The organism is Acinetobacter sp. ABJ-A23_2, assembly GCF_044538765.1.
GTDB lineage: Bacteria > Pseudomonadota > Gammaproteobacteria > Pseudomonadales > Moraxellaceae > Acinetobacter > Acinetobacter nosocomialis_A.
Genome location: NZ_JBIUCP010000003.1, coordinates 1 through 115,343, shown reverse-complemented (window position 1 = coordinate 115,343; position 115,343 = coordinate 1). Strand labels below are relative to the sequence as shown.

Annotated in this window: 109 protein-coding genes, 6 tRNA genes and 2 pseudogenes; 66 read left to right on the top strand and 51 right to left on the bottom strand. The window is 39.5% G+C overall.

Features of this window, described 5'->3' with window-relative positions:
• Positions 1 to 8: 8 nt before the first annotated feature.
• Entirely contained in the window at positions 9 to 251 is a 243-nt protein-coding gene (locus tag ACH63V_RS02230; RefSeq protein WP_000476056.1) for a hypothetical protein, read from the top strand.
• A 52-nt stretch (positions 252 to 303) separates the two neighbouring features.
• Here ACH63V_RS02230 and ACH63V_RS02225 read toward each other — a convergent pair whose 3' ends face one another.
• The 3 genes from ACH63V_RS02225 to ACH63V_RS02215 all read right to left on the bottom strand — a co-directional run bounded on the left by ACH63V_RS02225 (position 304) and on the right by ACH63V_RS02215 (position 2,295).
• Positions 304 to 426, bottom strand: a complete 123-nt coding sequence (locus tag ACH63V_RS02225) for a hypothetical protein (protein ID WP_253860721.1) — start codon at positions 424 to 426, stop codon at positions 304 to 306.
• Between the two features lie 41 nt (positions 427 to 467).
• Positions 468 to 1,157 (bottom strand): aquaporin Z, encoded by a 690-nt coding sequence (gene aqpZ / locus ACH63V_RS02220; protein WP_206216714.1) that lies wholly within the window; start codon positions 1,155 to 1,157, stop codon positions 468 to 470.
• Positions 1,158 to 1,290: 133 nt separating this feature from the next.
• Positions 1,291 to 2,295: an AraC family transcriptional regulator ligand-binding domain-containing protein gene (locus tag ACH63V_RS02215; protein ID WP_396462596.1), complete on the bottom strand. Its 1,005-nt coding sequence runs from the start codon at positions 2,293 to 2,295 to the stop codon at positions 1,291 to 1,293.
• A gap of 109 nt (positions 2,296 to 2,404) precedes the next feature.
• Here ACH63V_RS02215 and ACH63V_RS02210 point away from each other — a divergent pair, with 109 nt between their 5' ends.
• Positions 2,405 to 3,043, top strand: coding sequence for a hypothetical protein (locus ACH63V_RS02210; protein WP_233930291.1), 639 nt, complete (start codon positions 2,405 to 2,407; stop codon positions 3,041 to 3,043).
• Between the two features lie 41 nt (positions 3,044 to 3,084).
• Here ACH63V_RS02210 and hisF read toward each other — a convergent pair whose 3' ends face one another.
• Positions 3,085 to 3,843 carry an imidazole glycerol phosphate synthase subunit HisF gene (gene hisF / locus ACH63V_RS02205; RefSeq protein WP_000880078.1) on the bottom strand — a complete coding sequence of 253 codons (759 nt, stop codon included), beginning with the start codon at positions 3,841 to 3,843 and terminating at the stop codon, positions 3,085 to 3,087.
• A 112-nt stretch (positions 3,844 to 3,955) separates the two neighbouring features.
• Between hisF and ACH63V_RS02200 the strand changes: the two genes are divergently transcribed.
• The 3 genes from ACH63V_RS02200 to ACH63V_RS02190 are packed head-to-tail and all read left to right on the top strand — an operon-like array spanning position 3,956 to position 5,979.
• The gene (locus ACH63V_RS02200) at positions 3,956 to 4,906 is read left to right on the top strand and encodes a homoserine kinase (protein WP_233930290.1); all 951 of its coding nucleotides are present in this window, start codon (positions 3,956 to 3,958) and stop codon (positions 4,904 to 4,906) included.
• A gap of 11 nt (positions 4,907 to 4,917) precedes the next feature.
• The gene (locus ACH63V_RS02195; RefSeq protein ID WP_396462595.1) at positions 4,918 to 5,547 is read left to right on the top strand and encodes a DUF1294 domain-containing protein; all 630 of its coding nucleotides are present in this window, start codon (positions 4,918 to 4,920) and stop codon (positions 5,545 to 5,547) included.
• Positions 5,548 to 5,583: 36 nt separating this feature from the next.
• Positions 5,584 to 5,979: a DUF4870 family protein gene (locus tag ACH63V_RS02190; RefSeq protein WP_396462594.1), complete on the top strand. Its 396-nt coding sequence runs from the start codon at positions 5,584 to 5,586 to the stop codon at positions 5,977 to 5,979.
• Between the two features lie 32 nt (positions 5,980 to 6,011).
• Here ACH63V_RS02190 and ACH63V_RS02185 read toward each other — a convergent pair whose 3' ends face one another.
• The gene (locus ACH63V_RS02185) at positions 6,012 to 6,914 is read right to left on the bottom strand and encodes a DMT family transporter (protein WP_396462593.1); all 903 of its coding nucleotides are present in this window, start codon (positions 6,912 to 6,914) and stop codon (positions 6,012 to 6,014) included.
• Between the two features lie 99 nt (positions 6,915 to 7,013).
• Here ACH63V_RS02185 and ACH63V_RS02180 point away from each other — a divergent pair, with 99 nt between their 5' ends.
• Positions 7,014 to 7,565, top strand: a complete 552-nt coding sequence (locus tag ACH63V_RS02180; protein ID WP_396462592.1) for a helix-turn-helix domain-containing protein — start codon at positions 7,014 to 7,016, stop codon at positions 7,563 to 7,565.
• A gap of 68 nt (positions 7,566 to 7,633) precedes the next feature.
• On the opposite strand, the gene hisA is transcribed toward ACH63V_RS02180, so the two are convergent.
• The 5 genes from hisA to hisB form a co-directional block, all read right to left on the bottom strand.
• Entirely contained in the window at positions 7,634 to 8,365 is a 732-nt protein-coding gene (gene hisA, locus ACH63V_RS02175; RefSeq protein WP_002052186.1) for a 1-(5-phosphoribosyl)-5-[(5-phosphoribosylamino)methylideneamino]imidazole-4-carboxamide isomerase, read from the bottom strand.
• 94 nt (positions 8,366 to 8,459) lie between these two features.
• The gene (locus ACH63V_RS02170) at positions 8,460 to 9,101 is read right to left on the bottom strand and encodes a 3'-5' exonuclease (protein ID WP_396462591.1); all 642 of its coding nucleotides are present in this window, start codon (positions 9,099 to 9,101) and stop codon (positions 8,460 to 8,462) included.
• Between the two features lie 86 nt (positions 9,102 to 9,187).
• Positions 9,188 to 9,736: a DUF805 domain-containing protein gene (locus ACH63V_RS02165; RefSeq protein WP_396462590.1), complete on the bottom strand. Its 549-nt coding sequence runs from the start codon at positions 9,734 to 9,736 to the stop codon at positions 9,188 to 9,190.
• A 152-nt stretch (positions 9,737 to 9,888) separates the two neighbouring features.
• Positions 9,889 to 10,506 carry an imidazole glycerol phosphate synthase subunit HisH gene (hisH, locus tag ACH63V_RS02160; RefSeq protein WP_006581041.1) on the bottom strand — a complete coding sequence of 206 codons (618 nt, stop codon included), beginning with the start codon at positions 10,504 to 10,506 and terminating at the stop codon, positions 9,889 to 9,891.
• Positions 10,506 to 11,099, bottom strand: coding sequence for an imidazoleglycerol-phosphate dehydratase HisB (gene hisB / locus ACH63V_RS02155; protein WP_000194096.1), 594 nt, complete (start codon positions 11,097 to 11,099; stop codon positions 10,506 to 10,508). The genes hisH and hisB overlap by 1 nt, the downstream gene beginning before the upstream one ends.
• A 102-nt stretch (positions 11,100 to 11,201) precedes the next feature.
• On the opposite strand from hisB, the gene ACH63V_RS02150 reads away from it, so the two are divergent.
• The 3 genes from ACH63V_RS02150 (at position 11,202) to ACH63V_RS02140 (ending at position 11,968) form a co-directional block, all read left to right on the top strand.
• Positions 11,202 to 11,585, top strand: coding sequence for a GNAT family N-acetyltransferase (locus tag ACH63V_RS02150; RefSeq protein WP_002052206.1), 384 nt, complete (start codon positions 11,202 to 11,204; stop codon positions 11,583 to 11,585).
• 105 nt (positions 11,586 to 11,690) lie between these two features.
• Positions 11,691 to 11,766: transfer RNA gene (locus tag ACH63V_RS02145), tRNA-Phe, on the top strand.
• 126 nt (positions 11,767 to 11,892) lie between these two features.
• Positions 11,893 to 11,968, top strand: a tRNA-Phe gene (locus ACH63V_RS02140).
• 171 nt (positions 11,969 to 12,139) lie between these two features.
• Here ACH63V_RS02140 and ACH63V_RS02135 read toward each other — a convergent pair.
• From ACH63V_RS02135 to ompR, 5 genes are all read right to left on the bottom strand, one after another.
• Complete coding sequence (locus tag ACH63V_RS02135) at positions 12,140 to 12,571, bottom strand: GNAT family acetyltransferase (protein ID WP_002052234.1); 432 nt, start codon at positions 12,569 to 12,571, stop codon at positions 12,140 to 12,142.
• Between the two features lie 130 nt (positions 12,572 to 12,701).
• Entirely contained in the window at positions 12,702 to 14,216 is a 1,515-nt protein-coding gene (locus ACH63V_RS02130; protein ID WP_002116671.1) for an acetyl-CoA hydrolase/transferase family protein, read from the bottom strand.
• 35 nt (positions 14,217 to 14,251) lie between these two features.
• Positions 14,252 to 14,368: a hypothetical protein gene (locus tag ACH63V_RS02125; RefSeq protein WP_396462609.1), complete on the bottom strand. Its 117-nt coding sequence runs from the start codon at positions 14,366 to 14,368 to the stop codon at positions 14,252 to 14,254.
• Positions 14,369 to 14,407: 39 nt separating this feature from the next.
• Entirely contained in the window at positions 14,408 to 15,865 is a 1,458-nt protein-coding gene (locus tag ACH63V_RS02120) for an ATP-binding protein (RefSeq protein WP_263614755.1), read from the bottom strand.
• A 17-nt stretch (positions 15,866 to 15,882) separates the two neighbouring features.
• On the bottom strand, positions 15,883 to 16,647 hold the full coding sequence (ompR, locus tag ACH63V_RS02115) for a two-component system response regulator OmpR (protein WP_000060753.1): 765 nt from the start codon (positions 16,645 to 16,647) through the stop codon (positions 15,883 to 15,885).
• Positions 16,648 to 17,303: 656 nt separating this feature from the next.
• Between ompR and ACH63V_RS02110 the strand changes: the two genes are divergently transcribed.
• Complete coding sequence (locus ACH63V_RS02110) at positions 17,304 to 19,655, top strand: Tex family protein (RefSeq protein ID WP_263614754.1); 2,352 nt, start codon at positions 17,304 to 17,306, stop codon at positions 19,653 to 19,655.
• Positions 19,656 to 19,957: 302 nt separating this feature from the next.
• Positions 19,958 to 22,147 (top strand): bifunctional SulP family inorganic anion transporter/carbonic anhydrase, encoded by a 2,190-nt coding sequence (locus tag ACH63V_RS02105; RefSeq protein ID WP_396462589.1) that lies wholly within the window; start codon positions 19,958 to 19,960, stop codon positions 22,145 to 22,147.
• A 71-nt stretch (positions 22,148 to 22,218) separates the two neighbouring features.
• Here the strand turns inward: ACH63V_RS02105 and ACH63V_RS02100 are convergent, their stop codons facing one another.
• Together ACH63V_RS02100 and ACH63V_RS02095 are read right to left on the bottom strand one after the other, a co-directional pair.
• Positions 22,219 to 23,109, bottom strand: a complete 891-nt coding sequence (locus ACH63V_RS02100) for an SDR family NAD(P)-dependent oxidoreductase (RefSeq protein ID WP_262094070.1) — start codon at positions 23,107 to 23,109, stop codon at positions 22,219 to 22,221.
• 273 nt (positions 23,110 to 23,382) lie between these two features.
• On the bottom strand, positions 23,383 to 24,660 hold the full coding sequence (locus ACH63V_RS02095) for an O-acetylhomoserine aminocarboxypropyltransferase/cysteine synthase family protein (RefSeq protein WP_396462588.1): 1,278 nt from the start codon (positions 24,658 to 24,660) through the stop codon (positions 23,383 to 23,385).
• Positions 24,661 to 24,957: 297 nt separating this feature from the next.
• Between ACH63V_RS02095 and ettA the strand changes: the two genes are divergently transcribed.
• Complete coding sequence (ettA, locus tag ACH63V_RS02090; RefSeq protein ID WP_086264776.1) at positions 24,958 to 26,619, top strand: energy-dependent translational throttle protein EttA; 1,662 nt, start codon at positions 24,958 to 24,960, stop codon at positions 26,617 to 26,619.
• A gap of 44 nt (positions 26,620 to 26,663) precedes the next feature.
• Here the strand turns inward: ettA and ACH63V_RS02085 are convergent, their stop codons facing one another.
• A complete protein-coding gene (locus ACH63V_RS02085) occupies positions 26,664 to 27,044 on the bottom strand; it encodes a tetratricopeptide repeat protein (protein WP_263614751.1) in 381 nt (126 codons plus the stop codon).
• A 342-nt stretch (positions 27,045 to 27,386) separates the two neighbouring features.
• Positions 27,387 to 28,079, bottom strand: coding sequence for a hypothetical protein (locus ACH63V_RS02080; RefSeq protein WP_396462587.1), 693 nt, complete (start codon positions 28,077 to 28,079; stop codon positions 27,387 to 27,389).
• A gap of 158 nt (positions 28,080 to 28,237) precedes the next feature.
• Between ACH63V_RS02080 and ACH63V_RS02075 the strand changes: the two genes are divergently transcribed.
• The 5 genes from ACH63V_RS02075 to ACH63V_RS02055 all read left to right on the top strand — a co-directional run bounded on the left by ACH63V_RS02075 (position 28,238) and on the right by ACH63V_RS02055 (position 35,544).
• Positions 28,238 to 28,633: a cation efflux protein, CzcI-like gene (locus ACH63V_RS02075; RefSeq protein WP_396462586.1), complete on the top strand. Its 396-nt coding sequence runs from the start codon at positions 28,238 to 28,240 to the stop codon at positions 28,631 to 28,633.
• A 57-nt stretch (positions 28,634 to 28,690) separates the two neighbouring features.
• Positions 28,691 to 30,100 carry a TolC family protein gene (locus ACH63V_RS02070; protein ID WP_396462585.1) on the top strand — a complete coding sequence of 470 codons (1,410 nt, stop codon included), beginning with the start codon at positions 28,691 to 28,693 and terminating at the stop codon, positions 30,098 to 30,100.
• Positions 30,100 to 31,308 (top strand): efflux RND transporter periplasmic adaptor subunit, encoded by a 1,209-nt coding sequence (locus tag ACH63V_RS02065; RefSeq protein WP_396462584.1) that lies wholly within the window; start codon positions 30,100 to 30,102, stop codon positions 31,306 to 31,308. Before ACH63V_RS02070 ends, ACH63V_RS02065 begins: the two co-directional genes overlap by 1 nt.
• Entirely contained in the window at positions 31,298 to 34,456 is a 3,159-nt protein-coding gene (locus ACH63V_RS02060) for an efflux RND transporter permease subunit (protein ID WP_396462583.1), read from the top strand. The genes ACH63V_RS02065 and ACH63V_RS02060 overlap by 11 nt, the downstream gene beginning before the upstream one ends.
• Positions 34,457 to 34,587: 131 nt before the next feature.
• Positions 34,588 to 35,544 carry a cation diffusion facilitator family transporter gene (locus tag ACH63V_RS02055; RefSeq protein WP_004705149.1) on the top strand — a complete coding sequence of 319 codons (957 nt, stop codon included), beginning with the start codon at positions 34,588 to 34,590 and terminating at the stop codon, positions 35,542 to 35,544.
• A gap of 17 nt (positions 35,545 to 35,561) precedes the next feature.
• Here the strand turns inward: ACH63V_RS02055 and ACH63V_RS02050 are convergent, their stop codons facing one another.
• Positions 35,562 to 35,900: a membrane protein gene (locus ACH63V_RS02050; protein WP_002051673.1), complete on the bottom strand. Its 339-nt coding sequence runs from the start codon at positions 35,898 to 35,900 to the stop codon at positions 35,562 to 35,564.
• A gap of 273 nt (positions 35,901 to 36,173) precedes the next feature.
• Between ACH63V_RS02050 and ACH63V_RS02045 the strand changes: the two genes are divergently transcribed.
• Positions 36,174 to 37,121: a hypothetical protein gene (locus ACH63V_RS02045; RefSeq protein WP_319915099.1), complete on the top strand. Its 948-nt coding sequence runs from the start codon at positions 36,174 to 36,176 to the stop codon at positions 37,119 to 37,121.
• Between the two features lie 93 nt (positions 37,122 to 37,214).
• On the opposite strand, the gene ACH63V_RS02040 is transcribed toward ACH63V_RS02045, so the two are convergent.
• From ACH63V_RS02040 to ACH63V_RS02005, 8 genes are all read right to left on the bottom strand, one after another.
• Positions 37,215 to 37,290: transfer RNA gene (locus ACH63V_RS02040), tRNA-Glu, on the bottom strand.
• Between the two features lie 88 nt (positions 37,291 to 37,378).
• Positions 37,379 to 37,454 (bottom strand) — tRNA-Glu (locus ACH63V_RS02035).
• A 134-nt stretch (positions 37,455 to 37,588) separates the two neighbouring features.
• Positions 37,589 to 38,473, bottom strand: a complete 885-nt coding sequence (locus ACH63V_RS02030) for a hypothetical protein (protein WP_396462582.1) — start codon at positions 38,471 to 38,473, stop codon at positions 37,589 to 37,591.
• 116 nt (positions 38,474 to 38,589) lie between these two features.
• Complete coding sequence (locus ACH63V_RS02025; RefSeq protein ID WP_396462581.1) at positions 38,590 to 40,008, bottom strand: amino acid permease; 1,419 nt, start codon at positions 40,006 to 40,008, stop codon at positions 38,590 to 38,592.
• 131 nt (positions 40,009 to 40,139) lie between these two features.
• Positions 40,140 to 40,215 (bottom strand) — tRNA-Glu (locus ACH63V_RS02020).
• A gap of 25 nt (positions 40,216 to 40,240) precedes the next feature.
• Positions 40,241 to 40,316, bottom strand: a tRNA-Ala gene (locus ACH63V_RS02015).
• Positions 40,317 to 40,373: 57 nt separating this feature from the next.
• Positions 40,374 to 41,882: a glutamate--tRNA ligase gene (gene gltX, locus ACH63V_RS02010; RefSeq protein WP_240287612.1), complete on the bottom strand. Its 1,509-nt coding sequence runs from the start codon at positions 41,880 to 41,882 to the stop codon at positions 40,374 to 40,376.
• A gap of 117 nt (positions 41,883 to 41,999) precedes the next feature.
• Entirely contained in the window at positions 42,000 to 42,299 is a 300-nt protein-coding gene (locus ACH63V_RS02005) for a DUF4179 domain-containing protein (RefSeq protein WP_311086534.1), read from the bottom strand.
• A 399-nt stretch (positions 42,300 to 42,698) separates the two neighbouring features.
• Between ACH63V_RS02005 and ACH63V_RS02000 the strand changes: the two genes are divergently transcribed.
• The 9 genes from ACH63V_RS02000 (at position 42,699) to ACH63V_RS01960 (ending at position 52,274) form a co-directional block, all read left to right on the top strand.
• Positions 42,699 to 43,697 carry a sulfate ABC transporter substrate-binding protein gene (locus tag ACH63V_RS02000; RefSeq protein ID WP_263614743.1) on the top strand — a complete coding sequence of 333 codons (999 nt, stop codon included), beginning with the start codon at positions 42,699 to 42,701 and terminating at the stop codon, positions 43,695 to 43,697.
• Between the two features lie 226 nt (positions 43,698 to 43,923).
• Entirely contained in the window at positions 43,924 to 44,847 is a 924-nt protein-coding gene (gene rsmH / locus ACH63V_RS01995) for a 16S rRNA (cytosine(1402)-N(4))-methyltransferase RsmH (RefSeq protein ID WP_017398295.1), read from the top strand.
• Positions 44,847 to 45,179 (top strand): cell division protein FtsL, encoded by a 333-nt coding sequence (locus tag ACH63V_RS01990; RefSeq protein ID WP_396462580.1) that lies wholly within the window; start codon positions 44,847 to 44,849, stop codon positions 45,177 to 45,179. Before rsmH ends, ACH63V_RS01990 begins: the two co-directional genes overlap by 1 nt.
• 11 nt (positions 45,180 to 45,190) lie before the next feature.
• Entirely contained in the window at positions 45,191 to 47,023 is a 1,833-nt protein-coding gene (gene ftsI / locus ACH63V_RS01985) for a penicillin-binding protein PBP3 (protein WP_263614742.1), read from the top strand.
• A gap of 3 nt (positions 47,024 to 47,026) precedes the next feature.
• Positions 47,027 to 48,526 carry a UDP-N-acetylmuramoyl-L-alanyl-D-glutamate--2,6-diaminopimelate ligase gene (locus tag ACH63V_RS01980; protein ID WP_396462579.1) on the top strand — a complete coding sequence of 500 codons (1,500 nt, stop codon included), beginning with the start codon at positions 47,027 to 47,029 and terminating at the stop codon, positions 48,524 to 48,526.
• A gap of 8 nt (positions 48,527 to 48,534) precedes the next feature.
• Positions 48,535 to 49,935: a UDP-N-acetylmuramoyl-tripeptide--D-alanyl-D-alanine ligase gene (gene murF / locus ACH63V_RS01975; RefSeq protein WP_396462578.1), complete on the top strand. Its 1,401-nt coding sequence runs from the start codon at positions 48,535 to 48,537 to the stop codon at positions 49,933 to 49,935.
• Positions 49,936 to 51,054 carry a phospho-N-acetylmuramoyl-pentapeptide-transferase gene (gene mraY / locus ACH63V_RS01970; RefSeq protein WP_396462577.1) on the top strand — a complete coding sequence of 373 codons (1,119 nt, stop codon included), beginning with the start codon at positions 49,936 to 49,938 and terminating at the stop codon, positions 51,052 to 51,054. It begins immediately after the preceding gene.
• 60 nt (positions 51,055 to 51,114) lie between these two features.
• The gene (locus tag ACH63V_RS01965; RefSeq protein ID WP_263614738.1) at positions 51,115 to 51,447 is read left to right on the top strand and encodes a hypothetical protein; all 333 of its coding nucleotides are present in this window, start codon (positions 51,115 to 51,117) and stop codon (positions 51,445 to 51,447) included.
• A 2-nt stretch (positions 51,448 to 51,449) separates the two neighbouring features.
• Positions 51,450 to 52,274 (top strand): putative RNA methyltransferase, encoded by an 825-nt coding sequence (locus tag ACH63V_RS01960; RefSeq protein WP_396462576.1) that lies wholly within the window; start codon positions 51,450 to 51,452, stop codon positions 52,272 to 52,274.
• Positions 52,275 to 52,291: 17 nt separating this feature from the next.
• On the opposite strand, the gene ponA is transcribed toward ACH63V_RS01960, so the two are convergent.
• Positions 52,292 to 54,850, bottom strand: a complete 2,559-nt coding sequence (ponA, locus tag ACH63V_RS01955; RefSeq protein ID WP_396462575.1) for a penicillin-binding protein PBP1a — start codon at positions 54,848 to 54,850, stop codon at positions 52,292 to 52,294.
• 161 nt (positions 54,851 to 55,011) lie between these two features.
• Between ponA and ACH63V_RS01950 the strand changes: the two genes are divergently transcribed.
• The 17 genes from ACH63V_RS01950 (at position 55,012) to ACH63V_RS01870 (ending at position 76,047) form a co-directional block, all read left to right on the top strand.
• Positions 55,012 to 56,070 (top strand): pilus assembly protein PilM, encoded by a 1,059-nt coding sequence (locus tag ACH63V_RS01950; protein WP_311086530.1) that lies wholly within the window; start codon positions 55,012 to 55,014, stop codon positions 56,068 to 56,070.
• Positions 56,070 to 56,714 carry a PilN domain-containing protein gene (locus tag ACH63V_RS01945; RefSeq protein ID WP_031956429.1) on the top strand — a complete coding sequence of 215 codons (645 nt, stop codon included), beginning with the start codon at positions 56,070 to 56,072 and terminating at the stop codon, positions 56,712 to 56,714. Before ACH63V_RS01950 ends, ACH63V_RS01945 begins: the two co-directional genes overlap by 1 nt.
• Positions 56,711 to 57,451: a type 4a pilus biogenesis protein PilO gene (locus ACH63V_RS01940; RefSeq protein ID WP_263614733.1), complete on the top strand. Its 741-nt coding sequence runs from the start codon at positions 56,711 to 56,713 to the stop codon at positions 57,449 to 57,451. Before ACH63V_RS01945 ends, ACH63V_RS01940 begins: the two co-directional genes overlap by 4 nt.
• A gap of 10 nt (positions 57,452 to 57,461) precedes the next feature.
• Positions 57,462 to 57,989 (top strand): pilus assembly protein PilP, encoded by a 528-nt coding sequence (locus ACH63V_RS01935; protein WP_031956424.1) that lies wholly within the window; start codon positions 57,462 to 57,464, stop codon positions 57,987 to 57,989.
• 62 nt (positions 57,990 to 58,051) lie between these two features.
• Positions 58,052 to 60,178 (top strand): type IV pilus secretin PilQ, encoded by a 2,127-nt coding sequence (gene pilQ / locus ACH63V_RS01930; protein WP_396462574.1) that lies wholly within the window; start codon positions 58,052 to 58,054, stop codon positions 60,176 to 60,178.
• 11 nt (positions 60,179 to 60,189) lie between these two features.
• Entirely contained in the window at positions 60,190 to 60,759 is a 570-nt protein-coding gene (aroK, locus tag ACH63V_RS01925; RefSeq protein WP_000643712.1) for a shikimate kinase AroK, read from the top strand.
• Positions 60,760 to 60,787: 28 nt separating this feature from the next.
• Positions 60,788 to 61,870, top strand: a complete 1,083-nt coding sequence (gene aroB, locus ACH63V_RS01920; RefSeq protein WP_396462573.1) for a 3-dehydroquinate synthase — start codon at positions 60,788 to 60,790, stop codon at positions 61,868 to 61,870.
• A 15-nt stretch (positions 61,871 to 61,885) separates the two neighbouring features.
• Positions 61,886 to 62,761, top strand: a complete 876-nt coding sequence (locus ACH63V_RS01915; RefSeq protein WP_396462572.1) for a hypothetical protein — start codon at positions 61,886 to 61,888, stop codon at positions 62,759 to 62,761.
• A 462-nt stretch (positions 62,762 to 63,223) separates the two neighbouring features.
• The gene (gltB, locus tag ACH63V_RS01910; RefSeq protein ID WP_396462571.1) at positions 63,224 to 67,699 is read left to right on the top strand and encodes a glutamate synthase large subunit; all 4,476 of its coding nucleotides are present in this window, start codon (positions 63,224 to 63,226) and stop codon (positions 67,697 to 67,699) included.
• Between the two features lie 69 nt (positions 67,700 to 67,768).
• Positions 67,769 to 69,190 (top strand): glutamate synthase subunit beta, encoded by a 1,422-nt coding sequence (locus ACH63V_RS01905; RefSeq protein ID WP_396462570.1) that lies wholly within the window; start codon positions 67,769 to 67,771, stop codon positions 69,188 to 69,190.
• 173 nt (positions 69,191 to 69,363) lie between these two features.
• Positions 69,364 to 70,251 (top strand): metal-dependent hydrolase, encoded by an 888-nt coding sequence (locus ACH63V_RS01900; RefSeq protein WP_004705204.1) that lies wholly within the window; start codon positions 69,364 to 69,366, stop codon positions 70,249 to 70,251.
• Positions 70,252 to 70,382: 131 nt separating this feature from the next.
• Positions 70,383 to 70,973 carry a LemA family protein gene (locus ACH63V_RS01895; RefSeq protein ID WP_002051712.1) on the top strand — a complete coding sequence of 197 codons (591 nt, stop codon included), beginning with the start codon at positions 70,383 to 70,385 and terminating at the stop codon, positions 70,971 to 70,973.
• Between the two features lie 21 nt (positions 70,974 to 70,994).
• A complete protein-coding gene (locus tag ACH63V_RS01890) occupies positions 70,995 to 72,077 on the top strand; it encodes a TPM domain-containing protein (protein ID WP_343568829.1) in 1,083 nt (360 codons plus the stop codon).
• A complete protein-coding gene (locus ACH63V_RS01885) occupies positions 72,071 to 72,631 on the top strand; it encodes a TPM domain-containing protein (protein ID WP_311069798.1) in 561 nt (186 codons plus the stop codon). The genes ACH63V_RS01890 and ACH63V_RS01885 overlap by 7 nt, the downstream gene beginning before the upstream one ends.
• Positions 72,632 to 72,972: 341 nt before the next feature.
• A complete protein-coding gene (locus tag ACH63V_RS01880; protein WP_343568826.1) occupies positions 72,973 to 73,515 on the top strand; it encodes a prepilin-type N-terminal cleavage/methylation domain-containing protein in 543 nt (180 codons plus the stop codon).
• 70 nt (positions 73,516 to 73,585) lie between these two features.
• Entirely contained in the window at positions 73,586 to 74,320 is a 735-nt protein-coding gene (gene tfpZ / locus ACH63V_RS01875) for a TfpX/TfpZ family type IV pilin accessory protein (RefSeq protein ID WP_343568824.1), read from the top strand.
• A 98-nt stretch (positions 74,321 to 74,418) separates the two neighbouring features.
• Positions 74,419 to 76,047, top strand: coding sequence for a Wzy polymerase domain-containing protein (locus ACH63V_RS01870; RefSeq protein WP_396462569.1), 1,629 nt, complete (start codon positions 74,419 to 74,421; stop codon positions 76,045 to 76,047).
• A gap of 40 nt (positions 76,048 to 76,087) precedes the next feature.
• Here the strand turns inward: ACH63V_RS01870 and bfr are convergent, their stop codons facing one another.
• The 7 genes and pseudogenes from bfr to gmk all read right to left on the bottom strand — a co-directional run bounded on the left by bfr (position 76,088) and on the right by gmk (position 81,010).
• Complete coding sequence (gene bfr, locus ACH63V_RS01865) at positions 76,088 to 76,552, bottom strand: bacterioferritin (protein WP_000678123.1); 465 nt, start codon at positions 76,550 to 76,552, stop codon at positions 76,088 to 76,090.
• Between the two features lie 244 nt (positions 76,553 to 76,796).
• Positions 76,797 to 76,991 carry a bacterioferritin-associated ferredoxin gene (locus tag ACH63V_RS01860; protein ID WP_000289091.1) on the bottom strand — a complete coding sequence of 65 codons (195 nt, stop codon included), beginning with the start codon at positions 76,989 to 76,991 and terminating at the stop codon, positions 76,797 to 76,799.
• 219 nt (positions 76,992 to 77,210) lie between these two features.
• Positions 77,211 to 77,594 (bottom strand): RidA family protein, encoded by a 384-nt coding sequence (locus ACH63V_RS01855; protein WP_002051728.1) that lies wholly within the window; start codon positions 77,592 to 77,594, stop codon positions 77,211 to 77,213.
• Positions 77,595 to 77,715: 121 nt separating this feature from the next.
• Positions 77,716 to 79,821 carry a RelA/SpoT family protein gene (locus ACH63V_RS01850; protein ID WP_396462568.1) on the bottom strand — a complete coding sequence of 702 codons (2,106 nt, stop codon included), beginning with the start codon at positions 79,819 to 79,821 and terminating at the stop codon, positions 77,716 to 77,718.
• A gap of 39 nt (positions 79,822 to 79,860) precedes the next feature.
• Positions 79,861 to 79,991: pseudogene (locus ACH63V_RS01845) on the bottom strand (hypothetical protein).
• 38 nt (positions 79,992 to 80,029) lie between these two features.
• A complete protein-coding gene (rpoZ, locus tag ACH63V_RS01840) occupies positions 80,030 to 80,308 on the bottom strand; it encodes a DNA-directed RNA polymerase subunit omega (RefSeq protein ID WP_000135049.1) in 279 nt (92 codons plus the stop codon).
• Positions 80,309 to 80,380: 72 nt separating this feature from the next.
• Complete coding sequence (gene gmk / locus ACH63V_RS01835; RefSeq protein ID WP_263614720.1) at positions 80,381 to 81,010, bottom strand: guanylate kinase; 630 nt, start codon at positions 81,008 to 81,010, stop codon at positions 80,381 to 80,383.
• Positions 81,011 to 81,132: 122 nt separating this feature from the next.
• On the opposite strand from gmk, the gene ispH reads away from it, so the two are divergent.
• A complete protein-coding gene (gene ispH, locus ACH63V_RS01830) occupies positions 81,133 to 82,083 on the top strand; it encodes a 4-hydroxy-3-methylbut-2-enyl diphosphate reductase (protein ID WP_304591403.1) in 951 nt (316 codons plus the stop codon).
• Positions 82,084 to 82,095: 12 nt separating this feature from the next.
• Here the strand turns inward: ispH and ACH63V_RS01825 are convergent.
• A pseudogene (locus tag ACH63V_RS01825) lies at positions 82,096 to 82,341 on the bottom strand (hypothetical protein); the annotation flags it as partial.
• Between ACH63V_RS01825 and ACH63V_RS01820 the strand changes: the two are divergent.
• The 11 genes from ACH63V_RS01820 (at position 82,250) to rplS (ending at position 92,016) form a co-directional block, all read left to right on the top strand.
• Entirely contained in the window at positions 82,250 to 82,699 is a 450-nt protein-coding gene (locus ACH63V_RS01820; protein ID WP_396462567.1) for a GspH/FimT family pseudopilin, read from the top strand. The pseudogene ACH63V_RS01825 and the gene ACH63V_RS01820 sit on opposite strands and share 92 nt — an antisense overlap.
• Positions 82,696 to 83,196 (top strand): type IV pilus modification protein PilV, encoded by a 501-nt coding sequence (gene pilV, locus ACH63V_RS01815; RefSeq protein WP_396462566.1) that lies wholly within the window; start codon positions 82,696 to 82,698, stop codon positions 83,194 to 83,196. The genes ACH63V_RS01820 and pilV overlap by 4 nt, the downstream gene beginning before the upstream one ends.
• Before the next feature lies 1 nt (position 83,197).
• Positions 83,198 to 84,235 carry a PilW family protein gene (locus tag ACH63V_RS01810; protein WP_396462565.1) on the top strand — a complete coding sequence of 346 codons (1,038 nt, stop codon included), beginning with the start codon at positions 83,198 to 83,200 and terminating at the stop codon, positions 84,233 to 84,235.
• A complete protein-coding gene (locus ACH63V_RS01805) occupies positions 84,232 to 85,011 on the top strand; it encodes a pilus assembly PilX N-terminal domain-containing protein (protein ID WP_343568814.1) in 780 nt (259 codons plus the stop codon). Before ACH63V_RS01810 ends, ACH63V_RS01805 begins: the two co-directional genes overlap by 4 nt.
• Before the next feature lie 19 nt (positions 85,012 to 85,030).
• A complete protein-coding gene (locus ACH63V_RS01800) occupies positions 85,031 to 88,714 on the top strand; it encodes a pilus assembly protein PilY (protein WP_396462564.1) in 3,684 nt (1,227 codons plus the stop codon).
• A gap of 13 nt (positions 88,715 to 88,727) precedes the next feature.
• Entirely contained in the window at positions 88,728 to 89,204 is a 477-nt protein-coding gene (locus ACH63V_RS01795) for a type IV pilin protein (protein WP_311069789.1), read from the top strand.
• Positions 89,198 to 89,662, top strand: coding sequence for a type IV pilin protein (locus ACH63V_RS01790; protein ID WP_396462563.1), 465 nt, complete (start codon positions 89,198 to 89,200; stop codon positions 89,660 to 89,662). Before ACH63V_RS01795 ends, ACH63V_RS01790 begins: the two co-directional genes overlap by 7 nt.
• Before the next feature lie 147 nt (positions 89,663 to 89,809).
• Entirely contained in the window at positions 89,810 to 90,061 is a 252-nt protein-coding gene (rpsP, locus tag ACH63V_RS01785; protein WP_000260334.1) for a 30S ribosomal protein S16, read from the top strand.
• Positions 90,062 to 90,081: 20 nt separating this feature from the next.
• Positions 90,082 to 90,630: a ribosome maturation factor RimM gene (rimM, locus tag ACH63V_RS01780; RefSeq protein ID WP_396462562.1), complete on the top strand. Its 549-nt coding sequence runs from the start codon at positions 90,082 to 90,084 to the stop codon at positions 90,628 to 90,630.
• Between the two features lie 46 nt (positions 90,631 to 90,676).
• Positions 90,677 to 91,411, top strand: coding sequence for a tRNA (guanosine(37)-N1)-methyltransferase TrmD (gene trmD / locus ACH63V_RS01775; RefSeq protein ID WP_311086517.1), 735 nt, complete (start codon positions 90,677 to 90,679; stop codon positions 91,409 to 91,411).
• Between the two features lie 236 nt (positions 91,412 to 91,647).
• Positions 91,648 to 92,016: a 50S ribosomal protein L19 gene (gene rplS / locus ACH63V_RS01770; RefSeq protein ID WP_002051668.1), complete on the top strand. Its 369-nt coding sequence runs from the start codon at positions 91,648 to 91,650 to the stop codon at positions 92,014 to 92,016.
• 52 nt (positions 92,017 to 92,068) lie between these two features.
• On the opposite strand, the gene ACH63V_RS01765 is transcribed toward rplS, so the two are convergent.
• Together ACH63V_RS01765 and ACH63V_RS01760 are read right to left on the bottom strand one after the other, a co-directional pair.
• Complete coding sequence (locus tag ACH63V_RS01765; protein ID WP_263614929.1) at positions 92,069 to 93,010, bottom strand: triacylglycerol lipase; 942 nt, start codon at positions 93,008 to 93,010, stop codon at positions 92,069 to 92,071.
• A gap of 114 nt (positions 93,011 to 93,124) precedes the next feature.
• Positions 93,125 to 94,159, bottom strand: coding sequence for a lipase secretion chaperone (locus ACH63V_RS01760; RefSeq protein ID WP_396462561.1), 1,035 nt, complete (start codon positions 94,157 to 94,159; stop codon positions 93,125 to 93,127).
• 153 nt (positions 94,160 to 94,312) lie between these two features.
• Here ACH63V_RS01760 and truB point away from each other — a divergent pair, with 153 nt between their 5' ends.
• From truB to ACH63V_RS01745, 3 genes are all read left to right on the top strand, one after another.
• On the top strand, positions 94,313 to 95,218 hold the full coding sequence (gene truB, locus ACH63V_RS01755) for a tRNA pseudouridine(55) synthase TruB (protein ID WP_396462560.1): 906 nt from the start codon (positions 94,313 to 94,315) through the stop codon (positions 95,216 to 95,218).
• Between the two features lie 19 nt (positions 95,219 to 95,237).
• On the top strand, positions 95,238 to 96,014 hold the full coding sequence (locus tag ACH63V_RS01750; RefSeq protein WP_263614707.1) for a TSUP family transporter: 777 nt from the start codon (positions 95,238 to 95,240) through the stop codon (positions 96,012 to 96,014).
• A gap of 213 nt (positions 96,015 to 96,227) precedes the next feature.
• A complete protein-coding gene (locus tag ACH63V_RS01745; RefSeq protein WP_396462559.1) occupies positions 96,228 to 96,671 on the top strand; it encodes a hemerythrin domain-containing protein in 444 nt (147 codons plus the stop codon).
• 7 nt (positions 96,672 to 96,678) lie between these two features.
• Here the strand turns inward: ACH63V_RS01745 and ACH63V_RS01740 are convergent, their stop codons facing one another.
• The 3 genes from ACH63V_RS01740 to serA form a co-directional block, all read right to left on the bottom strand.
• The gene (locus tag ACH63V_RS01740; RefSeq protein WP_263614705.1) at positions 96,679 to 97,542 is read right to left on the bottom strand and encodes a DMT family transporter; all 864 of its coding nucleotides are present in this window, start codon (positions 97,540 to 97,542) and stop codon (positions 96,679 to 96,681) included.
• A 91-nt stretch (positions 97,543 to 97,633) separates the two neighbouring features.
• A complete protein-coding gene (locus ACH63V_RS01735; protein ID WP_311086513.1) occupies positions 97,634 to 98,518 on the bottom strand; it encodes an EamA family transporter in 885 nt (294 codons plus the stop codon).
• 98 nt (positions 98,519 to 98,616) lie between these two features.
• Entirely contained in the window at positions 98,617 to 99,849 is a 1,233-nt protein-coding gene (serA, locus tag ACH63V_RS01730; protein WP_004705258.1) for a phosphoglycerate dehydrogenase, read from the bottom strand.
• 378 nt (positions 99,850 to 100,227) lie between these two features.
• On the opposite strand from serA, the gene ACH63V_RS01725 reads away from it, so the two are divergent.
• Positions 100,228 to 101,637, top strand: a complete 1,410-nt coding sequence (locus tag ACH63V_RS01725) for an FAD-binding oxidoreductase (RefSeq protein WP_396462558.1) — start codon at positions 100,228 to 100,230, stop codon at positions 101,635 to 101,637.
• Positions 101,638 to 101,703: 66 nt separating this feature from the next.
• On the opposite strand, the gene ACH63V_RS01720 is transcribed toward ACH63V_RS01725, so the two are convergent.
• The gene (locus tag ACH63V_RS01720) at positions 101,704 to 102,492 is read right to left on the bottom strand and encodes a xanthine permease (RefSeq protein WP_396462557.1); all 789 of its coding nucleotides are present in this window, start codon (positions 102,490 to 102,492) and stop codon (positions 101,704 to 101,706) included.
• Positions 102,493 to 102,678: 186 nt separating this feature from the next.
• On the opposite strand from ACH63V_RS01720, the gene ACH63V_RS01715 reads away from it, so the two are divergent.
• On the top strand, positions 102,679 to 103,047 hold the full coding sequence (locus tag ACH63V_RS01715) for a hypothetical protein (protein WP_017400479.1): 369 nt from the start codon (positions 102,679 to 102,681) through the stop codon (positions 103,045 to 103,047).
• A gap of 45 nt (positions 103,048 to 103,092) precedes the next feature.
• Here the strand turns inward: ACH63V_RS01715 and ACH63V_RS01710 are convergent, their stop codons facing one another.
• Both ACH63V_RS01710 and ACH63V_RS01705 read right to left on the bottom strand, forming a co-directional pair.
• Entirely contained in the window at positions 103,093 to 103,407 is a 315-nt protein-coding gene (locus ACH63V_RS01710; RefSeq protein WP_174723203.1) for a putative quinol monooxygenase, read from the bottom strand.
• A 13-nt stretch (positions 103,408 to 103,420) separates the two neighbouring features.
• Positions 103,421 to 104,008, bottom strand: coding sequence for an NAD(P)H-dependent oxidoreductase (locus ACH63V_RS01705; RefSeq protein ID WP_396462556.1), 588 nt, complete (start codon positions 104,006 to 104,008; stop codon positions 103,421 to 103,423).
• Between the two features lie 221 nt (positions 104,009 to 104,229).
• Between ACH63V_RS01705 and ACH63V_RS01700 the strand changes: the two genes are divergently transcribed.
• Together ACH63V_RS01700 and ACH63V_RS01695 are read left to right on the top strand one after the other, a co-directional pair.
• On the top strand, positions 104,230 to 104,595 hold the full coding sequence (locus ACH63V_RS01700; protein ID WP_396462555.1) for a hypothetical protein: 366 nt from the start codon (positions 104,230 to 104,232) through the stop codon (positions 104,593 to 104,595).
• A gap of 369 nt (positions 104,596 to 104,964) precedes the next feature.
• Positions 104,965 to 106,194 (top strand): MFS transporter, encoded by a 1,230-nt coding sequence (locus ACH63V_RS01695; RefSeq protein ID WP_396462554.1) that lies wholly within the window; start codon positions 104,965 to 104,967, stop codon positions 106,192 to 106,194.
• A gap of 37 nt (positions 106,195 to 106,231) precedes the next feature.
• Here ACH63V_RS01695 and yccS read toward each other — a convergent pair whose 3' ends face one another.
• The 4 genes from yccS to ACH63V_RS01675 form a co-directional block, all read right to left on the bottom strand.
• Positions 106,232 to 108,382: a YccS family putative transporter gene (gene yccS, locus ACH63V_RS01690; RefSeq protein WP_396462553.1), complete on the bottom strand. Its 2,151-nt coding sequence runs from the start codon at positions 108,380 to 108,382 to the stop codon at positions 106,232 to 106,234.
• Between the two features lie 195 nt (positions 108,383 to 108,577).
• Complete coding sequence (gene sodC, locus ACH63V_RS01685; RefSeq protein WP_396462608.1) at positions 108,578 to 109,147, bottom strand: superoxide dismutase [Cu-Zn] SodC; 570 nt, start codon at positions 109,145 to 109,147, stop codon at positions 108,578 to 108,580.
• A 122-nt stretch (positions 109,148 to 109,269) separates the two neighbouring features.
• Positions 109,270 to 110,388 carry an AI-2E family transporter gene (locus tag ACH63V_RS01680; RefSeq protein WP_284087440.1) on the bottom strand — a complete coding sequence of 373 codons (1,119 nt, stop codon included), beginning with the start codon at positions 110,386 to 110,388 and terminating at the stop codon, positions 109,270 to 109,272.
• Positions 110,389 to 110,512: 124 nt separating this feature from the next.
• Positions 110,513 to 111,157 carry a ParA family protein gene (locus tag ACH63V_RS01675; protein WP_174724423.1) on the bottom strand — a complete coding sequence of 215 codons (645 nt, stop codon included), beginning with the start codon at positions 111,155 to 111,157 and terminating at the stop codon, positions 110,513 to 110,515.
• 160 nt (positions 111,158 to 111,317) lie between these two features.
• On the opposite strand from ACH63V_RS01675, the gene ACH63V_RS01670 reads away from it, so the two are divergent.
• Positions 111,318 to 111,785: a Holliday junction resolvase-like protein gene (locus ACH63V_RS01670; RefSeq protein WP_002048811.1), complete on the top strand. Its 468-nt coding sequence runs from the start codon at positions 111,318 to 111,320 to the stop codon at positions 111,783 to 111,785.
• A gap of 139 nt (positions 111,786 to 111,924) precedes the next feature.
• Positions 111,925 to 112,497 (top strand): hypothetical protein, encoded by a 573-nt coding sequence (locus ACH63V_RS01665; RefSeq protein ID WP_396462552.1) that lies wholly within the window; start codon positions 111,925 to 111,927, stop codon positions 112,495 to 112,497.
• Positions 112,498 to 112,545: 48 nt separating this feature from the next.
• On the opposite strand, the gene ACH63V_RS01660 is transcribed toward ACH63V_RS01665, so the two are convergent.
• Together ACH63V_RS01660 and ACH63V_RS01655 are read right to left on the bottom strand one after the other, a co-directional pair.
• The gene (locus ACH63V_RS01660; RefSeq protein ID WP_086496206.1) at positions 112,546 to 113,079 is read right to left on the bottom strand and encodes a hypothetical protein; all 534 of its coding nucleotides are present in this window, start codon (positions 113,077 to 113,079) and stop codon (positions 112,546 to 112,548) included.
• 15 nt (positions 113,080 to 113,094) lie between these two features.
• Positions 113,095 to 113,889, bottom strand: coding sequence for a class I SAM-dependent methyltransferase (locus ACH63V_RS01655; protein WP_396462551.1), 795 nt, complete (start codon positions 113,887 to 113,889; stop codon positions 113,095 to 113,097).
• 127 nt (positions 113,890 to 114,016) lie between these two features.
• Between ACH63V_RS01655 and ACH63V_RS01650 the strand changes: the two genes are divergently transcribed.
• Positions 114,017 to 115,294 carry a hypothetical protein gene (locus ACH63V_RS01650; protein ID WP_396462550.1) on the top strand — a complete coding sequence of 426 codons (1,278 nt, stop codon included), beginning with the start codon at positions 114,017 to 114,019 and terminating at the stop codon, positions 115,292 to 115,294.
• The last annotated feature ends 49 nt before the right edge of the window (positions 115,295 to 115,343 follow it).

Sequence of the window (115,343 nt, the reverse complement as noted above, 5' to 3'; positions counted from 1 at the left end):
CCACACTTATGTTTAAGCCATTTGAAAAGGGTACAGAGTCTTCTTCAATTGAAGATTTAACATTAGAAAATGATGTCGATTGCGTGAGCATTTATGGCAATTTGCAAATTACTAAAGACAAAGTCGGCTTAGAGCAGGCAAAGGCATTGCAGAGCTTTTTAAATGATGTTGTTGCGGCTTTAGAAAAAGAAGAGTTGCCTGAGAAAATTGAACGTCCAGCTGAACAAGAAGTGAATAATCCGTTTTTATAATTTATACATTTTATGTGTGATGTTTAGCATAGTCATGTTGCCATACAGTCTTTCATACTACGTTAGGTGTTAGTGAGTTTGTATAGACATTTCTTACTTTTGAAAGCCCAAAAGTAAGCAAAAGGCTTTGTTGAGCAGAGGGCACTTCCGTGTACCCCTGCTCAACAGGTGACATCCATGTCACCCACCGCGATAGTAGATTGAGTCTAAGAAAAGTTAATCTTTGTCTCCAGCAACTACCTTATAAATAATCGCACCAATCACAGCACCTAAAATCGGCGCTACCCAGAACAACCACAATTGACTTAAAGCACCAGTTTGAGCAAAGAATGCAACACCTGTACTACGTGCAGGGTTCACAGAAGTGTTTGTAACAGGAATACTGATTAAGTGAATAAGCGTTAATGCAAGACCAATCGCAATAGGTGCAAAACCAGCAGGTGCACGACCATGTGTTGATCCTAAAATAATGATTAAGAAGAACGCAGTAAGTACCACTTCAATAATAAAAGCAGAACCTAGACCAAATTTATTTGGCGATAAATCACCAAAACCATTTGACGCAAAACCGCCCACACCAGTAAAGCCAGCTTGACCTTGAGCGATAATATAGAGAACAAATGCAGCAGCAGTTGCACCAACCACTTGTGCAACAATATAAGGAATTAAATCTTTAATATCGAAACGGCCGCCGACCCAAAGACCGACACTGACCGCGGGGTTAAAATGGCCACCAGAGATATGCCCGAGAGCATAAGCACCAGTGAGTACGGTTAAACCAAAGGCAAGGGCTACACCTGCAAAGCCAATACCAAGTTCAGGGAAAGCTGCGGCTAACACTGCGCTACCACAACCACCAAAGACTAGCCAAAACGTACCTAAGAATTCAGCAAAATATTTATTCATTGTGATTACTCATCTATTGATCTATTTTTTAATTAATGTGAAATATGTCACAAAAAAATTAAGCATGTGACTATATGAAATTTTTGTTTTCAGTGTTGTTTTAATCAAGAAAAGATTTGTAAGTTTTGGTTGGTTATTCTTTGTCTAAAAATTGAACTCGCCATTGTTGGGGTGTTTGATTGGTCCAATGTTTAAATGCTCTTTGAAAAGCACTTTGTTCCGAGTAACAAAGTAAAAGTGCAATCTCTTGTAAGCTTAAATGCGGGTCTTTTAAATACTCGGTTGCCAGCATAAAGCGCACTTGCTGTACACGCTCCTGAAAGGTGGTGTTTTGTTGTTGTAAATGACGTTGGAGTTGGCGAACCGATAGGCCTAATTGAGCCGCAATATATTCAATTTGGTACTGATTCTTTTGTAAGCCAGTTAAAATGGAGTGCTGTAAGCGCTGATCGAGTTGAGTCGAATTTGGTAATTGTTCTAACAGTGCTTGGGCTTGCTGAACCAATAACTGTTGTAGAGTGTGGTCAGCGCTGCTAAGCGGTTTATGAATTTCGGTAATTGGAATAAGCAACTCTGTACGCGGCTGGCTAAAACGAACAGGGCATTGAAAGTATTGTTCATAAACCCTGATATTTTTAGGAGCAGCATTTAAAAAACGGACTTCATGTACATGTACATCTTCATGAGACATAAAAAGACGTAAGAATTGAATCACCAGTGCAATCGCGATTTCATCAGTAAGCTGAGTAGGGTGTAGTTCAGTCGCCTCCCAGCGAATAGAAGCATATTCTTCATATAGCTCAACCACTAATGGGCTACCGTCATAAATCAGACGGTGAAAGTCATGATAGCGAATTAAGGCTTCACCTAGGTTATCGCAAGAGAGCGCGAGATAAGCAATAATGCCTAAGTGTTTGGGTTGCACATATTTGGCAATTTCTAGGCCTAATCCCGGCTTGGGGTCGAGTTTATAAATGACTTCTAACAAGTCACGCCAAACCACATAGTCAAAGCGTTCTAGATTTTGAATTTGCTCTAATTGTTCAGGAATAGCTAACTGATTGGCTTCACAATAAGCTTTTAATAGATGTCCCAGTCCTCCATACACCGAGCCTGTATAATTTTTTAGTTGTGGCATCCGTGACCACCTCTTTCTTGTCGTGATTTGTCAATGAAACCATAAATTCTGGTCAATACCTAGCATAACGAATTTTATATGCTCAATAAAAAGAAAAAGGAGTAAGGCGATGTTAAAAGGGTTTATTGCAGGAATTGCGGTTGCAAATGCATTTGAATGGGTGGCACACAAATATATTTTGCATGGTGTGCACCGTGCTGGACAACCGCGCTATAGCCCAGTGCCAAAGAGCATGGAGTCACATTGGGCACATCATCGTGAAGTTCGTAAACAGCAATTTCATGATGATTGCTATGTGGAAGGCGTTGGCAACTGGCGAACTAAAAATGAGTTAATTTCTCTTGCTGTAGTGGCAACCGTCTCAAGTGCAATGTTTTACCCGTTTTCAAAAGGTATGGCACTCGCGGCTTGGTACAGTGCTGGTAATTATTATTATATTCATCGCCGTGCACATTTAGAGCCTGACTGGGCAAAGCGTAAAATTCCGTGGCATTACGATCACCATATGAACTCTAATCAAGACGCCAATTGGTGTGTGACTAAGCCTTGGTTTGATTATGTGATGGGAACACGGGTGGTGTCTTCGGCAGATTTAAAAGAACAAAATCCTTTGGGTGTTCGCTTGCCAGCTGTGTTGGCTAGACCATTATCTCAAGCAGTAGAAAAAATCTTTCCTGCAAAATGGGTCGAGAAAAAAGAAAAGCCTCAACTCGTTAGTGACATCAATGTGGTTGATGGTGCTGCATAAAAAATTAAAGGGGCATATTGCCCCTTTAAATATCAATAAGCTTACAAGCGCATTTCGATGCCTTGTTCAGCTAAATATTGTTTAGCCTCTGGAATCGTATATTGACCAAAGTGGAAAATACTTGCCGCCAAGACTGCATCGGCACCACCTTGTAAAATACCATCTGCAAGATGTTGTAAGTTACCTACACCGCCTGAAGCAATCGTTGGAATGGTCACGCGGTCATTAATAGCACGCATTAACGCAATATCGTAACCTGCTTTAGTACCATCGGCATCCATACTGGTAATAAGTAATTCGCCCGCACCATAGTCAGCCATTTTTACAGCCCATTCAATGGCATCAATACCCGTTGGTTTACGGCCACCGTGAGTAAAGATTTCCCATTTGTTGTCACCAGTTTTTTTGGCATCAATCGCAACCACAATACATTGCGCGCCAAAGTGCTGAGAAGCTTCTTGAACAAATTCCGGATTAAATACGGCAGCCGAGTTAATACTCACTTTATCTGCACCTGCATTTAATAACGCACGAATATCTTCAACCTTACGTACCCCACCACCAACAGTTAATGGCACAAATACAGTCTCGGCCATACGTTCAACAGTACGGTAAGTGGTATCACGTCCATGATGTGTAGCGGTAATGTCTAAGAAAGTAATTTCATCTGCACCTTGTTCGTTATAGCGACGTGCCACTTCAACAGGGTCGCCAGCATCACGAATATCGAGGAATTGAACGCCTTTAACTACGCGTCCGTTATCAACGTCTAGGCAAGGAATAATACGTTTAGCAAGCATAGCTTTTTCCAAAAATAATCGCCGTTGGTGAAAGTTCCTACACAGGCGCTACACCTTCATGGAGGGAAGAGGTATTCTATCAAACTTCACAGATGTTTTTTGCAGGTTTTCCATGTCGGTTTATACCCCGTTGAGTTTAGATGAAGTTCGCACCTTTGCTGCACCTTATGGATTAGAGGTGTTGGAGCTGAACCCAATTCAGGGAGGTATTCAAAACACCAATTATTTTTTGGTTGATGTAAACCGCAAACAGTATGTACTTACCGTGTTTGAAGAGTTAGATGCACAAGGCGCAGGCGAACTTATTCCTGTACTTGAACAATTAGGCACTCATGATGTACCCGTTGCTGTGCCGTTAAAACACAGCGGACAAGCGGTTCACGTGATTGCAGAAAAGCCTGCACAGATTGCACCACGTCTCATGGGTGACCATCCCATGCAAACGACAGTAGCGCAAGTTGCCGCAATTGCAGACGCACAGGCGAAACTGCATGTGGCTTTACAAGACTTTCCGCTTGAACGTGAATATAGACGCGATCATCAATACTGGACAGGCGTTGCAGAGCAGCTTAAGCCGAATATGACTCAAGATGACCAAGCTTTACTTGAGCAGGTCTATCAAGTGTTTAATGCTAAAACAGCGCAGTATTCAAACCGACCAACAGGTTTTATTCATTCAGACTTGTTCCGCGACAATACGTTGTTTGAAGGTGAGCAATTACAAGGTATTTTAGATTTTTACGAGTTAAATCAAGATGAGTTGCTGTTTGATATTGCGATTACCATCAATGATTTTTGTACCGAATATCCAGCACCACATTTAAACTCAGACAAAGTGGCAGCTTACTTAGCGGCATACCAAAAGGTTCGTGTGCTTACTTCAGATGAACTTGAGTGTTTAGATGTATTCTTGGCAATGGCAGCATGCCGTTTTTGGTCAATGCGTTTGCAAGTTGCTCAAAAAAATAAAGAAGAAGGACGTACTGGCGACGACATTTTGCAAAAAGACCCGCAAGAAATGCGAGCAATGATGCAAGACCGTTTAAGTCATGTAAAAGCATAAAAGGAATAAAGATGCGAGATCAGGGGCGTTTAGTCGAATGGTTCGACGAAAAAGGTTATGGCTTTATTCAGCCGGATGATGCTGAAAAAGAGCGAGTCTTTTTGCATATCAAAGATTTTGCACGCCCCGGACCTCGGCCAATTATTGGTTGTGCACTAGAGTATTTGGTCATTTTAGATGAGCGAGGTCGCTTCCGTGCCCAGCAGGTCACCTATTTAAAAGCATCACAAACGCGTAAAGCTTCAAAGTCAGCAAAAACAGAATCTTCATTTCAGGCAAAACCATGGTCTGCCATGCAAATGGGCATCGTATTTTATTTTGTTTTAATGGGCATTATGAGCTTTATCCATGTTCTGCCAGCTTATACCTTATTGTTTATCTTAATGATGAATGTCTTAAGTTATTGGCTATATTCACAAGATAAAGAGGCCGCACAACTAGGCAATCGCCGTATTCCTGAACAGACTTTACATATTGTGAGCTTTTTAGGCGGCTGGCCTGCTGCATGGTGGGCACAACAAAAACTGAGACATAAAACACAAAAACAACCATTCCGTAAGATTTATTTTTGTACCATATTCTTTCATTTACTTTTGATTTTGTGGCTAATTTCTCCCTTAAATGTTCTGCGGGGCTTATAAAAGTAAATTGTTTTATTAAACTTGAGAGGTATAAAAATGAATAGTTCTATCGACCAAGATCCAAATCGTACTTTAACACTTATTTTATATGTACTTTATATTGTTGCCATTTTTACAGGCGGCTTACTTGCGATTATTGCTCTAATTATTAACTACGTAAAACGTTCCGATGTACAAGGTTCAATTTTTGCGAGCCACTTTACATGGCAAATCAGAACATTCTGGTGGTATCTCGCTTGGAATATTATTGCCTTTTTACCGTTTATTTTCTTGTTCTTTACAGGTGAAAATACCGATTTATTTGCAGGTGTTGCGATCTCATCGACCGTATTCTGTGTGGGCGTGATTACAGCGGCATGGATCTGGATTGTATATCGTGCAATTCGCGGTTTGGTTGCGTTAAATGATAATCGTCCGATGTATCAGCCTTAATCAATAAAAAAGAGAGCTTAAGCTCTCTTTTTTTATTCTCGAATTCTTTTAGTTTTTTTAATGGGCAACTTAAGTTTTAACTCACTGACTAATACACCTAACACCACTAAAGCACCGCCGAAAAGGGCAATCAGTGGTAAACGCTCACCTGCGATTCGGCCAATAATCCCTGCCCAAACAGGCTCTCCTGCATAAATAATCGCAGCACGTGAAGGATCAACCATACGTTGAGCCCAGTTCATCACAAATTGAATCAGTGCGCTTGCTAAACCTAATGTAACAGCTGTAAGTACAAGCGGCCATGAAAATGCTGGAATCGTATGCTCGCCCACCACAGGCATAACGGCAAACGAAAGTAGAGACGCGACAGCAAGTTGAATAATGGTCACCCGGCGCAAATTTACCTTTCCAGCAAAGTAACTAATAAAAATAATTTCCAAAGCAATCGCAACTGAGCCAAGTACTGTTAAAAGTTGCCCAAAACTTAATGAAATTTGCTCAAAACCATTACCTGTCAATAAAACGAGACCAGCAAAAGCCAAAGCTGCTCCTACCCAAGTCATGACATGTGGTGTCTTTCTAAAGATGAGCCACATTAAAATAGGAACAAGCGGAACATAAAGCGCTGTTAAAAAAGCCGACTCACTACTCGGAATAGTTTGCAGGCCAATCGTTTGAGTTCCATAACCGCCTACAATCACTACACCAATTGCAGTGCCAGCACCTAAGTCTTTTAACGTAACGCCTTTCATACTCTTGAATGAAATAAGTAATAACGTTAGTGCTGCTACAGCAAAGCGGCAGCCTACAAAAAACATAGGCGATGTAAAATTCAGTGCATATTGCACTGTAAGAAATGTTCCGCCCCAAATCATAGTAATCAAAACGAGTGCTAACTGAGGGGCTTTGCTTGAACTCAAAGAAATTGGTGACATACTCAAATTTAGAAAGAATTGTGCAATATACTGCACATGTTGCGCTATTCTTCCATTTTGTGCAATATATTGCTCAAATTTTCTTTACTAACCTATTCTATGAGCCAGTCGAGTACCGTTTTACAGCACGTAGGCACAAATATCCGTTCATTAAGAGATGAGCGTGGTTTAAGCCAACAGGACTTGGCAGATCAGGCAGGTGTAAGTAGACGAACGATTGCTGCTTTAGAAACAGGACAAGTCAATATCAGTCTAGCTAAACTCGACGCGATTGCGATAGTGTTGGGGGTAGACTTTAGAACGATTGTGAGCGCACCCGAGCATAAAGAACAAGCCTTGGTTAATGTACTTGCTTGGCAGGGTGAAAAAGAGGAAAGCAAAGCAACATTACTGGCTTCAGTTCCATCCCATAGCCAAGTTGAGCTTTGGACATGGTCACTGGCAGTAGGGGAATCTTATATTGCTGAAGCAGACCCAGAAGGGTGGCAAGAGCTTATTTATGTATTAGAAGGTGAGCTAACCATACAATTTGCAGATAGCTCAAAAACTATAGCTGCTGGTTCTTCAATTATATATGCCAGTTCAGTGACTTATACGTATGTGAATAGCGGGAATCAAGTACTTAAATTCATTCGTAATGTGGTGTATTGATGTGGAATATACTTTTCATATCAACAAATAAAAAAGAGCCTAAAGCGGCTCTTTTTACATCTTAAAAATTAAAGACGGTTTTCATCTAACAGAAGCTGAGCTTCACGAAGATTTAAAGTACCTTCATAAATTGCACGACCTGTGATTGCACCTAAAATGCCCGGTTTGCCTTTTAAGTTACGAACGTCATCAAGGTTAGTTACGCCACCTGAAGCAATCACTGGTAAGCCTGAGTATTGAGCCAAGTTTACAGTCTGCTCAACGTTTACCCCTTGCATCATGCCGTCACGCGCAATGTCTGTATAAACAATGCTAGACACGCCTGCATCTGCAAAACGTTTTGCTAAATCAGTTGCTTTAACATCAGTAACGTTTGCCCAGCCGTCAGTTGCAACCATACCATTCATGGCATCAATACCAACAATGATGTGACCTGCAAAGCGCTTACAAGCTTCTTCTACAAATTCTGGCTCTTGAACTGCTTTAGTCCCGATAATGACAAAAGTCACGCCAGCTTCTAAGTAGTGTTCAATCGTTTCTAATGAACGAATACCACCACCAATTTGAATTGGTAATTCTGGCTGAGCTTTAGCAATCGCTTCAACAACAGGTTTATGGATAGGCGTACCTGCGAAAGCACCATTCAAATCGACCAAATGCAAACGACGTGCGCCTTCATTTACCCAATGCTGGGCAGTTGCAACCGGATCGTCAGAGAAAACGGTATCGTCTTCCATACGCCCTTGTTTTAAACGCACACATTTACCATCTTTCAGGTCAATTGCTGGAATGATTAGCATGCTTTCGCTCCTTGCTTCATCATGTTTATGAAATTGTGCACATCTTAGCAAAGTATTGATCAATCGCTAAGCCTTAGAAAAGACTTTTATAACTTTACGCGTGAAGTGCGGTTTGAATCGTTTGTGAAATGTGAGCTGGTAATAGGTTTTGTTTACGAAGCTCTAAAAACACTAGTAAGGCAGCATAGGCATCGGCAGAGGCATAACTGATTTGCTGTGGTGTAAGTGGCTTTTGTGCCCAATTTGAAGTTCCAACTTTTTTTGACTTTGCAAGATATTGTCCAAATAGTAGTGCAATCGCTTTTTGTACTCCCATTTGCTGGGTAAAACCAAAGTGACTAAAGCCTTTAGCAAGGTCGACACAACTTTCCAGCTCAATGCCTTTTTTATGAAAAATGTGCTTATCATTTTTAAGGCCAAAGCCGACTTTAATTTGTTTTGGATTGGACAAAATAGGCTGTAAAAATTTTAAAGTCGATGAGTTGACATGAATTAAATAGGCTTTATGTTCAGTGGCAAGCTGAATCAGGTGTGGACCTGTCGAGACTTCACCCACCCGAAAAGTCGGTTTAGATTCAGAATCAAATCCTAAAAAGGTTGCTGCTTTTAATTCTTCTTCAATAGTTTTGCATTGCTCAATATTTTCAATCACCACAATATTTTGGTGGTTAAGATTCTTAAAAGGTGGAAGCTGCTGAATAGAGGCTTTATCAAGGAGGGAAGGGGCTTCGGACATATTTAACAGCATACAAATGAATTGAGCTATTAGCTTTATATATGAATAAAGCCTAGAGGACTAGGCTTTATACGCGACTTTAAAAATTATTGAGACTGAGACGGTGTACCAATGACAACGCTTTCGCTTTTTTCAATATAACCTTCATAGGTAGGAGCCATCATTGTGGCAACAATAGCAAAAACTACTGCAAGCGGAATAAGTGCAATATAAATCCAGCCTAAAACACGTTCCCAGCTTGGCGTTGGACGCTTCGGTCCATAATCATTAGGACCTTCTGTTCCTTTTGCACAGAATAAATAAATGGCAAGGCCAATATTCACGATTGGTACGAGCATGAGTAAAGATAGCCACCCTGTATTATTGCGATCATGCAAACGGCGGATGGTAAATACGAAGCTAATATAAATACCGATGATATAGAGAATGGTAATCGAGACTAAGCCCGGTGCAGTAAAGCCTGGAGCGCCCTCATTTTGTGTAAGTCCGAAAGTAAAAATAATAAGTAGAACAACAGCAGCGAGGGTTAGCGTAAATAGGAAGGTCCAAGCAGCGTAAGATAGTCGTCCAAAACGCCCATTTGCCTTAAAGGGCGAATCCTGCTGAAGTGGGTGATTTTCAAAAGGTGAATTCATTGTGTTTATCCTGATCATTTGGTTTTATTTAAAAGTATGAATATTCAATATTTTGTTGAATAAAATATCATTCTATAAATGATTAGTAGTTATTATAAATAAAAAAAAAGATCAGGCCATCTAGACCTGATCTGTTTAAAGCTTTCGTGAAATTAAATATTCCATTCCACAAAGTTTTTAAGTAGCTGTAAACCCGCAGTATGGCTTTTCTCTGGGTGAAATTGAGTCGCAAATAAATTATCTTTGTGAATTGCCGTGCAGAAGTTCACGCCATATTCGCATGTTGCAGCCACAAGGTTTTCATCTTTAGGTTCAACATAGTAGCTGTGTACAAAGTAGAAGCGAGCATCTTGTTCAATGTTGTTCCACATTGGATGGCTTGGGTCCATTTGGTGAACTTGGTTCCAGCCCATATGTGGGACTTTTAAACCTTCCATTTGAGGGAAGTGTTTGACCACCCCTTCAAAAATACCTAAGGCATCTACACCGCCATTTTCTTCAGAGCTTTGTAGAAGCGCTTGCATGCCTACACAAATTGCAAGAACAGGTTTATTAAAAGCAGCGTTGCGTACGACTTCATCAATACCTGCTTCACGCATGCCTTGCATACAGTCACGCATTGCCCCAACACCCGGGAAAACAATTTTATCGGCTTGTGCAATTAATTTTGGGTCGTTAGTTACATCGACTGTAGCGCCTACATGCTCAAGTGCTTTAGCAGCTGAGTGTAGATTGCCCATGCCATAATCAAGTAACGCGATACGTGTCATTAGAGGCTACCTTTTGTCGATGCAATCGTGTTTTCAGCACGTGGATCAATTTCACATGCCATACGTAAAGCACGCGCTAGTGCTTTAAATACACTCTCGATTTGATGGTGGCTATTTTTACCCTTCAAGTTATCAATATGTAAGGTCATAAGCGCATGGTTTACGAAACCTTGGAAAAACTCGGAAAATAAATCCACATCAAATGTGCCGATACGTGCGCGAGTAAATGGAATATCCATAAATAAACCCGGACGACCAGATAAATCTACCACTACGCGAGATAAAGCTTCATCTAATGGTGCATAAAAATGACCATAACGACGTAAACCTTTTTTATCACCTAAAGCTTGTGCAAAAGCCTGTCCAAGCGTGATACCGCAGTCCTCTACGGTATGATGATCGTCAATCTCGAGGTCTCCATCACAATGAATATCGATATCAAATAAGCCATGTCGCTTGATTTGATCAATCATATGGTCTAAAAATGGAACTCCGGTGTTTAGTGTGCCTTGACCAGTACCATCGAGATTTAAACGAACTCGAATTTTGGTTTCATTGGTATTTCTAACCACTTCACTGATACGTTGCGTCATGGACACGTTCCTCAAAAAACGTCAAAAATGATTGGATGTTAACGACAATTTCGCTGTGACGAATTCGTGACAGCATCATAGTTTGCTCAGGAGGGTTAATCAATGCCTATTACCGTACATGCTTATAGTTCTCTAGATAATTCAGAGATCCGCGATCAGCTTGAGCGACTGTATGATACAAGTCCGGAGTTTGGTGACGGGCACGATGCGATTGAACAACTTGAACAAGATTTACAACAGTATACCACGCTATACACTGCCGAATTTAACACCAAAATTATAGGTGCAATCTGGTGTTCAGGACAAGGTGAAAGCAAGGTACTTGAATATATTGTGGTGCATCCTGCTAACCGTGGTCGTGGGGTAGCTGAGCGCTTGGTAGAAGAAGCTTGTCGTATAGAAGAGTCAAAAGGCGTTAAGATTTTTGAGCCAGGCTGTGGTGCTATTCATCGCTGCTTAGCGCATATTGGTAAATTACATAGCTAAAATCCTATTTTTACTGTACTTGTGATTTAAAATTAAACACTTGTTACAAAAAATACGGAAGTTGCTTGACGTCTTCTTATAAACATTGTTTAATACGCCCACTTCGGCGTGATAGCTCAGTAGGTAGAGCAACGGATTGAAAATCCGTGTGTCCCCAGTTCGATCCTGGGTCTCGCCACCATTATTTGTGTTTTCAATCCCTGATCCCATCAGGGATTTTTTTTAAGTATAAAAAATACCCATTTAAATCAGAAACTCAGGATAATTGTTGACTATTGTTCTGAGATACGGCTTAATACAGGCCATCGGCGTGATAGCTCAGTAGGTAGAGCAACGGATTGAAAATCCGTGTGTCCCCAGTTCGATCCTGGGTCTCGCCACCATATTCGAAAAAGCCCCATACTTTAAAGTATGGGGCTTTTTTCATGCCTATTTATTTAATAAAAAATACTAAGACTTCACTTGTGTATAAATCTCATTTTATCCACAAGCAGACAGGGTTATCCCCAATATTGCTTTCACTTTCTAAAAATGGCTCAACTGAAAATTGGTCTCTAATCGTGAGGACTATCATTAATGAGTCGTTTGCCTAAACACACAGCTTCTACCTCGTCGTAACCGAGCTGTTCGTAAAAGTTCAGCACATTTAGATTGTCTTTACGCACCAATAATTGAAGCTTTGGGCAACCACGAGCGATGAGGCGCTTCTCAAGCTGCTGAACAAGCGCTGTAGCGATTCCTAAGCGTTGTTGATGGGGATGAACAGCCAAATAGTTAATCCAGCCTCTATGGCCGTCGTAGCCGCCCATGAGCGTGCCAATCAGTTGCTCATCTTTAATCGCAACCAGAAATAAATCATCCTGTTGTGAAACTTTTCTAAAAATATCCGTTTCAGGGTTATTCCAAGGGCGGGTTAGGTCACAACTTTCCCATAAATTGACCACATCATCCAGATCTGCATTTGTAAATTGGCGAATAATGAACATATGGATTTCTACTTTTTGTTTTGATGTATTGAAAAGATAAAATAAAAATGCGCAATTGAGCAGTAGTTTTGAATAATTTAAACAAATAAAAAAGCACCCCCGAAGGAGTGCTTGAATTAAAACCAGTGATTTAAGCTGATTTTGCAACAGGTGCTGCTTGAAGCATTTGACCTGTTTCTTCGAAGTTTGCATGCCAAGACAATGCTTCACGAAGTAAGTGAGGGGTATGCCCACCTTTAGCACATGCACGGTCGAAATAGTCGTTCAATGCATCACGGTAAAGCGGATGTACACAGTTATCAATAATAGCGCGAGCACGTTCACGAGGTGCTAAACCGCGTAAGTCAGCTAAACCTTGCTCTGTCACTAAAATATCAACGTCGTGTTCGCTGTGGTCAACGTGGCTCACCATTGGCACGATAGAAGAAATATCGCCGCCTTTAGCAATTGATTTGGTCACGAAAATAGCCAAGTGTGCATTACGAGCGAAGTCACCCGAACCACCAATACCGTTCATCATTTTCGTACCACATACGTGAGTTGAGTTCACGTTACCGTAAATATCAAACTCAAGCGCAGTGTTAATGCCAATAATCCCTAAACGACGTACAAGCTCAGGGTGGTTAGAAATTTCTTGTGGACGAAGCACTAATTTGTCTTTGTAAGCTTCGATATTGCCAAAAACTTTTTCGCCACATTTAGCTGAAAGGGTAATTGAGCTACCAGAAGCAAACTTCATTTTGCCTGCATCAATGAGTTCAAAAGTACAGTCTTGTAGTACTTCTGAGTACATGATGAGGTCTTCAAAATCAGAATCTTTTAAACCTGTTAATACAGCATTGGCAATAGAACCAATCCCTGCTTGTAATGGACCAAGGTTCTTTGGTAAACGGCCTTCAGCAACTTCTTTGTTAAAGAAAGCAATGAGATGGTTTGCAATGCCTTGAGTCTCATCATCTGGAGGAGTGACTGTTGATGGTGAGTCATGTGTGTCGTTAAAGACAATACCAACAATTTTTGCAGGATCAATTTGAATTGCAGTTGTACCAATGCGCTCATCCACTTTTGTTAATGGAATTGGCGTACGTGTTGGACGGTAAGTCGGAATATAGATGTCGTGTAAACCTTCAAAGCTTTCGCTTAAAGAGGTATTGATTTCAACAATAACTTTTTCAGCAAAAATTGCGAAACTTGCAGAGTTACCAACCGAAGTTGTTGGAATAATGCCACCATCTTCAGTAATTGCAATTGCTTCAATCACCGCAACGTCTGGACGTTTAAGTTGCTGGTTACGCATTTGTTCAACAGTTTCTGACAAGTGTTGGTCAATAAACATGACTTCGCCGTTGTTAATTGCGCGGCGCAAAGTGTTATCCACTTGGAATGGCATGCGACGAGATAAAACACCTGCTTCCGTGAGTTGTTTGTCTAAGTCATTACCTAAGCTAGCACCCGTGATTAACGTGATTTTTAACGGATTTTTCTTTGCGTGCTCTACAAGTGCTTGTGGAACAGCTTTAGCTTCACCGGCACGAGTAAAACCACTCATACCAACGGTCATTCCATTTTCGATGAATTGCGCAGCTTGTTCAGCACTGATGACCTTGTCATGAAGAGAAGCTAGGCGAATACGACTTAAAGACATTGGACATCCTCAATATTGTCAAAACATACGGGATTTTAGCTATGAAAAATTGAAAAGTGCATAGGTGTTAGGCTAAGGTCTAATTTTTTAAATAAATGTGGGTATAAATTTATTTTATGATTTTTAATATGTTGATTTATTTGGTATTTAATAAATTTTAAAATAGCGCTTTAAATGATCGGTTGATCAAATTAGAAGCGCTCACTTAAAGTTTGTTTAATTTTTTCCAAAGGATTTGGCGTTGTATTTTCTTCAGCCGCTGGTTTTGGAATAGGTAGTGAAATAACAACCTCTAAACCACCTTGTTCACGGTTATGAATTTGGATTTCACCTTGATGAATGTCGACAATACGCTTAACAATGGCAAGACCTAAACCACTTCCTTGAATGGTTCTAGCAGAGTCGCCTCTCACAAATGGTTGCATTAATTCTTCAATTTGATCTTCTGGAATACCTTCACCGTGGTCGGCAACGGTAATCAAAATATGTTCATTTTCAACTTTTGCACTGAGTTCGATTGGCTCCGCACCATAACGTTTTGCGTTATTAATAAGGTTAGCAATGAGTCGTTTTAAAGAGAGACTACGTGCAGGAATAATCGGAACATCTTGCACCTCAAAACGAATATCGAGCGGTTTAAACTGAATAATTAATTCTTGCAGTAATATATTGATATTGGTGTCTTTTAATTCTTCATCAGAACCATCCCGCATATATGAAATGAACTGATTCAAAATTGCATCCATATCGTCTACGTCATAGACCAAGCCTTCACGCAGAAATTCATCAGGTAGCATTTCTGCGGTTAAACGAATACGTGTAAGGGGAGTTCTTAGATCATGTGAAATACCCGCTAGCATGATTCGTCTTTCACGCTCAGCTTGTTCAAGCGTATAGACCATGCGGTTAAAGGCTTGGTTAACTTGGCGAATTTCTAGAGGGCCATGGTTGGTATCTAAATAAGGTGCAGTTCCAGACTTACTATATTCATTGGCAGCATTTTGCAAACGACGCAAGGGGCGGTTCATTTGTCTAACCAAAATTAAAATAATGATGGCTGACACTAAAGGAACACCCACAACCCAACCAATTAATAGCTCAGGGCTATAATTTGCATAGGTTTTTAAAGGCTCACGGACCCAGTTGCCGTGCATTTCAGGAGTCTGAATCCATATACGTGGGCTAGGTTTAAACTGGAAGTAAACGGTAACGTCTTTTGCACCAATTTCATTGGCCAGTTTTTGCTCAACCTGGTTGGTGAAAATCTCGGCAATTACTTTATCGCGAACGCTTGGATACTCTTTAGGATCGGTTATGTATTCAATACCAACCCGATTACGTAACCAAGTATCGACATCAACTTCGCTATCACGATGAAAAATACGAATATTAGGGTTATTGACCAGTTCTAATTCAACAGCCAGATAGCGGGCATGTTGTTGAATTTCAGGTAAATAGAGAGTTCGCCAAAAAAACCACAAAGACATAAAGAGGCTAAAGAACACCACCAGCAGTACCAAAATTGTGGTACGCATGGCAGCAGAACGTGGCTTAATTTTGTCGAGAAAACGTTCCCATCTCGTCCGTTTACGCTCTGAATACGCAACGTAGTCGGTAAAGCTTTGCGGTGATATTGGCTCTAAACTCACTCTATTTTATCTCAAGCTTATTCAGCACCATCTGGAACAAATACATAACCTACGCCCCACACAGTTTGAATATAGCGTGCGCGCGCTGGGTTATCTTCAATTAAACGACGTAGACGAGACACTTGAACGTCAATTGAGCGCTCCATTGCACCCCATTCACGACCACGAGCCAAGTTCATCAGTTTATCGCGTGTTAACGGTTCACGTGGATGCTGTACCAATGCTTTTAATACGGCAAATTCACCCGTCGTTAAGGTAACAATCTGACCTTCACGAGTTAATGTACGTGTAGATAAGTCCAAAGACCATGGGCCGAAGCTAACCACTTCAACTTGTTGGCTTGGAGCGCCCGGAACTTCACGAACCTGACGACGTAATACTGCACGAATACGTGCTAAAAGCTCATTTGGGTTGAATGGTTTTGGTAGATAGTCATCTGCACCAGCTTCAAGACCAGCAATACGGTCTGAGTCACTACCACGTGCAGTTAGCATAATAATTGGTGTATCAATATTTGATTGACGTAAACGACGACAAATACTTAAACCATCTTCAACGGGCAACATAAAGTCGAGCACGATAAGTGAAAATAACTCACGTTGTAATAAACGATCCATTTGTGAGGCATCATGGGCAGTTTTTACAACAAAGCCTTTATCTTCCAAAAAACGTTGCAAGAGGGTACGTAAACGCACATCGTCATCGACCACTAAAATGCGCTCGACACGATCCGTTTCGTTATGTACGGTTTCAGGATGTTCAGCAGGTACAACTAAACTCATGATGTACTCCCTTTTAAAGTCATAATTTATATATTATTGGATCGGTTAGGCTTATTGCCAACAAGCCCTCAGTATAATGCCGATGTTCTTGTTAAGACTATGTATCAATTTGCTCAAAATTACAATTTTCGTAGGGGCTTGAAACCAAAAAACAACATCTTATGCCCATAATTTAGCAAAGCCTTAAAGAAAAAACCAAGCATTCGCTCATTTGTTAAATTCTATTCGATTAAATTTTAATAAATAATTGTTTCAAATAAATTATTTTAAAAATTAGCGCTACTTTTCAAAGCTTATTTTCTAAAAGGTCGATAAGCCATTTAGATATTAAAGCTTAATAATTTATTTAGACAGATAAGAAAAACTATATTTTTGCTCATTTTAGTACTGTATCAATATGTTCATTTTCTCGTAATTTATATTAAAAATTTCATTTTGCTTAAGGGTTATCCTATAAATTTCAGATTTTTTAAACAGTAAAATATGAGTTTAAAGGCCAAAATACGTAGCACAGAGCACTTTTTATGAAGTGAAGAATGTGAAAAATTCACAGTCAATACAAAAAAACGTTTTGAATACGCAAACAAGTGTGGATTTTATAGTCTTGGTCTTTATAATCAGTGCTTTTAAACTTTATCCTTGTGGGATCAAACACGATGACTGACTTAGTTCAGCAGTTGGCAAGTGAGCTTGCCGTACGTCCAAACCAAGTAGAAGCTGCCATCCGCTTAATTGACGAAGGTGCCAGTGTTCCATTCATTGCCCGTTACCGTAAAGAAGTAACACAAGGTTTAGATGATACGCAGTTACGCCAATTAGATACTCGTTTAGCGTATTTACGTGATTTATATGAGCGCCGTGAAAAGGTCATTCAGTCATTGCAAGAACAGAATAAATTGAATGATGACTTGTTGGCGCGGGTGAATGCAGCCGAAACAAAAAATGCTTTAGAAGAAATTTATGCGCCGTACCGTCCTAAACGTACGAGCAAGTCTTTCAAGGCGAAAGAAGCGGGTCTGGGGCCAATTGCCGAAAAAATTATTGCAGAACAAATTGATCCGACAGAAGCATTAGCTGGTTTTAGCCATGAAGACTATCCAGATGTTGAAAGTCAGTTAGATGCAATCCAGCATATTTTAATTGATGACTGGGCACAAAATATTGCGCTGACTACAGAATTAAAAGCGACTTTTGCAAAAACAGCAGTGTTAAAAAGTACTGTTGCTTCTGAAGAAAAGAAAGAAGTGGGCAAAAAGTTCCGTGATTACTTTGAATTCTCTGAAGGCTTAAATAAATTACCTTCTCATCGTTTATTGGCAATGTTACGTGGTCGTCAAGAAAACGTACTTGGTTTAAAAGTAGATGGTGAAGATGATGCACCGTTGGCTCGTATTGAAACTGAATACAACCTAGATCAAGTTCAGCCACAAGCTCGCCAAGATTTCTTAAAGCAAACTGCAAAATTATTCTGGTTAGGTAAAGTTCGTCCTCAAATCGAACATTCATTACTAACAGAAAAGCGTCTTGCTGCCGAAGCAGAAGCAATGCAGGTATTTGCTGAAAACCTTCGTCATTTATTGTTATCTGCACCAGCGGGTAGCCGTACGACTTTGGGTGTTGACCCTGGTATTCGTACTGGTGTGAAACTGGCTGTAGTAAGCGATGCTGGTGATGTACTTGCTCACAGCACGATTTACCCATTTGCGCCTAAAGAAGATAAAGAAGGTTCTATTGCTGAGCTTGCACGTTTATGCCGTGAATATAACGTAGAGCTTATTGCGATTGGTAACGGTACTGCGAGCCGTGAAACAGAAGCTGTAGTTGCAGAAATGATGGCTGCAAATACAGACCTCAAATTAACACGTGTGACTGTAAGCGAAGCAGGTGCATCTGTTTACTCTGCAAGTGAACTTGCTGCAGCAGAACTTCCAGAGCTTGATGTTTCAATTCGTGGTGCGGTCTCTATTGCTCGCCGTTTACAAGACCCACTTGCTGAACTTGTGAAGATTGATCCGAAATCGATTGGTGTAGGTCAATATCAACACGACGTAAACCAAACTGGTTTAGCAAAAACGCTTGATGCAGTGGTAGAAGACTGTGTGAACGCTGTCGGTGTTGATGTAAATACTGCTTCACCAGCAATCTTGGCTTATATTGCGGGTTTAAACAAAGCGATTGCTCAGCAAATCGTTGAATACCGTAAAGAGCATGGCCGTTTTGATAACCGTCAAGCGTTGAAAAGCGTACCACGTTTAGGCGAGCGTACTTTTGAACAAGCGGCTGGTTTCTTACGTATCCAAAATGGTTCTGAACCTTTAGATGCTTCTGCTGTTCACCCTGAAAGTTATGGTCTTGTCGAGAAAATTGTTGCAGCAAAAGCAACAACTGTTAAAGACATCATTGGTAATACTGAAATTATTCGTCAGGTAAAAGCTGAAGAGTTTGTTGATGACAAATTCGGTTTGCCGACTATTCAGGATGTTTTATCAGAATTGGAAAAACCGGGTCGTGACCCACGTCCAGAATTCCGTACTGCTAAATTCCGTGAAGACATTACCGAAGTTGCTCAGTTGACTGAAGGCATGCAGCTTGAAGGTGTGGTAACGAACGTAACGAATTTTGGTGCCTTTGTTGATATTGGCGTACACCAAGATGGTTTAGTTCATATTTCTGAATTAGCGAATGAATTCGTTTCTGACCCGCATAAAGTGGTAAAACCAGGTCAAATCGTACAAGTGCGTGTGATGCAAGTTGATGCTGAGCGTAATCGTGTGAATTTGAGTATGCGTGCAGAAGGTGCAGCTCCTGTTAAGGCACAGCGTCCACCGCGTCGTGAGCAAAATAACGAACAGCGTTCTGAGCGTAAGCCGCAAGGTAAGCGTCCTCAACAACCACGTAAAGATCAGGTTGAACGTCCACAACGTAGCAAACAAGAAAAACCACAAGAGCAAAAAATTGGTGGTTTTGGTGCATTGTTACTACAAGCAGGAATTAAAGGTTCTAAATAAGAGCCTTGAGAAGACCTAAAAAAACCTCCCAAACGGGAGGTTTTTTTATTGTTTTCGAAATGTGCTTCAGAGAGCGTGAAATTCGGTTTTTTCAGAAATCGCAGTGGTAAAGATGAGGTGAATCTTAAGATCAACAAAAACGGTGTGAAATCTACAATCAACTATACAACGTTATAGCATAACTCAACTTTAACCCTTTCCCGATGTCAGACAATATCGATAAAGCCTTGAAGTAAGTTCCTCACTTTCAGGCAGTTACATTAAAAATTGATTGTTTTTTTATATTATAAATGGTTGTTTTTATGCCGGCTTTAGAACTGAAAAATAGATTTCATTTAAACGATCTCCTTTCGGGAGTGGTCGTATTTCTCGTGGCCTTACCCTTATGTTTGGGTATCGCCTTAGCCTCAGGCGCTCCAATCATTTCTGGCATTATTGCCGGAATTGTTGGTGGAATTATTGTTGGCCTGCTGAGTGGTTCGCACATCAGTGTCTCTGGCCCAGCAGCAGGATTGACTGCGGTCATCCTTGTACAGTTAGATCAATTAGGCGGCAATTATGCCGCCTTTTTATTGTGTATTGTATTTGCAGGAATTTTACAAATTTTATTTGGAATATTTAAGTTAGGTTTCTTTGCCAACTTCATTCCAAACAACGTCATTTTAGGATTATTGGCTGCTATTGGGGCCATTCTTATTGTGACGCAGCTGCCGTATTTATTTGGGTTGACTGACTTTTCATGGGAAAAAGTTTGGACTGCCACGCCTGATACTTTTCTTCAGCATTTCGATGAGGGTGCGGCGTTTATTGGGCTACTGAGTTTATTTCTAATTTTAGCTTGGGATAGCAGCCCACTTAAAAAGTTAGCCATACCTTCGGCTTTAATTGCTGTGGTCATTGCAGCAGTTTTAAATTTTGTTTTGATGAATATTGGCTCGCCTTGGGCAGTACAAACCAATAATTTGATTCAACTACCAAATATATTGCAAGCACCGCAAGAGGTATTGGTTTTTCCTGACTTTAGCTATCTGGCTGAACCATTAATTTATACGGGAGCGATTACACTCGCGATTGTGGCATCTTTAGAGACATTACTAAACTTAGAAGCCGCAGATAAACTTGACCCTCAAAAGCGTTCATCTCCACCTAATCGTGAACTGTGGGCACAAGGCGCTGGGAATATTGTTTCAGGTTTAATTGGCGGCATGCCAGTCACTTCGGTCATTGTCCGTAGTTCTGTAAATGCAAATACAGGCGCACGTAGTAAATATTCCACGATTATTCACGGCATATTATTGCTGCTAGCAGTTTTATTCTTTGTTCAACTTATGAACATGATTCCATTGTCTGCACTCGCAGCGATTTTAATTGTGACTGGTTTTAAACTGACTCATCCAAAGTTATTTAAACAGCTGTATCAAAAAGGCTGGAAACAGTTTTTACCTTTCATTATTACCCTTGTTGCAATCTTACTGACAGACTTGTTAACCGGAATTTTGGTGGGTTTATTTACCAGTAGTGCGTTTATTTTATATGGCAACTTCAATAAAGGTGTTCGCGTATATAAAGAAAAGCATTTACATGGAATTGTGACTCGTATTGAGCTTCCATCACAAGTGACTTTTCTTAATCGTTCAGCGCTCATTTCTGCATTAGAACATGTTCATAAAGATCAGCAGTTGATTATTGATGCCACTCAATGTGACTCAATTGATCCCGATATTTATCAGGTCATTCAAGATTATCAGAATGAAACGGCAGTTAAGCGTCAGGTTGATTTGAAGCTTATAGGGTTTAAACAGCATTATGAAGAGGTAGATGATGCGGTTCTTGATATCTACATTAGTACCAGAGATTTACAGCGTAAGTTAAGTCCGCAGCAGGTGGTTACCCTACTTAAGGAAGGTAATGAACGTTTTGTAAAAAATGAACGTTTACAACGCGATATTTACCGTCAAATTCGTGTCACCGCAGATGAAGGCCAACATCCGATTGCGGCTGTTTTAGGATGTATGGATTCTCGTGCACCCACTGAAATGATTTTTGATGTAGGTATTGGTGATCTATTTAGTTTAAGGATTGCTGGTAATATTGCTGGGCAAAAAGTACTAGGTTCACTTGAGTTTGCCTGTCAGGCTAAAGGTTCTAAAGTCATTTTAGTTTTAGGTCATACCGACTGTGGTGCAGTGACCAGTGCATGTCAGCTACGACTACAGCAAAAACAAGTTTCTGATGTGAAGGAAATGCCGCATATTCAATATGTGCTTGGACCACTCATGCGTTCGGTAGAAAGCGTTTATGACATTATGCAACCGCGGGAGTTAAACAAAGCTTTTATTAATCAGGTAACAGCGATGAATGTTCACTACAACATCCAATACATTATTAATAACAGTACTGTACTTAAAGAGCTGTTAGACCGTGGTGAGATTGCAATTATTGGTGCGATTTACGATGTAAAAACAGGACATGTTCAGTTTTTAGATACTTAAATAGCCTTAGATAAAAAAAGCGCTTCGTCAGAAGCGCTTTTTTTATTGTTAACTCAACTTAATATGTCAAATTACCAGTGTTCACCTGGGAAAATGCGTGCATAAGCTTTTTGTGCCCAGTTCAATTTCTCAGCTTTTTGGCCTTTTGCTGCATCAGAACTTGGGAACAGGCGGAAACCAATCGACATAAACATATTGTTGATGCCCGGCGCGACTGAATACGTCATAGACGCCAAACGACCTAAGTTCGTCGCAATACGTTTCGGACGCTTCACAATTGCATAAGCAATTAAATCTGCTGCTTGCTCTGGTGAAAGAGTCGGTACGTATTTATAAATTTTGGTTGGTGCGATCATCGGGGTACGTACTAAAGGCATATAAATTGATGTAATCGCAATTTTATGTGCATGAACTTCGGCAGAAAGACAGCGGCTAAATGCATCAAGCGCAGCTTTAGAGGCAACATAAGCTGAGAAGCGTGTTGCATTTGCTAATACACCAATCGAGCTAATATTAATAATTTGCCCATCTTTACGCTGGATCATATGTGGCAAAATATTAAGAACCAAACGTACAGCGCCGAAATAGTTCAATTGCATGGTGCGTTCAAAGTCATGGAAACGATCATAAGACTCATGAACCGCACGACGAATAGAGCGGCCAGCGTTATTAATTAAAATATCAATATGATCAACAGAAGCTAAAATCTCTTTAGAAACCTGATCAATCATTTCCATGTCGTTAAGATCACATGGGAAAATCGATGCCTGACCGCCACGGCTTTCAATATCTGCTTTAACTTCTTCTAATGTTTCTTGAGTACGGGCAACTAGTAAAACATGCGCACCAGCGTCTGCAAGTTTGTTTGAAATCGTTAAACCGATTCCACTTGAGGCGCCTGTCACTAAAATGACTTTACCTTGTACCTTTTCCTGGAACAGAGCTTCTAATTTTTTATTCACAGCATTTTACCTAAGTAGGGGCAGGGGCTATTTATTCCGGTATGTAATTTTTATTTTTACAACCGTTGGTTCATCCTGATGAACTCCTAAATATTGCCCTATCTTAATAGATGTTTAAAAATTGTCTAGTATGTAAATATATGAAATTTAACAATTTATTTAGAGTAAAAACTCTAAATTATTACCCTAATCCATTAATTATTAGTGAGGGTTAAATCACTTGAAAATAAAAAAGCCTCTATATTCCAGAGGCTTGTTGTATGAGTTTAAAATTTATACAGATGAAAGTGCTTGTTCTAAATCGGCAATTAGGTCATCAACATGCTCAATACCAATAGAAAGACGAACCATATCTTCACTTACACCAGCAGCTTTAAGTTCTTGTTCATTGAGCTGGCGGTGAGTTGTGGTTGCAGGGTGGCAAGCCAGACTTTTCGCATCACCGATGTTTACAAGACGGGTAAATAACTGTAGGGCATCAATGAAGCGGGTACCGCCTTCACGACCATCTTGAACACCAAAAGATAAAATTGCAGAAGGTTTACCTTTTACATATTTTTGCGCAAGTTGATGCTGTGGGTGATCTTTTAAGCCTGCGTAATTGACCCATTTTACTTTCGGATGATTTTGCAAATATTCCGCGACTTTCTGAGCATTTTCAGTATGACGTTCGATACGTAAATTAAGCGTTTCGAGACCCTGTAAAATTAAGAAAACACTAAGCGGGCTAATAGCTGCGCCTGTATTACGTAATGGCACCACACGTGCGCGTGCTATATAGGCAGCCTCACCTAATGCTTCGACATAGTTCACACCATGATAGCTTGGGTCTGGTGTGTTCAAAACTTTAAAACGCTCTGGATATTTACCCCAAGGAAATTTACCGCTATCGATAATCGCACCACCAATACTATTACCATGACCACCAATATATTTAGTAAGCGAATGGATAACGATATCGGCGCCATATTGAAATGGTTTTAATAAAGCAGGAGTGGCAACCGTGTTATCGACAACGACAGGCACGCCATACTCATGAGCGATTTTTGAAATTTCTTCTAAATCGATGATATTGCCGAGCGGGTTACCAATTGACTCAACAAAAACAAGTTTAGTTTTATCATCAATTAAATTACGCAAGCTTTCAGGCTTTTGATAATCAAAAAAGCGAACTTCAATCCCTTGCTTTGGCAAAGTATGGGCAAATAAGTTATATGTACCACCATATAAAGTTGAGACTGAAGCAATATTGTCTCCAGCTTCGGTAATGGTCTGAATGGCATAAGTAATGGCTGCCATTCCCGATGCCAAAGCTAATGCACCAATACCACCTTCAAGTGCAGCAAGGCGTTGCTCAAGCACAGCAGTGGTCGGGTTCATAATACGGGTATAAATATTGCCTTGAACTTTTAAGTCGAAAAGGTCGGCACCGTGTTGTGTGTTATCAAATGCATACGAAGTTGTTTGATAGATAGGGACTGCAACAGCTTTAGTGGTTGCTTCTGGAATGTAGCCTGCGTGAATGGCTAAGGTTTCATCTTTATAAGTCATGATTACTTCATCTTCGTGAGTTAAATATTGAGCGAGTCTAGCCTAAAATTTATATAGAAAATTGCAGAAATTCTGGTTTGTTTTCCAATTTTAGGAATAAAGATAGAAAAATATACGCTGAAACGTTGTATAAATCTTATACATAAACATTTTGCAACTTATTGAAAAAGAAAATTGTTTGATAAATCCGTACGATGGAAATCATAACTTCAAGTCGTTAGTGTTTTCATCGTATAATACGCGCGATTATTTTATCGCTTCTTGCGATGTATTGGTTTTTCAATTGAGGAGTCCTGCGTGGCCCAATATATTTATACGATGAACCGAGTGTCTAAAATGGTTCCGCCAAAGCGCGAAATCTTAAAAGACATCTCTTTATCATTTTTCCCGGGTGCCAAAATTGGTGTTCTCGGTTTGAACGGTGCGGGTAAATCTACCTTGCTTCGTATTATGGCTGGCGTAGATAAAGATTTCTCTGGTGAAGCTCGTGCACAACCTGGAATTAAAATCGGCTATTTAGAGCAAGAGCCGCCACTTGATCCAACGAAAGACGTTCGTGGTAACGTTGAAGATGGCGTACGTGAAGCTTTAGATGCTTTAGAACGTCTTGATCAGGTATTTGCAGAATATGCAGACCCAGATGCAGATTTTGATGCGCTTGCGAAAGAGCAGGAAAAATTAGAATCAATTATCCATGCTTGGGATGCGCACAACCTAAACAACCAGCTTGAAATCGCGGCAGATGCCTTGAACCTTCCAGCTTGGGATGCAGACGTAACTAAGCTTTCAGGTGGTGAACGCCGCCGTGTAGCACTTTGCCGTTTATTGCTTTCTAAACCGGACATGTTGCTTCTTGACGAACCGACGAACCATTTGGATGCAGAGTCTGTATCTTGGTTAGAGCGCTTCCTGAAAGATTTCCCTGGCACAATCGTTGCGATTACGCATGACCGTTATTTCTTAGATAACGTTGCCGAGTGGATCTTGGAGCTTGACCGTGGGCATGGTATTCCTTACCAAGGTAACTATTCTTCTTGGTTAGAGCAAAAAAATGCTCGTTTAGAACAAGAGCAGAAACAAGAAGAATCTTTTGCTAAAGCATTGAAAAAAGAACTTGAATGGGTTCGTTCAAATGCGAAAGGTCAGCAAAAGAAAAACAAAGCGCGTATGGAACGTTTTGAAGAGCTTAACTCTAAAGAATTCCAACAACGTAATGAAACGTCTGAAATCTACATTCCACCTGGCCCACGTTTGGGTAATAAAGTTGTGGAAGTGGAAGGTATCAGCAAATCATTCGACGGTCGCTTGTTGTACGAAAACTTAACGTTTACTGTACCACCAACAGCTATTGTGGGTATCGTTGGTCCAAACGGTGCGGGTAAAACCACATTATTCCGTATGATGACTGGCGAACAGCAACCTGATACAGGTACTGTGACTTTAGGTGAGTCTGTTAAAGTCGCTTATGTAGGTCAGATCCGTGACACTCTAGACAATAACAAAACTGTTTGGGAAGAAGTTTCTGGCGGTTTAGATATTTTGAAAGTGGGCGATTATGAAATTGCTTCACGTGCTTATATCGGTCGCTTTAACTTCAAAGGCCAAGACCAACAAAAACGCGTAGGCGAATTGTCTGGTGGTGAGCGTAACCGTTTACAACTTGCGAAAATTTTACAGCAAGGTGCAAACGTTATCTTACTGGATGAGCCATCAAACGATTTGGATATTGAAACTTTACGTGCGCTTGAGGATGCAATTCTTGTATTCCCAGGTACGGTAATGGTGGTATCGCATGACCGTTGGTTCCTTGACCGTATTGCAACTCACATCTTGTCATTTGAAAATGAACAGCCAGAATTCTACACGGGTAACTATGCAGAATATGAAGCATATCGCCAGTCACGTTTAGGTGAAGACGCTGTTCAAAAGCGTACTAAATACAAAAAAATTAGCGGTTAATTACTGCTAGATTGAAAAAACCAGCCTAAGGGCTGGTTTTTTTATTAGAAGGCAAGTTTACTAAAAGCTTCTTGTAAGCAGTGTTCAGCATAGGGATGACCTTGGCTTGCTGCTTTGTTTAACCACTTTTCAGCTTCTGTATAGTTTTTATCTAAACCAAATTGACCATTTAAATAGCCAATGCCAAGTTTAAAGGAAGCGTCAGCGTTACCTCTTAAAGCTGCACGGAGGTAGCACCACATTGCGTTGCGGTCGTTTGGGGTAATATCTAGCCAATTTTGCATACGTTCATGATCTTGTACGGCTAACTCTTCAAAGCGTAAGCCTTGTTCAATTTCATCCTCAGCTTGTGAATGCATATCGGCTGGCAAGTTTTCAAAGGCAAACAAGTGATTAAGCCCATGCTTGATTGTTTTCATATCCATGATAGTCTCCCCTTGTTCCTCAATTTGATTGAATTGACTCACACTTTTAAGCTAGTCCCTTATATGGAAATCTTATGTTTTATTTTGTAAATGTGATATAGCGCATTTGGATGAAAAATGATGAGGTTTTAGCTTACATAAAAGTTACACGTGTTTTTACGCTTAGCGAAATTACTATAAGAATAGTCGCATTCTTGACTGAAATGAGAGCTTTTAAAATTAGAAAATAGCTTTTATTTTGCGCAAAAAGCTCTTGAGAAAATTTATAAATATCAAACAAAAGAAATTTCTTTAAACAAAGCCAGCTTATGAGCTGGCTGATTATTTTAAGAAAAAAGTTTTTTATTTAGTAAAGTCACCATGCAAATCTGCCCAAATCAGTGATGGAGCTACCGTGACCACATCAAACGCCAGGGCCAAAGGATAAAGCGCCATACGTGTTACACGTTTAAACGGATGCTTCTTTGTTATTTCATCTTTTTGCTGTAAGGCAATTGGATAAGGGGTAGGTAGTGTTTGTTGAGCTTTTAGGGTTCCAGTGGTTTGGTAAATTTGGCCTTTAAAAGGAATAATGGCATAAGGATATAAAAGTTGTGTTTGTTGCTCCATACCCATGAAGTGATTTTTAAATCCTAAGTTTTTTAAATTTTCTTTTTCTTGTTCGCTCAACTTTGAATCAGGAATGTTGTATTGAAATTTGAGTTCACCATGAAAATGAGTGGGATCATCCATTTCAAGCATAAGAGGAGAGGAAATAATTAAAGTTCTTTGATTTACTGGAATATTTTTAATAATACTTAAAAACTCTGAGCTACCTTCGGTCATTAAATAACTATAGTCTTTGCCTACAAATACAAGACCTTGCTCTTGCTGGTTTTTCACTGCTTGTCCCAGTGAAATAATTTGATCTGTTTTTAAAATGGTTGTTTTGACCTCAGTTGTCTCACTTGGAAGGGCTGTCGATAACATAGATGTTGCGCATCCGGTTAAGCCAAGACAAGTGGCTAATATGCAAGTGGTCAACGTTTTATACATAAACATTACTCTTAAAAAAATTATTTTTGTGAAGATAAAAAATGGCTTAGCTTTAAGTGAAAACAACGAAACCAATAAATCAATGTTTTGTAATTTTATTACATGCTAGGTGCCTGCTATAGTGGCTTTGTTCAACTTTTTAGTTTAATGGTGTGCTGTTGCCACGTTCTGCACTTTTCATGTCCGTCTTATTCTGTTTGCTTATATTCCAAAGTTTATGGAATGTGGCAGCGGCATTTTGCGCCCATGAGAATCAGGAAAAAGCATTACATCATTTTGGGCATCATGCAGCGTTGAGTTATGAAGCTTCACAGCATAGCCATACTGAAAAGACAGAAGTCGAAGGGACTACGCATAAAGCTCCTTTAAGCTTGTCCGATCATCATGACCATTTACCTTCATGTTTTCATGTTGTGATTGTAGAAGCACAAGAAAAAATTGTTTCACCTTTAATACAGTCATCTGAGCCAAAACAACAATATTATTGGTCCAATTCTTATAAGTCCCCTCATATCTCTAAACAAGACCCTCCTCCTGTTTTAACCCTGCTATAGGTGGGGTAGCCGAAAAATAACCCACCAGAAATATTATTTATTTCATAGGGTTAATTTATGTCTATTTTTTTATACGAAAAACGTTTCGTTAGTCTGAGCACATCTTGGGTACTTAAATCATTAGTTGTTGCTGTTGCGCTTTCAACTAGTGTCGTAACAAATGCAGCCAGTTCAAATCAGAACCTTGCTGAGAATACTCAACCGCAGCGTGTACAGAATGTTTTAACGTTTGAGCAAGTTCTCGATCAGGTTAAGCAATTTCAGACTCAAACAGGAATTTGGCAAACTCAACAAGACATTGCAGAGAGCAATATCAAACAGAGCCAGCTATGGGAAAATCCGACGGTTTCTGTACAGCAAACGGGTTTTAAATCTGGAAAAGATCAGGAACTAGAACTTGGGATCTCGCAAAAACTAGATATTTTTGGTGTGCGTTCCGCAGCAAAAAAACTGGCAAGTGTTCAGCAAAACCAAGTTGAGTTGAATCAGGTTTTATATGAGGCTCAGCTAAAGCTGGCAGTCAAATATTTATGGTCACAAGTATCGATTTTAGAGCTTGAACATGAAGTTGCCAAAGCACAGTTAAGAACGAGTAAAAATCTTTTAGATGCGACCCGTTTACGTTTTCAGGCGGGCAGTATTGCTCAGGTTGATTTAGATCGGACTTTAATGACGCATGTTGAAAACCAGCGTTTGTATCAGGAAGTTGAATTATCTCTGAGTAGTGCCAAAAGAAAACTGGCGAACTTATGGGGTGAGACGGAAGATAACTTCACCTTACGTCCAGATATAAAAAGTGCGTGGCCTTTAAAAAATGAAGGTGATATCGATCAATACTTAAAACAGAATTTGTTAGAACAGTCCATGCGGCTTCAAGCAATACAACAAAATTCTGAAATTAATTATTTAAAGGCAAAAAATCGCCCTACGCCTACCGTAAATATGGGCGTAGTTCGTAGTAAAACCGCAGAAACGAGCAGTACCGAAAATCAGATACGAGTAGGTATTGCGGTTCCTTTAAATATTTTTAATCGCCAGCAATATGCACTAAAAGCTGCCCAAAGCAAACTCAATTTAATTGATCAGCAGCAAAGCTTTTATAAAAAGCAAAGTCTGAATTCTATTCGTACCCTACAGTACGAGTTGGCTGGTTTGAAACAGCAATATAACTTGATGAATGAGCAACAGATTCCTTTATCAGAGACGGTACAGGAGAAAATGTTGCTTGGCTTTAAAGTTGGTAAATTTGCGATTACTGACGTCCAGCAATCTACCCTGCAATTACAAGAACAACGTTTGAAAAAAGTTCAACTTCTTAAATCTGCTTGGCAAAAAGCAATTGAGGCAGAAAGTTTAGCTCTCGGGATCGATCCAAATATGGTGATGTCTGGAGATGCATTAAATCAAATTAATCAAAATTTATGGCAAGACACCTATAAGTTGCCGACAGTTGGAGGGGCAGAGTAATGTCAGTTAAAAAATTAAAAAACCAATGGCTTATTGCTCTTTTGTTGTTGATTGTCTGCCTTACTTTAAGTGCTTGGTTATTTTTCTCTGGAAAAAAACAGTCCAATACTGATAAAAGTGAAGAAGGGCATGCGGAAGGTGAAGCTGGCCATGGTGAGTCTGAAAAAGAGGAAGGAAGTTTAAACCTGACTTCTAAGCAACTGGTTGAATATGGTGTGAAGTTAGAGCAAGTAGGACGTGGCGAAGTTGAGCAGAGCCTTTCTTATCCTGCCAAACTTGTCGTAAACACAGACCAGCAAGCACATGTCTCTTCAACTTTTTCTGCACGAGTAGACAGCGTAAATGTTGCACTGGGACAACAAGTTGAAAAGGGTCAGGCCCTGGCGACTTTATTTGTACCAGATTTAGTTGATCAACAAGCTAACTTAAGCATGGCGCAAGAAGCACTGACATTAGCGCAGCAAGATTATCAGCGTGAAAAACAATTGTGGGAACAAGGTGTTTCAGCACGTCAAGATTATCAGAAAGCTTACAATGCTTATCGTCAGGCACAAATTCAGGTACAAGCTGCAAATAGTCGTTTAAGTGCCTTGGGAGCGACTCGCTCAAGCAAAGGCCGATATGTTTTAACTGCGCCTTTAAGTGGTGTAATCAGTAATAAAGATATTGTGATTGGTGAGCAAATTGGTCCTGATAAACAGTTATTTGTGATTGATCGCCTAGATCAACTATGGGTTGAGTTTGTGTTACCAAGTACAAATACCAATATTCAGCCTAATCAGGAAATTGAATTTAAATCACTGCAAACGAACAATATTTTCAAAGCGCAGGTGCAAAGCCTAACTTCAGAAGCGGATACTCAAACTGGTCGTTTACAGGTTCGTGCCAAGGTGCTGACACCTTCAAAAGAATTACGTCCTAACTTAATGGTCAATGTGTTACTGAAACAAAATAATGCAGCGACTGTATTACGGGTTAACAAGACAGCGGTACAACAGATCGATGGAAAGAATGTGGTCTTTGTTGCAAAACAGGAGAAGGACAAAATTCATTTCGCTCCAGTTGCCGTGGAGTTAGGCAATTATTCTTCAGATGCACAATGGGTCGAGGTTAAATCAGGAATTACCGAAAAGCAGCAATATGTGACGCAAGGTAGCTTCTTGCTTAAGTCCGAACTTGAAAAAGGGGAGGCTGAGCATGGACATTAATAAACCTGATTTGCCAGAGGCTGAAGGTTTGTTTGATCGGATCATTCAGTTTTCAATTAATAACGCCATTTGGGTCATGATGTTTGTCATTGCTTGGATTGGTGTTGGAATTTATAGCTACCAAAAACTTTCAATTGATGCTGTGCCTGATATCACCAACGTACAGGTACAAATCAATAGTCAAGCAAATGGCTTTACTGCGCCTGAAGTTGAGCAAAGGATCACTTATCCGATTGAAAATGCCATGTCTGGTATTCCAAATCTGGAACAGACTCGTTCAATTTCCAGATATGGTCTTTCTCAGGTCACCATTATCTTTAAAGATGGTACTAACATTTACTGGGCAAGGCAGCTGATTAACCAGCGGTTACAAGAAGCTAAGAGTGCTTTACCCGATAGCATTGATCCGCAAATGTCTCCAATTTCAACTGGACTCGGTGAGATTTATCAATGGGTGGTAAAAGCCGAGCCAAATGCTAAAAAAGCAGATGGGTCAGCCTATAGTGCAATGGACCTGCGTGAAATTCAAGACTGGATTATTCGGCCCCAGTTACAACGCGTACAAGGGGTAGCCGAGGTGAATAGTATTGGTGGATATAACAAAACCTATGTGGTTTCACCAGATCTGACACGGTTACAGCAGTTGCAGATTCCACTCACCGATTTACAAGATGCGCTTCAAAATAACAATGAAAACCGCGGTGCTGGATTTATTGAAGAGAATGGTCAGCAACTCACAGTTCGTGTTCCGGGTATGCTGACGTCGATACAAGATATCCAGAACGTTACGGTCGCCACGAAAAACGGTTTGCCTATAAGGGGTGCTGATGTGGCCTCAGTATCGATTGGTCATGACTTGCGTACGGGTGGTGCTACCTATAATGGACAGGAAACTGTTTTAGGTATCGCCATGATGATGATGGGTGAAAACAGTAAAACCATTGCCAAAGCGATTGATCAGAAAGTTCAGGAAATTCAGAGATCACTCCCTCAGGGTGTTGTGATCGAAACAGTCTATGATCGGAGTAACCTTGTAGATAAAGCAATTAAAACAGTAGCTAAAAATTTGATTGAAGGGGCGATTTTAGTCATCGTTATTCTTTTCATTTTTTTAGGAAACTTTCGCGCTGCTTTAATCACTGCTTGTATTATCCCGTTGGCAATGCTTTTTACCTTAACAGGTATGGCAGAACAGAAAATCAGTGCCAACCTCATGAGTCTAGGAGCTTTGGACTTCGGGATCATTGTAGATGGGGCGGTTGTTATTGTTGAAAACTGTATTCGGCGTTTGGCTGAAGCACAGCATTTAAAAGGCCGTTTATTAATACGTTCAGAACGTTTTACAGAGGTCTTTCTAGCAGCTAAACAGGCACGCCGACCATTAATATTTGGTCAGATCATCATTATGGTCGTGTACCTACCAATTTTTGCTTTAGCAGGCGTAGAAGCAAAAATGTTCCACCCTATGGCAATGACGGTCGTTTTAGCGTTATTGGGAGCAATTATTTTATCTGTGACCTTTGTGCCGGCAGCTGTCGCTCTGTTTGTTACGGGTGAAGTGAAGGAAAAAGAAAGCCGTTGGATGATGGCCTTGAAAAAAGGTTATGCAGGCTTACTCGATAAAGCATATGCCTTCCGATATGTTATTGTTACAGCAGCGGTCAGCATCTTGATTTTAACAAGTGCAATTGCAACAAGAGTAGGAAGTGAGTTCGCGCCTCAACTCAGTGAGGGTGATTTTGCGTTGCAACTCATGCGTGCACCGAGCACAGGCATAGAGGAGTCGCTTAAAATTCAGGAGAATGTCGAAAAGCAGTTACTGAAAGCCTTCCCTGAAATTAAAGCCATTTTTGCAAGAACAGGAACAGCCGAGGTTGCTACCGATGTCATGCCTCCTAATATTTCAGATGGTATTGTTCTATTAAAACCACACGATCAATGGCCAAACCCTAAAGAAACAATAGATGAATTGCGTGCCAGAATGCTGCAATTCGTGAATCAGATTCCTGGTAATAACAGTGAATTCTCACAACCAATTGAACTACGTTTTAATGAGCTCATTTCAGGTGTACGTAGTGATATTGGGGTGAAAGTTTTTGGGGACGATATGCAGGTCCTCAATCAGGAAGCAGAAAAAATAGCCCAACAGCTACGTAGTATTCAAGGTGCCAGTGAAGTCAAAGTTGAACAGACTGACGGTTTGCCATTACTGAATGTAGATGTTGATCATGCATTGGCTGCCCAATACGGTTTATCAGTCAAGTCTATTCAGGATATTGTCTCCGCGAGTATCGGTGGGCAGAGTGTAGGACAAATTTTACAGGGCGATAGACGTTTCGATTTTGTGATTCGTTTGCAGGAAAACATGCGTACGCCTCAGCAGTTAGCCCAGTTACCGATTCGCTTACCAAACGGTGGTCTAATTCAGTTACAAGACGTCGCTAAGGTTGAGAATATTCTAGGCCTTGCTCAAGTAAGCCGTGAAAATGGTAAGCGCCGCGTCATTGTGACAGCAAATGTGCGTGATCGTGACCTTGGGTCTTTTGTACAAGAGATGCAAAGCAAACTGGCGCAGCAAAAGCTACCTAGTGGTTACTGGTTAGGTTATGGAGGACAATTTGAAAATCTTGCTTCTGCTACAGCAAGAATGCAGGTTGTCGTACCAATGGCACTCATCATGATCTTTGTGTTGCTGATGGCTGTATTTAGTAATTTTAAAGACAGCTTACTGGTGTTTAGCGGAGTTCCTTTCGCTTTATCTGGTGGATTAGTGGCTTTATGGCTGAGAGATATACCACTTTCCATGTCTGCTGGGGTCGGTTTTATCGCTTTATCGGGTGTTGCAGTGTTAAATGGTTTGGTCATGCTCACGTTTATTAAAGAGCTGAGAACAACTTTAGATGTTCATGCGGCAACTTGGAAAGGAGCGGTATTACGATTACGTCCAGTATTAATGACAGCATTCGTAGCTTCACTTGGTTTTATTCCGATGGCTTTGGCAACAGGAACTGGAGCCGAAGTACAACGACCTTTGGCAACGGTCGTAATCGGTGGCATTATTTCATCTACGATATTAACTTTGGTTTTATTACCAGTCATTTATCGATGGATGAATGAAAGCAAAGCGAAAAGCACTGAGCATTCATAATGTCATCGTTTTGAGATATCTTTTTTGATGATAGCGTCAATTCAAAAAAGTGTTTGAAAGAGGTAAAAGTAGAGATGTATCTATCATTACTTTTACCTCTCCATAAAGATAAATAATAAGGAGTCCGCAAAATGGGTGGACAACATGGTCATGATCATAGTCATGCTGTAGTGACTGAAGGTAATGCTAAGAAATTAATGATTGCTTTAGCACTCACCTCAACATTTTTAATTGTTGAGGTCGTTGCTGGTTTAATCACGCAAAGTTTGGCATTACTCTCCGATGCTGCGCATATGTTTACTGATGCTGCTGCTCTGGCAATTGCTTTGGTTGCAATTCAGATCGCAAAGCGTCCAGCCGATAATAAACGTACTTTTGGTTATCAGCGCTTTGAAATTTTGGCTGCATTATTTAATGCGCTCATGCTGTTCGTGGTGGCAATTTATATTTTATATGAAGCCTATATCCGCTTCTCTAAACCACCTGAAATTCAAAGTGTGGGCATGCTCATTGTGGCAACCATTGGTTTGGTAATTAACCTCATCTCAATGAAAATCCTCATGTCGAGTGCCAATAACAGCTTAAATGTGAAAGGTGCTTATTTAGAGGTATTGAGTGATGCGCTAGGCTCGGTTGGCGTTATTATTGGTGCAGTTGTGATTTATTTCACCAACTGGTACTGGGTCGATACGATTATTGCGGTACTGATTGGTTTTTGGGTATTACCAAGAACATGGGTTTTACTTAAACAAAGTATCAATATTTTGCTCGAAGGTGTACCCGAAGAAGTCGATATTGAAAAGTTACGTGCTGATTTACTGTCTTTAAATGGTGTTGAAAGTATTCACCAACTCAAGGTATGGGCGATTACGTCTAAAAACATCCATTTAACCGTGCACTTATTTGCACCTGACGCTGATCGCACCAAGCTTTATCAAGATGCTGTTGAAATGCTTTCCCATGAGCATGGTATCGGCGAAGTGACATTGCAAATTGAAGATGATGCCGAGATCAATTGCCAGCATATTGCTCAACATGCTTCACATGAACATGATGAGACTGACAAAGAACATTCACATCAGCACTAAGCTGATGTGAATACTTTTTAAATTTCCCATTCGTGATTGCAGTCACGACATTTCCAGTGTTTTTGTGACTGCATAAATGCTTGCATAGACAATTTAAAGTCTGGCAAATCACGCCAGAACATAAAACCCGCCCCTAGAGTCACAACAAAAACAACGACCGTTGCAATTTGTAGAGAAGTGCCTGCACCATTGCCAAAAATCCACATAAAAATACTAATCACAACCAAGAGTAATAGTACAAAAATGGCAGGAACTAAAATCACTAAGCTCTTAGGCACAACAGGCTTGGCACTGTTAACGCCTTGGCTTACAGGCATAATTTTAACACTTTGACATTGAGGGCAACGATATTGCATGACAGCTCCACATTAAATTTGAATCTATTCTAACGGAAATGCAGAGAAAGGAAAAAATTTGTAGGGCTTTAGAAAAGTGAGGTGATGATTAGATATAAAATACTTTTTTGAAACAAGCATATATAAAAAAATGATGATTTATGCGTACACATAAAAGTTAAAATAATACTGTAGAGCATGCTAATCTAGATAAAAACCAAGTGTGTTCAACACTGGAAATGAGCTGAAAAGCTGATTAATAGGATGCGAAAGAAATATAAAAAGGAGAGGGACTTGGGTCAAGAAGATGACAATAAGTCGAAGCCTATAACGACATCAACAGTTTCAGGGAACCCTGACCCTATAAAACTGTCATTCTCACGCCGTTTGCTGCATAAGACCTTGCAACATGCTCATGATGCCGTCGGATTTGCTAGTGATACGACACGTAATCTTGCAGAAGTTGCAGATGCAGCCTTAGATGCTTTAGACCATGTAACAACTCATACAAAGCGTGGAGTCGTTGGCATGACCAATCTGGCAGCAGGAACTGTTAGAGATATGGTGTCTGAAACCAGTGAAACTGCGCGTCAGGTTGCGTTAATTATGGCCCGTACTTTTCTAGGTAAGAGTACGCTGAATTTATATTTGCCTGAAATGCTGTTGAACAGCCAAATTCGTAAGCGAATAGATCGGTCAGAAATTGATGATATTAAAGTTCAATGTGGCAATGATCGGTTTCAGGTTGAAATCGATGGACACTATCACCGTTTCCTGTATCGGCTGAGTTTAGATTTCCGTGTGTTGGAATGTCGAATTGGGCAAGAAAAATTCTTACGCTTACGCCAAATGGATGAGAGCCTAGATGTGCAAATTCGTCATGGTGGAACATTGTCGAATTGGGCAGTCCGTCGAATTGGGCGAGTCGGTTTTGAAGTCATTAATATGTTGCCTATACCATCGCTGATTAATCATTTGATTCGTGATATTCCAGGCATTCAGCGTGATGGTCATCGTATGTGGTTTATTGATCTTGAACAGGCAGGATTTATTGACTTCATTAACAACCGTTCATGGATGGTAGAAAAACTTTTAAGCTTGACAGATTTTAGTATTTTACCGGGGCTCAATATTTTGAGAGAAAGCCGTGAGCTTGTGCAGCAACTGGTAGATCAATTTGAAATAAAAGGTCTGCGTGTTCAATCAGGTCGTCTTGAAGTTCAGGTTGGAATTGCGAATTAAATTATCTTCATGAGAAGCTGATTGATGATCAGCTTTTTTTATTGTCTAGATAAGAAAAAAGCCACTGTCGTTATGCAGTGGCTTTTTAGAATTTGGCGTCCCTACGGGGATTCGAACCCCGGTTACCGCCGTGAAAGGGCGATGTCCTAGGCCTCTAGACGATAGGGACTTATATGAGGCTAGTTATCTGCGCGCAGTAAACTGCTTGCCTAAATTCTCGGAAAAGATAATTAATCTTTGCTTTTCCTCAAATTTAGTGGCGTCCCTACGGGGATTCGAACCCCGGTTACCGCCGTGAAAGGGCGATGTCCTAGGCCTCTAGACGATAGGGACGTTTAAGAGGTGGGCGTATATTAGGTCGATTTAATAAAAGTGTCAAATAGTTTTCTGAAGAAATATTAAAAAAAACAGTCAAGCGCTTAAAAATAACTCAAATTGTAGAAAATATAGTCATTTATGGCTAATTTTTATTGAAAAGGTTCGATAATGGCTTTGATAACTTCGTGATGCTGTAAGTAACCCACAATTTCATGGGGCTGGTTAGCAAAAGTAAAAATTTCTTGATTAATGATGGGCGGGGTAAAATCAAAAGGTGCTTCACTTAACGGGAAAGCAGTTAAAAAATCATCTTTTGAGTAGAAATTATACCAATCACCATTGAGGCATTTTGGTCGTTCAATCGGAATGGGAAGTTTACTTTGGATCACCCGAAAAGAAAGTGGTGAAGCCAAGGTAACAAAGCGTTGTACTGAAAAATGATAAGCCGGATCTGATAACAAGTGAAATGCGATCACAGAGCCCAAAGAGTGTGCGACTACAATGCACTCTTCATCATCATGCATTTGTTTTAAAATTCTTTGGTGAACTTCGTACATAAAATCAGGATTAGATAAGTACATGTAAGTTTCAATCAAGAATTGTTGAATTAAACTCTCATGTAGTTTGGGAAAATTATTTAAAAGAACCACCATTTCTTTAAGAACACGATCTTTTACTAACTGTGAAGTCAGATATAAGCGTTCTGATAAGCTTTCTGCAGGTTGATCAGGAGAAAGGGGGAGATGGGGTACAAAAGGAGTATGCTCCTTAGGTGTAGAGGCTTGCTGGTTTAAATGGATAGGTAAATGAAAGTTAAAAGATTTTGGAAGTAAGGTGTTTAGGTCTAATTGATTGGATAATTGATATTTCGTCATTAAATCGCCATAAAATGGCATATGTATATGTAGATCTCTTAAATTAACTCTACAATGTAATTGTTTTAAGCCCAGTTTAAATACTTTTAGCCAATGCTCCTTTAAACGATGTGCGGTGTAATTCTGTTGATTCATCCCATGGATAAATATAATTTTCATTGTAGGCAAAGAATTGTTTTTAATATAAATTTTAATCTACAACGGTAGATTCTATAAAGCCAGTATCTAGGCAAAAAAAAGTGTAGCTTTTTGCTACACTTTTTAATTACAAGCACTTAAGCTTTGTCGCGATAAAAAATAAAGTAACTTACATAGCATAAAGCAGTAAAAATTAAGCAACCTACAAAACCTGCTCGCATTTGAGGGTCAGCTGCCATACTTAAACAGGTAATAAAGCAGAAAAGAAAACCTAAAATTGGAACGATAGGGAATAGTGGTGCCGCATATTTTAAATCTTTAACTGTATGACCTGATCTATACCATTGGCGGCGGAAATTGAACTGACTTAAACAAATACTCATCCAGACAATAACCATGGTAAAAGCTGCAACACCGAGTAAGTTTTTAAAGATGGTTTCAGGTGCAAACTGTTCCGATAACAAACCTGGGATTGCGCCAAACATGGTAACAACCAGAGCCACAATAGGTGTTCCACTTTTTGAAAGTGTGGCAAATACACTTGGAAGGAGTTTTTGCTCTGATAAAGACCACATCATACGTGAAGCTGCATACAAACCTGAATTTGCAGCTGAGAGCAGTGCCGTAATAATTACAAAACGAATGATGTCATCAGCATATGGAATCCCGATGTAATTAAATACAGTAACGAAAGGACTGCTACTTACACTTTCACTGCTTAAGCCTGCAAGCTGGAAAGGAAGTAATGCGCTAATCACAATAATGGTGCCTACAAAGAAGATAAGAAGACGCCAGATTGCAGCATTAATCGCTTTAGGGACGTTCTGTGCAGGATCTTTCGTTTCACCAGCAGCCACACCAATCAGTTCTGTTCCAGAGAACGCGAAATTCACAATCAGCATGGTTGTAAAGATAGGGAGGAAACCGTGTGGGAGCCAGCCTTGGGCAGTTAAATTACTAAACAGAGGCGCAGTTTGAGCGCCATGAAAAGGAATTAAACCAAAAATGGCTAATAACCCAAGCACAATAAAGGCAATAACGGTAACGACCTTAACCAGTGCCAGCCAGAACTCTGACTCAGCGAATACTCGAGTTGAACTAATATTTAGTCCAAAAATAGTTACTGCAAAAATAAGTGTCCAGATCCACATTGAAATTTGTGGAAACCATTCCTGCATAAGTAGAGCAGCAGCGGTAAACTCCGTTCCTAGCGTTGCTGTCCATGTTAGCCAGTACATCCATGAAATCATGTAACCTGTACTTGGGCTAATGTACTTTTGCGCATATGCACCAAAAGAGCCAGAAACAGGCATATGGACAGCCAGCTCGCCTAAACAGAGCATAACCATGTAAGCAATCGCACCCCCAAGAATGTAGGCAATAATTGCGCCAATAGGTCCAGTTTGTGAAATGACTTCCCCTGAACCTAAAAATAAACCAGTACCGATTGCTCCCCCTAGCGATAACATCACAAGGTGGCGAGTACTCATGGCTCTTTTTAAAGGTGCAGTACTGTTCTGATGCTGAGCATCTAGTTGATTGTCAGATGGCTGCATATTACACATTGAGAGAATTTGAGAAAGACGCTATTTTAGATAAAATAGACAAATGTGCAATCAAGAAGGTGTCAAAGAATAGACAGGAAGGTGACGAAAGAGTCTTTAAAATGAATTTTTCAAAAAGAAAATGGCGTCCCTACGGGGATTCGAACCCCGGTTACCGCCGTGAAAGGGCGATGTCCTAGGCCTCTAGACGATAGGGACTTGATGAGGCAAACACAAAGGATCTTGGTGGAGCCAAGCGGGATCGAACCGCTGACCTCTACAATGCCATTGTAGCGCTCTACCAACTGAGCTATGGCCCCAGTTTGTGTGAGCGCAATATTAGGGTGAATGCGCCCACACGTCAACAAAAAAATGAATTAAGCTTCGCTAGTTGCTTCATTTTTCGGCAATTTTAAGCTTTCATTGAGTTTTTCCCAGATTTTTACCTCTTTTTTGCTCGGTGCACCCACAATTTCTAATGCATGTCGTAAACGAGCAAAGGTTAAATCAGGACCAATCGTAACCATTGATTGCATCACTGGTGTAGAACTGGTTGAGCCGGCAATTGCAATAAAGAACGCTGGCATAAAGTCACGTAATTTAATACCCATCTGATTTGCCAAGTCCATTAAGGTTTGGCTAACCGTGTCATTATTCCAAGTAAATTGACCTTCAAGACGCCAAATTGCAAATTGTAAGCTTTGACGAACTTGTTCTTGAGTCAATTTTTTACTTTCAAACATTTCGGCTGTAATTTGTGGCATATGATTAAAGTAAAAACCAGCCCAATTCACAGCTTCAGAAAGTAAATTAATACGTGGTTGAATAGCGGCAGCAATGTCTTCTAAAGTGCTGCGATCACTTTTCCAAGTAAGTAAACGGTCTAATAGTTGGCTTGGTGTTAAGCCTTTAATCCATTGGCCATTTAACCAATTGAGTTTTTCGACATCAAAAATCGGACCACCCAAAGATACACGTTGAATATCAAAGTGATCCATCATGTCTTGAAGAGTAAATACTTCACGCTCATCTGGCATTGACCAGCCCATACGGCCTAAATAGTTGAGTAAGGCTTCTGGTAGAACACCGATATCGCGGTAGTAGTTAATTGATGTTGGGTTTTTACGTTTAGATAATTTTGATTTATCTGGGTTACGTAATAATGGCATGTGGCAAAGCGTTGGCATTTCCCAGCCAAAGTATTGGTAAAGCAACTGATGCTTCGGTGCAGATGGAAGCCATTCTTCACCACGTAATACATGCGTGATTTCCATTAAATGGTCATCAACAACATTGGCTAAATGGTAAGTTGGTAAACCATCTGTTTTAAGAAGGACTTGCATGTCGACTTGTGCCCAAGGAATTTCTACTTCCCCACGGAGTAAGTCGTTAAATTTACATACACCTTCTTCTGGTACTTTCATACGAATGACATGAGGTTCACCCGCTTCAAGACGGCGAGTGACTTCTTCTTGAGAAAGCTTTAAGCCACGGCCATCATATTTTGGTGTTTCACCACGTGCTTGCTGTTCAGCACGCATTTGATCTAGTTCTTCTGCTGTCGCGAAACAGTAAAAAGCATGACCTTTTTCAACAAGTTCTAACGCGTATTGCTTATAAATTCCCATGCGCTCTGATTGGCGATAAGGCGCGTGAGGACCACCCACATCTGGACCTTCAGACCAGTTTAAACCTAACCAACGTAAAGAATCTAAAATCATTTTTTCAGATTCTGGTGTAGAGCGAAGTTGGTCTGTATCTTCAATTCTTAAAATAAATTCCCCACCATGTTGTTTCGCAAAACACATGTTGAATAAGGCAATGTAGGCAGTACCAACATGAGGGAAACCAGTAGGAGAAGGTGCAATACGAGTACGAACTTTCATAGATAATGGGTCAAAATAAAAATTGAAACTATTATAACGAAAAAGCCCAGTATTCTGACGTTTTTATTTAACGGCAGACTGGGCTTAATTTGAAACGATGAGGGGCCGTTTCAAATATTAAGAAGTATGTGGCTGGAAAATTGCCTGAACAAAACGTGAAAAACGTTCATGCTGTGCAGCAAGAAAATTTTGAGTAGGTGTCACACGAATAGTGTTAAGTACTTTTAGCTCATCATCTGTAGATGGTAAGGCTATAGTATTGCGTTTTTGTTGGTCTAGCGCTTTTTCAATAAGCGAAGACTGACGGTCGGAAACGCCTTTGCTCGGTGTATCTTTGAGTGCTGCGGCAACAGATAATTGTGATGCAAAACTGAGCACCAAACCCAAACTCAAAGCTTTTCCATACTTAGTTTTCATTTTTACTCATCCCCTCAGTACGTACATTTCGTCTATTTTTTGAGTTTAACCAAATGTAAATTACGGTAACGCTACGATTCAAACATAAATTTTAATAAAAAAGTAGAACTATGTCACACTTTTTACAAAAAACACCTTTATTTCACCTTGGTATCTTTCAAATGTAGCCTATCTGTATCCATTACGTCTCATTATTTAACAAATTAATGTGTAGATAAAGTGAAGACTATAAATAAACTATAAGAATAATTACAAAACTTTTCGAAATTATGAATAAAAACTAAGCAAAATTTATATCATTTAAAGTGATTAGTAAACCTTGAATTGTTATAAGTATTTGATGGAAAAATGAAAACATAAAAATATAGTATAGTTTAAAAATGAAATTGGTTTTTATAAATGAAAAGAATAGCAATAATTGCGGTCGCTACATATATGGGGTTAGCCGTAAGTGCAGTACAGGCTGCGACTACATTTTTAAATGTTTCTTATGATCCAACTCGCGAATTTTATCAAGAATATAATCAGGCTTTTGGAAAGTTCTGGAAACAACGTACAGGTCAGGACGTTGATTTTAAACAATCCCATGGTGGCTCTGGGAAACAGGCTCGAGCTGTAGCGACAGGCCTTCAAGCAGATGTGGTGACTTTGGCTTTAGCGAATGATATTGATGAAATTGTTAAAGCCGGATATATCCAGCCGAACTGGCAAAAAGAGTTTCCTAATAACTCTGCGCCCTATACCTCCACAGTTGTTTTTCTGGTTAGGAAAGGTAATCCAAAAAATATTCGTGATTGGAATGACTTAACTAAACCTGGTGTTGAAATTATTACGCCTAATCCGAAAACGGGGGGAGCACCGCGCTGGATTTATCTTTCTGCATGGGGATATGCTTTAAAACAGCCGGGTGGAAATGATGCCAAAGCAAAAGAGCTGGTTAAAAAACTTTATCACAATGTCAAAGTGCTAGATTCTGGGGCACGTGGTTCGCTGACTACATTTGCTGAGCGTGGAATTGGAGACGTTCTACTCTCTTGGGAGAATGAAGCATTATTGGCAACTAAAGGGCTTGATAAAGATAAATATGAAATTGTTTATCCATCCATTTCAATTTTGGCAGAGCCTTCTGTTGCGATTGTAGATAAAACAGTCGACAAGGACGGTAACCGTACTTTAGCTAAAGGCTATCTCAACTTCTTATATTCACCTTTAGGACAAGAGTTGGCCGCTAAACATTATTTCCGTCCACGTAATCCTCAGGTCGCTGCAAAATATGCAGCACAATTTCCAAAAATTAAATTATTTACGATTAACGATGTTTTTGGTGGGTGGGCAAAAGCTCAGCAAACTCACTTTGCCAATGGAGCCATCTTCGATCAGATTTATGAAGGGAAATAGTAGAGATAAATATATTTAGAGTAGCCGTTTAAAAATTACTTAAACTTTTAATATTGAAGCAAGTAAACCTGAAAAGGTAAGCTTGCTTTTTTATTTTGCTTAAAAAATGCAAAGAAAACGGTTTTCTCTATGAAAAATTAATATTTTCCTACAAAAAGCCGTTTGGTGTTCATCATAAACAAGGTGATAATGTGCAGTTACATTTTTACGCTATGATTTAACTCCTATGTCGCATATTTCTGTCTTACTTTTTGAGACCGTTGAAAGCTTATTGGCAGATCGCACAACTGGGGTGTATATCGATGCAACCTTTGGACGGGGCGGGCATACGCGCTTATTATTGTCTAAACTCGATGAAAATGCCCGAGTATATGCCTTTGATAAAGACCCTCAAGCTCTGGAAGTTGCGGCTGCTTTAGCACAAGAAGACCCAAGATTTACCATTATTCATGCAAGTTTTGCTGAAATTAAAGAAAAAATGCAGGAAATTGGGGTGCAAAGTGTCGATGGAATTATGGCAGACTTAGGTGTGTCTTCTCCTCAATTAGATCAAGCTGAACGCGGCTTTAGTTTTATGCAAGATGGTCCTTTGGACATGCGTATGGATAACTCTAAAGGATTGACGGCTGCCGAGTGGTTGCTTGAAATTGAAGAGGAGCAGTTGGCGAATATCATTTATCAATATGGTGAAGAACGATATAGTCGACGTATTGCTAAAGCAATTAAACAGGCTGGAAAATTAGATACGACAGCACAATTGGCTGAACTTGTAAAAACAGCCCACCCAAAATGGGAAAAACATAAGCATCCGGCTACGCGTACTTTTCAGGCAATTCGTATTGCTATTAACAAAGAACTAGATGATATTGAAGTGTTTTTGCCGCAAGCTGTAGACTTGCTTAAACCAAAAGGACGTTTGTCTGTGATCAGCTTCCATTCGCTTGAAGACCGGTTGATCAAACAGTTTATTCAAAAAGAATCAACGCTTGCAGAGGACTCTGGTTGGGGCATGCCTCAACAACAGATTGATACGAGAAGATTAAAGAAAATTTCACGGGTTCGTGCGAGTGAAGAAGAAGTAAAAGCGAACCCACGTTCACGTAGTGCATGGCTTCGGGTTGCTGAACGCTTGGAACAAAAAGGCGCGTAATGAAAAGCAGTGATGAAATCGAAACCACAGAAAATAAAGTGGTCAAAAAAGTTGTGGTATATACAGTCATGGTGGCATTGGTTTTTATCAGTGCCATGATGGTGGTATTACAGGTATTTGAATACCGTCATGATTATAGAGAGTTAAGCTCTTATATGCGTGAACGTGACGACCTCAATGCTGAATGGGGACGTTTATTGATTGAGCAACAAACATTTGGTGCGACTGCTCAAATTGGTACACGTGCTGTGACACAATTACGAATGTTTTCGCCACCGGCTGCAGAAACGGTGGTAATTTCTTTACCGATGACCTCAGAGCAAAATAAGTAAGGCCTTGCTGTATGGTAGATAAGCGAACAAAGCAAACACGAAAAAAACAGCAGTCTATTTCGGAAAAACCAAGTCTTGCCTTTGATATGTGGCGGTTTTATCTGCTCTGGGCAGTGGTGCTACTGTGTTTTGTGGTATTAATTGCACGTGCATTTTACGTTCAAATTATTAATAAGGACTTTTTACAAAATAAGGCCAATGCCAATATTTTGCGTACTGAACGTGTAGAAGCCATGCGTGGTGTGATTAGTGATCGTCACGGTGTACCTTTAGCGATTAGTAGTCCAATCATGAAAATTGTGATGGACCCACGTGATTATTTTGAAACCAAACATTTATACGATCAAATTACAGCTGAACTAAAACAAGATCCGAAGAATCGTAAATTAAAACGCCAGTTACCAGATAAAAATTTAAACCTAGATGAGCTTGCCGATGTGGTCGGTGTTGACCGTGCTGATCTTAAAAAACAGATGAATGCACGTCCGCGTTCTCGCTATTTGGTTTTGAAGAAAGAAGTACCACCGCAACAAGCCGACCTCATTATGAAAGGTAACTTCCAAGGGGTTTACGCAGAAAAAACTTATAAACGTTATTATCCGCAACCACAGCCAAATGCTCAAATTATTGGCTTGACCAACAGTGAGGGTCAGGGGGTTGAAGGCTTGGAAATGCAGTTGAATAAACAACTTTCCGGTGTAGATGGCGAACAAAAAATTATTCGTGATAAGCGCGGTAACCGTTTAAAAGTTTCTGAAGTAATCCGTGAGGGTGAGCCGGGTGAGAATATCACTTTAAGTATCGACTCTCGCTTACAGTACATTATGTACCGTGAATTGACGGCTGCTGGTGTCGCGAATAATGCACGTTCAGCAACGGCTATTGCGGTTGATGTTAAAACGGGTGAAATTTTGGCTATGACCAGTTGGCCATCTTATAACCCGAATGATAAGAATGGCTTGTCTAATAAAGATGCTATGCGTAACCGTGGTGCGATCGATATGTTCGAGCCAGGTTCAACCATGAAGCCATTCACAATTTCTGCTGCTTTAGAAACGGGTCAATACACACCAAATACCATTGTAAATACCTCACCTGGTTCAATGCGTTTAGGTTGGCATACCATTCGTGATACCCATAACTACGGGACTTTGACCGTAACAGGCGTCATTATTAAGTCTTCAAACGTGGGTTCTGCAAAAATTGCATTATCACTTCCAAAAGAGACATTGCCGACCTTCTTTAATCGTGTTGGTTTTGGTAAGCGTTCTGCTGTGAAGTTCCCAGGGGAAAGTTCTGGTTTAGTACTTCCTGTAAGTAAATTAAACTCTTCTCAAATTGGTACTATGGCTTATGGTTATGGTCTAAACGCAACTATCCTTCAATTGGCTCAAGGCTATGCCATGCTTGCAAATCATGGCGTAAAAATGCCATTAAGCTTGCATAAATTAGATCAGGCACCTAAGGGTGAGCAGGTTCTTAATCCGAAAATTGCTGATCAAGTCTTGTTAATGCTTGAGCAAGTGACTATGCCGGGTGGTACAGCGACACAAGCCAATATTCCAGGCTATCGAGTAGGTGGTAAAACAGGTACCGCTCATAAATTGCGTGCTGATGGTAAGGGTTACTCAAATAGTGAATATCGTGCTTTATTTGCCGGCGTTGCACCAATCAGTGATCCGCGTCTAGCTGTTATTGTGGTTGTGGAAAATCCACAAGGTCGTTATTACGGTGGTTTGGTTGCTGCCCCAGTTTTTGCTCGTATTATGCAAGAGTCGCTACGTTTAATGAACGTGCCGCTTGATAAGCCACTTAATACTCCACAGAATCCTACTCGCAGGTAAGCTATGACTGTTTCTTTTCAAGAAATTAATCCAATCGAGATTGATGCTCAATGGCCTCACCAGCCATTTCATGGCTTTGGTTTAGATAGTCGTAAAATCGAAACAGGCCAAATTTTTATTGCTTTGACCAGTTATAGCCAACCTGAAAAAACACGTACATTTGCTGAAGCAGCTTTAGCAAATGGAGCGCTCGCTGTTATTAGTGAAACCGAATTAGGTGTGGCAAATGAGTGGGTATGTCCTGATGTGCGCCAGCGCATGGGTGAGTGGCAAAAACGTTATTTACAACAGACTGATACAGTTAAACCATTACGGATTATTGCTGTAACAGGAACGAATGGTAAAACGACTATTTCTCGCTTAATTGCTGAGTTAATTAGTTCACAACAGCAGCGCTGTGCAGTGATGGGGACGACTGGTAATGGTATTTTACCGGACTTGACACCTTCTACGCATACCACTCTTGATGCTCTACAATTACAAAATGAATTACATGCTTATGCTAAGCAGGGTGCAACTTTTGCTTCTTTAGAAGCGAGTTCACATGGTCTTGAGCAGGGCCGACTAAATGGTTGTGATATTGAAATTGCTGTTTATAGTAATTTAAGTCGTGACCACCTCGATTATCATGGCACCCTAGAAGCTTATGCAGAAGCAAAGGCTCGTTTGTTCCAGTTTAATTCGTTAAAAGTTGCTGTGATTAATCTAGATGATGCTCATGCAGATTTAATGATTAAGTCTGCACAGAATAATCCAGCACAACCTAAAATTTTGACTTATTCGCTTACTCAAAATACAGCTGATTATTACATTACCGATTTAAGTTATAGCTTGGCAGGTGCAACCTTTAATTTGATGGGGCTGCAAGGTTCATTTGCGGTAGAAAGTCCGCTATTAGGTCATTTCAATGTTGAAAATTTGATTGCTGCACTCATAGCTGCTGAGCAAGCTGGTTTCGATTTACAAGCATTAGTTGATTTTGTTCCTAAACTAGTTGGTGCCCCAGGCCGAATGCAAGTCATTCGTGATGATGAGCGACTATTTGTAGTCGATTATGCTCATACGCCAGATGCATTGATTCAAGTGCTTAAAACATTAAAGCGTCATGTTTCTAATGAGCTTTGGGCAGTATTTGGATGTGGTGGTGATCGTGATCGTGGTAAGCGTCCACTCATGACCCAAGCTGCTTTAGATGGCGCAAATCCGGTTATTTTGACTTCAGATAACCCAAGAACAGAAGACCCTGAACAGATTTTTGCTGACATGAAGCAAGGAATCGATTTTTCAGGGCATCGTATGCATGAAATTCATGACCGACGTGAAGCCATTAAATTTGTTGCAGAGCAAGCTCAAGCTGGTGACATTGTGGTGATTGCCGGTAAAGGACATGAAAATTATCAAGAAATTAATGGTGTGCGTCACTGGTTTGATGATGTGGTTGAAGTGCGTTCTGCGATTGATGCACAACATCATACGGTAGATGCTGCTTACCCTGCACAATAGGAAAAATTATGCATACTTCAACCACCAGTACCGTGCCTTTGGAACCGTGGACAGCTCAACAATTACAACAGGCAACGCAGGGTTACTGGCATAAAGACCAGATCCCTCAAACTGAAATTAAACGTATTTTGACTGACTCACGTCATGCAGAAAGTGGGGACGCCTTTTTAGCACTAAAAGGTGAGCGTTTCGATGCACATGATTTCGTTGCACAAGTTGCAGCAAATGGTTGTCAAATCGCTATTGTTGAACGTCCATTAGATGTTGATATTGCTCAGCTTGTGGTTGCTGATACTCGTTTGGCTTTGGGGCAATTAGGTGCTTATCGCCGCGAACAAAATGCTCAATTGAAAGTGATTGCTTTAACAGGCAGTAGTGGCAAAACCACCACCAAAGAAATGCTAGGAAGCATACTGTCTCGTTTAGCACCCACACTCATTACCCGAGGCAACTTAAATAATGACCTAGGCGTGCCGATGATGCTGCTCGAGCTTCGTAAGGCGCATCAGTATGCAGTGATGGAACTTGGCGCAAGTCATCAAGGTGAAATTGATTACACATCAAAACTTGTTCAGCCACACGTCGCTGGCATTTTAAATATTGGAACTGCTCATTTGGGTGAGTTCGGCGGGCGTGATGGCATTTGTCGTGCTAAATCGGAAATTTATCGTCATATTTTGCCTCAGGGCGTTGCTATTGTTCCGCAACAAGATGACTTCACTACCGAGATTCGTGAAGCAGCGAAAGATCATCAAATCTCTACCTTTGGTACAGGTGGTGACGTCTTTGCTACAGATATTGAATTATTGCCACAGTCTGTCAATTTTCAGTTACATACGCCTCAAGGTTCTAGCTTTGTAAGATTGCCATTTGCTGGTGAGCATAATGTACAAAATGCAACGGCAGCCGTAGCGTTTGCTCTAGCGCTAGGGATTAGCTTAGAAGATATTGTAAAAGGTTTAGAGCAAGCGCAAGGTGCGAAAGGTCGTTTGAACTTTATTCAAAAAGCGCCTTACTTGTTTATTGATGACACTTATAACGCTAATCCAACGTCCATGCGTGCTGCGGCACAAGTATTACTTCAACAAAATGGCATTAAAGTCATGGTGATGGGGGATATTGGCGAGTTAGGCGATAGCAGTTGGCAAGAACATCACGATTTAGGTCGCGACCTCGCCGAGCTTCCTTTAGACCATATTATTGCAGTGGGGCAGTTTGCCTCAGCAGCTCTCGAAGGTGCAGGCCTTCATTCTAATAAATTGAAAGCATTTCAGACTCAAGCTGAGGCGCTTCCATTTTTAATCAATCTAATCCAAACACATCAACCACAGTCCATGAGTTTCCTGTTTAAAGGTTCTCGCTTTACTCATATGGAAACGTTGATGGCTGATTTGATGGAGAAACTTTAAATGCTGTTATGGTTGTTTGAACACCTTGCGGGCTATCACAGTTCGTTTCAGGTCGTTCGTTATTTAACATTACGTTCTTTACTCAGTGTATTAACCTCACTGACCATTGGTTTGGTTCTCGGGCCGATCATGATTCGTAAATTACAGGCGTTAAAATACGGTCAGGCAGTAAGTTCATTTGCTCCTGAAAATCATGCTAAAAAAATGGGTACACCGACGATGGGTGGGATCTTAATCCTACTTTCAATCGGTATTAGTACTTTGTTATGGGCTGATTTATCTAACCCTTATGTTTGGATTGTGCTTGGTGTAATGGTTGTATTCGGCGCAGTTGGCTGGGCAGATGACTGGATTAAAATTCGCTATAAAGACAATGCTGGTTTACCTGCTCGTAAGAAGTTCTTCTGGACTTCTATTGCGTCACTCGGTGCTGGTATTGCCTTATATTTAATTGCAACTGAACAATCTAATGCAGAACACACTGCAAATATGCTGGATTTATTGATTCCTTTCTTTAAGAATCTTTCTATTCCACTTTCTATTGTTCCTTTAGGTTTTGCATTTATTGTATTTACTTATTTAGTGATTAACGGTGCGTCTAATGCAGTTAACTTAACTGACGGTTTAGATGGTTTAGCCATTATGCCAGTCGTTATGGTTGCTTCTGGTTTAGGCGTATTTGCTTACTTATCTGGCGATATCCGTTTTGCTAATTATTTGCATATTCCATATGTTAAATATACTTCAGAACTGGTTGTAATCTGTTCTGCGATGATTGGTGCGGGTTTGGCATTTCTTTGGTATAACGCGCATCCAGCTCAAGTCTTTATGGGGGATGTGGGTGCTTTAGCTCTAGGCGCAATGCTTGGAACAATTGCCGTTATGGTACGCCAAGAAATCGTATTTGCGATTATGGGTGGTGTTTTTGTGATGGAGGCTGTATCGGTCTTCTTGCAAATCGGGTCGTTGCGAATGCGGAATAAGCGCGTATTTTTGATGGCACCATTGCATCATCACTATGAAAAACAAGGCTGGAAAGAAACCCAAGTGGTTATCCGGTTCTGGATTATTACGATTATGCTAGTTGTTTTAGGCCTAATGACCTTAAAATTGCGCTAGAACTTATTTTGGTGTCAATATAAAGCCAGTTTCTACTGGCTTTTTTTATTGGAGAGGTAAATGACAAAGGTTGTTGGGCTAGACCAATTATCTGTAATTAACCAAAAAGTGGTTAGTGATGGGGAAGTGTTACCTCAAGTTGTACTTAAAGATGGCAGTCAGGTACAAACTGGAACAGTAGCGACGATGCTGCATAACATTGATTTGTATAATGCGGGGCAAAGAGGCCAAATTGAAGAGGAATTAAAAATTGCGATTCCGACTTTAATTAAAATTGGTTTATTTGATTTGTTTGAAGTAGATGAATGGATTAATGGAACAAATGCGGGCCGTACTTTTGTTGGTACGCAAGCAAAGGCTTATTTACAACAAAAAGAACAAGAGAATAATTAGAAGTGACTATGCAAAATTTAATGTGTCCCGTGTGTCGACAGAGACTCGAATTAGTAAGTAAAACTTGGCGATGTGATCAGGGCCATAGCTATGACATTGCAAAACAAGGTTATGTGAACTTACACGTTGTACAGCATAAACACAGTAAAAATCCGGGGGATACTCCCGAGTCTGTAGATGCGCGCCGTGCCTTTTTACAAGGTGGCTATTATCAACCTTTACAGCAAGCTGTAGTTGATTTACTGAAACAGCTTAAAGCCAAAAATGTACTTGATATTGGTTGTGGCGAGGGTTATTACACCAGTGCAATGCAGCATGTTGTTGAGCAGTGTATAGGTGTAGATATTGCAAAAAATGCAGTACAACGTGCAGCAAAGTTAAATGACAAAGTGACTTGGGTCGTGGGTACAGGAGCAACTTTACCTGTAATCGATCAAAGTATGGATGTGTGTACCAGTCTTTTTAGCCCGATTCCGCAAGCAGAAATTTTACGTGTGCTAAAAGATGATGGATATTTAATTGTTGTCACACCTGCAACTGAACATTTATATGCGATGCGTGAAGCACTGTTTGAGCAGGTCAATCCGCACACACCGCAAAAGTTTGTTGAACAATTACAAGACTTATTTGAGTTGAAAGAACAGCAAGTTATAGATGCTCCTTTATTACTTGACCAACAAGCTTTAAAGAATCTGATTGCTATGACCCCCTATGCATATAAGGCCTCTCCAGAGCGTCGCATGCAATTAGAACAACAATCGCAATTGCAAGTAACAGCATCATTTCAAATATATCTTTTTCAAAAGCGTAATAAAAAAGCCATCTAACGATGGCTTTTTTATTTTTACTCAATTTGATTAATCAAGTTTTCTAATTCATCTTTGTCACGTTTCGGCGCTGATCCTTGTGAAGGCTTCATTGCTGGAGGTGCTGCTTTAGATGGAATTACAATTTCCTCACCAGGTAAATCATCAAAGTCATTATTGGTGTTAGCTTTCGGTTGTGGCGGTGCAGGACGATAGAGTGGACGTGCTAATGGCGGTGCAGCACGATATGTTTTCTTATCTGTTACTTCAGTAACGACAGCTTGTTTGTCACGAGAAATCGGCGCCTGAGCATCTTTATCTAAACTCACCCAAGCTGCTGGAGTACCTTTTAGGGATTGGTCCATAAAGTTAATCCAGATTGGCAATGCCGCAATACCGCCATACTCGCGACGACCAAGAGTCGTCGGTTGGTCAAAGCCGACCCATGTAATCGCAACTAACTTGCCATTAAAGCCCGCAAACCATGCATCTTTTGCATCGTTCGTTGTACCTGTTTTACCACCTAAGTCACTACGACCAATTTTAAGCGCAGCACGACCTGTACCATGCTCAATTACATCACGTAAGATATTTGCCATATCATAAGCTGAGCTTGATTTTAAAATACGCTGTGCTTGACGATATTGACTATTGTTTTTATCGGTCTGCTTGAGGTTAAGCTGTTTAGCTGCCTTTTCTTTCTGCTCTAACTCTTTATTGGTAACTTCAACAACTTGATCATCTGGTGTAGTTGTCTGCGCATCACCTTTTGTTTCAGGGGCATTAATACATGGAATACATGCATATTCTGGTTTAGCTTCGTAAATAACTTTGCCGTATGCATCCTCAATACGTTGGATGAAATGTGGTTGAACACGGTAACCACCGTTTGCAAACGTTGCATAACCTGTTGCCATTTGAATTGGTAACACTTGAGGTGTACCTAGAGCAATCGTGTAGTTACGCGGAATTTGATCTTCTTGTAAACCAAAATCCATGAATAACTGGCGAGTACGTTCAATCCCTACTGTTTGTAAAAGTCTTACTGATACCGTATTACGCGACAAATACAAAGCACGGCGTAAAGGGATCATACCTAGATAACGGCCATCAGAGTTCTTCGGTGTCCATTTACCAATGGTAATTGGACTATCGTTGACCATGCTGTAAGGAGTCATACCACGCTCTAACGCTAAAGCATAGAGGAATGGCTTGATCGTAGAACCAGGCTGACGCCAGCCTTGTAAAGCACGGTTAAATTTTGATTGATAGAAATTATAACCACCAACAATGGCTTCAATTGAGCCATCATTTGGGTTAATTGCAATAAGCTGGCCTTGAACTTTTGGTACTTGAACTAACGACCATGCAGTCTTGGCATCATTTGGTCGTAAACGAACAATATCTTTCACTTTAACAATTTGAGATGCACGTGAAGGTGCTCCACCTACACTATTCGCATTGCGATAGGGGCGTGCCCATGACATGCCAGACCATTGCACAGTAACTGTTGAGCCATCTTGCATTAATGCTTCAAAAGAGTTGCTATTTACCTTGGTGACTTCCGCAGGGTAGGTGTTGGCATAAGCTCTAAATTGGCTTAATGGTTTGTCATGTGCTTCAGCTCCACGCCAGCCATGACGACGGTCATAAGCTTCTAAGCCATCTTGTACAGATTTCTCTGCAATAGCCTGACGTTGGGCATTAATAGTTGTATAAACTTTATAGCCTGAGTCAATTGCTTGTTCACCAAAGTGTTTTACAAGCTCTGAACGAACCATTTCACCTGCATATGGGTGAATATTATTTAGGTCGCGGTTAGGCATGTTCAAGTTAATCGGCTCTGCAACCGCCTTTTGATATTCTGCTTGAGAAATATAACCGAGCTGCAACATGCGGCCTAAAATCCAGTTACGGCGTTCAAGTGCGCGCTCTGGGTTAACAACTGGGTTGTATTTAGACGGTGCTTTCGGTAAGCCAGAAATCATAGCCATTTGAGCAATGCTAAGCTCATTAATACTCTTGTTATAGTAAATTTTTGCAGCAGCTGCGATACCGTAAGCATTTTTACCCAAGAAAATCTTATTGACATAAAGACTTAAGATGTCTTCTTTAGATAAGTTTTGCTCAATTTTTCGAGCCAAAAAGATTTCTGTTAGTTTGCGTTTTAATGTTCTTTCTGGACTTAAATAATAGTTCTTTGCAACCTGCATGGTGATGGTCGAACCACCTGTTTGCACATCAGAACCAGTCACACTTTCACTCAAAGCACGACCTAAACCTTTAAAGCTAATGCCACTGTGTTCAAAGAAAGAAGAATCTTCTGCTGCTAGGAAGGCATGAATAAAAGTAGGAGGAATTTGTTTGTATTCAACCGGAATAGAAAGCTTACCACCGTACTCAGCAATAAGTTGGTTGTCGGCTGTATAGACTTGCAATGGCTTTAAAAGCGGTGCTTTTTTTAGTGAACTCATTTCCGGGAGGGTTGGGGCAATATAGAGATACATGCCATAAAATCCCATCGGAAGTGAGACTAAGATAATAATAATGATCAAAAAAATTGGACGCACGAAGCCCAAACTGGATAGCTTTTTCATGATAAGTAAGCTTTAATAAGATCGAATACAAACTAATTGTGGTCAGTATAGCCTTTAGACATGCGGATTGTTAGATGAGATATTGTATCCGTGTAAAAATAAAGACCGAGATTATTGGTTTGTAATTTTTTTTGGGGATAAAAAAATAATAGGACAATAGTGTGCTCAGGTTATATCGTAAACCTAATAAGGGGTTAATGGGCGTCGATATTAGTTCGACTTCTGTTAAGTTGTTAGAGCTCTCTGTCAAGAACGGTAAATATTGGGTGGAAAGCTATGCTTTGATGCCTTTACCTGAAAACAGTGTAGTTGAAAAAAATATCTTAAATCCAGAAGCAGTGGCAGAGGCTTTGGAACGGGCGATGAATTTAGCAAATCCCCAGACCAAAAATGCTGCAATTGCTGTTCCGACATCGACGGTTATTCATAAAACTATCGAAATGGATGCAGATATGAGCGATGACGAACGTGAAGTTCAGATTCGTGTGGATGCGGAGCAGTACATACCGTTCCCGTTGGATGAGGTGAGCCTTGATTTTGAGGTTTTGCCTGATCGTCTTTCAAATCCAAATCGTGTAAATGTTCTTTTGGTCGCAACAAGAACTGAAAACGTTGAAACACGCGTTGAAGTCCTTGAGTTGGCAGATTTGAATCCTAAATTGGCAGATGTCGAGAGTTATGCGGTCGAACGTGCTTTTAGTGTGTTTGCTGATAGCTTACCGATGGGTGCAAATACGATAGGGATTTTAGATATTGGCCATACCATGACGACATTATCTGTCATGCAAAACGGCAAGATTGTTTATACCCGTGAGCAAGTGTTTGGTGGCAAACAACTTACGCTTGAAATTCAAAGTCGTTATGGTTTGTCTTTAGAAGAAGCAAGCCGAGCGAAAAAAGACCGCACTTTACCAGATGACTATGAAATTGAAGTGCTAGATCCGTTTCTAGATGCTGTAGTTCAGCAGGCAGCTCGCTCATTACAGTTTTTCTTTTCTTCATCCCAATTCAATGAAATTGACCATATTTTGCTTGCAGGGGGGAATGCTAACATTCCAGGCCTTGCTAAACTTTTGCAGCAAAAATTAGGTTACCGTGTCACTATTGCCAATCCATTTTTACAAATGGGCTTTTCTCCTCAAGTCGACGTTCAAAAAATTGAAAATGATGCTTCATCTTTAATGGTGGCGTGTGGCTTGGCTTTAAGGAGTTTTGATTAATGGCAACAATTAACTTACTACCTTGGCGTGAAGAGCTGAGGGAGCAACGAAAAAAACAATTTATAACTTTATGCTTTGGGGTGGTTGTTTTGGGGATTACAACCGTATTTGGGGGATGGTTCTATTTTGATCATAAACTAGATGATCAAACGCAGGCAAACCAACTTATTACAAGTACAAATCAAAATCTTGATCAGCAATTAAAAGCATTAAACGGTTTACAAGAACAGCGTGATGCCATTATTGAGCGCATGAAGTTGATTCAAGATTTGCAGGGTCAACGTCCAGTAGTGGTGCGACTAGTTGATGAACTTGTTCGAGTCACACCACCAGCAATGTATCTCACTAAATTTAGCCGAACCGGGGATAAATTTACAATAGAGGGTAAGGCTGAAAGTCCAAATACGGTAGCTGAATTACTCCGTAATCTTGAAGCATCTCCTTGGTATCGTAATGCTTTTATGAGCTCTTTCTTGGCGACTGAAGATAAAAAAGATAAGACTGCTAGCTCTCTTCTTCCTAGAGTAGAAGATCATTATGGCAGTTTTGTTGTGACTGTCGATTTGGGGGAAATGGGCGTGACCACAACGAATAAGGATGCTGATAAGCCAGCCGTAGCTAAAGACACGGGGGCAGCCAAATGAGTCAAGATGAACTTCAAGAATTATCATTAGAGCAATCAGCTTCAAAGAAAAAGAAATTCAATTTAGATAAATTCCTTCAGCAATTTAATACGCTGGATATGAACAACTATGGTAGTTGGCCAATATCTGTAAAAATTACTTGCTGGATTTTTATTTTCTTTGCTGTGTTAGCTTTGGGATATTTTGTTGCTATTCAGCCAAAGCTACAAGCAATTGACAATGCTCAAGCTCAGGAAAGTAATTTATTAAATGAATTTCGAGAAAAAGACTCGAAATTACGTAACCTTCAACAGTATCAAGTGCAGCTTCAAGAGATGCAGGCAAATTTCAACCAGCAATTAGAACAGTTGCCGAAAGAAACAGAGATTCCAAGTTTAGTTGAAGATATTAACTTAACTGGTGTGAACTCTGGATTGAAATTTAAAAATATCCGCTTAGAAAATGAAGTGAAGCAAGAAATTTTTATCGAACAACCTATCGCAATTGAGGCTACAGGGGACTATCACGCATTTGGAGCTTTCGTAAGTAGTATTGCTGCTTTACCGCGTATTGTAACCATGCACGATTTTACTGTTGATGCATCACCAGCCAAAGATAGTAAGTCGGATATTCCTGTACTGAATTATTCTATTAAAGCGAAAACCTATCGATATGTAGAAGCAACAGATACACCGACACAATCGGCCCAGGCTCCAGCAGCCTCTGCATCTACTAGCACTTCTGCTCAGCCGAAATAGGAGAGTGATGATGAAAATTAAGCAAATTACTCTTTATGTTTTGGCTTGTGCTGCCCTTGTGGGATGTGATTCAAGAATCGATGCTGTGAACCAGCAAATGGCAAGTATCCGTAACCAGCCACCGTTACCTATTGAACCAGCACCGATTTTTACTCCGGTACCACAATTTAATTATGCTGCTCATCAATTGAAAAGCCCATTTATGCCAAGTTCTCTGGCTGCTGAACTGAAGATTATGGCTGGAAAACGGGTTTATCCAAATTTCTCACGTACGCCACAGCCATTAGAAAGTTATGCGCTTGAAGCTTTAAATATGAAAGGAAGCATGCGTAATAACCGTGGCCAAATATTGGCTTTAATCCAAACACCAGATCATCAAATTGAACGGGTACAAGTGGGTAATTATATGGGTATGAATCAGGGCCGTATTACTCATATTAGTCCGACCCAGATTGATTTGGTTGAGATCGTGCCAGATGGTCGAGAAGGCTATGTCGAGAGACCGAGAACATTGGTCTTGATTGGGCCTGCACCCTAAAATTTAGGGAATAACAACGAAAAAGTATTTTTAAAGATTATTTAATTGGGGATGGTCAGACAATGAATCAGGTATTCCGTCAGTTTTCTTTGGGGGTTGTAGCTGTTGCAATTATGCAGGCTGCATCTGCACAGGTCAGCATGACCAATATTGTACCAACGCAAATAGCAGGTCAGGGCACAGAAATTAGAGTCATGTTTAATGGCTTACCACCACAGCCACAAGCTTATCAACTTGAAAATCCTTCACGTTTAATACTAGATTTTGATAAGGCACAGCAAAGTTTAAAACAGTCTAAAATTGCAGTTGCAACCAATGAAGCAAGTTCTGTTGATGTGACTTCAGATGACCAGCGTTCACGTTTAACCGTAAACCTAAAAGATGCTGGCGCTTTTACAACACGTGTGGAAGGTAATACTTTCATTTTAAAAATTAATTCGGCCCAAACCAGTAATAAGCCTATACCTGTAGCCGCTGTACAACAACAAGGCGTTTCAAATATTGGTTTTCAACGTGGTAATCAAGGAGAAGGCTTAGTTGTTGTCGACCTTTTAGGGAGTAATACACCTGTAGATGTTCAACAACAAGGCAGTAAAGTCGTTATAAGAACTTTAGGTACAAAAATTCCAGCACATTTAGCGCGTCGTTTAAATGTAAATGATTTTGCAACGCCAGTTTCAAGTATTGATGCTTATAATGAAAAAGATGCTGGTGTAATTACTATTCAGTCATCTGGCAGCTATGAATATATGGCGTATCAGGCTGAAAATAAGCTCACGATTAGCTTAAAACGTCCACAAGATAAAAGTATACCTTCTTCATCTAAGACCCCGACTTATTCTGGTAATAAGCTTTCGTTAGATTTCCAAGACATTGAAGTACGCCGTGTTTTGCAATTACTTGCTGATTTTACAGGTATCAACATGGTGGCTGCGGATAGTGTGCAAGGTAATATCACGCTACGCTTGAAAGATGTGCCTTGGGACCAAGCACTCGATATTATTTTAAAGACGAAAAACCTTGATAAACGACGTAACGGGAACGTGATCTGGATTGCACCAGTCGCTGAGTTAATTAAAGCAGAAGATGATGAAGCAAAAGCCTTAGCGCAAACAATTAAGTTAGCTCCGATCCAAACAGATTATATTCGTATGAGTTATGCGAAAGCGGTTGATGTACTTAAGCTAATTGAAGATACTCGTGATGCAAAAGGGGCAGCTGCAAACCGTACTGCCAATTCAGATACTCTTGCTTTAGAGAGTTTATTGAGCTCCCGTGGTAGTGCTGTAGCTGATTCACGCACTAACACCTTGATTGTAAATGACACAGCACAAAATATTGATAAAGTTCGTAAAATGATTGAGTTGCTTGATGTGCAAGTTAAGCAAGTCATGGTTGAGGCACGTATTGTAAGAGCCTCTACATCATTTACCAAAGAACTTGGGGTGAAGTGGGGTATTCTTTCGCAAGGTATTACCAATAATAAAAACTTATTGGTTGGTGGTAGTGAAACAACCCTGTGGAATTTGCGTGAGCCTAAAAAAGATGAGACTACGGGAGGCTATAAATATACTATTGAGCGCCCTGATAACTTAAACGTTGACTTGGGAGTCTCTAATCCAGCGGGAAGTATTGCCTTTGGTCTCATCAGTATGTCTGACTTCATGTTGGATCTTGAGTTATCTGCTTTACAAGCTGATGGCTATGGTGAAGTGATTTCAACACCTAAAGTCATGACTGCTGATAAACAAACTGCGAAAGTTGCAACAGGTCAACAAGTTCCTTATTTAATGACGACCATTTCTGGTGCTGGTTCTGCAGCGACAACATCATTTAAAGATGCTCTCTTAAGTCTGGATGTTACTCCGAGCATTACACCTGATGGCAAGATTCAAATGAAATTAGATATTTCTAAGGATTCTATAGCTGGTGAGGCACCGAATGGTGAATTAATTCTGAATAAGAATAATATCAATACCAATGTATTGGTGGATAATGGGGAGACTGTCATTTTAGGTGGTGTATTTGAGCAGACGACAAAGAATTCTCAAACCAAAGTTCCTTTCTTTGGTGATATTCCTGTAGTTGGGCGTTTATTTAGAAAAGACGTAAAGTCTGATGATAAACAAGAGTTGCTGATTTTCGTTACACCACGAATTGTTAATGACACTTTAGCGAGAAATCATTAATATATTTTTTAATGAAAGCAATTGAAATAGGTGGCGCCTTGCCAAGCAAAGCGTTTGAAACCCTACCAAATATTTATTTGGTAGGGCCCATGGGGGCAGGAAAAACAACCGTTGGACGTCATTTAGCAGAACTATTAGGGCGTGAATTTTTAGATAGTGATCATGAAATTGAGCGCAAGACAGGGGCAACTATTCCCTGGATTTTTGAAAAAGAAGGAGAAGTTGGATTTCGCACCCGTGAAACTGTGGTCTTAAATGAACTCACTTCACGTAAAGCATTAGTGCTAGCAACAGGCGGCGGGGCCATTACCCAAGCACCTAATCGAGAATTTTTAAAGCAACGTGGAATTGTTGTTTATCTCTATACTCCTGTCGAATTACAACTACAAAGAACCTATCGCGATAAAAACAGACCTTTACTACAAGTTGAAAATCCTGAACAAAAACTGCGGGATTTATTAAAGATTAGAGATCCTTTGTATCGCGAAGTTGCACACTATACGATTGAAACAAATCAAGGTGCTGCACGTGATCTTGCACAAAAGATTTTGCAACTTATTCTATCGAACAAGTTAAAATAGACGAACTGACTAGTGGTTTTATAAATTCATGCAAACTTTACATGTTGAATTAGGCGAACGCCGTTATCCTATTTTTATTGGTAGTCAACTTGACCCGAAACAATTACTAGAACCATATATTCATGGTCAACAGGTCATGATTGTAAGTAATGTTACGGTTGCGCCTTTATATTTAAGCCACTATCAGGAAGCCTTAAAAAGCCTAGGTAAAACGGTTGCGACCTGTATTTTGCCCGATGGTGAAAAATATAAAGATATTCAACATTTAAATTTAATTTTTGATGCGTTGCTTGAAGCTGGTTTTAACCGTGATTGTACAGTTTTAGCTTTAGGTGGCGGTGTGATTGGAGATATGGCAGGTTTTGCCTCTGCTTGTTTCCAACGTGGCGTATATTTTGTTCAGGTTCCTACCACATTACTTTCACAAGTAGATTCAAGTGTGGGTGGGAAAACAGGAATCAACCATCCGCTTGGCAAAAATATGTTAGGTGCTTTTCAGCAACCACAAGTCGTTTTAGCTGATATGGCACAATTGAATACATTACCAGAACGTGAGCTTTCAGCTGGTTTAGCCGAAGTCATTAAATATGCACTTTTAGGTGATGTAGATTTCTTGGTTTGGCTTGAAGAAAACATGGATGGCCTTGTTGCAGGAGATGCTAATTTACTTGCAGAAGCTGTCTATCGTTCATGTGCTCATAAAGCGCGTATTGTGGCGAATGATGAAAAAGAGCAAGGTGAGCGTGCTTTACTAAATTTAGGCCATACGTTCGGTCATGCGATTGAGTCGTATCTGGGTTACGGGACATGGTTACATGGTGAAGCTGTAGCAACGGGTATGGTTATGGCTGCAGACTTATCACAGCGTTTGGGCTGGATCTCAGATGAAGATGTAGCTCGTACAAAAAAAATCATTCAACGTGCTAATTTGCCGATATCATGTCCACAAATTCCATTGGATGATTTCCTTGGATATATGGCTCATGACAAAAAAGTTCTCAATGGGCAATTACGTTTGGTGTTGTTAAAGCAACTTGGGCAAGCAGTAATTACCAAAGACTTTGATGTCGAATTGATGAAACAGGCTATTTTGGCAAATCAACACGGATAAAAAATAAGGTAAAGCATGACTGTATCACGTACACTTTGGCAGAATGTTCAACAATATATCTGGTTGGTTGGTGGTATTGCCTGCTTATTCCTTGCTTTTATTTTTTGGGTAATTACCGATAGCAAAAAACTGGTTGAAGTTGAAAAGTCGGCTGATTCTGAGGCGCCTGTACAAATTCAACCAGAGAAAGTTGCTACAACACCTAACCTGGGTGCTTTAGCGGATGAAGTCCGTCCACTAGATTTGACCACTCGTACAGTTGCTTCGGGTGAGCATGAACCTGAGTTTCGTGGTACAAAGTTTATTAATGAAAATAAAAAACAATGGACGCTTGAGCTATTCCGTGCCTCAGATGAAGACATTATTAAAAACTTTTTAAAAAACCGTACTGACCGTAATAAATTTATTTACTTCCGCTTAAGTGGGGAACAACAAGCAGAGCAGTATGTGTTGGTTTATGGCATATTCAAACGTTCAGAAGATGCAATTCAGCAATTAACACAAATTAATCTGCAATTACCTGAGTCAGTTAAACCTCAGCCACAACAGTTCTCAAGTTATGCTTCACTGGTAAATGACTTGGGAGCAGATGAGATGAAAGGTGGTAATAATCAGCTTTATGAAGTTCGATTGCGTCCAGCAGCTTTGCCTACAATTGACGAATCTTTATTGATGGCAGGTACTACCAGTAGTGCTACAAATGCTCAGCCGAAAGCGGCTAGTACAAACTCAGCTACAAAAACTACGATTGTTCGTCGTGATGCAGAAGGAAATGTGGTTGATGTCCAGCAATCAAATTCCAATATTGATCAACCTAATAGAACTGCGCAAACACGAATAAATGATGGACAACAGAAAAATGCCACAAATGAGGGCACAAAAGGGAATTAATCCACCTCGTAATGTGCGCAAAAATGGTGCAAATTAGTTAGATAATAATATTTTTTGACCAGATGTGGTGCATATTTAGTCATTTTCTTACATGATAACGTGAATAAAATAACTATATTTATAATAAATATAAGGGCTTAGTCTCATTTTTTTAATATGGCACACTTTTTGCTTTATTGTTGTGCTTATTAATGTGCTGCAAACTATTTTAGCCCTCTAAGAAGTGAATTCTATGCAGAGTCGTGGGGTCGAACTGCTTTAAAAGAGGGCGAAATAAGTCAAAACATTTTTCTAGCAAAAACCAGTGTACGTAAAAATGGAACAGCGTATATTGGCTTATCAGCCCAAAATTTTTTGTTTGCGAAACATTGAGCTAACTGTCGTCCGTAGGCACTATCGCAAAAAGAAGTTGTTTGTTTGACGCTCGAAAGAGCCTTATTGAAAGAAGGGTACGCTATGCACATGCCATCGCCTAATACTGTAGCTCCCGCTCAAGGTTTATATCAACCTGATGAGTTTAAGGATAACTGTGGTTTTGGACTGATTGCCCATATGAAGGGTGAATCAAGTCATCATCTAGTTGAAACCGCGATTCACAGTTTAAGTTGCATGACGCACCGTGGTGGTATTGCCGCAGATGGCAAGACGGGAGATGGTTGCGGCTTATTATTGGCGATGCCAAAGCAATTTTTCCGTGATGAAGCAAAAAAACTGAGTGATATTACACTGAGTGAAATTTTTGCTGTGGGTACTGTATTTTTAAATACTGATCCGGCATTAGCGCAACATTCTAAAAATATTTTAACGAAAGAAATCGAGTCAGATGGCCTACGTGTACTGGCTTGGCGTGTTGTCCCTACAAATAACGATGCATTAGGTGAAATTGCGCTTCAATCTTTACCAGCTTTTGAACAGGTCATTGTGAACTGTCCAATGGGCGTAACTGAAGTTGAATTTAACCGTAAATTATTCTTGGCACGTCGTCGTGCAGAACAACAATTACAAAATGATCCGTCATTCTATGTGACTACGCTTTGTTCAACAGTCATTAGCTATAAAGGCTTGATGATGCCTGCGGCAATTGCTGAGTTCTATACAGACTTAGCAGATGAGCGCTTAAAATCGCATATTGTGGTATTCCACCAACGTTTCTCTACAAATACATTACCGCGTTGGCCTTTGGCTCAGCCATTCCGTTACCTTGCACATAATGGTGAAATCAACACCATTACAGCAAACCGTAACTGGGCATTAGCGCGTACTCCTAAATTTGAAAATCCATTATTACCAGGTCTTACTGAGCTTAACCCAATCGTTAACCGTACAGGTTCAGATTCTTCAAGCTTAGATAACATGCTTGAGATCTTGGTGGGTGGTGGTATGGATTTATTCCGTGCCTTACGTATGCTCGTTCCACCAGCTTGGCAAAACGTTGAAACTCTAGATGCAGACTTACGTGCATTCTATGAATTCAACTCTAAGCATATGGAAGCTTGGGATGGTCCTGCTGGTCTTGTTATTCAAGATGGTCGTCATGCGATTTGTATGCTTGACCGTAATGGTTTACGTCCTGCACGTTGGGTCATTACCAAAAATGATTACATTACCTTGGCATCTGAAATCGGTGTTTGGGGCTATGAACCTGAAGACGTAGTTTCTAAAGGTCGTGTAGGTCCAGGTCAGATTTTGGTAGTTGATACCCTAACAGGTAAAGTACTTGATACTAAAGATGTTAGTACACATTTGAAGAACATGCGTCCATACCGTGAATGGTTACGTGATCATGCGATTCGCTTAAATGCAAACCCTGAACTTGAAGAACAACTTGTTGATAAAGGTTTAACTGGCGAAACATTAAAAGCAGCTCAAAAAATGTTTATGGTGACATTTGAAGAGCGTGACCAGTTGTTACGCCCAATCGCTGAAAGCGGTCAGGAAGCAGTTGGCTCTATGGGTGACGATACACCGATGGCTGTATTGTCTCGTCAAGTTCGCCATGTGACAGATTATTTCCGTCAACAATTTGCACAGGTGACAAACCCACCAATTGATCCACTGCGTGAATCAATTGTCATGTCGCTCGAAACCTGTTTAGGTCGTGAGCAGAATGTATTTGAACAAGGCCCTGAGCATGCTGATCGTATCATCATCTCTAGCCCTGTACTGTCAAATTCAAAAATGCAGCAAATCCGTAGCATTGAGCGTCCGGGTTATGAAGCAGTTGATATTGATTTGAACTATGCTGAAACAGAAGGTTTACAAGCGGCAATTACGCGTATTTGTGAAGAATCTGCACAAGCTGTTCGTGATGGTAAAACCCTAATTGTTTTAACTGATAAAAACATTCGTGAAGGTTTCTTACCTGCAAACGCTGCACTTGCAACGGGTGCGGTACACCATTACCTCATTAAAACTGGTTTGCGTACTGATGCAAACATTATGGTTGAAACTGGTTTTGCACGTGATCCGCACCAATTTGCGGTATTACTTGGTTTTGGTGCGACTGCTGTTTATCCATATCTTGCATACGATGTGATCAATGACTTGATTGCTAAAGGTGAGCTTTTAGGTGATCCGATTCATGCACAAGCAAACTTCCGTAAAGGTATTGAGAAAGGCTTATTAAAAGTTCTTTCAAAAATGGGTATCTCTACAGTTGCTTCTTACCGTGGTGGTCAGCTTTTTGAAGCAGTAGGCTTATCTTCTGAAGTTGTAGATCAGTGTTTCTTGGGTGTTCCAAGTCGTATCCAAGGTGCAACTTTTGTTGATCTTGAAAATGACCAGAAAAAATTAGCAGCAACAGCTTGGTCAAGTCGTAAACCAATTGATCAAGGTGGTTTACTGAAATTCGTATTTGGTAAAGAGTACCATGCGTTTAACCCAGATGTGATTAACTCACTACATAAAGCGGTTCGCTCTGGTAAATACGAAGACTTTAAAGAATATGCTGAATTGGTAAATAACCGTCCAGTAGCGACTATTCGTGACTTATTTAAGTTAAAAACAACTAATCCGATCCCGGTTGAACAAGTTGAATCGGTTGAAGAGATCTTGCCTCGTTTTGACTCGGCAGGGATGTCTTTAGGTGCGCTTTCTCCAGAAGCTCATGAAGCCATTGCAATTGCGATGAACACTATTGGTGGTCGTTCAAACTCTGGTGAGGGTGGTGAAGACCCTGCGCGTTACGGCACAATTCGTAACTCGAAAATCAAGCAAATCGCATCTGGTCGTTTCGGTGTAACACCTGCATATTTAACTTCTGCTGAAGTCTTGCAAATTAAAGTTGCTCAAGGTGCAAAACCAGGTGAAGGTGGTCAGTTACCAGGTGGTAAAGTGAATGGCTTAATTGCACGTTTACGTTACTCAGTACCGGGCGTGACACTTATTTCACCTCCGCCACACCACGACATTTACTCAATTGAAGATTTGTCACAACTTATCTTTGACTTGAAACAAGTTAACCCGAAAGCCATGGTATCTGTGAAGTTGGTATCTGAGCCGGGTGTAGGTACGATTGCTGCGGGTGTTGCAAAAGCATATGCTGACTTCATTACCATTTCTGGTTATGACGGTGGTACTGCCGCATCTCCGCTTTCATCAATTCACCATGCAGGTTCGCCATGGGAGCTTGGCTTGAGTGAAGCGCATCAGGCACTTCGTGTAAATGACTTACGTGGCAAAGTACGTGTACAAACTGACGGTGGTTTAAAAACTGGTCTTGATGTGATCAAGGCTGCAATTTTAGGTGCTGAAAGTTTCGGTTTTGGTTCAACACCAATGATCGCTCTAGGTTGTAAATACCTCCGTATTTGTCACTTAAACAACTGTGCAACTGGTGTTGCAACTCAACAAGATCATTTACGTCAAGAACACTATATTGGCGAACCAGAAATGCTCATTAATTTTTTCCACTTTATTGCGGAAGAAACTCGTGAATGGTTGGCAGCATTAGGTGTTTCTTCATTGAAAGACTTAATTGGTCGTGTGGACTTGCTTGAAGTATTACCGGGTGAAACTGAAAAACATGCTCACCTTGATTTAAGTGCGTTATTAACTTCTCATCCTTCTGCTGAAGGTAAAGCGCAGTATTGTGAAGTTCAAGGTAATGCACCATTTGATAAGGGCGTATTGGCTGAGAAAATGGTTGCAGAAATGCTTCCTGCAATTGAGTCAAGTGCAGGTGGTCAATTCAACTTTAATGTCGTGAACTGTGACCGTTCAATTGGCGCACGTGTATCGGGTGAAATTGCTCGTCGTTATGGCAACTTGGGTATGGAAGCACATCCAGTTGTAATGAACTTAACAGGTACAGCTGGTCAGTCTCTTGGTGTATGGAACGCTGGTGGTTTGCATATTCGTCTTGAAGGTGATGCAAACGACTATGTTGGTAAAGGTATGGCTGGTGGTCGTATCTCGATCTTCCCACCAAAAGGTTCACCTTTCCAAACTCAAAATACAGCAATTATTGGTAATACCTGTTTATACGGTGCAACTGGCGGTAAGTTATTTGCAGCTGGTACGGCAGGTGAGCGTTTCGCAGTTCGTAACTCTGGTGCGTTCGCTGTTATTGAGGGTGCAGGCGACCACTGCTGTGAATATATGACTGGTGGTGTTGTGACTGTACTTGGAAAAGTGGGTCATAACTTCGGTGCAGGTATGACAGGCGGTTTTGCTTATGTACTTGACCTCGATAATGACTTTGTAGATTACTACAACCACGAGTTAATTGACTTGACTCGTATTTCAACAGAATCTATGGAAGACCATAAAGAGTTCTTGTTGCGTATTATTGACGAGCATATCAAAGAAACAGGTAGTGCTTGGGCTTATAAAATCCGCAATGAGTTCGATTTCTACAGCCGTAAATTCTGGCTTGTAAAACCAAAAGCTGCTAACTTGCAATCGCTTTTGAAAACTACACAAGCTGACCCACAATAATTCCACGACTGCAAAGACATAGGCAGGTGCGGGAAACAGTGAAATCCGCGCCTACCCACGGAGAGAGACATGGCAGAACGCCTAAATAATGACTTTCAATTTCTGGATGTACCACGTCAAGATCCAGAGAAAAAAGATATTACTGTCCGCAAAGCAGAATTTGTGGAAATTTATAAGCCTTTTACTTCGGAAACAGTCACTAATCAGACTCACCGTTGTTTAGGTTGTGGTAACCCTTATTGCGAATGGAAATGTCCAGTACATAACTACATTCCAAACTGGCTCAAACTCATTGCTGAAGGTCAAATTTTCCAAGCTGCTGAGCTTTGCCATCAAACCAATACTTTACCTGAGGTATGTGGTCGTGTATGTCCGCAAGACCGTTTGTGTGAAGGCGCTTGTACCTTAAATGATGGGTTTGGTGCGGTCACTATTGGTAATGCTGAAAAATATATCAATGACACAGCTTTTGCTTTGGGTTGGCGCCCAGACATGTCACATGTGAAATGGACAGGTAAAAAAGTTGCAATTATTGGTGCAGGCCCAGCAGGTCTAGGCTGTGCAGATATTTTAGCTCGTGGTGGTGTTAAGCCAGTTGTATTCGATAAGCGTCCTGAAATTGGTGGCTTACTGACATTTGGTATTCCAGAATTCAAAATGGAAAAAGATGTTATGAAACGCCGCCGTGAAATTTTCACAGGTATGGGTATCGAATTCCGTTTAAATACTGAAATTGGTAAAGACGTCACTATTGATGAATTACTTGCAGAATATGATGCAGTATTCATGGGTATGGGAACTTACACTTATATGAAGGGTGGTTTCCCTGGTGAAGAGCTTGATGGTGTTTATGATGCACTGGATTTCTTGATCTCTAACGTAAACCGTTGTCAAGGTTGGGAAAAAGATCCAAGTGAATATATCAGCTTAGATGGTAAAAAAGTTATTGTTCTAGGTGGTGGTGATACCGCAATGGACTGTAACCGTACTTCTTTACGTCAAGGTGCTCACGATGTAACTTGTGCATACCGCCGTGACGAAAGCAACATGCCAGGCTCTGCACGTGAAGTAAAAAATGCCTACGAAGAGGGTGTGAAATTCCTATTCAATCGTCAACCGATCGAGATTGTTGGTGAGAATGGCAAAGTAACAGGCGTAAAAGTGGTAACGACACAAATGGGTGAACCAGATAGTCGTGGCCGTCGAAGTCCTGAGCCAATCCCGGGTTCTGAAGAAGTATTACCAGCTGATGCAGTTTTACTAGCATTTGGTTTCCGCCCAAGCCCAGCAGACTGGTTTGGTAGTGTGAATATCAATCTTGATGGTTCAGGCCGTGTTGTTGCACCTGAACAGCAAGAATTTAAATTCCAGACATCAAATCCAAAAATCTTTGCTGGTGGTGATATGGTCCGTGGTTCAGACCTTGTAGTTACAGCAATCTGGGAAGGTCGCCAAGCTGCTGAAGGTATTTTAGATTACCTGGGTGTTTAATCTAAAAAATCATTACTAAAGTTTTTGATAAAGCCTGCGATATGCAGGCTTTATTTTTTACCATTAATCGGTTTGACGTTTTTGGCAAATACAATAAGCTTTTTTGCCCTTTTTAGTACCTAAGTCCCACGACATACTCAAAGCTCTCTTCTTCAATACAGTAGGTGTTGAGTATGAACATCGCAGGTATGACGGCAGAAAAATCATATTTAAATCGTCGAAAAGCGTTGGGTATTACGGTGCGTCGCCTTGAGTTTAATCCTCAAGCAATTAAGCGCTATTATTTTGCGAACTCGCCTTTAATGTCCCATTTTTTAACTGCACTCTCTTCAACATTTCCAGTCGGAGAACAGTTTTTTGTAAATAGTGTGCGCAATGTACGCGACAAAGTTTCAGACCCTCAACTACAGGCACAAATTGCAGCTTTTATTGGGCAAGAAGCGATGCATTCAAAAGCACATGGTGAGTTTAATGAGGCTTGGCGCCGTGATGACTATAATTTGGATCGTTTTCAAGCGTGGTTAAATGAACGTGATAAATACTTAAGGACAATTCCACCTAAGCTACAGCTGGCACTGACATGTGCATTTGAGCATTTTACGGCTTTGCTTGGAGGATATATTTTACAGCATCCTGAATTATTAAAAACTTTGGATCAAGATGCGTTAAAGCTTTGGGTCTGGCACGCTATTGAGGAAATTGAACATCGTTCAGTTGCATTTGATGTCTATCAACATGTCTATGGCGATGACCGTATTCGCAGATTATTAATGCGTAGTGTCACTACAGGATTTGCGAGTCTTGCTTTCTATGGTACGACGCGATTATTTTGGCAAGATAAATGGAAAAGCTTGCCTAAAATGGGAGGAAATATTTTTGGTGTGTATTTGCTTGTTAAAATGATTATACAACTGACACCAGAATACTTTGCTTATTACAAAAAGGACTTTCATCCGAGCCAAAAAAATTATGGCCAGATGGTCGATTACTGGAAGAGTTATTTGGCCGATGAATACCAAATGACAAGTTTCCAAAAGGAAACAAGGTTAAGACCAAGCTAGAATAAAAACCGGATTTAAAGATCCGGTTTTTTTAAATCTATAAAATAAAAGCAACACAATAATGCCAAATTCATCATACAATCGAGACAAGAGGTTAAAAATATAAAGAAAAACTTGAGGATAAAGTGACGATGAAAACGTTTAAACAACTTGTAATCGCGACAACACTTGCAAGCACCTTACTATTTTCTGGCTGTGGCTATAATACTTTACAGGTCAAAGATGAGGCTGTAACAGCGGCTTGGTCTGAGGTACAGAACCAATATCAACGTCGATCAGATTTGGTACCAAACCTTGTAAACGTAGTTAAAGGCTATGCTAAGCATGAAGAGCAAGTATTAACAGAAGTTACTCAGGCACGTGCAAATGTTGCAGGCTTGAAGGTCGATAAAGAAGTATTAGAAGACCCAGCATTACTTGAAAAATATCAACAAGCACAAAGCCAGTTAACAGGTGCGTTATCTCGACTTATTGCTGTTTCAGAAAATTACCCAGACTTAAAAGCCAATACCCAATTCCAAGAATTACAGGTTCAGCTTGAGGGTACAGAAAACCGAATTGCTGTGGCACGTAATCGTTATATTACAACTGTTCAGGACTATAACTCTTATGTCCGTCAGTTCCCGCAAGCCGTAACAGCAAAAGTGATTGGTATGCATCCGAAAGCTAATTTCTCTGCGGAAGCATCGGCTCAACAGGCTCCAAAAGTTTCTTTTGATTAATTTAAATCAAGGAAGTGCCGCATGAGAAATACTATATTGCTTCAGTCTAAGCAAATTAAGGTATTCGTTATTACCTTAATTATGCTCTGCTGTAGTGTTCTGTTTCAGAGTGCGGCTTGGAGTGAGAATAATATTGCCACTGCTACAGATGAAACTGACACGGTGGTGGCAGGTAAAATTATTCAACAGCAGCAAGCTCAAGCATCGAAGCCTAAAGTAAATGAGCAGGCTGCTTCAAGTGCAGCGCCTCAAGCTCAGGTTGCGAATGATATGGCTGATGGTGAATCAATTCGTGGTTTACCTACATTAAATCAGCCTGTCATTGATCAAGCCAATATCTTAAGCGAGGCTGAGAAGCAGCAACTTAACCAAAAAATTCTAAGTTTATACCAACAAGGCAAAGCGCAGATTGGGATTGTGATTGTTCCCACAACTGGTCAAGAAGATATCTTTGATTATGCGTTACGTGTTGGCGAAAAGTGGCAATTGGGATCATCTAAACGTGACAATGGATTACTCATTGCAGTCGCTGTAAATGACCGCCGTATACAAATACTAACCGGTTATGGCTTAGAAGGGGTATTGCCGGATATTGTGGCAAGTCGGATTATTCGAAACCAAATTACACCTTATTTTAAACAAGCCCAATATGCACAAGGCTTAAACGCTGGTGTTGATGAAATTACAAGAATTTTAAATCTAGATCCGGAAGTTGCTCAGCAAGCTGCCCAAGATTTAAAAGAGCGCCAACATCAGGCTGCCGAAGAACAACAAGCTAAACAGACAACCCTGACAATGGCTTTATTTATTCTTGTTGCTGGAATTGTGGGTTCATTTATTGTAGGACGACCTCTTAGCGCATCTACTGCTGGCGTTGCTGCTGCTGTAGCAGGTTTTGTAAATGGCGCAGGTCTAGTGACTAGCTTATTACTTGGTTTTGGAATCTTCTTTTTACTCATTACTTCTATTGCCCAACTTATTTTACAGGCCATTCTGAGTGGTTCTGGCGGCGGTGGCCGTGGAGGAGGCTTCGGTGGTGGCGGCGGCGGTTATGGTGGTGGTGGAGGTCGTTTTGGTGGTGGAGGTGCTTCAGGCTCATGGTAACAACATCAGAAACAACACAAATTATTACTCAACCCAAAATTGAGGAATCTGTAGAGCCAAGCTTAAAGCGTTGGTTTAAGCATCTTTGTTATTTTCCTGCTAGTAGCCGTTATTTCAATAAAAATGATAAACAAGCGATTGCTGAAGCTGTTCAACAAGCAGAACTTGGTCATGTTGGTGAAATACAGGTCGTTATAGAAGGGCATATTCCTTGTTCACAAGCGTATAGACAAAATACACGTTTAAGAGCTCAGCAATTATTTGCAGAACTTGGGGTTTGGGATACCGAACTTAATAGCGGTGTACTGCTCTATTTAAATTTATGTGAACGCACAGTAGAAATTATATTTGATCGTGGTATTGGAAATGCGACGACTGAGCAGATATGGCAACAGATTTGCGAGTCTATTGTGCAGCAGCTTAAACAAAAACAGTATTTACATGCTGTAGTGATTGGGGTTCAGCAAATTGGCGATGTGATGTCACGCTTTTACGATGAGAATATGCCAGATCAAAATAATGAATTAGGGAATGCGCCTATCATTATTAATTAAGTTATTTGCCCTATGATTCGCTGTTTTTTTAAATTCATGCTTAGTATGTCGACTGACAAAAAATGTCATCTATTTATCTGCTTTTAAAGAGATTTTTATCACATTAAAGAATAAAAAAAAGAAGTGAGTTGCTAAGAGATTTTTATTAGTGATTCATTACTAATAAAATTTGAGTGACAATTTTTGTCAGTTATTTGCCTAATATACTCTTGGGTTTAATTGTTATAAATCATAACTTGTTGTTTTTAAATTAAAATAAAAGTTGGCATGGTTGCTGCAATATAGATGATAGCTGAAAAAGCTTATATAAAAACATACATACAATCTTTGGGGAAAAGGCTATGAATGCACAAAAAGGTTTTACATTAATTGAACTCATGATCGTGGTTGCGATTATTGGTATTTTGGCAGCGATCGCGATTCCAGCATATTCAGACTATACCGTGCGTACACGTATTTCTGAAGGATTAAATTTAGCAGATAGTGCGAAACAAATGATCGCATCAGATGCCGCTTCAGTAACTGATTTAAAAAATGTTGCTACAACTTGGAATGCGCAAGCTGATAAGAGTGGTGCAAACTCTAAGTATGTTACTTCTGTACAGATTGATGAAAAGACAGGCGAAATTAAAGTCGTTTATAACGGACCAGCAGTTGGTGTTGGTGCAACCGCAAACACACTCTTCCTTAAACCTTATGTTCGTGCTAATGCTGCAGGTAACCCAGGTATAGCATTAGATACTGCATTAGCAAATGGACAGACTGGAGCAATTGATTGGGGTTGTGCATCTGCTACACATAGTGCTGCTACAGATGCAAAATTAGATACTGGTTTAAGTGCGGGTACATTAGAAGCAAAATTTGCTCCAGCTGCTTGCCGTTAATTTTTAGATAAATAAAAAAGACCGTTTTTCGGTCTTTTTTATTAACTATAGAATAATAAAGAGTATTAAGATGTCTAAGCGCTTTAAATTCTTTCTAAGCCACTTATCTATTTCTATGGTAGTAGCTTTCATTATTCTCATTTGGTTTTTTCTTGTGTGGTATCCACAACCCTTAGCAAAAGCTGTAGGCGTTATTCATATCTTTATAATGCTGATTGGGATAGATGTTATATTAGGTCCTACTTTAAGTTTTTTTGTATATAAAGAAGCAAAAAAAACACTTAAATTTGATTTAGTAGTAATTATTCTCATCCAAATTTTAGCTTTAGGGTATGGTCTCTATAGCATAGCTCAAGGCCGACCTGCTTGGTTGGTGTATAATGTAGATCGCTTTGAACTTGTGCGAAATAATGAAATTACTGACACCAATCTTCAAATAACTAAGCCACAATTCCGGTATCCTTCTTGGTTTAATCCGCAATTTGCCGCTGTTAAAATGCTAAAGAATAAGGAAGAACGTAGCAAAAGTATGTTTGAAGAAATATTTAGTGGTATTTCTTCTGCTCAACGACCTGAACTTTATGTTGATTTGGTACAAGTTAAGCCACTTATACGAAATAAAGTTCAAAATTTGAATGAACTGGAAAAATTTAACTCTAAACAGCAAGTAGAAAATATTTTAAGAAAATATCCGGAAGCGAATGCATGGGTTCCTTTAAAAGCCAATGCTGTAGATATGGTTGTTTTAATGGATAAAAACTCAGCTCAAGTGGTTAAAATTGTAGACTTGAGACCATGGAAATAAGTTAGCACCTCTTGTGAGAAGATACATATACAAGCTAATTCTTCTCACTTTCTTCCATGTATAATCCTTCTCAAGTTTTTGGCCTATAACCTGTCACTATGCAAGTATTCTTTCTGTTCCTCGCAGCAATCCTGTTAGGTTTTGCGTGGTTATCACCATTTCACTATAACCCTTGGGTGATGTTTTCTAGCGAAATGAGTACCTTTGCGGCAGGTCTAAGTGTCTTAGCTGCACTTTTTTATCAAAATATAAAAATTCCACGGGCACAATTATTACTATTGCCATTTATTTTAATTCCAGTGGTGCAGTGGGCTTTTGGTCTAATTTTCGATTTTAGTACAGCTTTGCTAAGTTCACTTTACTTGTTAGGCTTCTGGTTTATGGTTGTGGCGGGTTATAACCTATCATTAGAACCACAACAAAGAGATGAAATTTTTACAGGGTTTAGTTTACTTACCGTTATCGTTTCATTTGCAACTAGTCTTATTGCAGTTTGTCAGTGGTTAAATATTGATACACATTTTGCACATATGTTGCATTTAATTGGTAACCGTCCGTACGGTAACTTTGGCCAACCCAATAATATGGCAACCTTTCTTATTATGGGGCTATTAGGGTGCTTATATTTATATGAAAAGAATAAAGCATCAGTTTGGTTACTCTTGCCATCAGCACTAACTATTTTATTTGCAGTTGTCCTAAGTCAATCACGCACTTCTTGGATTGTTTTTCCATTTTTACTCATCTACTGGACCATTAAGCAATATAACAAACCTAAGCGTTTTGGACTATTTCAAGGCTTATTGTGGTGTACTGGCTTTTTCCTCATGGCCGGCTTAGTTTTACCATTCCTTACAAGCTTAATTGAGGCATGGTCACATACAGATATAACTCAGGCGAGTAGCTTGGCTGAACGGGCAAGCTCGGGTTATTTGCGTTTTAATATTTGGACGCAAATGTTAATCGCTGTACAGCAACATCCTTGGTTGGGATATGGGTGGAATCAAACCAGTGTTGCTCAAATGTCTGCTTATGCTCTTTTTCCAACGACGGAGTGGACGACCAGCGCTCATAATGTGTTGCTAGATCTTATTATTTGGAATGGTATTCTACTTGGTGCGGTGATTATTGCTTACTTTACATGTTGGCTATTTTGGCTAAATCAACAAGCAAAAGAAACAATCTCGATTATCGCAGTGATGATGGTCTGTACTGTGCTTATTCACGCCATGTTGGAGTTTCCGCAGCGTTATGCTTATTTCTTGCTGACTTGTGGCTTTTTATTAGGTGTAATTCAAGCACAGATTCCTATACTAAAAGGTATTAAGCTTAACAAACAAATTCTTCGCTTCATTTGGGGGATTAGTTTAGTGCTGATAGTTGCGATTTGGCGCGACTACAATGTTTATGTCATGAATAGCAATTTACTATTTAAAAATAAGCAGCCAAATGCTGAGCTCATGGGAAGTGACCAGATTTTTGTTTTAACCCAATTTGAGCAGCGTTTAAAATGGATTGCACTCAATCCTAATGTAACTTTATCTGAAGCAGAATTAGTTCAATGGGGAAATTTTGTGAAGAACAAAGCAACCCCTTATAATTTGCGTAAATATGCTCAGTTACTTGCTTATAATGGAAAAGTAGATCAAGCAGAGCAACAAATATTTATTTTGCAGCACCTTTATGGACAGCAAATAACACTGGCACAATTATTAAAAGATAAATAAAAAAATCCCCTTGTTTTCAAGGGGATTTTTTTATGAAAGATTACATTTGGCTCTGGATATAGTTTTCGATACCAACGCTACCGATAAGGTCAATTTGAGTATCTAACCAATCCCAATATTCTTCTTCTTTTTCTAGAATTTCTTGTACTAAATCACGCGTTACATAATCTTGTTCTGTTTCAGCTAAAGCGACTGCTTTCTGAATGGCTTCAATGTTTTCTTTCACTTTACGAATATCACATTGCAGAACTTCTTCTGTATGTTGACCGATATATAATTTACCTAGATGTTGAAGATTCGGAAGGCCTTCTAAAAATAGAATACGTTCAATAATTTTATCTGCATGCTTCATTTGACGAATTGATTCTTTATATTCAGCGGAACCGAGTTGTTCAATTCCCCAGTCATTAAACATGCGAGAGTGTAAAAAGTATTGGTTAATTGCAGTTAAATGATGATACAGCACTTGGTTAAGCTGATTAATCACATCACGATTGCCTTTCATTGTAGCTACTCCAAAACAATTTCTGCCTTAATTCACTTAAGGCAATCTATGAATTCATTTTAGTGAACAATCATGGATATGGCGAGTAATTTATAGAACAGCAAATGAAAATCGCAATCAAAAACAACACAATATTGGTAAAGGTGAATTTCCTTCCAAAAAAAACCGCTTGAATGAGGAACAATTAACGTTCCGCAAAAAGCGGTGGAGGAGTCAATAATTTACTGTTAAATACTAATTTTTATTATGCAGCTACAGAAATGCGTGCAGCAATTTCTGCTAATTCTTCACTAATAATAGCACGTGCTTCTGGTGCACAGCGTCCACAGCAAGTACCGAGATCAAGCAAATCGCGAATTTCACGATAGCTTTCAGCGCCATTTTCAATAGCGTCTTTAATATCCTGATCGGTAATGCCACGACACAAGCAAACGTACATGGGAGTGATCCCCAAATATAAATGCGATAATTGATATTATTGATAATTATTATCGTTTGTCAATGAAATTCATTTAAAATCTCATTTATCTTTATTGGGATTTTGGATAAAAAAATACCACCTAAGCGGAAATCTAATAATTATTCAGATTTCTAAGCATGGCGGTATCTAATTTTAGAGCAAAATATTTAAGAATTAATCTGTAGTTAAATCTTTATCTTATTGATTAATAATTACAATTCCGTCCATTTCTACTAATGCACCTTTAGGTAAACTTGCTACCCCAAGTGCAGCACGAGCTGGGTATGGCTGAGCAAAATATTCGCCCATAATTTGGTTTACAAGCTGGAAATTAGATAAATCAGTAAGGAAAATATTGAGCTTTGCAATATCTGCGAGTGAGCCACCCGCAGCTTCACATACTGCTTTTAGATTATCAAATACACGGCGGATTTGAGCTTCAATACCGTCAACAAGTTCCATACTGTAAGGGTCTAAACCAATTTGCCCTGATAGGTATAAGGTGTTACCTACTAAAATGGCTTGAGAATATGTGCCAATAGCAGCAGGGGCATTTTCAGTATGAATGACTTGGCGGGACATTTGGTTCTCCTTGATTAAATCTTTTTCCATCATAATCGATGATACGTTTTGACAAAAGTATCATCGATTTAATTGATTATGTGCTTCTGGAAAGTTAGATTTTAGTAAAGTAGAACAAATTTTAGCTGACTTTAGAAATTTCCGCTTGTGGGGCAGGGGCATCTAAACGCTCAATACGGGGGAACCCATAGTGCATGCGTAAATCACGAATGACTTTTGCTATGTGCTTACGATTGTTCACCACGATGTTCACAAAAGTTCGCTGCTCATTGGAATGCACCATTTCTACCCCTGCATTATTTTTGCGACATTGATAGATGAGGTCTGATACCTGCTCATCATTCATGGCCATATAAATCGCAAGGTAGGCAGTAAAACGTACATCATCTACGTCATCTGCTTTCCATTGAAGCGGCATAATATTTTCTGGATGCAAATGTTGTTCATGAAGTAAATTATGACAACGAATACGATGCACAATTAATCCGCGGCGTGTTAAATGACCCTGAATGAGATCGCCCAAAACTGGATTACAGCAATGAGCATATTTAACATCGATGCCCTCAGTACCCTGAATTAATCGGTCTGAATTTTCTACTTGTGGATGTTTGTCATTTGCAAACAAATGGTTGGCTACAAGTTGAGGAAGTAAGTCTCCAACTGCGATTTGCTCAAATAATGCATCTTTATTGTCAATATGACGCCATTGTAAGAGGTCTAGCCAATCTGCTTCTGAAAGATCAGTGATTGAACGATTAAAGAGTTTCAATGCTCGTGAAAGTGCTTGTGCACCCACTAAACGTTGTTCTTCAATATCTTGATCTTTGAGTACATGTTGTAAAGCACGGCGAGCTTTCTGAGTGTTAATGAAACTCAACCAATCTGGATTTGGAGTTGCCAAGACATCAGTAATAATTTCAATAACTTGTCCACTGACTAAGGGTGTTGAAAGTGGTTTAATTTCACCATCAACTTTTGCGCCTACTGCATGGTTACCCAAGAAAAGACTTGCTGAATAGGCGAAGTCAACTACTGTTGCACCTTGTGGTAATTCATGTAATTGGCCATGTGGGGTATAGACCCAAATTTTTTCTTGATGTAAATAATCAAGTAAATCATTAAAAGTTGTTTTAGCGCATTCACCATCAATGAGTGTATTTAAGTTCTGCATTGATGCCTGAATGGCAGAACGACAAGTTTGCGGTGCATTTTCACCTAATACCACACCAAAACGGGCAGCTTTACGCATGAGCTCAGTTTGGACAGTGAGCGATAATGTAGTTTTTTCGCCTTTGAGCTTGATCAATAAAGACTGATTGCCACCAGGCAATGGACGACGGATATGATCTTGATATTGGATGACTTGGAAATTTTCTTTTAATGCTGCAAATAAACGGTCGCAGTCAGCAATAGACTGTAAAACGATTTCAAAGGCATGGCTATGAGTAAGCTCTTGCAAATCCATCTCGTTTTTAACGAAGTGGCGTAATAGTTCAATATTATTATTTTTCTTTTTAATACGGCCTTGGATATGATAATTGTGCAGAAGCTCTGCAAGGTTTTGCTCCCAGATACTTTGATATTTACATCGTTCTGGTTTGGTTTGGAGTAAAGCATTCTGGACGTTATCAAACATATCTAAATCTAGATTTTGATAACATAAGTTTTCAAGATTATCAGCCATTTCATTCATGCCGACTAATCTTGCCATGGGTACAAAAATATCAAAAGTTTCTTGCGCGATACGAGCACGTTTATCGGGACGTAAAGCACCCAAGGTAGTCATATTATGATAGCGATCGGCTAGCTTAATAATAATGACACGTGGATCTTGTAACGTTGCTTGCAAAATTTTTCTGAAAGACGCCGCTTTATTATATTCTTTGTCGCTTGATTGGCTTAACTTGGTTACACCATCAACGAGCTCTGCAACAGTTTGTCCGAATCGCTCAATAATATCTTCTTTGGTATATTGAGTATCTTCAATGACATCATGTAAAAGCGCTGCCATTAAAGTTTCAGGGTCCAGTCGCATGTTAGCTAAAATACAGCTAACAGCAATTGGATGCAGAATATAGGGTTCGCCACTTTTACGTGTAATACCAGTGTGTGCCAGATCTCCAAAATCACAGGCAGCAAGCACTTTTTCGACTTCGCTTACTGATAAGTAAGGTTCGATAATTAATTTGAGCTGTTGCTTGGCTTGGCTGACCTCTTCGCCTGGCATAGACCACCCTTTTTCTGTTGCTTAAAAAACTAAATCTATCTACTTCTTAATGAAAAGCATATTGCGGAACTTGTCAATTTTTTCATTTGAAAAAGTGTATTTTTTTTTCAATGAAAATAATTGCTTTTGCCAATATGTTTTAAATATGAAGAAGCCAAATAAAAAACCATCGCAAAGAAACGATGGTTTTTTATAGAAACAGGAGTAATTAGAAAGAAAAACCTTCTAAATTTAAGCTGTTTGTAGAAAGGGCAAGATCAAGACTAGAAGTTTGGTAATCTTGCTCACGTTGTTTAAGAATTTCTTTCGTTACGTGTCCTACAGCGATTTCACGTAAAGCAACAACTGTTGGTTTGTCGTTATCCCATTCTACAGTTGGCTCCATGCCTTGACGTGCCAATTGACGAGCACGTTTACTTGCAACGAGCACAAGCTCAAAACGGTTGTCTACATGATCTAAACAATCTTCAACGGTGACGCGTGCCATAAAAGTTCTCGTTTTGGAATGGTAAATTTGAACAGACTAAATAGTATAAAAGGCTTTCGTTCTAGACTCAAGTTATTCCTGTTTTGGTTGAGGAGTAATCAAGTCTTGAATTAAGGTTTGGTGTCTTTTTGCTTGCTGAGATAGCACTAAACGGTTCGCTGTGATCACAGCTTCAAGCTCATGTAAGGCTTTATTAAAATCATCATTAATAATGATGTAGTCAAAGTTCGTATAATGCTGCATATCTTCAACAGCGCAGCTTAAACGATGTTCAATAACTTCAACAGAATCTGTACCGCGATTAGATAAACGCTGGCGTAAATCAAATTGAGTAGGTGGTAAAATAAAGATTTGTTTAGATTCAGGAAACAACTTACGTACTTGCTCTGCACCTTGCCAATCAATTTCAAGCAAGACATCATGTCCTTGAGCTAACTGTTGTTTTACGGTTGCTTGCGAAGTGCCATAGTAGTTACCAAATACTTCAGCGTATTCAATAAATCCACCTTGGTCTACTTGGTCTAAAAAGTCATCTTTTGTTGTGAAATGATAGTGAACACCATCTAATTCACCTGGTCGTTGACCTCGGGTAGTATGCGAAACTGAAACATGTAAATTGCTTACACGGTCAAGTAGGGCTTTCACCAAAGATGTTTTGCCCGTTCCTGATGCAGCAGAAACGACAAACAATAGACCCGACATGATATTTTTCCTGATATGATAAAATATCTTCGCTATTGTAGTGTACCGTGCGTTTAAACTGAATAGTTTTAACTGCAAATATTTACGAGAAATTCCCCTGTTTTATTAATTTTGAGGCTGTTATGGAAATTGTGTTAGCTAATCCGCGTGGTTTTTGTGCCGGTGTTGATCGAGCCATAGCAATCGTCAATCGGGCTTTGGAATGTTTTAATCCTCCTATTTATGTGCGTCATGAAGTTGTCCATAACAAATTTGTGGTAGATGACTTACGTCAAAGAGGGGCGGTTTTCGTTGATGAGTTGGATCAAGTACCAGATGATTCGATTGTCATTTTTAGTGCGCACGGGGTTTCAAAAGCAGTTCAGCAAGAAGCAGAGCGTCGAGGTCTAAAAGTTTTTGATGCGACTTGTCCGCTTGTTACTAAAGTACATATTGAAGTAACTAAATATGCTCGTGAAGGAACTGAAGCGATTTTAATTGGTCATGAAGGGCATCCAGAAGTTGAAGGAACAATGGGGCAATATGACAAATTAAAAGGCGGTGACATTTATTTGGTTGAAGATGAAGCTGATGTGGCAGCACTTGAAGTCAGACATCCAGAAAAATTGGCTTTTGTTACTCAAACAACTTTATCTATTGATGATACAGCGAAAGTTATTGATGCCTTGCGTGCGAAGTTCCCTAAAATTCAAGGGCCGCGTAAAGATGATATTTGTTACGCGACTCAAAACAGACAAGATGCAGTACGTGACTTAGCTGAAAAATGCGATGTCGTACTGGTTGTTGGTTCACCTAATTCATCAAATTCGAACCGTTTACGCGAGCTTGCTGAACGTATGGGTAAAGCCGCTTATCTTGTAGATAATGCCGATCAGCTTGAGCAATCATGGTTCAATGAAAGTTGCAAAATTGGTGTAACAGCTGGTGCCTCGGCTCCAGAAATTTTAATTAAGCAAGTCATTCAACGTTTGCAAGATTGGGGTGCTCAGGCGCCTAAAGAGTTAGAAGGACGTGAAGAAAACATTACTTTTAGTCTTCCTAAAGAATTACGCATTCATGTGACACAAGCATAAAGTGTGACTTGTTTAACATACTGATTTTAAAAAGTTAAACAGATAATTGTGATATGACAGTTATCTGTTTTTTTATACCCTTTATCTGGTTTGTATTCGTTTTGTAAAAGTAAAACGTAAAATTTATATAGAAATAAAATTTTTAAGTTCATTTGGGGTTATGGGGATGAGGGGGATTATTCCGCAAGAAGGGTTCACCTTAATTGAGCTCATGGTGACAATTGTAATGATGGCTATTATTGCAACCATGGCTGTTCCAATGTTTGGGGATATGTTGAATAACCAAAATTTGAATAGAAGCACAGAAGATCTAGTTTCAAGTATAAATCAGGCACGTATGAAAGCTGTAGTAGAACGTAGACAAGTCAAAGTGCAATTAAATTCTACTTATATTGCAGATACTGACAATCAAATCAATTGGATGCCAAGTGGAAAAGCTCAATTAAAGACAGGATCTGATACCTCCATCATATTTTCGATGTCCGGTTTAGTGAAAGATGCGACCGGAGATACAACTTTTGAAATTTGTAATACGGCGTCCGGTAATAAATCAAAAATTATTAGTGTTTCAAGAATGGGATCAATTCAGTCAATCACAATGGGGACATGTTCATGAAGAGCCTTGGACACCAGCGTGGTATGGGTATGATTGAAATTTTAGTTGCTTTGCTGATTTTGGCAATTGGCATTTTAGGCTTTATTGCTTTGCAGTATAGAGCCTTAGAAGCAAGTGCAGAAAGTACTTCGCGTGTTCAAGCAATTACATTGGCGCGTGATCTTGCCGAACGGATTAGAGTTAATCGTAATTCTTTAACTGTATATAACCAGCAACTCCAAGATGCCAGTAAACAAACAGACTTTGCTAAAAATTGCTTTCAAAACAATTGTACTGATACGGAGCTAGCAGATTTTGATGTTGCACAAGTTGTTAATAGTGCGTCTTCTTTAGGCATGACTATGAATATGGTTGCTTGTCCACAAACTAATAATCGTCAATGTATTTATATTGCATGGGGCGATACTAGTGCAACGAATGGCACTGGCGTAGGAGATTGTACTCAAGATACTTCATATAACGATAATTCAACATGTGTGATTATGGAGGCCTATTAAAATGAAAAAACATCAGGGTTTTACATTAATCGAATTAATAATTTCGTTAGCCTTAGGTCTCATAATTACTGCTGCTGCAATATTATTATTTTTGTCTAGTCAAAAAAGTTTATCTATGCAGGTAGGTGTTTCTGATGTGCAAGATAATGCAAATTTTGGCCTTAACTATTTAACTCAAGATATTCGCCTTGCAAACTTAAATAATCCAAAAGCGGTTATTGATGATCAAACTGCTTATGGTGGTATTGTCTTAACTTCTGCAATTAATTCAGCTAAAGATGCGGCTAATGAGCCTCTTAGTAATCTTTATAAAACTATTGTTGGTGTAACTGCTAATCCTAATCTACTTTCTCGTAGTCAGGGGGATAGTGTTAGTAGTGGTAATGCTTGGACTGGAGCATCAAACGTCCAAAGTAATGGAAGTGATATTGCTAGTGACCAACTCGTTATTCAATATATACCGCAATATACAATTGATACTAAAGGTACCGCAACTCAAGCTGATGATGAATATATAGGCGGTACAGATTGTGAAGGAAATAATCTGAATTTTCCTCTTGCTAGTGGCCGTCAAGTCATAGTCCAACGATATTTTTTACGTAAAGACGATAAAAATAATAGTGATGAACCTAATCAACCTTTAGCACTTGCTTGTGATGCTGGCTATTATCCTCTAACAGGAAGCCCAACTGCTATAACTCGTTATGGGGATGCAGGTGAAATTATAATGAAACGTGTGGATTATTTTCGGGTTTTACTGAATGTCCAAGGAAATTCTGGGCGTCGTTATATTTCAATACATGATTATTTAAGTTTGACTGCTCCTCGTCCACGTATTGTTTCAGTCCAAATCGGATTATTAACACGTTCATTGCAACCAGTCGGTGCAGAAGTAGCAATTAAAGATGACCAACAATTTTCAGTATTGGACCAAACGATTACAGTAAAAAAGCCTACTAATTCGACAAAAAAATATGTGCGTCAAGTGATATCACAAACCATTACCTTGCGTAATGTGATTGGGGAGCGTGGGAAATGAAACTGAAGCAGGGTGGCTCAGCGTTAATTGTTGTACTCATTTTCTTAGTAGCAATTATGATTATTGGCACAATAGCTATTCGTAAGGGTTTGATTAATTTAAATATAGCGACGAATAGCCAAGTGCAGCAATTGATATTGCAAAATTCAGACGCTTCTTTTTTTCAAATAGAGAATCCAACTAACTTAATTCAGAGTTTAAGTGCAACGGGTCTTTTTGGTTATATCAGCAATGCAAATGACAAAAATAAGGAATTAGTCTTTTGTTATCGCGGAGATCAAAGTGACTTTTTTAATATTGGACGCGCCAGCTTAATGCAGTGGATAGACGGAAATAGTGCACCTAATAATAATGCATTAGGTACAGATGGTTATTGCGATGCAGTCGATACAACCAATAACTGGTTTACCAGTGGTCGTAGGGCAGTTATGACTCAGGTCGCTGTTAAATTTTCGACTGTTGGGGAGGATGACCCATTTTATGCTCGAACTCGTGGTCTTGATGAAAAAGAAGGACAAGTCCAAGAGGCGAAACGAGTCAAAGTATTTGCTGTGTCATTAATGCCAAGTTTAAGTAGTGTTAGTCATGCTGATATTAACAAGTGTCTACAACAACACATGAGTGAAGTGACACTTCCAGATGGAACGGCAGCGCCAGATGTCACTAATAAATCCGACTTAGATAATCCTTTAAGATCAGTATCAGAGTGTTTAACAAGCTTAAATGTTCCATTTACCACCAATGTCACTGAATACACTATTGCACAAGATTTTTAATTAATTGGGGAAAATAATAATGGATAAGAAAGACTTAAAGTTTTCATATCATCCAAAGCTTTTAACAAGTGCGGTAGCTGCTTTATGTACTGGGTTAGTAGCGAGTAGTGTAAGTCAGGCCAGTGATATTGATATCTATCAAAAAGCAAAAGCTGGTGATATTACCTTAATGTTTGTATTGGATATTTCAGGTTCTATGGGATATCCGCAGCTACAAAATAATGCCAGTGCATGTGATATACCAAATGATGTTGTACAAACGGGTTATAACAATGTGTTGTCGAGTAATGGAGTTGCAGAATATAAGCGTTATTACTGTACTGCTACTGCTCCAACTTACTATTATATGAAGTCGGGGACATCTTGGTATAGCTGTGGCAATTCGAGTTCAAAAAGTGATTGTATAACTAAATTGAGGGCCCAGCCTTCTACAATTGGCCTGACCCCAATATCTTCAAACTATAATACTTATTACTATAAAGCAGGCCCAGATACACAATATCCTGACCGTATTACTCGTGTAAAAGATGGCATGATTGATTTACTTAACGGTAATAGTAGCAAAGGAATTTTACCTATTTCGGATGATAAGTTGATTGGCCTTACAACTTTTTCTCGTCCAACACAATTTAATACTGCTGGTGAGCCGACTGCTGCAGACAATTTAACGGGGCAGGTCCGTATTCCAGCTCGACGTTTAGATGCAGTCGTAAATGGTAAAACTCAAAGAAGAATACTAATAGAAGAAATTGCAAAACTGGGTGCCAGAGGCGGTACTCCGACAGCTAATGCTTATGCAGAGGCAGCGGCTTCTTTAATGGGTACCACCACTCAAGGACTAAGTAATAGTGGTTTTAACTATGCTGGTACAGGTGCAACCAGTGGAGGGAGCTATGTACGCCCTGATAGCATTACTAAACAAATGACAGGAAGTACTACACAGTGTAGTGGTCAAGGTGTTTATGTTTTAACTGATGGTGATCCAAATGGAAACTCTTCAGCATCAGGATTAATGAAGAAAGCTTTAAGCGGTAAAACATTTGCTTGTACGGATAGTGATACAGGCTGGAATTGTATTCAACAGTTTTCACAATTTTTACTAAACAATGGCAGTAATCCTGTTGGATTAAAAATTAAAACGGCTGTTGTTGGTTTTGGAAGTGATTTTAATATTATTCCATCTTTTAATAGGTCGCTTTCTTTAGAAGAGAACTTGGCAAATATTAACAACTCTACTGCATCGGCAAATCAAAAAGAAGCTGCGAAATGGGGTGTTAATGCAAGTGGTGGTTGGTATTCTGGTTCAAGCTCTCAAGACGTTGTAAGTAGTGTAAATGCATTTCTTGGAGATTTAGGTTCGGAGATTCCAGCAGTAACTACAGGTTCACCTACCATTCCTAAAGATAGTCTTAACCCTGCTGTATTACAAAAACAGGCTTATTTCCCTCAGTTCCAACCGACTCCAGATAAAAACTATCAACTTTGGGCGGGTAATCTCAAAAAATATGCAGTAGTTAATGGTATTTTAAAAGATCGTGATAATAGTACTTTAATTAGTACAGCAACTGCTACAAAGGGACAAATACTTCCAAATCGTGACTTTTGGGCATATACCGATAATGACAGTACAAATGATAATTCTGATTCCAATACGCCTGGGAGTAATAGCTACACTCTAAAAGGAGGAGCGTGGTCACAGTTACTCCTAACAATGAATCAAACAACACAAGAGAATCGTAATCTTTTGACGAATCGAAGTGCAGACGGTTCAACCACAACAACTCTAAGACAAATTAAAAAATCCGATTTAACAGATGCGACGTACCAAACTGATGGGAAACGCGGTTATTTAATGGCGTTGCTTGGGTATCCAATGACTGTGACTCAAGCAAAGGATCCTGATCATTTAGTTCTTAATGCTACTCCGTCCACTTCTTTAAGACAGATTGGTGCGTTAATGCATTCCTCACCACTATTAATTACCAATAGTGGTCAAATTACGTATACAAATGGCGTAATTGATACTCAAAATCGTGAAGACTATGTCTTATTTGGCACAACACAGGGGCTTTTACATATAGTTAAGGCTGGTAAAAATGATAGTACTTCTGTGGATAGTAATGGCGGAAAAGAAGTATTCACCTTTGTACCAAATGAAATGATCGAGAAACAACCCGAAGCATTTTTGAAAAACGATGCCATGAATGGAGGGGTCGATCAATTATATTATGGTATTGATGGACCTTGGGCTAGTTATACTCAGTATGTATTAGATGGTAGTCGAAAAGGACTCACTGTCGGTAAAGGCTATGGTTCTCAAGAAGGGAAGCAGATCGTGTATGGCGGTTTGCGAATGGGAGGGCGTAGTTATTATGCACTCAATTTGCAAGATATGAGTAATCCAAAGTTACTGTTCCAAATATCTCCTGATGAACAGAAAACCTATTATAACGGTACAACTACTACTTATGCTGCATTAAGTAATATGGGCCAAAGTTGGTCTAAGCCGAGTATTGGCTGGGTAAATTGGAAGAAAAGCGATGGTAAAACTACTGAACGTAAACGAGTAATGTTTGTTGGCGGTGGTTATGATGAAGGCTATGAAAGTGATACCTATAACCCGAGCATTAGCCAAGGTGCAGGTGTATATATGTTTGACGCTGATAACGGTAAGCTCCTTTGGTGGGCTAGTGCTAAAGCGACTACAGCTCAAGGTGCCGAAGCTTATACTCAATCCAATAATTTAAAATATAGCGTAGTAAGTGAAATTCGTACCGAAGATCGAAATGGTGATGGTTTGATTGATCATCTTTATTTTGGTGATTTAGGTGGTCAACTATTCCGTATAGATTTAGATAACACTGCGGCAACAAATGCAAACTTTGCTAAGCCTCCACAATTATTATTGAATTTAAATAATGGTGCTGCTAGTCCACGTTTTTATGAAATGCCTGCATTTTCAGTGTATGACTATAATGGCACAACGTTTGCCGTTGTTTCTATTGGTAGTGGTAATCGTAGTAAACCCTTAGCTCAGTATGCCTCGGGCCAAGGTTATAATTATGATGCGGTATATAATATTTACGATAAAGATGTAGCAGATAGAAATTTATATAAAGCTGATTTTGTATATCAAACTCCAATCACAAATACTAATCAATTGGGGGAAATTACTAATTCAAATTGGAATACATATGATAATGGTGCAATCGCTTTACTTTCTGCTACCCGTGGATGGTTCTATCAATTTAAGTCGACCAATATTCAAGATGCTAAAGTGTTTTCAACACCAATCGTATTAAATCATCGTATGTTTGTTTCTACTTTTGATGGTGGAAAAGCAGGTATGTCTGGAGATTGTGGAGCAGGAGTAAAAGGCGAAAGCTTTTTAAATCAGTTCTGTATGCCTTTTGGACAATGTAGCCAATCTACTCTAGCAGCTGAAAATGTTAGTGTTCAGTGTGCGCCTGGTACAAGTTGTTCACAAGGGGCGGGTATTCAAGATACTACTGTTGTAGATGATGGTGGTAGCGGCGGCGGCGGCGGTGGTGGTGGCGGCGGTGGCGGTGACGGTAATGGAAGTACTAATAATAAGAACTATTGTGTAAATATGGGTAACCGTGGTGTCACCACTATCGGCGGTATTATTGCCTCTAGTAGTAGCAAAATGTGTTTAATACCACAGCGCTGGTATGTCCGTTAGGAAGGGATAGGTGATGAAACGTAAGTTCACGTATTCTTTGGGCTTCACTCTTATTGAGCTAATGGTTGTGGTCGTGATTGTTGCTATTTTTGCGGCAGTAGCAATCCCTTCATATCAGGCCTACGTTTTGCGTGCTGATGCTTCGCGTGCACAACAGCAAATGCAACAAATAGCAGTACAACTTGCTCGTCAAAAAGCTAGAAATTTTAATTACAAAGGCTTTTCTATGGGTGCTACATCACCTGTAAATTTGCCTATGGGAGCGACTGGTAGTGCTATTAAATATAAAATAACGGTACGCGATGGTGACGATACAACGAAACCTTTAACAGATCCTACGGCTTTAGGGCAAAACTGGGTGATTCGAGCAGAGGCTTCCGATCCTTATAATTTTACTTATTTGTTTGGTAGTAACGGATTACGTTGTAAAAATAAAGCCACTAGCAATGTTACTTATATAACTTGTGGCACTGGAGCTGAGACGTGGTAAATAAAATAAAGGGTTTTACCTTAATTGAGTTAATGATTGCTGTAGCAATTATTGCGATTATAGTAGCGATAGCTTACCCTTCTTACCAAGAATATATCCGCCGTACCAAGCGTGTGGAAATGCAAGCTACGCTGCAACAGCTTTCCATGCAGATTCAGCGTTATAAAATAGCTAATTTAAGAGTTAGTGGAGCAACCGCTTCAGCCTTAGGTGTCCGATCATCTTATCCTATACAAGGCACAGCTCTTTATACAGTAAATTTGACTCCAGTGACGGCAGGGGCTTTAAATGCTGAAACATGGATATTGACTGCGACACCGATTGCAAATACTCCACAATCTGGAGATGGGCATATCGTCTTAAATTATCGGGGTGAGCGTTGTTGGACAAAGGGAACCGATATTAACAGTGGTACAGCTTGCGTACCTTCTGCAACTTCGAATTGGGATGGCAAATAAATTTAAATTCAAAACTGCGGATAACTCAAAATTTAATCTTTCTTTCAGGGTGAAAATCACGTAGAATGTCGCCCTCTATGAAAGGGGTTTGAAGTGTTGCCGATGGTCGGCGCAGGGATAATCCGTAAGAATTATAAGGCTTTTATCATGGTTGTTATTCGTTTAGCACGTGGCGGCGCAAAAAAACGTCCATTCTATCAAATCGTTGTGACTGATAGCCGCAATGCACGTGATGGTCGTTTCATCGAGCGTATCGGTTTCTTTAACCCAACTGCACAAGGTCAAGCAGAAAAACTTCGTTTAGATGCAGACCGTTTTGCTCACTGGGTTTCTCAAGGTGCTCAACCTTCTGAACGTGTTGCTTCTTTAGCTGCTCAAGCTAAAAAAGCTACTGCATAATTTCTTGTAGTAGGTAGCCCATGACACCAACACAGAATGTTCCCGAAGATCGTATTCAGATTGGACAGTTACGTTCAGCTTATGGATTGAATGGGTGGCTCTGGGTGTATTCCAATACAGAACCTATGAGCAACATGTTTGACTACCTGCCTTGGTACATTGAGACCAAGGCCGGTTGGCAAACAATAGATGTAAAACGTTGGAAACCACATGGCAAAGGCCTAGTTGTCGCTTTAAAAGGTGTGAGTGATCGCACTGGTGCGGAAAGCTTGGTTGGCGCTAATATCTGGATTGCTAAATCTCAACTGCCAAAAGCAGATGTAGATGAGTACTACTGGTCAGATTTAAAAGGCTTAACAGTGTTAGGACTTGATGATGATGAACAGGAAGTTAAATTAGGGCAAATTCATGAGTTGTTTGAAACTGGAGCTAATGATGTGATGGTTGTACGCGCTACACCAGACAGCATTGATTCAGAAGAACGCATGATTCCTTGGCATAAAGATGTGGTACAACGCGTTGATCTTGAAGCTGGTCGCATTTACGTCAATTGGGGCGTAGATTATTAATCCTTTTTTAGAGGATTAACGCAGCAGGAAAATAGAGGAGTCTGCGGTGTTTTTTGCAGTCATTACGCTTTTTCCTGAAATGTTTGAAGCGATTACAGCCTACGGGATTAGCGGGCGCGCAGCAAAACGTGACATTGTGCAAGTGACTTGTATTAATCCACGTGATTTTGCTGAAGGGAGTTACCGAAGAGTGGATGAACGTCCATTTGGTGGTGGTCCTGGTATGGTAATGATGGCTGAGCCGTTGGCAAAAGCAATTAACCATGCCAAACAACTTGCTTCGCAAGCAGGGTGTGTTCATGTACCTGTGGTGTATATGTCTCCACAAGGCAAGACTTTAAATGAACAGGCAGTACAGCAGTTTGTTGATTATGACGGCTTAATTGTATTGTGTGGGCGTTATGAAGGTGTCGATGAACGTTTAATCCAGCATTATGTTGATCAGGAATGGTCAATTGGGGATTATGTTTTATCTGGCGGTGAACTACCTGCCATGGTGTTGCTTGATAGTATTATTCGCCGTTTGCCGAATGTAATGTCAGATGAGCAATCAGCGATACAGGATTCTTTTGTAGATGGTCTTCTAGATTGTCCGCAATATACTAAGCCAGACCAGTTTGAAGGGTTGGATGTTCCTGAAATTTTAAAGTCAGGGCATCATGCCAACATTGAAAAATGGCGCTTTTTGCAGCGATATCAACGAACTTTAGAACGCCGACCAGAGTTGGTAGAAAAAGTAGAGTTGACTAAGCAGCAGAAGAAATGGCTCAAAGATACATAAGAGAATGATGGTAATTCTTAATCACTATTCTCTGGAACGAAAGTTCTACAACAAGACGAGAAGCAATGCTTCGAGTTAGAAGCATAAGTCTATTTTTACTTTATAGATTTATGTGTACTTAAGGCTCTTTACGATTGTCGTAAAGGGAAAGTTAAACGGGTTGATATGCGCTTTAGCCTCTATCCCCAGCGGAAAATCAGACCTCTTCTGACTCCGCACATATGGAGATTCCCACAATGAGTGGTAAACATCCTTTAGTTCAAGCTGTTGAAAATGCACAGTTAAAAACTGACCTTCCTGAATTTGCTCCTGGTGATACAGTAGTTGTTCAAGTTAAAGTAAAAGAAGGTGACCGTGAACGTCTTCAGGCATTTGAAGGTGTTGTAATCGCTAAGAAAAACCGTGGTTTGAACTCTGCGTTCACAGTACGTAAAATTTCTAGCGGTGTTGGTGTTGAGCGTGTATTCCAAACTCACTCACCAGTTGTTGCTAAAATCGAAGTGAAACGTCGTGGTGACGTTCGTCGTGCTAAACTTTACTACCTCCGTGACTTGTCTGGTAAAGCTGCACGTATTCGTGAAAAATTACCAGCTCGTAAAGCGTAAGCTTATACCGAGTAAAAAAATGCGCCTTTTGGCGCATTTTTTTGTTTAAAAATTATAGTCCTTGAAGTTTTAAACGATTCGCATGTTGGCGGTAAACCGACACAGGATCTGCTGCAAAAATAGAACGTATCCCCATAATTTGATTAACTTCATCTAAATGATTCCAGTTGTAATCATCACGTATAGTTTTACCAAATTTAGCGCTACATCTAGAAACTAGTCCATCATTATCCCCAAATGGGTCGACAACCAGACTGCTTCCTGTTAATGCAATATCAAAAGGATCTAATGGGTTGGTTAGTGCTTTATTGCCAGAGAAGGAATACATATAAATGCCTTTCTCTTGATAAGCACCTTCACCACAAGAAGTGGTAGGAACACCCATAGGAAACTGGGCATTAAACTGTGCTGAGCCTTGAGTTGATAGGCTATGAGCACCAGCTAAAGAGTCATGCGGATAACTAGTTGGGTCTAGGCCTTCTGCCCAAGTAATGGCTGCTGAAAACCAGTTTACTAATGTTGCTAGTCCAGATAGAGGAGTGCCCTCAACGTTCAGGATGACATCTGCCATTGGAGATCCTTTGTGAGGTGCTCCGATAGTAGTAAGTGAAGCAACTTTCTCTGGCATAATACCAGCGACATAGCGAACTGTTGGTCCCCCGTGACTATGTCCGATCAAGTTGACTTTAGGCTTTCCAGTAATGGCAATAATTTCTTCTACTTGTTGGGCAAGTTGTTCTCCGCGAACTTCGGTTGAGTTAAACGGTGAAACCCTTGTTGCCCAGACATTTCCTCCGTTACGAGCAAGGTCAGGAAGAATCTGATACCAATAATCAAGACCAAGCGTATCTGTTCCAACTCTGCTAAAACCCGCCATACCATGGTTAAAAACTAATGGGTATTTGGTTTGGGCATAATTCGAGTAGACAAATGAGCTTTTTACTTGCTCTGCATTTGTGGCATGGGTTGCTGAAACACTCAGTCCTGAGAGCATTGCAGCACAGAAAAATATTAAGTTCCTTTTCATTTTTTACTCACTATTTTTATTTTGTATGAGCAGCAGCTTTTACTGCTGGATAAGGTTTGGCTAACTTCAAAATAGAAAAGCCTAGTAGTTAAATGGTAGTTCACCTCCTTGATCATGGACTTTTTCAAAAGTTTGAAGACGAAGTTGTTCCTGTGATGAGTTAAATTGTTGTTGGCGTAGTTGTTGAATTGCTTGATTTTTAGCACTATCGCTCATATTGCTATGCAGGACTTCATCACGCTGATTTAAGTAGCCTGTAACTCGCTGTTGCCAAGCATTACGCTGTGTATCTAAAGTTTCTAATCTTTGCGTTGCCTCGGCTCCAACAAGTGCTGTACGCATTTGCCGAAGTTCCTCTGCTGAGCCATTGCGTGCTTTAATTTGTTTGGTCAGGGTATGTAAATCATCAAGTTTTGATAGTTCTTGCAGGTTTTGTTGCCAATCTTGTGGTAGTTGCTCAAAGCGTTCTTTCAGTTTTTTAGCTTTTTCAATTTCGCTTAAAGATGAATCTTCTAAAATTTTCATACGATCTAACGTGTAGTTCTGATAGATATCTTCTGTTGAAAAGAGTCCTTCAATTTCAGGGGTAGAGAAAAAACGTTTTCTGATATCTTGAATTGAATTAAAAATCTTTTGAAAATAACTTTGATCTTGCTGTTTAGATTGAGGTGGTTGAATTTGTGCAAGTTGTTCGCGGTATTTTAAATAACGGGTCCACAAGTCAATAATCTGTGAGCGAGCTGGTTCTAAATACTGATCTTGTATAAATTTCTCAAAATGATTTTTAACCTGTTGTAAATTGGATTCCCCATACTGCGTAATAAAATATTCAAAGCAGTCCCGAGTTTGGCTATTTACAACTAAATGTTGAGAACTATCAATTTTTAACTGGCAGTTAACTTGGGTATCTTGCTGACTTTGGCTTAAATAAGCATTTCCACTTAACGATGAGTTTGAAGTGGTTTGAGGAGTAGATGCTAAGCTTTTTGCCTCATCCTGATTGAGCTGAGGTGAAGTATTTTTTGAGTCTGGGCTTAGCCAATATACACATGCAATGAGGCTCAAAATAAAAAATCCGAGCACACACCACCATATCTTTTTCTGCATCCTTTGCATAAAGATATCTTCCTTAAGTTTTAATTTGTTGTTTTTTTACTCGATCATTAATGTGCCATAAAATAAGTGAAAAGGCACCTAAATATTGTGAAAATATCTTGTCGAATTTGCTAACATGTCGGCACTTTTCTCTAGCTTTGTGTTCCAGTAAAAATGACGACAAAAAATCAAAAAATTTCTCGTCGCCATATCAGTGGTGTATTTCTTTTAAATAAACCATTAGGGCTTAGTTCAAACGCCGCTTTGCAAAAAGTGCGTTGGCTGTATCGTGCCCAAAAGGCGGGTCATACTGGCGCATTAGATCCATTAGCGACCGGTTTACTTCCTATCTGTTTGGGAGAGGCGACCAAGTTTTCACATTATTTGCTGGACTCAACAAAGCGTTATCAAACGACTGTTCGATTGGGACAAACGACAACAACTGGTGATGTAGAAGGCGACATTTTACAAGAACGTTCTGTTCCTGTTCTTAGCCAAGAGCTTATTGAGCAAACTCTAGAAAAATTTAGAGGTGATATTCAACAAGTTCCACCGATGTATTCGGCGTTAAAAAAAGAGGGTAAGCCGTTATATGAGCTTGCCAGAAAAGGGATCGAGATTGAACGTGAAGCGCGTCCAGTTACGATTTATGCTTTAGAGCTTATTGAGTTTACCGAAAATAGTATCACTCTGGATGTAACCTGTTCTAAAGGAACATATATTCGTGTGTTAGGTGAAGATATTGGTGAAGCACTTGGCTGTGGTGGTCATTTAACCATGCTTCATCGTATTCAAACTGGGCATTTTGAATTAATCCCAAGTTACACCATTGAATATTTAGAAAGCTTAACGGAAGAGCAAAGAGAAGCTTTGTTACTACCAGTGTATGCGCCAATTGATCATTTCTTAAAAATACAGGTTCCCGAAGGACGGGAAAAATATTTTTGCAACGGTTTAGAAAGCAATATTGAGCATTCTGCAGAAGCAGAAGTTTTGGTTTTTTCGGGTGAGCGCTGTTTAGGCTTAGCTGAGATTACCGATAAAAAACGGTTGGTACCTAAGCGTATCTTAAATTTGTAGTAGATGTAGAGTATAGAGCATGGGCATGGAATGGGACGTTATCCTAAGTTTGATCTTTTTTGCGTTTACTGCGGGAGCAATTGATGCTGCTGTTGGTGGCGGTGGACTCATCCAGATTCCCGGTATCATGAGCACTTTTCCAACCATGCAGACTGCTACGGTGATTGGTACAAATAAGGTCTCATCCATTTTTGGTACGGCATCGGCTGCTTACACTTTTGCAAAAAGAGTGAAGTTGCAGTGGAAGCTTTTAGCTGTCATTGCCATATGTGCTTTGATTAGCTCATTTGCTGGTGCAGCCTGTTTATCGCTTATTCCTCAATCTGTATTACGTCCTTTTGTGTTTGTAATGCTGATCGTAATTGCCATCTATACCTTGGTGAAAAAGAACTTTGGACAAGTTCATACTGAGCAAAAAATTACTACGAAAATGCTAGTTTTAGCAGGTATTGGTAGTTTGGCGATTGGTTTCTACGACGGTATTTTTGGACCGGGTACGGGTAGCTTCTTTATCTTTTTCTTTATCCGTTTTTTACAAGTCGACTTTTTACATGCTTCAGCATTGTCAAAAATCGGTAACTTCATGACTAACCTTGCGGCGTTGAGTTTTCTTATTCCGACTGGTCATGCTATTTTGCATATTGGTTTAATGATGGCGGCTGCAAACGTCATAGGTTCTATTGTTGGCGTGCGTACTGCGCTCAAATACGGTAGTGGTTTTGTTCGTATTATCTTTTTAATTCTAGTCAGTATTTTGATTTGCCGTTTAGGTTATCAAATTTTTGTGACGGGCTAAATTAAGTTTAAAAGTATGAGCTGACTCTCGCGGACAGTTCATACTTTTTATTTATCATCTAAAATTAGAAATATAAAAATCATTACAGAAATTTACTAGAAAGAAAACTGTGTAAAAAATAGTCTCATTTTAAGCTACGTAAACAATATAAATTTCAACGTATCATAAACCTTGAAATAAAAAAGATTTTTTAGCTAAAAAATGAGGAAGACAATGAATATTTTCGAAGCATTAAGAGAAAGCCATGAAAATCAACGAAACCTTTCTGAACAATTAATCCAAACACATGGTTTAACCGAAGAACGAAAAGAATTATTTGATACATTAAAAAATGAACTTTATGCCCATTCAGTTGCCGAAGACCGTTATTTATATATTCCTTTAATGTTTGATGATGTCGGTTTGGATATCACTCGCCATGCCTTAGCTGAACATCATGAAATGGATGAGTTGGTGGAGCAGCTCGAAAAAACCGATATGAGTAGCCCGAGCTGGTTAGCAACCGCCAAACAGTTAAGTGAGAAAGTCCATCATCATTTAAAAGAAGAAGAACATAAATTTTTCCAGCAAGCTGGAAAAATTCTTAAAGACAGCGAAAAAGAAACGCTGGGTAATAAATATTTAAAGGAATATAAAAAGTATAAAAAGCCGCAGTAAAGTAAACCTATGCAGCTTTTTTAGTACTTCTTAAAGTAACCCCAATAGAGGCTAGCATTACGCAAGCCAAAGCCACCCATTGCAGCAAGCTGATTTCTTCGTGAAGTAATAAGAAACCCGTTAATGCTGCTAATGCTGGTGCCAAACTCGTTAGAGTACCGTAAGTTAATTTATTGAGTTGTTTGAGTGCCATTAAGTCGAGGGCATATGGTATAGCTGTGGCTAAAACAGCAATAAGTAGGGCTTTACCCCAATACTGTGTTTCAAGTAATGCAGGAGCATTATGCCAAATCCCAATTGGCAATAAGGCAAGTGCAGATACACCGATCCCAATTGTTAAGGCGTGCATCCCTATATTTTGAGTTACAACTTTTTGCCCAAAATAAATATAGAAGGCCCAACACAGTCCTGCACCTAGTGCACAGGCTGCCCCAACATAGGAAAAGTGGTGCTGTGCTGAATCTTGCCAAGGTACCATCAGGGCAATACCTAACATAGCAAGTGCTACCCAAATATAGTCACTCTTTTGTTTGATAGACAGTAGAGCTAGGCCTAATGGACCAATGAATTCTAAGCCTACGGCAATCCCTTGAGGTAATTTTCCAAGAGACGTATAAAACAAAATATTCATTATCCCTAAAGATGCACAATACATTAATAAATCGCGCCATTTTAAATAGGGTAATCGAGACCAAATTTTCCACGAACGAAACATGACCGCAACAATAACAGTCGCAAAACTTAATCTTAAAATAGTAACGGTAAGTGGGTCTAAAGCTGCGATAAGCTGTTTGGCAAATGAAGCACTGATTTGATATGAAACCATCGACAAAATCATATACAGCACAGCAATAATTGGAAGATTTTGCATGGAAATACCTTAGCGCTTCATTTGATATTTAAAAAAATAATAGTAGTGAATTATAGCCAATACTACGTTTCAACCAGCAGATTTTATAGCGTTAACCAGCTGTTTTTTCACGTTGTTGGCGGGCTTTTTGGGTGGTTATGGTACAACCGATAGAAGCAGTAATAATAGTTGCAAGTGCCAACCATTGGTTCCATAACAGATATTCCCCTAGGAAAATAAAACCAGAAAGTGCCGCAACTGCGGGTTCTAGGCTCATCAATGTTCCAAAACTTAGAGGGGTTAAACTGCGTAGGGCTAACATTTCTAAAGAAAAGGGAAGTGCACTGGCCAAAATGGCTAAGCCAATAAAATAAAATAGATAAGGTAGTTCTATCACTTGACCAATCGAGCTTGAAAAAAAGGTAATAGGTAATAAGATGCATGCACCTACTGTCATACCTAAACAGACAGTATGATTGCCTGAAATACCAGAGGGTTTTTGTCCGGCAATAATATAAAGCGCCCAACATGCACCCGCACTCATTGCAAATAGAACCCCAACCCAGTCCAGACCATGAGCCTGATTAAAAGGAAATAATAAAATGAGTCCAAGAATCGCAAAAGTGACCCAGACAAAATCATATTTTTGGCGTGCGTGGTACAGTGCCACACTTAAGGGACCAATAAATTCAAAGGCGACTGCAATACCAATAGGCAAACGTTCAAGAGATAAATAGAAAAGGGCATTCATGCCTGCAAGAGCAAAGCCATAAGCCAAAATCGCTTTCCATCGAACCTGATTAAAATTAATTCGCCAAATTTTAAAAATTAAAGCCAGAATACATGCTCCAATACATAAACGCATTGCAGACACTGTCAAAACGGGAAAGCTCTCAAACAAAACTTTAGCTAAAGATGCGCTACTTTGAACGCTTAACATGGCAAGAATAAGAAAACCCAAAGCATGTAGTTGAGATTTCTGGCTTAAAGTGGACATTTTATTATTAGATCAATTGGTATACTTTTCACATGATAATGTAAATGCCCATAAAAAAGCCACAGACATTGCTGTGGCTTTTAAATTTACAGTTCGTATTAGAACAATACGCGCACGCGAATTGTACCTTCAACTTCATGCAACATATCTAAAGCTTCGTGAGAAGCAGAAGCGTCAACGTCCATTACAAGGTAACCGATGTCACCTTTAGTCATGAGTGACTGACCAGAAATGTTGATGCCTTGTTCAGCAAACAAGTTGTTGATTTTAGACAATACACCCGGTACGTTTTTGTGGATGTGTAATAAACGGTGTTGACCAGCAGTTAATGGTAACGCGATTTCTGGGAAGTTTACCGCAGAAAGCGTCATACCCTTGTCAGAGTAAGCAACGAATTTCTCTGCTACTTCTAAACCGATGTTTGCTTGCGCTTCCATAGTTGAACCACCAACGTGAGGCGTTAAAATCACGTTGTCTAAACCGCGAAGTGGAGATTGGAATTCTTCACCATTTGCTTTTGGTTCTTTCGGGAATACGTCAACCGCTGCACCAGCAATATGACCAGACTTGATTGCATCAGCTAAATCTTCAATCACTACACATGTACCACGTGCAGCATTTAAGAAGATCGCGCCTTCTTTCATTTTCGCAAATTGTTCTTTAGTGAAGAAGTTACGTGTAGACGGAACATCTGGTACATGCAACGTTACAACATCTGCAGTTGCTAAAAGTTCATCTAAAGAACCAACTTGGCGAGCATTACCCATTGGTAACTTAGTGACTGCATCATAATAAATAACATGCATACCCATGCTTTCAGCAAGAACTGAAAGTTGAGAACCGATGGAACCGTAACCCACAATACCTAAAGTTTTGCCACGAGTTTCGAAAGAACCCACAGCAGATTTGTCCCAACCACCACGATGACAAGCCGCCGACTTTTCAGGAACACGGCGAAGAAGAAGAATTGTTTCAGCAAGTACAAGCTCTGCAACCGAACGCGTATTTGAATACGGTGCGTTGAATACAGGAATACCACGTGCCATCGCTGCTTTAAGATCAACTTGGTTTGTTCCGATACAGAAACAACCTACTGCGATCAATTTGTTTGCAGCTTCGAAAACTTCTTCAGTCAATTGAGTACGCGAACGAATACCAATAAAGTGAGCATCTTTAATTGCTTCTTTAAGTGCTTCGCCTTCAAGAGCAGTTTTACGATAGTCAATATTGGTGTAACCCGCAGCGTTTAAAGTATCGACTGCGTTTTGGTGAACGCCTTCTAACAAAAGGAAACGGATTTTATCTTTAGGTAGTGAAAGATGTTGGCTCATTACGGCTCCGCTACAAAGGCCAAATTTGGTGGCGGTATAATAACATATTGGGCAGTGCTATAGATATTTCGTTTATACCATCGCCTTATGGCAATTTTAGCTATGTCTAATCACTTCTGTTTATGGCTTGTCGAGTGTTTCAAAATATGCTTGGCAGATTAATAAAGCATGTTTTTATCTGGAAGCCTTATAAAAACGCATTTATTCGCGTTAAACATGTTTTGTATTGACAGTATCTCTATTCTGAACTTTATCGCTTGTGCGGATACATGTAGAATATAGGAGTTCCTTGAACATTATGGCTTTGCTCAGGTGAAAACCTTGAGAATATGAAGTCATAGTCCCACCATAGTTTACTTCTTGCTAGGTCTGCAAACGATGAATGCTCCAGTCGCTTTAACACCTGAGTTACTCACCCAATTAACAGCAATCGTCGGTGAAAACCGTATTAAAACTGATGCTGATAGTCTCGAAAACTGGGGTAAAGATCATACCAAGCATTTTAATCCGAACCCATTGGTCATCGTTTTCCCATCGACCACTGAACAAGTTCAAGCTGTTGTGAAGCTTGCGAACCAGTTTAATGTTGCGATTACACCCTCTGGCGGTCGTACTGGTCTCTCTGCAGGTGCGGTAGCAACCAATGGTGAAATTGTCATTAGCATGGACAAAATGAACCAGATTCTTGAGTTCTTCCCAGCAGACCGTATGGTACGTGTTCAGGCTGGTGTTGTGACTGAACAATTGCAGAATTATGCAGAAGAACAAGGTATGTATTACCCAGTGGACTTTGCATCAGCAGGTTCTAGCCAAATAGGCGGTAATATCGGTACCAACGCTGGCGGTATTAAAGTCATTAAATACGGCATGACACGTAACTGGGTACTTGGTTTAACCGTTGTTACTGGTAAGGGTGATATTTTACGTTTAAACAAAGGCATGGTTAAAAATGCCACTGGTTATGCACTACAGCATTTGTTTATTGGTGGTGAAGGTACTTTAGGTTTAGTGACTGAAGCAGAAATTAAACTTGAGCGTCAACCACAAAACTTACAAGTTTTAGTTTTAGGTGTTCCTGATTTTGATGCAGTAATGCCTGTATTACATGCCTTCCAAAAAGACATCGACTTAACTGCATTTGAGTTCTTTGGTGAACTTGCAATGCAAAAAGTTTTAGATCATGGACATGTACAACGCCCATTTGAAACTCAATGCCCGTTCTATGTATTACTTGAGTTTGAAGCTCCATATGAACCGATTCTCGATAAAGCAATGGAAATTTTCGAGCATTGTATGGAGCAGGGTTGGGTACTTGATGGCGTAATGAGCCAGAGCCTTGACCAAGTAGAAAGCTTATGGCGTTTACGCGAAGATATTTCTGAATCAATCGCGCCGTTCACTCCATATAAAAATGATATTTCAGTATTAATTACTCATGTACCTGCATTTATTCGTGAGATTGATGCGATTGTTCAAGAGAACTATCCTGACTTTGAAATTTGCTGGTTCGGTCATATCGGTGACGGTAACTTACACTTAAATATTTTAAAACCTGAAAACTTAACCAAAGATGAGTTTTTTGCGAAGTGTCAGGTGGTGAATAAATATGTGTTTGATACCGTGAAAAAATACGATGGTTCAATTTCTGCCGAGCATGGCGTAGGTATGACTAAAAAGCCATATTTGGAATATTCACGTTCACCTGAAGAAATTGAATATATGAAAGCTTTGAAAAAAGTATTTGACCCAAATGGCATTATGAATCCGGGTAAATTATTTGATCTTTAATGCTTGATTGAATAAAAGAATCTCTGTTAAAAGCGTATCGAAAGATGCGCTTTTTTATTAAAAGCTCTATTTCTTGTACGCTTTCCAACCCGTCAGAATATGATAAATCAACGGTAAAAGACTAAGAGCAAAAAATAAACAAAGTCCAATGGCCCACACAGGTAAATCCCTTGGATTACCTAAAAAGAAATAGGCAAAAATAGAATAAGACAACATCGAAAACATCGCCATTGTTCCAAGTGGAAGCGTGACTTTAAAAATTAACGTGCTAGCAAATGTTTTGTAGGGTTCCATGTCGCGCTTTAGACTATAGGCAATAATCATGAGCAACACATAACCTAAAATAAACAGCATAAATAAAGCGGCTGCAAACAATAGAATTGTTCGCCAGCTCTTTTCTTGTGCGGTGTGATCACCTGATTCATAAACAACAGTAATATGTTCACCAACTATAGGTACATCACCAGAGCGAACTGAATTATCTAAAGTTAGAGTTCTGTTTTGATTATCTTTAAATTGAACCTGAGCCGTATGCATGAGTGTTTTAGTTTTATATTTACGCCCATTTGAGTCGGTACGTTCAGTATCTACCCATTCAGAAGTATAACTCACTACAGTTGCATCGTAAGTTGGTTTGGTTACTAAGCCGTAGACTGCTTGAGAAACCCAATAAGTAAATGGGAAAAATAAAGCACTAATACTAAAAACCACGGCAAATAAATAAGCAAATTCAAACTTACTACTTTTACGATTTTTAGCTAAACGCTTGACCCAAAACTTGGTGAGTACAAATGACCAAATCATCAAAAATGCAACGACCACCAAGAAAACTTGCCCCGCATATGTCAGTTGCATAATGATCCTATTTGTTATGTGTAATAGAAATTAATTTTATCAAACGATTGTCGTTAAAGTTGAGTGAGTAAGAACAATTATTTGATCTGTAAAAGAGTAGCTATCCTTAGAACTACATAGTTTCTACAGAGTAACCGAGCAAGGCATAGCATCATAAAGCTATGCCTTTTGTTTTTGGTGATAAAAATGCAACGTTTATTTTTAATTTCAGCGCTCTGTGCTGGACTTTTCACTGGGTGTGCGACGACCAGTAAATTAATTCCTTTTGTGGGCTCCGAAACCCCGATGCAACAAGTTCTTAAAGCTCAACCTGAGATCGTAAAAGAGCACAATAATACCTCAGTTCAGCAAGTATTTAACCGGGTAGAATCTCCAACAGTTTCCCGTATTACCGTTATCCAAACAGGTTTAATGGATGATTCTGTTTCTGCAATCCGAACAGAATATTCATTTAAGCTGGTTGATGAAAAATGGCAATTGCAAAATAAGCAAAAGAGCTATCAATGCGCGAGAGGAAAAGGCTCTAGAGGTTTTCAAACCCAACTTTGCTCTTAAAAATAAAAAAGACGATAAATATATCGTCTTTTTTAATGCATTAAATTATACGCCGCTTTCTAAAATTTTAATTTTGACATCAACGACATCGTCTTTAACGGCTGCATGATGCGCTTGCATATGCGGTGTAGCTAAATGAGCTTCAAGATGAGCCACACTTTCCCATTTTTCTAACATGACAATCGTGTCAGGCTCTTGAGTCTGGAAGCTCGCATTTGATTTGTGGTCAACTAAAGGTTCATAACCATGGCAACCATCTTCTGCTAAAACAGTTGGAATGATTTTTTGAAATGCATCCAATACGTTCTGGCGATGCTGTCCACCCGATTTAGTACGAATTTCCGCAATAATGGTTAGCATGGATTTCTCCTTATTAGGCTGCTGCAAATACAGTATTTAAGTGTGCTTTATATTCTTCAACATAACGATCAACGTTAGGCATTTTAATTACGTCATTTACGATAAATGTCGGAAGGGTACTCATGCCTAAGAACTGGTTGGCTTTGTGAAATGGTAAATAAACACCATCTACACCTACGCCGTGGAAGAATTGATCTGCATCTTCAAATGCTTCCATTGGAGCATTCCAAGTCAATGACAGCATATATTTTTTGTCATGAATTAGACCACCTGAACCATATTTTTTTGAGGCATCAGAACGGCTACGGCCATCACTTGCATAAAGTGAACCATGACCTGTCGTAAATACATCATCAATATATTTTTTCACAGTCCAAGGTGCACCCATCCACCAACCTGGCATTTGATAAATCACGACATCGGCCCATAAGAATTTTTCTACTTCGGCTTCTGCATTGTAGTCACTATCTGCACGAGTCACTTGAACTTCATGGCCCAGTTCAGTGAGATGGTCGGTTGCCAATGCCGTGAGTGTGTCATTTAATTCACCATTTGAATGGGCAAATTGTTTGGCGCCATTAATCACTAAAATATTGCTCATGAGAGTTACTCTAATTAAATTCCTAAATTGATGCATACTTTAGTGAACTTACTCTTAGAGAAAAATGCAGTAATTGGAAAAATATTATTGATTAAAAGTCACTAATATGAGTTTGATGCATCAGTTTCTTTCTCACTTTAAAGATAAACCTTTTACAAAGTTGAACGGAAAAAATTGTTTCTAGTCTTTAGCATCAAAGTGAAGTTGTGGCGGAGTTGAGTATGAAAAAAATTGGTTTACTCATGATGTGTAATTTGTTGATTCTGAGCGCATGTACACCGAATACAAACCCGCCTACACCCCAAGCCAATAGTCCGATACAAGCAGTTTTGATTGATCAACCAAACCTTTTAAATAATGCGAGTAATTTAAGTATTTCACAACAAATGAATGCTTTGGATGATGCCTCTAATGCACAAGTAACTATTTTACAAACTGTGCCTAGCGAAGATGCTATATCAAAAACACGTACCGAATATTTATTAAAACGTGATCAAACCGTTTGGAAAATCGTAAATAAAAAACAAAGTTATCAATGTAAAAAAGGACAGGAGACAACAGACTTCCAAGTCAATCCTTGTCCTTAAAGTCCAATTTTAATTAAAGATGTGGATAACTTTAAGGTTATTCACAATATAAAAATGAGTTGATGCTAAGCAAAATATAGAATTTTAAATGGATGAGACTGTCCGATTGCTGATCAATATAAAAAGTGATATTGTGTCATCCGGAAATTAAGCCAAATGGTAAAAAATTACCGAATCTCACGTCATACATTTTTTCTTGTCTTAGACACCTTGTGAATACGGTGTTTCACATTCTAAACATGCACTCTCACGGCATATAACAACTTAACTAAAGATTGACTGACCATACTGTCATCGTCATGACTACATTATTTATTTCAAAATGTAGTTGTTGAGACATTTTGGCCGCTATTTTGAAGTGTACAACTCATGAATAATATTCAAACGACGGCGTTGAACCGTACAACGTTGATGTTTCCTTTAGCTTTAGTGCTATTTGAATTTGCGGTTTATATTGGTAATGACCTGATTCAGCCAGCGATGTTGGCAATTACTGAAGATTTTGGTGTAAGTGCAACTTGGGCACCCTCTTCAATGTCATTTTATTTATTAGGTGGTGCATCTGTTGCATGGTTACTTGGGCCTTTATCAGATCGATTAGGTCGTAAGAAAGTTCTTTTAACTGGTGTTTTATTTTTTGCCTTGTGTTGTTTTTTAATTTTATTAACGCAAAAAATTGAATACTTTCTGACATTACGCTTTTTACAAGGTATTGGGTTAAGTGTAATTTCAGCAGTGGGCTATGCGGCAATTCAGGAAAATTTTGCCGAGCGTGATGCCATTAAAGTCATGGCACTCATGGCAAATATCTCATTGCTTGCACCCTTGCTCGGACCTGTACTTGGAGCCTTCTTAATTGATTATGTGTCTTGGCACTGGGGCTTTGTGGCTATTGCTTTACTTGCACTGCTGAGTTGGGTTGGTTTAAAGAAACAAATGCCGAGTCAGAAGGTGAGTGTAACCAAGCAGCCTTTTAGCTATCTTTTTGATGACTTTAAAAAAGTATTTAGCAATCGGCAATTCCTTGGTTTAACGCTAGCCTTACCGCTTGTAGGTATGCCGCTTATGCTTTGGATTGCGTTATCGCCCATTATTTTGGTTGATGAACTCAAGCTAACCAGTGTGCAATATGGCTTAGCTCAATTCCCAGTATTTTTAGGTTTGATTGTAGGCAATATCGTTTTAATTAAAATTATTGACCGTTTGGCTTTAGGTAAAACAGTCCTAATTGGTTTACCGATTATGCTCACTGGTACACTCATTTTAATATTAGGTGTTGTCTGGCAAACCTATTTAATTCCTTGTTTGCTTGCGGGCATGACACTCATTTGCTTTGGTGAAGGAATTAGTTTCTCAGTCTTGTACCGCTTTGCACTGATGTCATCTGAAGTATCGAAAGGAACTGTGGCTGCTGCTGTTTCAATGTTATTGATGACGAGCTTTTTTGCAATGATTGAGTTGGTGCGTTATCTCTATACTCAATTTCATTTATGGGCTTTTGTCTTATCTGCTTTTGCATTTATTGCGCTGTGGTTTACTCAATCACGTTTAGCTTTAAAACGGGAAATGCAGGAAAGAGTTGCACAAGACTTATATTAAAAAAATACCGGAATTTATATTCCGGTATTTTTTTATATTACTTAATCTCTTGCTCTAAAAGTTTACCTTTTAAGGTTAAGAGTTCAGGCAAGGTTTCTAATAGTAAGCTCATTTGTTTTAAAACAAGAGTGTAGCTTTCTGAAAAGTGCTCATGAGTTGTTAGGCTTTGTATTTGCTTCAAAGTTTGCTCAAGAAAATTAAAATCAACAGAAACTTGTTCAAATAAACTTTGGTTAAGAATTTGCTGACAATCCAGTAAAAGCTGTAATACCTGTTGATCCTCAATTTTTTGTCTTTGGCTGCCTAATGCTGCGACATAACTCAACTGGCTATGACTATAAACTAGATAACGAAAGGCATAATGAATCAGCTCTGGTTTGGGATTGGGCTCAGCACTTAAGCTCGAAATCATATTCGACAGCTCAATTTGTGCGTTATGTGCAGCGCGGCGAATTCTGCGATATTCAATGTCCTGATTTTTACCATGCTGATATTGCTCAACAATTACATTGAAATAATCCAGTGTGGCTTGGCTACTTTTTTTAATATTTTTTGGAATATTACGGAAGTTCCAGTCTGGCCATATAAAGTTAACAGCAAGCCATGCAATAAAGCAGCCTAATAAGGTGTCGATTAGGCGAGGTAAAATAATACTGAAACCTGCGCCTTTTAAGTTGAAAATGAGCAATACCATTAAGGTTGCCATCAGCGTTGCCAACGCATATTTCTTCTGGCGCAAGTAGAAAAAGCTAACTCCACAAATAATGGTGAGAATGAGCTGACCTTCAATGCTTGGAACAAAATACAAAATGGGAATACCCAATAAAACACCAAGTAAAGTTCCAATCGTTCTGAGTTTTAAACGGCTTTTCGTTGCAAAGTAAGTAATTTGGCAAACAAATAAACTGGTGAGTAAAATCCAGTAACCGTGTTGGGCAAAAGGTAATAATGAAATAACGTAACCTGCGGCGAACACGACTGCAATTCGTATTGCATGTCTAAACAGGGCCGATTGTGGAGTCAGTTGCTGGCGAATTTTTAAAACAAGATCTGAAAAATCTTGAATATCGTCATCAAGTAAATTGAGGTGATCTTGCTTGTTTTGACTTAGTGTTTCATTAAACGGCTGAGCATATTGAAGTTGTTCAAACTGTTCATGCATGCCTTTTAGATTATTAAAAATCAGCTTTAAATTTTTAACTTCAAAATTTTGAGGATGCTGTTGTATCCAGTCTTTTAAAGAACTTTCCAGATGGTTTAAAACGATTTGCCCTTCTTGAGAAGGTTGATATTGCTGGTTATGCAAAATACATTGGGCTAAATCATGGCAAGCTTGGGCTTGTAAACGCAGATTTTTCTGAAAACGGAAAATGAGATCGCTACGGCTAAAATTTTGTTGAATATGCTCGTAGTGTAGATAATTAGAGGTAGCCTGCTCATGTATATCGCGGGCAAAAAAGTACAGGTTTAACCAATAAATACTTTTATTACTGACTCTTGATGCCTTAAGACGAGTCAGTAGGGAACTACGTATTTGGTTAAGACTTTGCGCGACTTGCGTATTTTGGAGTGATAATTCAAATAAAAGCTGTTCAACATTTTCTTTATTGTCTGGATCGAACAAGCGTGCTTTAGCTTGAAGTAAGGCAGAGATTTCTTCAAAAATTTGCGAAAGTTTATCTTGTAAAGGAAGTGTTGGTTTTAAAAGAAAAAATAAAATAGATGTTAGGCCGTACCACAGTGCGCCATAGACAAAATAGGTAGGCTGTTGGTACCAGTGAGCATATTCTCCTAAACCAAACATGCTGTAAATCGAGAGTAAAATCGTACCAAAAGAAATGGTGGCGTATCGCTGACCTAAGGCTCCCAATAAAATGAAACAAGCGCTTGAAATTGAAAGATATAAAATAAATAAAAATTTATAAGGTGCTAAAAAACCAAGAATAGTGCTGACAGTAAAAAAGAGTATGCAGACATACAGCAGGTTACGTAATCGAAGGCTTAAGCGATCATCAAAATCGGTAAGTGCAGCGGCAATCGCACCTAATGTCACAGGAACGATGAGCTCGTTATGACCTAACTCTAGTAAGCCTAAGGTTGTGCCGGTGAGTACAATTAAAATTTGCAGACAGTAAATTAAAATTGAATTCGCTTTAAAACGATTGAATAGTTGAGTCAGATAATTCACGGCTTTTTTCTAAATGAGAGGATACGTGATAAGGGGTATTTAATTTTTTATTACTTGAAAAATATTATGCGTTTTGTCTAAAAAAGTCAGTTAATTTTTTAAGATTTTATAATAATTAAGTGATCTAAACTGCTTAATAAAATAGCAAAATTGTGGATATCTTTTTAGATACCCACAATTTAAAAAAATGACAAATTATTGAATTACACCACAGGCAATTCGCGCTCCACCACCACCTAGAGGTAGAGGAGAGTCTGAATAGTTATCTCCGCCAGCATGGATCATGATGGCGCGACCTTGAATGTCAGCAAGTTTTAAACGTGGTGCAATAACAGCGGTGGTAGCTACACCATTATTATCAACAACCAATGCTGGTAAGTCGCCCAAGTGTCCTGTAGTTGGCGTACCATGATGTGGCGCTTGATTAGGGTTATAGTGACTACCTGCAGCTAAAGCTGCACCTGGTTTTCCATCTTTAACAGCAGGGGCACACGATGCATTTTCATGAATATGGAAACCGCGAGTGCCGCTTGGTAAATCTGCTAAAGCAGGGGTAATAATCAGGCCTTTATCACTGTCTTGAAAGCTAATTGTCCCGATTTTTTTACCAATCCCACTAGCTGTTACTTCATTCACATCGACTACTTTTTTGGTATGCATGGTCGTTAATGCATGAGTCGTTTCCGATACTGTTTTGCTGACCGTGCTACAACCGACTGTTAATAAAGCTGTGAGTGCACATACTGCACTCATTTTATTTAATATTGGCATTATTAGATGTCCTTATAGATATAAATCTGATTTTTTTATTCAAGCAAAGGCGTGTAAACCCTACAAGTTAATTTAAATAGTCACTTTGTATCCTGAAACATTTTTAAATCATTGGCTTAATTTTTAGATGGTGGTAAATCATCATCCGAATCATAAATCATGGTTGTTTTTGGCATTGGTTCAGGATCAATTGTTTCATGAAGCCATTCACGCCAAATCGCTAATAAAACAGCTAAAATAACAGGGCCAATAAATAAACCAACTAAACCAAAACTCGCAATACCACCCAACACACCAAACATAATGAGTAAAAATGGAATTTGGGTCGCACCAGAGATTACGAGTGGACGAATCACGTTATCTGAACTACTTACAATCAGAACACCCCATAAAACCACGCCGATGGCTTCCATGGTTTGTCCTTGCGAGAACAACCATAGACCAACGCCTAAATAGGAGACTGGGGTGCCGAAAGGAATGAGTGCTAATAAGAACGTCGCAATCGTGAGTACCATCGGATTGGGTACACCCGCTACGAAATAACTTAATCCAGCAAGGACTGCTTGAGCAATTGCAGTTAAGCCAACACCATAGACAACAGCACGCGTTGTTTCTGAAATCGTATCTAGATAATGGTGAATACGTAGGCCAATCACCATTTCTAAGGCTTTACTTACTTGAGTTAAGATGTTGTGACCATCACGATAAAAGAAGAAAAGCGTTAAAATTGCAAAACCAAGTTTGACGATATTTTTACTAATTTCATTGAGTAACACTCGCCCATAACTTAAATGGCTTTGTACCCACGCTGCAATACTCTGAATCGTGCTGTTAGGGTCGGTGTTTATATCGTTTAGTGTTCGGCTTATTTCTTTACCAATAAAAGGAAGATTTCTAATGAAATCAGGTACGCTTAAATGACCAGAAAAAACTTGGCGCTGTAAATCAAGATAGAGGTTGCGGCCTTCATGTTGCAAAATAAAAATAGCGCATATAAGGGGAACACCAACAACTAAAATGACTAAGCTAATCATGACGGTAGCATTTAAATTATTACGATTTTCTCCAAAAAAACGTTGGATTCTTAAATAAATAGGCCAAGTCATGTAGGCAATAATGGCAGCCCAAACTACAGGTACAATAAAGTACTTCAGGATGTTAAATCCTAAAAACATCAGGATAAAAAACAGCCCAAACAATAAAACGCGCTGTAAAGTAGGAGCGTATTGATGCACGACCAAAAATTCTCTAATTTTTTAAATAGGGTGAGGCCATATTAACTGAAAAATGACCTGAGGCAAATTTTAGGCAGAAATGCTAATGCACACATTCCTGCTCAACAAAAATAAAAAGTTATTTTTAGAACCACTCAGATTTATCTTCAATCAGTTTATTTAAAAGCGGCTGCCACTGGCTTTGAATTGCAATAAAGTTTTTTTGTGGTTTATCAAACACACTCAAACCTTGCATTGCTAAGCTGCCATAAGCACTACGCTCTGCAATCCATGCAATTGGTTCATGTTCGATTTTTTCAAAAAATTGCTGAATGTCTTTTGAACTGGCGCTGTTCGGTTTAACCCGATTTGCAAGCAGTAAAATTTGTACTTTACCTTTGCGAATACGCTTAATGTCTTGCAAATGCTTGAGAAAACGACGTGTACTATCGATATCAAAAAATGAAGGCTGAAGTGGTGTAATAATGGCATGAGCTTCGCTGACTAACTGTTCAGCATGATCACCCGAAAGAGCGCCCGGTGCATCAATAATTAGATAATCTAAATTTTTAGGCGCATCACCAATCGATTTTTCGTGACGCCAATCTAGGCTTTGAATCGCAGCTACGCTTTCTGGACGTTGCTTTAACCATTGTAAAGAAGATTTTTGGTTATCAGAGTCTGCTAATGCTACTTTATATCCTTTTTGTGCCAAAGCTGTTGCCAACGTAATGGCTGTCATGGTTTTTCCGCATCCGCCCTTTTGATTTGCAATAAGTATCGTTTTCATAAATCCAATTATTTTCAGCAGCACATGTGTTTATGTTTTATACCTTAGCATCTTTTTATAAGAAGTAGATGACCACCTTTGACAAAAGTTTAAGCTACTCCGTAATTTTAGATATGATTGCTCATCTATCGCGATGATATGTATTTGTTAAGGAAAATTTATGTCCGTATGGCTGGCCATGCTTATAGGTGCTGGTATTGGTATTATTATCACTACACTCATTTTATCAAATACCCGTAATGGTCGAATCAAGGCTGAATACGAGCAATATATTGCGGAGTTAGAGCTTGAGCATCAACAGGCATTAGCGCAGGCACAAAAACGGAGTGTGAATACAAGCCGCGCCGTATTAAAAGGTAAAATGGCAGAACAATTTGCTCCGATTTTACCTGAGTTTCAATACTTGCCGAGTGATGCCAAGTTCTTGGGTGATCCGGTTGATTACGTTATTTTTGATGGCTATACCGATTTTAGAGATGGGGACGGGACTGCTGAAGATATTCAGATTATTTTGCTTGATATCAAAAGTGGTGGAGCGCGTTTGACCAAAGGGCAGCAAGCAATTGCTCAAGCAATAAAAGAAGGAAAAGTTCGTTTTGAAACGTTACGAATTGATTTTGAAGATTAACAATCTATTTAATTAGGCACAAAAATAGACGAAATTGATCTGTATTGTTACTAAATTCCGATATTTTTTTCATCGCTTAGAGCTACCATAAATTAGAGATCTACTGCATTTGATCTAGCAATATTTGAGGTATAAAGCGATGAAAAAACAACATGTAATGATAGGCTTATTGGCCTCTTTATGTATCAGCTCAGCTTTTGCTTCGACGGCATCTACTTCTGGTGAATATAATATTGCAAATGGTTTGTTACCGATTGAAAAAGATCAATCGATTTCTGTATTACAGCCATTCCAAGGCAATTTTAGAATTTTAGGTTCAAAAATTTATAAAAATGATGAACAAGCTAAGTTTTCACCGATTGATTATGCGGTAAGTTGGGGGCTGTTTGCTCAACCAGATATTGCTCGTACCATTTCAGTGAAACAATATGACCGTTATTTAAACTGGAAAATTCCTAAATTACCTGTTCCAGCAGAGCAAGCAATGCAAATGGTGTCTAACATGCACATCATTCCTGCAAGCCCTCAGATTGCTCAGCAAATCAAACAAGTTAAACGCGGTGACTTGGTTTATCTCAAAGGTGAATTGGTCGAAATTAAAGACAAAAATTTAGTTTGGCGATCATCTTTAACTTCAAGTGATACAGGTGACGGTGCTTGTGAGTTATTCCGTGTTCAATCGATTCATTGGGTTGAAAAACAAAATATATAAATTAAAAAGCCTTCTCAATCAGAAGGCTTTTTATTGGACGTTATAAAATTAATGCTGCTGTGAGGCTTTCCAGTATTTCAACTGGTTTTGTGCTTGTAAGTAGTCAGCAAGTTGATTGACCTGTTCATCTTTATTGGCTTGTTTATCATTGATGTGTTTTTCTTGATTTTCCCAATATTGATAAAGCAAGCCTTGGATATAACGACCTTGTTCAGTTTTTAAATCGAGGTCTTTTAACATGGTCAATGCTGAGCGTACATTATCAAGCGTACGTTTTTGTTCAAATTCTGTGGTGAGCGTTCCTGCCTCATGCATTTTTTCTAGCTCAGTTTCCATTTCATCACTCATTTCAGTAAAGCGACGGTCATAGTCCTCTAATAATGCAATGTCATGCGCATCGTCAGCAGTGGCCGCGAACTTTTTAACTGGTCTTTCATTGAGCTTTTCCATCACCTGATCGGTAGATGAATTTGTCTGATGTTGTTCGGTCTTTGCTGGCTCATCTGCTTTTTTACAAGCAGTCAATAATAGGCTAGAGCTGAGCAAAGACATTAAGATAATATGAGGCGTTTTTTTAAACATAGCTTTCAACCGAACCTATTCTCTATTATTTGATGACGTACTTTTCTGAAAGTGATATGCATATGTGACATATGGAAAATCAATCTGATCTTGTGGGCCTAGCCCTGTAAAATCATAAACAATTTTTTCAAACTGAGCTTTGAGCTGTAATTGATCTTTTTCGGTCATTGCTGCAATAAAACTTGTAGAGAGTAATCTTTTACTCACCACTTGTTCGACAGTACCATGCTGTGATTGCGAAAAAGTTTCTAAGCTATCAAAAGTAAATAAATTTTGACTTTCAAAAACCTTTTTCCACTTTTCACTATGGTAACGCGGTGTATCACCTTCAAGTGGTAATAAAAAATCTGCTAAGGCCTTTACCCAGTCTGTACGTTCATCACGTTGGTTCCAAACGAGTCCCAAATGTCCTTGTGGTTTTAATACTCGATGGATTTCAGTCAGTGTTTCCATATTGTCAAACCAATGAAAAGATTGAGCACAAACAACAGCATCAATTTGTTGATCGTTTACCGGAATAGCGTGGCTAAACGCCTGTAAAGTTTTAATATCAGAATAGGTTTGCTGAAGCTGTTGTAACATCTCGCCAATTGGCTCTATTGCAAGAATATTGGCATGGGTTTGTTTTAAGTAGGGTAAGAATTTGCCAGTACCTGAGCCAAGATCAATAACAGTAGAATTTTCATGTATTTGGAGACGTTCTTGTAGCCAACTGACTATTTCTACGGGATAATTTGGTCTAACTTGCTGATAAAGCTCAGCAGCTGAGCTGAAGCCTTTTTGAGCGGCAGGATGTAAGGATTGTGTCATATTTTGCGCTTTTTAATCTGACTGGCATCTATAAAATAAGATACTCCGCAATCATAAATTGGCAAAACACCTATTTTGTTTCATTTTTGACGATGTATGTGGGAGTAAATTTTCTTTCGGTGTGAGCATGGATAAGCAAATTATTTTTGAAGACGAACACATTAGAGCCATTTTTTTACAAGGCGATTCTAATACATTAGTTCTCTCTTTTGGCGATTTGATTACCCGAGCGAGTGGCTTATCTATCAATGCTGAAAAGTCTCTAATAAAGTACCAATACAATGTTATTGGGATTATGCCAAAACAAAAATCCTGGTTCCCAAAAGCCAGTATGGTTGAAATGGCCAAAGCCATTTTGCCTATTATTCAACGTTTTAAAAATATTGTAGGTTATGGCGGCTCAATGGGCGGCTATGCAGCAATCAAATATTCGAATCTTTTAAACATGAATCGAATTGTTGCATTTGTACCTCAGTATTCGATTGACCCTGAACAGGTTGAAGATCGACGCTACGCTGAATTCTTTGATGCTGTCGCGAACAAAGACATGCAAATTCAGTTGCAAGATGTAGATGCAAGTCGTGAATATATTATTGTTTATGACCCTTACTTTTCGGTCGATCGTGAACATTACTTAAAAATAAAAGAAATATTGCCAAGTTTACATACGATTCATTTGCCTTTTACAGGGCATGAAGCTTTATCTGTATTGGCGAGTTCAAGTCTTTTACATGATTTTATTGAACATGAATTTGATGAAACGTATTTCTATCAACACGTTCGTAAAATCAAAAAACAAAGTAAATTCTATTACCGTAATGTACTTGCCAATGTGCTGACATATCATGACAGCATGTTGTTGAAAATTTTACGACAAAATGATTTTCAATTAGATGAGCGTTATTTGGATAACCCGCTCAAGCAAGCCATTACACGTAGTCTTGTAAAAACAAAGCAGACGACTGAGCACGACTTCCAAAAGCTTGGAATTAAAATTCAGTACATCCAGCAAGCTGCAAGTTATAAAAAAGGTTTGCAGACTCACTCTGGTACAGTCTTGGTATTCAATTTAATTAATTTAAAACTTGAAAGCTATGCTGTAGATGTGTTGCTCGCAAATACATCATATCTGATTCCGATCGTGGCAGAGCAGACTGGAGTTGCACACATTGAATTAAATAATGAAATTTATTTGTTAGGTATGAATGACAGAAAAATTATTAAATTATTTAAACAAGGTGATGCATTAAGCTCAGATATGAGTCCATTTGTCATTAAACAATATTCTGATTTTTTTGCATTGAGCTACAAGCAATTCAATTTAGATTGTGATGAACAAGGCGTTTGTGACTATATTGAAGGTTCAGTTCAACCATCGCAACAATTTCTACTGACCAGTTATTAATTTACCTTATTGATTAAATAAAGCCCAAATCTTCAAATTTGGGCTTTAT

What these genes read in the sequence shown, in the direction of transcription:
- ACH63V_RS01695 (WP_396462554.1), top strand. Translation starts at nt 104,965, where the DNA reads ATGAATAATATTCAAACGACGGCGTTGAACCGTACAACGTTGATGTTT.
- ACH63V_RS01860 (WP_000289091.1), bottom strand. Translation starts at nt 76,991, where the DNA reads ATGTACGTTTGCTTGTGTCGTGGCATTACCGATCAGGATATTAAAGAC.
- ACH63V_RS01760 (WP_396462561.1), bottom strand. Translation starts at nt 94,159, where the DNA reads ATGCAAAGGATGCAGAAAAAGATATGGTGGTGTGTGCTCGGATTTTTT.
- ACH63V_RS02180 (WP_396462592.1), top strand. Translation starts at nt 7,014, where the DNA reads ATGAGCCAGTCGAGTACCGTTTTACAGCACGTAGGCACAAATATCCGT.
- ACH63V_RS02195 (WP_396462595.1), top strand. Translation starts at nt 4,918, where the DNA reads ATGCGAGATCAGGGGCGTTTAGTCGAATGGTTCGACGAAAAAGGTTAT.
- ACH63V_RS01800 (WP_396462564.1), top strand. Translation starts at nt 85,031, where the DNA reads ATGGATAAGAAAGACTTAAAGTTTTCATATCATCCAAAGCTTTTAACA.
- ACH63V_RS02170 (WP_396462591.1), bottom strand. Translation starts at nt 9,101, where the DNA reads ATGTCCGAAGCCCCTTCCCTCCTTGATAAAGCCTCTATTCAGCAGCTT.
- ACH63V_RS02130 (WP_002116671.1), bottom strand. Translation starts at nt 14,216, where the DNA reads ATGTCTTTAAGTCGTATTCGCCTAGCTTCTCTTCATGACAAGGTCATC.
- ACH63V_RS01965 (WP_263614738.1), top strand. Translation starts at nt 51,115, where the DNA reads ATGACAAAGGTTGTTGGGCTAGACCAATTATCTGTAATTAACCAAAAA.
- ACH63V_RS02135 (WP_002052234.1), bottom strand. Translation starts at nt 12,571, where the DNA reads ATGTTCATTATTCGCCAATTTACAAATGCAGATCTGGATGATGTGGTC.
- ACH63V_RS01735 (WP_311086513.1), bottom strand. Translation starts at nt 98,518, where the DNA reads ATGTCCACTTTAAGCCAGAAATCTCAACTACATGCTTTGGGTTTTCTT.
- ACH63V_RS01720 (WP_396462557.1), bottom strand. Translation starts at nt 102,492, where the DNA reads ATGCAACTGACATATGCGGGGCAAGTTTTCTTGGTGGTCGTTGCATTT.
- ACH63V_RS01855 (WP_002051728.1), bottom strand. Translation starts at nt 77,594, where the DNA reads ATGTCCCGCCAAGTCATTCATACTGAAAATGCCCCTGCTGCTATTGGC.
- ponA (WP_396462575.1), bottom strand. Translation starts at nt 54,850, where the DNA reads ATGAAAAAGCTATCCAGTTTGGGCTTCGTGCGTCCAATTTTTTTGATC.
- pilV (WP_396462566.1), top strand. Translation starts at nt 82,696, where the DNA reads ATGAAGAGCCTTGGACACCAGCGTGGTATGGGTATGATTGAAATTTTA.
- rplS (WP_002051668.1), top strand. Translation starts at nt 91,648, where the DNA reads ATGAGTGGTAAACATCCTTTAGTTCAAGCTGTTGAAAATGCACAGTTA.
- ACH63V_RS01820 (WP_396462567.1), top strand. Translation starts at nt 82,250, where the DNA reads ATGAGGGGGATTATTCCGCAAGAAGGGTTCACCTTAATTGAGCTCATG.
- ACH63V_RS01795 (WP_311069789.1), top strand. Translation starts at nt 88,728, where the DNA reads ATGAAACGTAAGTTCACGTATTCTTTGGGCTTCACTCTTATTGAGCTA.
- ACH63V_RS02110 (WP_263614754.1), top strand. Translation starts at nt 17,304, where the DNA reads ATGACTGACTTAGTTCAGCAGTTGGCAAGTGAGCTTGCCGTACGTCCA.
- ACH63V_RS01885 (WP_311069798.1), top strand. Translation starts at nt 72,071, where the DNA reads ATGGTAACAACATCAGAAACAACACAAATTATTACTCAACCCAAAATT.
- rpsP (WP_000260334.1), top strand. Translation starts at nt 89,810, where the DNA reads ATGGTTGTTATTCGTTTAGCACGTGGCGGCGCAAAAAAACGTCCATTC.
- ftsI (WP_263614742.1), top strand. Translation starts at nt 45,191, where the DNA reads ATGGTAGATAAGCGAACAAAGCAAACACGAAAAAAACAGCAGTCTATT.
- ACH63V_RS01945 (WP_031956429.1), top strand. Translation starts at nt 56,070, where the DNA reads ATGGCAACAATTAACTTACTACCTTGGCGTGAAGAGCTGAGGGAGCAA.
- ACH63V_RS01765 (WP_263614929.1), bottom strand. Translation starts at nt 93,010, where the DNA reads ATGCTCTCAGGACTGAGTGTTTCAGCAACCCATGCCACAAATGCAGAG.
- ACH63V_RS01935 (WP_031956424.1), top strand. Translation starts at nt 57,462, where the DNA reads ATGAAAATTAAGCAAATTACTCTTTATGTTTTGGCTTGTGCTGCCCTT.
- ACH63V_RS02025 (WP_396462581.1), bottom strand. Translation starts at nt 40,008, where the DNA reads ATGCAGCCATCTGACAATCAACTAGATGCTCAGCATCAGAACAGTACT.
- ACH63V_RS01705 (WP_396462556.1), bottom strand. Translation starts at nt 104,008, where the DNA reads ATGAGCAATATTTTAGTGATTAATGGCGCCAAACAATTTGCCCATTCA.
- ACH63V_RS01710 (WP_174723203.1), bottom strand. Translation starts at nt 103,407, where the DNA reads ATGCTAACCATTATTGCGGAAATTCGTACTAAATCGGGTGGACAGCAT.
- ACH63V_RS01850 (WP_396462568.1), bottom strand. Translation starts at nt 79,821, where the DNA reads ATGCCAGGCGAAGAGGTCAGCCAAGCCAAGCAACAGCTCAAATTAATT.
- murF (WP_396462578.1), top strand. Translation starts at nt 48,535, where the DNA reads ATGCATACTTCAACCACCAGTACCGTGCCTTTGGAACCGTGGACAGCT.
- mraY (WP_396462577.1), top strand. Translation starts at nt 49,936, where the DNA reads ATGCTGTTATGGTTGTTTGAACACCTTGCGGGCTATCACAGTTCGTTT.
- ACH63V_RS01660 (WP_086496206.1), bottom strand. Translation starts at nt 113,079, where the DNA reads ATGTTTAAAAAAACGCCTCATATTATCTTAATGTCTTTGCTCAGCTCT.
- ACH63V_RS01670 (WP_002048811.1), top strand. Translation starts at nt 111,318, where the DNA reads ATGTCCGTATGGCTGGCCATGCTTATAGGTGCTGGTATTGGTATTATT.
- ACH63V_RS01740 (WP_263614705.1), bottom strand. Translation starts at nt 97,542, where the DNA reads ATGCAAAATCTTCCAATTATTGCTGTGCTGTATATGATTTTGTCGATG.
- ACH63V_RS02150 (WP_002052206.1), top strand. Translation starts at nt 11,202, where the DNA reads ATGCCTATTACCGTACATGCTTATAGTTCTCTAGATAATTCAGAGATC.
- ACH63V_RS02230 (WP_000476056.1), top strand. Translation starts at nt 9, where the DNA reads ATGTTTAAGCCATTTGAAAAGGGTACAGAGTCTTCTTCAATTGAAGAT.
- ACH63V_RS01915 (WP_396462572.1), top strand. Translation starts at nt 61,886, where the DNA reads ATGACTGTATCACGTACACTTTGGCAGAATGTTCAACAATATATCTGG.
- ACH63V_RS02190 (WP_396462594.1), top strand. Translation starts at nt 5,584, where the DNA reads ATGAATAGTTCTATCGACCAAGATCCAAATCGTACTTTAACACTTATT.
- ACH63V_RS02215 (WP_396462596.1), bottom strand. Translation starts at nt 2,295, where the DNA reads ATGCCACAACTAAAAAATTATACAGGCTCGGTGTATGGAGGACTGGGA.
- aqpZ (WP_206216714.1), bottom strand. Translation starts at nt 1,157, where the DNA reads ATGAATAAATATTTTGCTGAATTCTTAGGTACGTTTTGGCTAGTCTTT.
- ACH63V_RS02060 (WP_396462583.1), top strand. Translation starts at nt 31,298, where the DNA reads ATGGACATTAATAAACCTGATTTGCCAGAGGCTGAAGGTTTGTTTGAT.
- ispH (WP_304591403.1), top strand. Translation starts at nt 81,133, where the DNA reads ATGGAAATTGTGTTAGCTAATCCGCGTGGTTTTTGTGCCGGTGTTGAT.
- pilQ (WP_396462574.1), top strand. Translation starts at nt 58,052, where the DNA reads ATGAATCAGGTATTCCGTCAGTTTTCTTTGGGGGTTGTAGCTGTTGCA.
- hisB (WP_000194096.1), bottom strand. Translation starts at nt 11,099, where the DNA reads ATGACGCAACGTATCAGTGAAGTGGTTAGAAATACCAATGAAACCAAA.
- ACH63V_RS02065 (WP_396462584.1), top strand. Translation starts at nt 30,100, where the DNA reads ATGTCAGTTAAAAAATTAAAAAACCAATGGCTTATTGCTCTTTTGTTG.
- rpoZ (WP_000135049.1), bottom strand. Translation starts at nt 80,308, where the DNA reads ATGGCACGCGTCACCGTTGAAGATTGTTTAGATCATGTAGACAACCGT.
- hisA (WP_002052186.1), bottom strand. Translation starts at nt 8,365, where the DNA reads ATGCTAATCATTCCAGCAATTGACCTGAAAGATGGTAAATGTGTGCGT.
- ACH63V_RS01895 (WP_002051712.1), top strand. Translation starts at nt 70,383, where the DNA reads ATGAAAACGTTTAAACAACTTGTAATCGCGACAACACTTGCAAGCACC.
- hisH (WP_006581041.1), bottom strand. Translation starts at nt 10,506, where the DNA reads ATGACACGTATCGCGTTACTTGATTATGGCATGGGCAATCTACACTCA.
- ACH63V_RS02000 (WP_263614743.1), top strand. Translation starts at nt 42,699, where the DNA reads ATGAAAAGAATAGCAATAATTGCGGTCGCTACATATATGGGGTTAGCC.
- ACH63V_RS01810 (WP_396462565.1), top strand. Translation starts at nt 83,198, where the DNA reads ATGAAAAAACATCAGGGTTTTACATTAATCGAATTAATAATTTCGTTA.
- ACH63V_RS02055 (WP_004705149.1), top strand. Translation starts at nt 34,588, where the DNA reads ATGGGTGGACAACATGGTCATGATCATAGTCATGCTGTAGTGACTGAA.
- ACH63V_RS01665 (WP_396462552.1), top strand. Translation starts at nt 111,925, where the DNA reads ATGAAAAAACAACATGTAATGATAGGCTTATTGGCCTCTTTATGTATC.
- ACH63V_RS02200 (WP_233930290.1), top strand. Translation starts at nt 3,956, where the DNA reads ATGTCGGTTTATACCCCGTTGAGTTTAGATGAAGTTCGCACCTTTGCT.
- ACH63V_RS02005 (WP_311086534.1), bottom strand. Translation starts at nt 42,299, where the DNA reads ATGAAAACTAAGTATGGAAAAGCTTTGAGTTTGGGTTTGGTGCTCAGT.
- ACH63V_RS01700 (WP_396462555.1), top strand. Translation starts at nt 104,230, where the DNA reads ATGAAAAAAATTGGTTTACTCATGATGTGTAATTTGTTGATTCTGAGC.
- ACH63V_RS01675 (WP_174724423.1), bottom strand. Translation starts at nt 111,157, where the DNA reads ATGAAAACGATACTTATTGCAAATCAAAAGGGCGGATGCGGAAAAACC.
- ACH63V_RS02185 (WP_396462593.1), bottom strand. Translation starts at nt 6,914, where the DNA reads ATGTCACCAATTTCTTTGAGTTCAAGCAAAGCCCCTCAGTTAGCACTC.
- ACH63V_RS02080 (WP_396462587.1), bottom strand. Translation starts at nt 28,079, where the DNA reads ATGTATAAAACGTTGACCACTTGCATATTAGCCACTTGTCTTGGCTTA.
- gltX (WP_240287612.1), bottom strand. Translation starts at nt 41,882, where the DNA reads ATGAAAGTTCGTACTCGTATTGCACCTTCTCCTACTGGTTTCCCTCAT.
- ACH63V_RS01900 (WP_004705204.1), top strand. Translation starts at nt 69,364, where the DNA reads ATGAACATCGCAGGTATGACGGCAGAAAAATCATATTTAAATCGTCGA.
- hisF (WP_000880078.1), bottom strand. Translation starts at nt 3,843, where the DNA reads ATGCTTGCTAAACGTATTATTCCTTGCCTAGACGTTGATAACGGACGC.
- bfr (WP_000678123.1), bottom strand. Translation starts at nt 76,552, where the DNA reads ATGAAAGGCAATCGTGATGTGATTAATCAGCTTAACCAAGTGCTGTAT.
- ACH63V_RS02050 (WP_002051673.1), bottom strand. Translation starts at nt 35,900, where the DNA reads ATGCAATATCGTTGCCCTCAATGTCAAAGTGTTAAAATTATGCCTGTA.
- ACH63V_RS01890 (WP_343568829.1), top strand. Translation starts at nt 70,995, where the DNA reads ATGAGAAATACTATATTGCTTCAGTCTAAGCAAATTAAGGTATTCGTT.
- aroK (WP_000643712.1), top strand. Translation starts at nt 60,190, where the DNA reads ATGAAAGCAATTGAAATAGGTGGCGCCTTGCCAAGCAAAGCGTTTGAA.
- ACH63V_RS02070 (WP_396462585.1), top strand. Translation starts at nt 28,691, where the DNA reads ATGTCTATTTTTTTATACGAAAAACGTTTCGTTAGTCTGAGCACATCT.
- ACH63V_RS01880 (WP_343568826.1), top strand. Translation starts at nt 72,973, where the DNA reads ATGAATGCACAAAAAGGTTTTACATTAATTGAACTCATGATCGTGGTT.
- ACH63V_RS01745 (WP_396462559.1), top strand. Translation starts at nt 96,228, where the DNA reads ATGAATATTTTCGAAGCATTAAGAGAAAGCCATGAAAATCAACGAAAC.
- rimM (WP_396462562.1), top strand. Translation starts at nt 90,082, where the DNA reads ATGACACCAACACAGAATGTTCCCGAAGATCGTATTCAGATTGGACAG.
- ACH63V_RS01805 (WP_343568814.1), top strand. Translation starts at nt 84,232, where the DNA reads ATGAAACTGAAGCAGGGTGGCTCAGCGTTAATTGTTGTACTCATTTTC.
- gmk (WP_263614720.1), bottom strand. Translation starts at nt 81,010, where the DNA reads ATGTCGGGTCTATTGTTTGTCGTTTCTGCTGCATCAGGAACGGGCAAA.
- ACH63V_RS01750 (WP_263614707.1), top strand. Translation starts at nt 95,238, where the DNA reads ATGGGCATGGAATGGGACGTTATCCTAAGTTTGATCTTTTTTGCGTTT.
- ACH63V_RS01905 (WP_396462570.1), top strand. Translation starts at nt 67,769, where the DNA reads ATGGCAGAACGCCTAAATAATGACTTTCAATTTCTGGATGTACCACGT.
- serA (WP_004705258.1), bottom strand. Translation starts at nt 99,849, where the DNA reads ATGAGCCAACATCTTTCACTACCTAAAGATAAAATCCGTTTCCTTTTG.
- ACH63V_RS01725 (WP_396462558.1), top strand. Translation starts at nt 100,228, where the DNA reads ATGAATGCTCCAGTCGCTTTAACACCTGAGTTACTCACCCAATTAACA.
- ompR (WP_000060753.1), bottom strand. Translation starts at nt 16,647, where the DNA reads ATGAGTTTAGTTGTACCTGCTGAACATCCTGAAACCGTACATAACGAA.
- ACH63V_RS01655 (WP_396462551.1), bottom strand. Translation starts at nt 113,889, where the DNA reads ATGACACAATCCTTACATCCTGCCGCTCAAAAAGGCTTCAGCTCAGCT.
- aroB (WP_396462573.1), top strand. Translation starts at nt 60,788, where the DNA reads ATGCAAACTTTACATGTTGAATTAGGCGAACGCCGTTATCCTATTTTT.
- ACH63V_RS02085 (WP_263614751.1), bottom strand. Translation starts at nt 27,044, where the DNA reads ATGGATATGAAAACAATCAAGCATGGGCTTAATCACTTGTTTGCCTTT.
- ACH63V_RS01870 (WP_396462569.1), top strand. Translation starts at nt 74,419, where the DNA reads ATGCAAGTATTCTTTCTGTTCCTCGCAGCAATCCTGTTAGGTTTTGCG.
- ACH63V_RS02165 (WP_396462590.1), bottom strand. Translation starts at nt 9,736, where the DNA reads ATGAATTCACCTTTTGAAAATCACCCACTTCAGCAGGATTCGCCCTTT.
- ACH63V_RS01990 (WP_396462580.1), top strand. Translation starts at nt 44,847, where the DNA reads ATGAAAAGCAGTGATGAAATCGAAACCACAGAAAATAAAGTGGTCAAA.
- ACH63V_RS02210 (WP_233930291.1), top strand. Translation starts at nt 2,405, where the DNA reads ATGTTAAAAGGGTTTATTGCAGGAATTGCGGTTGCAAATGCATTTGAA.
- ACH63V_RS01980 (WP_396462579.1), top strand. Translation starts at nt 47,027, where the DNA reads ATGACTGTTTCTTTTCAAGAAATTAATCCAATCGAGATTGATGCTCAA.
- ACH63V_RS01650 (WP_396462550.1), top strand. Translation starts at nt 114,017, where the DNA reads ATGGATAAGCAAATTATTTTTGAAGACGAACACATTAGAGCCATTTTT.
- ACH63V_RS02105 (WP_396462589.1), top strand. Translation starts at nt 19,958, where the DNA reads ATGCCGGCTTTAGAACTGAAAAATAGATTTCATTTAAACGATCTCCTT.
- gltB (WP_396462571.1), top strand. Translation starts at nt 63,224, where the DNA reads ATGCCATCGCCTAATACTGTAGCTCCCGCTCAAGGTTTATATCAACCT.
- ACH63V_RS01715 (WP_017400479.1), top strand. Translation starts at nt 102,679, where the DNA reads ATGCAACGTTTATTTTTAATTTCAGCGCTCTGTGCTGGACTTTTCACT.
- ACH63V_RS01940 (WP_263614733.1), top strand. Translation starts at nt 56,711, where the DNA reads ATGAGTCAAGATGAACTTCAAGAATTATCATTAGAGCAATCAGCTTCA.
- ACH63V_RS02225 (WP_253860721.1), bottom strand. Translation starts at nt 426, where the DNA reads ATGTCACCTGTTGAGCAGGGGTACACGGAAGTGCCCTCTGCTCAACAA.
- rsmH (WP_017398295.1), top strand. Translation starts at nt 43,924, where the DNA reads ATGTCGCATATTTCTGTCTTACTTTTTGAGACCGTTGAAAGCTTATTG.
- truB (WP_396462560.1), top strand. Translation starts at nt 94,313, where the DNA reads ATGACGACAAAAAATCAAAAAATTTCTCGTCGCCATATCAGTGGTGTA.
- ACH63V_RS02095 (WP_396462588.1), bottom strand. Translation starts at nt 24,660, where the DNA reads ATGACTTATAAAGATGAAACCTTAGCCATTCACGCAGGCTACATTCCA.
- ACH63V_RS02030 (WP_396462582.1), bottom strand. Translation starts at nt 38,473, where the DNA reads ATGAAAATTATATTTATCCATGGGATGAATCAACAGAATTACACCGCA.
- tfpZ (WP_343568824.1), top strand. Translation starts at nt 73,586, where the DNA reads ATGTCTAAGCGCTTTAAATTCTTTCTAAGCCACTTATCTATTTCTATG.